The organism is Chitinimonas prasina, from assembly GCF_030160395.1.
Taxonomy (GTDB): Bacteria; Pseudomonadota; Gammaproteobacteria; order Burkholderiales; family Chitinimonadaceae; genus Chitinimonas; species Chitinimonas prasina.
The window spans coordinates 171,022-286,364 of the sequence record NZ_BSOG01000004.1; the positions used below are offsets into that span (position 1 = coordinate 171,022).

Genomic DNA, 115,343 nt, shown 5'->3' on the forward strand with positions numbered 1-115,343 from the left:
TACCCGCCACCATGATCCACGATCAGGGTATTGCCAAAGCCGCGCAGCCAGTCGGCAAATACCACCTGACCGCCGGCTATCGCCTTCACCCCCTGACCGGATTGCGAACGGATGAACACCCCTTTCCACAAGGTGCCTTCGCTACGCGCCGAGCCGAACTTACCCACCACCTCACCACGCGCAGGCAGGCGCAGTTGCCCCTTCAACTCGGCAAAGCGCCGGCCATTGGCGCTACTGTCAGGCAAGGCATCGTTCTGCTTCACTACGGCATCGGGCTTGGCTTCGATCTCCGGCTTGGTCGCAGGCTCACCCTCCGCCTTGGCCGTCACTGGTTCCACCGGCTTCTTGCCAGTCTTGGCCGCACGGGACAGCCTGGCAGCTTCCTTGGCTTCTGCCAGCTTACGGGCCTTCTCCTTGCGCTCACGCTCGCGGGCTTCCTTCTGCTCGCGTTCACGTATCATCCGGCCCAGTCTTTCCACCAGGTTGGTCAGGCGTTTTTCATCTCGCTGCAGCTTGCCGATTTCCTTGCGCTGGGTACCTATTTCGCTGGCGATCTTCGATAGGACCTCCTGTTTGCTCGCCTGTTCCGCACGCAGCCTGTCGCGTGCTGCCTTGCGGTCTGCGGCAATCTTTTCCAGCTCCTGCTGCTTCTGCCGTATCAGTTCGGCCAGGCCATTCAACCTGTCCAACTGGGCTTGCAACTCGCCGGAAAGGCGATGCTGCGCCTGGGCAATATAGCGGTAATAGCGCAGATCGCGGGTCAGGCGGTTCGGGTCCTGCTTGTTCAACAGCAGGCGCAGCGCCTCGTGCTCGCCATTACGCTGGCGCGCCCGTATCAGCGCGGCAAGCCGGCTACGGTTGGCCAGCAGGCTATCGTTCACCTGGTTGATGTCGCGATTGACGCGTGAGAGCTCGGCCTGCGACAGCTGCTGCTGCCGATTGAGCAAGGCGACCGACCGGTTGGCCTCGCTGATGGCTTGTTCCGACTCCTTCAGTGCATCAGCTGCCTCGTGGCGCGTCGCTTCGTTGGCCTGCAGCTCCTGCTTGAGGCTGTCTATCTTCTCGCGCAGTTGCTGCAGGTCCTCTTCCGGCTGGGCTGCCCAAGCCACGCCCGCCGTCAGGCCGGCAGCCAGCCATAGGGTCACAAGGCGGCGTATCACGCGAATCGGATCAGCGAATGGCCGGTCATCTCAGCCGGTTGAGGCAGGCCCATCATCGCCAGCAGCGAGGGGGCAATATCCTTCAATGCACCTTCGTTACCGGGTGCCAGCGTTGCCGGGCGACCGATATAGAGAAAAGGCACCAGGTCGGTGGTGTGCTGGGTATGTGGCTGGCCCGATCCTTTGTCCCACATCATTTCGCAATTGCCATGGTCGGCCGTGATCAGCACTTCACCGCCGGCGGCCTGCATGGCCGCCACACAGCGGGCAACACAGCCGTCCAGCGCCTCAACCGCCCGAACCGCAGCGGCAAAATTACCGGTATGCCCCACCATGTCGCCATTGGCATAGTTGCAGATGATGGCGGCGTACTGCTTGCTTTCTATGGCCGCCACGATGCGGTCAGTCACATCCACCGCACTCATTTCCGGTTGCAGGTCATAGGTCGCCACCTTGGGCGAGGGCACCAGCACCCTATCCTCCCCGGCGAACTCCTTCTCTTCGCCGCCCGAGAAGAAATACGTCACATGCGGGTACTTCTCGGTCTCGGCAATGCGCAACTGCTTCAGGCCCAGGCTGGCAATATATTCACCAAAGCTGTTCTGCACCTTGGGCTTGGTATAGGCCACCGGGTAGGGATAGGCCTCGGCATAGCTGGTCAGCGTCACATAGCTGGCCAATTGCGGGCGGCGCGGGCGGGCAAAACCATCAAAACTGTCCTCGTTGATGGCCACCGTGATTTCGCGGGCGCGGTCGGCGCGGAAGTTCATGAACACAACTACGTCGCCGTCTTCCATTCGGCTGACCTTGCCATCACGGCGTACCGCAGTCGCCAGGATGAATTCATCGTTTTCTTCGCGGGCATAGCCTGCCTGCAGGGCTGCCAGCGCCGTAGCGGCCACATGCTCCGCCTCGCCATCCACGATCAGGCGATAGGCCGGCTCCACGCGCTCCCAGCGCTTGTCACGGTCCATCACATAGTAGCGCCCAACCACCGAGACAATCTCAGCCCCTGCGCAGGCGTCGCATACCGCCTGCAAGCGGCCCAGATAGCGCTCGGCGCTACGCGGTGGCGTATCGCGACCGTCCAGGAAGGCATGCACGGCAATCCGCTGCACCCCAGCCTGGTGGGCATCCTTGATCAGCGCATGAATATGGCTCTCGTGGCTATGCACGCCACCGTCCGACACCAGCCCCATCACATGCAGGGTCTTGCCCGATGCACTGGCAGTCGAGATGGCTTGGGCCAGCACCGGATTTTTTCCCAGTGCGCCGTCGGCTACGTCACAATCCACCCGGCTGATGTCTTGTTGCAACACTCGACCAGCACCTATGTTGAGATGGCCCACTTCGGAATTGCCGAACTGGCCTGCAGGCAAACCGACATATTGCTCTGACGCATTGATGGTAGTGTACGGGTGCTGGGCCACCAGCTTGTCCCAGTTGGGCTTGCTGGCATGCAGAATCGCGTTGTCTTCACCCTCTAGGCGATGGCCAAAACCATCAAGGATTAGCAGCAGTACGGGGGTCACGGCAGTCATGGGAGTCAGCTGGGCGAGTTCATATCAAGGGCATTTTACCGTGTAGTGCGCGGTTGCGCGGCCACAGGGTGACGTTTAACATGCCGGAGATTAAAGTTTCTTATATTCCAACCGAATAATATTCAGAAGTACGCCATGTCTTATCACCTGATCCAGGACGACGAACAAATCGAGCAGGCTTCCCGCGCGATGAAAGCGATGTCCCACCCCCTGCGCCTCAAGATATTGTGTGTGCTGGGCGAGAACGAAGTAAGCGTGCAGGACATCGTCGACGCAGTCGGTACCTCGCAGAGCAATATTTCGCAGCACTTGGCCATCATGCGCGAGAAAGGCGTGCTGCGCACCCGCAAGGATGCCAACCGTGTCTACTACCGCGTGGGCGATCCGCGCACGCTGGAAGTCGTCAGCATGATGCGCGATGTGTTCTGCGGCTTCGCCAAGTAAACCGATACAGCTCCCAGACAAGGGCCGCGACCAGCGGCCCTTGTTCGTTGCGGCCCCTCCCTCAATGCTAACGGGCCTGGGCCGCCTGCAAAATCCACATCGCTGCCTCCCGCACAGGGTCGAGTCAAGCCGCGAGCGCCTTGCAGCAGGTAAAATCAGCTGACCATCGCTGAATGATCCGTCCTCGTCCCCCCAAGAAAGCCCCGCAGGTGTGGCAGGTAGACGTACTCAGGGATTCACCAGGAGACAACACAATATGGCCATGCCCAAGCAAGTTAAGATCGTCGAAGTCGGCCCAAGAGACGGCCTGCAGAACGAGAAATCGCCGGTATCCACCGAAGTGAAGCTCGCCTTTATCGACCAGTTGGCCGATGCCGGTCTGAGCGTTATCGAGGCCACTGCCTTTGTGTCGCCCAAGTGGGTGCCGCAAATGGCCGACCACACCGAGGTAATGCGTGGCCTCAAGCGCCGCCCCGGCGTACGTTACCCCGTGCTGGTTCCCAATATGCAGGGCTACGAGGCCGCCCGTGCAGCGGGCGCCGATGAGATAGCGGTATTTGCCGCCGCGTCCGAGGCCTTCTCGCAGAAGAACATCAACTGCAGCATAGCCGAGAGTCTGGCCCGGTTTGCCCCGGTCGTCGAGGCAGCACGCCGCGATGGCGTTGCCGTGCGCGGTTATGTGTCCTGCGTGCTGGGCTGCCCCTATCAGGGCGAAGTACCGCTGGCCGACGTCGTTCGCGTGGCTAAGGCGCTCTACGATATGGGCTGCTACGAGGTCTCGCTGGGTGACACCATAGGGGTAGGAACACCAGAGAAAGCCCGCCAGATGATCGCCGCCGTATCGGCAGCGGTGCCGGTAGCGCAGTTGGGAGCACACTTCCACGACACTTGGGGCCAGGCGCTGGCCAATATCTATGCGGTACTGGAAATGGGCGTCGCCACCATAGACAGCTCTGCCGCCGGCCTGGGTGGTTGCCCATACGCCAAGGGGGCTAGTGGCAATGTCGCCACCGAAGACGTGGTGTATATGCTGGACGGCCTGGGGATACAGACCGGGGTGGATCTGGAGAAACTCGCCGCAGCTGGCCGCTTTATCAACGGCCAGTTGGGCAAGGCACTTGCCTCCAAGGCTGCGACAGCCTTAGCGGCCAAGGCGGTCTGAGCGCTGCTCCGCTGCCATGGCCTCGTCCAACGTCAGGAGTCGCAACTGCAGCTCCTGACGTGGTCTGGCTTGTTCGGTGGCCTGGGCCACAACAACCGGTTCGCCGATTACCTTTTCATCCTGGCCTGAGGCCATATCAAAGACGGTGATCATCTTGCATCCCTTCTGCGCCCATGGCGCACACTGATCAATCGGCCTTCAATCCGAATATCGGTACATTTACGGCAAAGTTCAATAGCAAATTTGCCACATTGCCCAAAACGTCGGGTGCGCGCGACAAGCGGCAAGTCAAGAACGACCAATGGACAAAGGTTCTACAGCTTTGGCGGCCCAGCCATACGCCAGCTAGGGCCGACTGATCGCACCATGAACATCGCCCTCGCCACCCGACTCTCGCGCACCATGGGCAAGTATCTGGCCTGCTCTTGCTCCAACCCGCCCCAAGCCCCCTCTCCTGCCACCGCGGCAAACTGTGTATCAGGCTATAAAGTCCAAATCAGGCGCTAGAATAAAACCATCAGGCAGTACCACTGCCCGGCCTTGTCCACGACTACCGGATAGCCTCATGCAATTGCGCGCACAACTGATCGATGGCATCCAGCTGCTAAGCACTCAGGGCCGAATAGACCAGGCCGGGGCCGAACCATTCTCCGCTGCCCTATCACCCTATCTGGCAGATTGCCAAGCAGGCCAGCCGGCCATCGTACTGGATTTCGCCGGGGTCGAGTACATTTCCAGCATAGGCTTGCGGGCACTGATGCTGGCCCACAAGCAGGCCACCGCTCAGCAAGGCCGCATCGCCATTGCCGCGCTCACTCCACTGGTGGCCGAAGTCTTTGCCATCAGTCACTTTGATCAGGTGCTCAAGGTCTACCCCACGGTTGCCGATGCGATAGAGGCCTTGCGATGAAAGTCCGCTTCTGGGGCACCCGGGGTTCCATTCCGGTATCCATGACAGCACAAGCAGTACGGGCCAAGTTGATCACGGCGCTTTCGGGAGCAGCCGGGGTAGATTTAAGCAGCCACGAGCAGGTGGTCTCCTATGTGGATCGACTCGACTTCGCCACAGCCGGCTGCTTTGGCGGCCACTCCAGCTGCGTACAATTGGAGACAGGCGGCAGCGAGCACATCATTCTCGACATGGGCAGCGGCGCCCGCCCACTGGCCGGCCATTACCTGGGGCAACATGGCGGCAAGCCACAGACCTATCATGTGTTCATGTCCCATCTGCACTGGGATCACATCATGGGCTTCCCGTTCTTTACACCCGCCTACATCCCTGGCAACCAGCTCATCATCCACAGCTGCCACAGCGAGGCGGAGTTCGCCTTTCGCCGCCAGCAGGCCGAACCGTCCTTCCCGGTGGATTTTTCACTGCTGCGGGCCGATATCCGTTTCGATGTCATGGAGCCCGGTCATGACTACGCCGTTGCGGGCCTGACCGTCAGCGCCAAGAAACAACGCCATGGCGGCGACTCCTATGGCTGGCGCTTTGACGATGGTAAGGCCGTGGTGGTCTACACCACCGATTCAGAGCACGATGTCGGCGATCTGGCCGAGCGCGCCGCCTTTGCCGATTTTTTCCGCCAAGCCGACCTGGTGATCTTCGATGCCATGTACTCGCTGGCCGCCGCCATCTCGGTCAAGGAGGACTGGGGCCACTCGTCCAATATCGTCGGCGTGGAACTCTGCCAATTGGCCCAGGCCAAGCGGTTATGTCTGTTTCACCACGAACCCGCCTATGACGACCTGCAGATCGCCCAGATACTCAACGAAACCCGCCGCTTCGAGGAGTTGACCCGCGAAGGTGCCCCGCTGGAGATCCTATCGGCATGGGATGGCCTGGAAGTCGTGCTCTGATGCCGCGACGCGGCGCTGTGGCGACGCTGCTACAGGCCAGGCGGGGCCGTCCGCTGGCGCTATTGCTATTGCTTGCCCTGCTGGGCTTCCAACAACTGTCGCCGCAATCTGGCCTGCCCGCCGCTCGCCTGGCCCTGTTCGATCTGTACCAGCACACCTGGCCGCGCCAGCCGCAAGGCCAGCCCGTCACCCTGGTCGAAATAGACGAACCCAGCCTGCAACAGCTAGGTCAATGGCCTTGGCCCCGCAACAAGCTGGCTAGGTTGATAGACGCCATCAATACCCACCGCCCCCTGGCCATCGGGCTTGATCTCTACATGCCCGAGCTGGATCAGACCTCGCCCGCCATGGTGGCCCGCAACCTGCCTACCAAGCAGGCCGACCTTGCCACCACTCTTGCTGCCCTACCCAGCCATGAAGCAGTACTGGTGCAATCGCTGCAGTCTGCCCCGGTGGTACTGGGCGCCGCCGGCTTCGACTACCCTACGCTATCGACCACCCAGGGCCTACGCAGCCAGCCTGTGCAGGTCCAGGGCGGAGATCCGCTACCTTGGCTGCGTGCCTATCCCTGGGTACTAGCCAGCCTACCGCAGTTGCAAGCGGCTGCCACTGGCCAGGCTGTCCTATCGGTGGATCTGGACGGTGGCGTAGTCAGGCGCATGCCGCTGGCCGTCAGCGTCAACCAGCAGCCTGTCCCCTCCCTGGCCATGGAAATGCTGCGGGTCGCCACAGGCGTGCCCGCCGTCACTTTGGTGGTGGACCAGCACGGCATACGCGAAGCCCGCGTCGCCGATTTGATCGTCCCCACCTTGCCCAATGGCGAGGTCTGGTTGCCTTTTGCACCAGCCCGCCACAGCCGCAGCGTCTCGGCAGCCCAGGTACTGTCTGGTCGGGTCGATCCAACCGCGCTGCAAGACAAGCTGGTGCTGATCGGCATCACCGGCTTTGGGCTGACCGACCTGCGTGCCACACCGCTGGATGCGCAGGTGCCCGGCGTGGAAATCCAGGCGCAGCTGATGGAAAGCCTGATAGCCGGGCAGTTTCTGCAACGCCCCGCCTGGATGCGCCACCTCGAAGGTGGCGTGCTACTGCTGGCCGGCTTGCTGCTGATAGCGGCCGTACCGCGTACCCGACTGCGCTGGCTGGCGCCCGGCACAGCCGTGCTGTTCAGCCTCGTCGCCGCTGCCGGCTTTGCCGGGTTCCGGTATGGTGGGCTGCTGTTCGATGCGGCCAGTATCCTGATCAGCCTGTGCCTGCTGCTGGGCAGCCTGCTGAGCAGCCGATTTCTCGAGACCGATGCCCAGCGGCGGCAGGCGCAGCAAGCCCTGCAGCACGAGCGCGAACTGGCGGCCAAGGTGGCGGGCGAGTTGGCCGCCGCACGCCGCCTGCAGTTGGGTTCGCTGCCTGATGCCACCCGGCAGTTCCCTGGCGAAACCCGCTTTCAGCTGGCCGCCGTACTGGAGCCCGCACGCGAAGTAGGTGGCGACCTGTACGATTTCTTCATGCTCAGCCCCGACCATCTGTTCTTCATCGTGGGGGATGTCTCGGGCAAAGGCCTGCCGGCCAGCCTGTTCATGGTAGTGGCCAAGGCGCTGGGCAAGAGCATTGCACTGCGGGGTGAGGACGACATCACCGCCATCATTGGCCAACTGAACCAGGAACTGGCGCGCGAAAACCCCGAAACCCTGTTCATTACCGTGGTGGCCGGGATACTGGATGTAGCGACAGGCAAACTGCATCTGATCAACGCAGGCCACGATGCCCCCTGGCTACGGCGCAGCAACGGCAGCCTGACACAGCTCAGGGGTGCTGGCGGACCGCCGCTATGCATACTGGAAGATTTTCCCTACCCCGTACAAGCCTACCAACTGGCAGTTGGAGATACGCTTTGCGTGATCACAGATGGCATTACCGAAGCCATGAATGCGCAATCCGAACTATATGGCATGGCACGACTGGAAGCCGTGCTGACCGCTATGCCAATAGACGCAGCACTTGAGCGCATGGTCAGCACAGTACAGGCTGATGTGCAGCAATTTGTCGGTGACGCCCCGCCATCGGACGATCTCACCCTGCTGCTGTTACGCCGCAATAGCTAGCACAGGCCGCCCGCAGCACGACTAGCGGACAATGATCTCCACCCGACGATTCCGGCTTTCGGCCACCTCATCCGCCGTATCCACCGCCAGCTCCCGCTCTCCCCTGCCGGCAATCTCCATGCTTTGTGCCTTGACCCCGCTGTCCAGCAAGCGCTGGCGCACCATGCCCGCCCGGGCCAGCGACAGTACATCGTTATCGGCCTGACTACCCACCCGGTCGGTATGCCCCACCACCACAATCTCGGGCACCGGCCGCCGTAGCAGCTCTGCCTTGAGTGCATCCAGTTGCCCAGCCGATTCCGCCGTCAACGCCTCGGCCGATCCCGACAGATAGTAGACGGTGAACGAAACCGGCCTGGCCGGCAATGCCGCCAACGTATCGCCATAACGCGCCTGCACACTGGCGCCATCTGCCGTACTGCCCGTCAATTTGCCATCGGAGCTGGCTTCCGCGGCGGCATAGGGTTGCGCCAATAGCAACTCGCCCTTTGCCGTGCTCAGTTGCACCGCCCCGGCACGGCCATCGGCGCTGGGCAGCAACACCACCCTGTCGTTGGCCGGCTCATGGTTCAGGGCGATCAGCCAAGTCGCCAGGGTAAAGGGCACAAACAATTCCATCTCAATCTTCCTCGCCGTGCGCTTCGAGTATGAACTCGGTACCCCGCACACCCAGCGTGACTGCCGTAGTACGAAAATGCACAGCATCCGGCGAGGTCTTGGCAATCTTGCCCGAGATCACCGACAAGGTGCCGCGCTTGAGCGAAGCGTCTATCCGCCCCTGATGGGTCGTCGGGTTGAACGCATACTGATCCAGCGACAAGCTCGAATTCGCTCCCGCCGACAGCAAGGTATTGTCCCGTAGCGTAATGCCCACGCTGCTGGCCGCACCTGTCTGCACCTTGTCGGCCTGCATCACGGCAAAGCCCGGCCCAGCCGGCAAGCGCTGGCCACCGCGCACCACCTCCACCTTGCCCTGCGCCGTCTTGATCATGCCGGCAGCCTCTTCGGCCTGGGCGGGAAGGGCAAGCAGCACTGCCACAGCTATCACTTTGATATTCATGATGTGTACCTCCATCTACTATCGTATAGCAATGATTCAGTACGCCCGCTGCTTTCCCGCGCAATTCAGCCAACTCCACCCCCTGCAGGATTGGCTGACACAAACATGCCGGGCGCTGGGCCTTGCCCAACAGGAAGCCTTGAGGGCCCAATTGGTGGTGGAAGAACTATTCGCCAACACCGTGCATCACGGCTACGGGCCTGATACCCCCGCCGAGCAGGCGCTGGTGTGGCTGGAAATCACCCGCCGCGCAGATGAGGTCGAAATCTGTTATCTGGATGCCGCCCAGCCCTATAACCCGCTGCTGCAAGATGCCCATACGGTGGTGCAGGCGGTGGAGCACGGACAGGTAGGCGGGGTAGGTTGCCTGCTGGTGAAGTCACTACCTAGTCGATGCCACTATGTCTGGCGTGAAGGTAGAAATGTGGTGGCACTCAATTTCAAGTGCTGGCCGGGGACATAATGATCGCCACCAGCGCTCACGCAGCTCCCTGTTGCCTTCTGCCCAAAGCCCGGTGCCCACCTTCGATCCACATTATGTAATCTCGGTGCCACCCTACAGGCACCCCCTCACTGGGGTAGCCCTAAGCGCAACCGCGCCAGCGCCGTATCAAAGCCTTGCCTGTGCTGAATCTATAAGGACATGTGCTGGGCATTGTCACCCTGCATGACTTCCTGATCACGCCTGACGGCCAAACCCAGATGCACCCCCAGCAGGAAATGCTGCCGGTATCGAGCATCATGACGACCCAGGTACTGACCACGCAGGAGGACCAAGCCATTGCCGATCTGGTCCAACCGCTATCCGATGGCGGCCTGCACCATCTGCCCGTACTCAACCATCAGGCACAGCTGGTAGGCATGCTCACACAGTCCGATCTGATTGCTGCCTTGTATCGGGCAGGACTGAAGTACGCCGGGGCCGGGAAAAGCCACTAGTCCATTTAGATTCAAGGACTTTGCCGCAACAGCAGCCCAAGTCCGATATAATCCCCGGCCTGCTTCCCTCACAGCCTTACTGCATGACCGCCAAGCCCATACTGTTGCACCATGCCGATCTGGACCGTACCGGCACCTGGTTGAAATACCGCGATGGCTTGTGCGATAGCTGCATGGCCACCTGTTGCACCATGCCCGTCGAGGTCAAGCTGGCTGACCTGGTACGCATGGGCGTGGTGGATGCCTTTGAAGCCGAGGGCGAGCCGCCCAAGCAAATCGCCAAGCGCCTGATGAAGGCCAGGATCGTGCAGCACTTCAACTTCAAGCACAGCATCTACACCCTCACCCGCCGGGCCAATGGCGATTGCCTGTACCTGGATGCCCAAAGCCGCCGCTGCACCATCTACGCCAAGCGCCCCAATACCTGTCGCAATCATCCACGCATCGGCCCGCGCCCCGGTTTTTGCGCCTACCGCACCCGTTAACGCCACCAACACTCCGCTACAGCGGGTTGAAATGGTGACGTGCCAAACCCGTGCGCTATGATTCCACCCCCACACCCCCTGTACTCTAGAGCCTTGCATGAATCCAAACAGCGCCCCCAGCCCTCAGGCACCTTCCACACATCGCTGGGCCATCAGCCTGGCTGGCCTTTGCCTGCTGCTCTTGGTGCTGTCGGTGATACTGCCCTTGGGCAAGGCAGTCAGCCTGCCCTATGCCATGGGCTATAACCTGCCCGTGGCCCTGGTGCTGTTCGCGGTTTACTACTTGGTCTTCGGCCGGCGCCACGGCAATACCAAGGCCGGCATTGCCCTGTTGGCCGTGCTGGTCACCGCAGGTCTCGGCAGCCTGGCCGCCCACAGCATCGCCAGCAAGCGACAGGCCGATCGCGCAGCCTTGCAAGTTGCGGTGAGCGAGATCCGTGGCGAGATCAACAATATGAGTGCCGACCTGCTGAATGGTCAGGACGGTCTGCCCAAGCAGGGCGCACTTATCGATACCACGCCCAGAGCCACCGGCTCGGCTGGCGAAATGGAGCGTTTCATCAAGACCTTCTTTCGCGATTTGACTGCCTTGCGCAACGATTATCAGCGCGAAATCAGTAATTCAGGCTGGGAGAACCTGCTCAATGCCAGCCAATTCTCGCAAGACCCCGGTTTCCATCAACGCCGGGCCTTGGTGCACGAGGTCCGCCAGATTGCCAATACCTATCAGGCTCGTAACCATCAAGCCATAAACAACACCCTGGCCAGTATCAGCACACTGAATATGAGCGAAGCAGACAAGTCAGACCTGAGGTCTGGCTTTGAACAGGGCTTGGTCAAAGCGCGCAGGAACATAGACAAGCTGTGGGCGCTGGAAAACCAAGCCATCGATGAAATGGGGGCGATGGTAGATCTGTTGGCCCGCAACCCCCAGGCATGGGAGGTAGAGCAAGGCAATGTGGCGTTCAACAATCAAGCCCTGCTTGATCGCTACAACGCTCACTTCAGGCGTGTGCAAGAGATCGTGCAGGAGCAAGAGGCGATGCAGCGCCAAAGCCTGAACAATGCCAATGCCGAGTTGGGTGGGCTGCAGCCGTAAGGGCCTGCTCAATGCCTGCTTACACCCCTAGGCATCCAGCTGATAGCTCTCCAACTCCTGGTATTCCGGCCCCTGCTCTCCCTCTGTCGAGGATGCCACCAGCCGGAATCCCCTGATCGGCCAGACTAGCGGCGCATCATCCGGCCAAGCCGCTGGTGGGTGGCCATGCCGCAGCATGGTCACATGCGGCTTGAAAGCCTTGCGGTCATACTTCAGACCCAGTTCATCCAGGGTAGCGCGTAGCTTATCCACAAGCTGCAACAGGGCAGCCGGCGGGTCCGACGGGCCCAACCAGGTGATGCCAGGGCGCCAGCGGCCATAGTGATCCAGCCGTAGCTCGGCAGGCATCAGGGCTACCTGGGCCAGCGCCGCCATCAGTGCCGGCAGGCGCGATCTGGGTGTATTACCCAAAAACACCAGAGTCAGGTGCAGTGTGTCACGCCGCATGCGGCGCCCGCCGCACAAGCCCTGCAGCCTGCCACTGGCAGCATGCAGGGCATCAGCCACGGCCTCGTCTGGCCAAAGTGCCAGGAATAAACGAATGTCGTCGGTTGCAGGCATAGCCCTGATTTTAAAGCCGTAGCCGCCCTGGGCGTCGGCAGGCCGCCATACGGCAGGCCTCATGCCATTGACCGCTCATGAAACGACGGACGGTATGACAATGACTTGCAAACAGCATACCGGGGGCTATAACGGATATCAGTCGAACAGACACAATCTCCCTCGAAGGCGGCCAACGCCGCCTGACTCACAGGCCGACACCCAGATAGTGTCGGCCTCGTTTTTTCCGCCGCCCCGGCCAAAGGCAATTTCCCTAAACGACTCAAGCGCTTATAATCGCCGGCTTTTTCCGCTTCCCAGCCCTTACACCATGACCGAACCACGCCGTAATCCCGTCGCCACCATAGAATCCCTGGACTACGACGGCCATGGTGTCGCCCACGTAGATGGCAAGACCATCTTCATCGATGGCGCCCTGCCTTTCGAAGTGGTCGAGTACTCCAGCTACCGCAAAAAGCCCACCTTTGAAAATGCCCAGGCCGTGGCCGTGCTGAAGGAAAGCTTTCTGCGCACCACGCCGCAATGCCAGCACTATGGCGTCTGCGGTGGTTGCTCCATGCAGCATGCCGAGGCCAGTGGCCAGGTGGCCGCCAAGCAACGCGTGCTGGAAGAAAACCTTTCGCGCATCGGCGAAGTCAAGCCAGAAACCCTGCTGACACCCATTTACGGCCCCACCTGGGGCTATCGCCACCGTGCCCGCCTGTCGGCCCGTTACGTGGCCAAGAAGGGTACCGTGCTGGTGGGATTTCATGAAAAGCGCTCCAGCTTCATTGCCGACATGAAGTCCTGTGAAATCCTTCCTCGGAAGATTTCCGACATGCTAGTGCCGCTGCGCGAACTGGTCATGCAACTCAGCATCCGCGAGCGCATGCCGCAGATAGAGCTGGCCGTGGGCGAGCATGTAGATGTATTGGTCCTGCGCATCATGGACCCCATCAACACCGACGACGAAGCCCTGCTACGCAGCTTTGCAGACCAGTACCAGGTGCAATTCTGGCTACAGCCCAAGGGACCGGACACGGCTTACCCCTTCTACCCGCTCGATGCGCCGCAACTCAGCTACAGCCTGCCCGAATTCGGCATAGTCATGCCCTACAAGCCCACCGAATTCACCCAGGTGAACCCGCATATCAACCGCGTACTGGTCGGCCGTGCATTGCGCCTGCTGGACCCACAGCCGGGCGAGCGGATTGCCGATCTGTTCTGCGGCCTGGGCAACTTCACCCTGCCCATCGCCCGCCTGGGTGCCCAGGTGCTGGGCATAGAAGGCAGCCAGCAGCTGGTTGAACGCGCCCGCGAAAACGCTATCAAGAACGGCCTGGAAAACCAGACCGAATTCCAGGTTGCCAACTTGTTCGAAATGACCGAAGAAATCATGGCTGGCCTGGGTCATTTCGACCGCATGCTGATCGACCCACCACGCGACGGCGCCATGGAAGTGTGCAAGTCCATCTCGGCCGAGCATGGCCCCAAGCGCATCGTCTATGTCAGCTGCAACCCCGCCACCCTGGCACGCGACGCCAACGTACTGGTCAACGTCAAGGGCTACACCATGAAGACCGCCGGCGTGGTCAATATGTTTCCCCATACCGGCCACGTCGAATCCATGGCCTGGTTCGAGAAGCAATAAAGCGACACAACCGGCAAACCAAAGCAAAAAAGCGACCCTGGGTCGCTTTTTTGTTGTTTTACCACCGCATCAACCGCCTCGGTGACCACGCTCAACCGTGACGCCGACACGGCCCACCTCGTGCAATATGCCCAGCTTGGTAACCGACACCCGCACCCAGGGCGTGCCGAATTCGCCCATCACATCCTGGGCAATATACTCGGCCAAGCGTTCCAGCAGCAGGAAGTGCTGCTCGGCCAATACACCCCGCAGACGCTCCACCACCTTGGCATAGTCTATGGTATCGGCCAGTTCATCGGTCTGGCAGGCGCGGGCACTGGGTATGCCCAGCTCCAGGTCTATCTCCACCACCTGGGGTGCTACGCGCTCCCAATCGTAGACGCCTATCAGCGTCCTGGCCTTCACACCGTGCAGGTAAATAATGTCCATATCGTGTCCCAGTGCACGCTCCAGCGCTTGCTCGCTATCGCTGGATGCCGCAACCGGCTTAGAATCCGAGGCTGCCCATTGTAGTGGAATTCTGTAGATGCCGCCCTACGCCTTGCCGCTTGCCTTTGTGATCGCCGCCTACCTGGTCGGCTCGCTGTCTTTTGCCGTCATCGTCAGCCGTGCGATGAAGATGGCAGACCCCCGCTCTTACGGCTCGGGCAACCCCGGTGCCACCAATGTGCTGCGTTCAGGCAAAAAGCTGGCCGCCGTGCTCACCTTGCTGGGCGATACGCTCAAAGCAGTGGTGGTGGTACTGGCTGCCAAGCTGGCCAACCTTCCTGACCACTGGCTGGCTGCGGTGGCAGTGGCCGTCACCGTAGGCCATATGTGGCCGGTGTTCTTCCGCTTTCTGGGTGGAAAAGGTGTCGCGACCGCGGCTGGTGTGCTGTTGACGCTGGATTGGCGCCTGGGCCTCGCCACCGTGACGGTCTGGCTGGTCATGGCTGCAGCCACCCGTATCTCTTCGCTGGCCGCCATAGTGGCCGCCGTTGCGGCGCCCATAGCCTGCCACCTGCTGCTGCCCGGCCGACCCGCACTATTCGGCGCGGTCTTGCTGATTGCGGCATTGCTAATACAGCGCCACAAGCGCAATCTGCTCAATCTCCTGGCAGGCACCGAAGGCAAGATAGGCGAGAAAGCCAAAGCGCGAGAATAATTGCCCGGCGGGTTCTACCCACAAGGCTGGGTGGCACCCGATGTACTACTCGCCTATCTGACGTTCAATCCCTGAACAGATGGGTAAAGGCGCGGCTGACCGGCAGCTTTTCGCTGCATCCCTTCACCAGCACCTGCATACGCTCGGCATCGATGCGCTCTGCGGCGGCAATTGCATTGACATTGACCATAGTGCCCCGGTGTATCTGCCAGAACTTCTCCTGGTCCAATCCTGCCAGCAAATCCTTCAGCGGGGTCCGTATCAGCGCCTCGGAGTCCGCCAGCACCACACGGGTGTACTTGGTATCCGACTGGAAGAACAGCACGTCTTCCACATTGATCAGCTTGATCTGCTTACCCACCGTGGCCTTGATCCACTTGAGCTTCTCGGCTGATTGCTGTGGCACCACCGATTTCAGCTTGCTCAATATCTCGGCCAGGTCGGCCGGCTGGGCGGCCAGCTTGGTCTTGATACGCTCTACTGCCTTGGCCAATCTATCCACTTCAACTGGCTTGAGCAGGTAATCCACCGCACCTGCCTCAAACGCCTCCACAGCGTACTGGTCGTATGCCGTCACGAACACCACATGGGCGCCACCCGCTATGCGCTCAGCCACTTCCAGCCCGGATAGCCCAGGCATGCGGATATCGAGGAAAACCACATCGGGTTCGTATTCGAGATAGCCATCCCAGGCATCATTACCATTCTCGGCCACCGCCACCAGCTCGGCCTCAGGCCAGGTCTTTTGCAGCAAACCTTCCAGGCGCTCGCGCATCAGGGGTTCGTCTTCGGCGATCAGGATACGTGTACTCATTATTCTCTCTGCTTCAAAGTGTTATTGCATAACTGGTGGAGCCACTTCGCACCAGGGTAGCTACAGCCTCACCAGGGTATCAACCAAGCCTGACGGGAGCGTATCAAACCCACCGCAAGCGCCGTAACAACAGCTAGTTTTTCCCCACCCGGTGTTGCGCCGACGCTAGGCGCCTGTTCAAAGGCCTAACCCGCGCCATCCATCGGTGGCAGACGCAACTCAGCCAGTGCGCCCTCCTCCTGCCCCAGCAGTACCAGGCCAGCACGCTCACCAAAGCCCAGTTGCAGGCGCTCCCGGATATTGGCCAACCCTACACCGCCTTCAAGCATGGGCGGCAAGCCAACACCGGTATCACGCACCTGCAGACAGAGCTGCCCCCCTTCCATACTGGCACTCACCGTAATACTGCCGCCCCTTAGCGCAGGCTCGATGCCATGCTTGATCGCGTTTTCCACCAGGGTCAGCAGCATCATGCTAGGTATGGTCTGGCTGGCGAGTTCAGGCGGCAGTTCCAATGCATAGCGCAAGCGGCTACCAAGCCTGGCCTGCATGATGCGCAGATAGGCCTCAACCAGGGTAAAGTCCTGGCCCAGCGTCACCGTGCCATTGCGTAGCTGCGCCAGGCTGCTTCGCAGGAACTGGATCAGGCTGGCTGTCAGGTTGGCAGCACGGGGAGCGCCATCCTCCGCCAGCTGTTGCACTGCCCCCAGGGTATTGAACAAGAAGTGAGGCTCAATCTGTGCCTGCAGCAGCCTAAGTTGCGCCTCGCTCAGCTGTCTTGCCATTCGCTCTGCATGGGCTTCGGCGGTCAGCCTGCTGCGCAGCTCTTCCATCTCCTTGTTGCGCCAATGAGCAAAAGCCACCGTCAGCATGGCTCCCACGCACATACCCAGCCCCACGGCCAGCATGGCCACATTGCCCAGCAGTCGCGTCACCAGCATCTCGCCCAAGGCTTGCAAAGGCGAGCCTGTGGTACGTAAAAACACTCCCGCAGCACCAAACAGAATCATCAAGGCAAGCGGTAGCAGCACCACCCAAGCCACCAGCTTGAGAAATCCACCCAAACGACCCAGGTATTTGCCGTAGCCATACCAGACATCCAGCACGGACCAGAAGACCGCCAGCAACAGGGTTATCGCCACCAGGCTGAAAGAGCCGGGTAGTGGCTGGCGAGCGATCTCAATGCTGATATGCCGCGTTCCGTCGTGCATGCTCTGCACTACCACCCTGCTGTCAAACACGCAGAAGAGATAGGCCGTCGCCAGAATCAAGACAGACAGTACGCCACCTATCAACCAGGCCTTGGGGGATCTGACCAGGCCGTCCACTTCGTCCAGCTGTTGCTGGCTAAGTTGAGACTGCGAACCGATCAGCCAGGCATTGAATCGATCACCCTGCTGAAAGGCGCGTGCCAGCCAGCCATGCGCCCTAGGCAGGGTTTCGGCAGTGGCTGCCTGGGTTTCAAAGGTGTGGGTGTTCTCAAGCATGCCGTTTTGCCTTTGGGGAGTCATGGCAGATTAATGTGGCTACCTGCCAGCGCCCAGCAGAAGGAGACAAACGACGAGATTGGCGGCATCAACAACGAACTAGGCTTCCGGTTCGTCCAGCGCCGACTGCAGGATATCGGGCAGCATCGCCTCGCTGACATGATGGTACATCTCACCGGCCACCACCTTCATGTTTGGCCCCAACTCGCACAGCCCCAGGCAGGGAAAGCGATGCACCTTCACCGGCGCCTGCCTGTCCGCGATCAAGTGCTCCAGCGCACAAGCCAGGGCATCACTGCCCCGGCCGCCGCAGGAGGGTTTATCGGTATAGCGATGCTTGATACAGACCATGATGGTTTTCATGGGCCGATTGTAGGTCCAACCCGTGCCGTGGTGGCCACATCAAACCCTGCCGGAGTCCAATGGCAACCGTATACGTGCCACAAATCCCTGCGGCTCGTTTTCCTCAAGCTCCAACCTTGCCGCGCTGCCATAACGGAGTTTCAGTCGGGTACGGATATTGTCCAGCCCCACGCCAGTACCCGGTAAGTCACTGACGCCTCGGCCAGTATCGGCAACGGTCAGCAGCATGCAGCCACTGTCCAGGCAAGCGGTTACCACCACCTCGCCACCGGGCGCATAGGGTTCCAGGCCATGCTTGAGCGCATTCTCCACCAGGGTCAGCAGCATCATGCTGGGCACGGCTTGATTGCCTAGCTCGGCAGGCAGTTCTACCCGGTAGCGCAAACGGTCGCCCATGCGGGCCTGCATGACTGCCAGGTAGGACTCAATCAGGGCAAAGTCATCCTTGAGCGTGGTGTGCTCTGCCCGCAGCGTTGCCATGCTGCCGCGCAAAAAGCGGATCAAGTCAGCAGCCAGTGCGGCCGCTTCGGGGGCTTTGCCTTCCGCCCGGTGCTGCAGCGCCCCCAGGGTATTGAAGAGAAAGTGTGGCTCTATCTGCGCCTGCAGCAACTTGAGTTCGGCCTCGGCCTTTTCGGCCTGATGGCGTAGTTCATTGGTTTCGACTGCGTACTCCATGTTGCGCATAGACGAAACCAGGGCAACCACCGATACAAACAGCAAAAGCAGCAGCAAGGAAGCGCCGCCGGAGGCAACCAGCACGACACCTAGCTGCGAAAAATCCCGTTTACCATCAACCAGCAGCAACATGGCCCAGAGCAAGACGGTAACCAGCACCATGACCAGAAACATGATGCCGGCGAAATACCATAGCCTGCCCGAATACTTGCGGTAGCCCACCCACAGATCCAACACCATCCAACCTACAAACACGCCCAACACCAAGCCCGCCGCACCTACATATAGTGAGGGTGAATGCCAGGTAGCGGCGACCTGGAATCGGGTCACATCTATCCCGGACAGCAGAACAGCCACTATGCTGAAACCCACTAGCCATACGCCGATCAGCAAGCGTCCACGGCCCGTGGTGAATAGTTTGTCCAACCGGTCGACATCACGTTGCTGGATATGCTGTTCGGATTTGTACCACCATGCGCTGTAGCGCTCACTGGCAAGAAAAAGGCGCCCGAAGCGGGTGGCAGCGCGAGGGCCTGCATCGTTTCCGCCAGCCCCTGGCTGCTTGGCCCATACCGGTTTGACGAGGGTGAAAAAGCACACCAGAACAGCAAACTTGATACCTAGCACCAGCAGCTCCAGCACACCTGGCGGCAAGCCCATGGCAACAAAGACTCGCTTAGCCAGTATGCCCAGTACTGCCTGAAGCACCACCATCACAACGACCAGGGCGATCATGCGGGGTCGCGTCGCCACCACATACTGTCTCAGCATCAGGAAGGGATTCATGCCAATACCCTTTCCGGCTGGCTGACCATGGGTAGCGTGATGCGCGCCACAAAGCCTTGCGGCTGATTTTCTTCGAGCTCAAGGCAGGCGGCGCTGCCATAGCGCAATTTCAGGCGGGTGCGGATATTGTCCAGGCCCACACCCGTGCCGGGGATATCACTGACGCCGCGGCCGGTATCCGCCACGGTCAGCACCAGACACGCCGCTTCCGGCCTCGCGCTCAGGCATATCTCACCGCCCGGCGCACAGGGCTCCAGGCCATGCTTGAGTGCATTCTCGACCAGCGTCAGTACCATCATGCTGGGTATGATCAAACCAGCCAGCTCGGACGGCAGGGCCACCCTATAGCGAAGGCGATCACCCATGCGGGCCTGCATGATGCCCAGGTAGGCCTCTGCCAGGGCAAAGTCTTCCTTCAGTGTGGTCTGATCCGCGCGCAGGGTCTGCATGCTGCCGCGTAGAAAGCGCACCAGATCACTTGCCAGCGCCGCTGCCTCCGGTGCCTTGCCTTCCGCCCTATGCTGCAATGCGCCCAGCGTGTTGAACAGGAAATGCGGCTCTATCTGCGCCTGCAACAGCTTGTATTCAGCCTCCGCCACCTGCCGGGCTGCCCGTTCCAGTTCTGCCTGCTCCTGTAACCGGAGCTTGGCCTCATGCTCGCGTCGACCACGCACCACCACCAGGAAGATCACCAGACCAAACAGCAGCAACAAGCCCAAATTGAGGAACCAACGATTGCCGTGATCCGGCAACTCCGCCAGCCAGCCATACAGGGTCAACCCCTGCGGCTGCCGACCGGCCCGGAGCGCAGCAGCCGTCAGCGGATAGACCACCAGACTGAGGTGGTAGCCTGTAAAGAACAAGTACAGGTGCTTACCCGTCTGGCGACTGAACCAGCCATCCAGCATCAGCAAGCCCAGCAGCGGCGGCACCAGCAAGCCCCAGAGCAGCGCGGCCCAGCCTGGCTGCGCCCAATGCACCATTAGGCTGAGCGATGCGGTGCTCCCGGCAGGTGGTGGGCCGGACTGCAATGCGACGCTGTGCGCGCACCACACCAACAGCATCCACAACAGGCTCGCGCCCGCCACCCAAAGCCATAAGCGGCGCGACCTGGCCATGCTATCCAGTTGGCTGAGGACAGCTTCATCCTGGGTATAGGTACCCAGGCGCAAGACCTGCCCCAGCGTGTTATTGAATAGATAGAGCCGTGCCAGCCAGCTGTGCGGAGTCGGCGCGTTCATGTCATCTCTCCCGAGGCAGCCGGCACAGGCAGGGTAATACAGGCACTAAACCCCCTCGGCGTGTTCTGCTCCAGCACCAGCCTAGCCTCCCCGCCATGCAACAGCCGCAAGCGGTTGCGTATATTGTCCAACCCCACCCCCGTACCAGGGATATCGCTGACGCCAGCACCTGTGTCCACGACACACAGCGTCAGCTTTGTGCCATCGCTGCAGGCTTGCACCGAAACCTCACCGCCGTCTGAGCATGGCTCGATACCATGCTTGATCGCGTTTTCCGCCAGGGTCAGCAGCATCATGCTGGGCAAGGTCTGCCCCGCCAGGCTGGATGGCAGGTCCAGCCGGTAGCGCAAGCGCGCGCCCAGCCGCGCCTGCATCACCCCCAAGTAAGCTTCCACCAGGCCAAACTCCTCCTGCAGTGTGGTTTGCTCGGCCCGCAGGGTCTGCATGCTGCCACGCAGAAAGCGCACCAGATCGGCCGCCAGTGCTGCCGCCTCTGGCGCCTTGCCTTCAGCCCGCTGCTGCAAGGCCCCCAGGGTGTTGAACAGAAAATGCGGTTCTATCTGTGCCTGCAGCAGTTTCAGCTGCGCCTCCGCCAGCTCGCGCCCTGTTCGCTCGCGCAACGCTTCGGCCTCCCACTTGCTGATTAGCAGCTGGTCGTCTCGGTTGCGGAGCCGCGCCGATGCGGATAGGCCAATTACCCCGACCGCCGCCAGCAATAGCAGAGAGTAGGCTGTGTGTATCGGTAACTTGGGCTTCTCGTGGCGAGCCTCCGCTTGCTTGGCGATCCCATTGACCGGGTCCTTCGCCAACACCCTACCCGTGTAGGCACTGATAAACCCCGCACTGAACAAGGCAAAGAAGATCAGCACCACAAACAGCACGATGCTGAGCAGATGACGCCACCCCTCGAAGCGCCGATAGGCCAGCCACGCGCCGAAGGCCACAGCCATCCATACAGCTAGCAGCAGCGTGGTGAAACCCCAGTACTCGTTCCTGTGCCGCCTGATCCAGGCATGCTCCGCCACACCCAGGTCTTCACCGGGCATGTTCATCACGACATCTGCCGCCAGCAAGAACGATGAAATCAGATGCGCACCACCCAGCAGCACACCCAGCCAGCCTACCGCCCTGGCCACGAAGGCCCAGCGGCGACGCCACCGATGGTCGTGCGGTAATCCACTCCAGGCCGGGAACAGCAGGCGGGTCCATAGCAGCCATGCCACCACCGCTATGGCCAGGCTGATACCAAGGCTGACGCCGGAATTAGTGTCAAACCAGATCTCCCACCGTTGCGGCAATGTCCGTATCAGCAAATCGGTCAGCAGCAGGATCGCCAAGCCATACCCCAGCCACATCATGCCGGGTGCCCTCGCTGGTACGGGCCTGAATGAACTGCCTGATACAAGTGCCATGGTATTGGGCATCTTCGTGCTCCCCCTCTCGTCTTGTTGGTAGCGTAACCCTATTGCTGATACGGCTAGGGCGCATCCCATAGGCGACCAAGTACGGAATCGGGCGGACCAGTGACGATAAGCATTGCCCCAGTCATCGCACCGCAAAGGGACTTCCGGAAGCCTCGACTGCCAGGCAAGACAAGGCGCGAATAAAAACGATGAGGTGGCATAGATGAATTAGACAAGACGAATATTTTTGCGTGTAGCGCAGTATTGCAACGACAGCCAGGCTGCTGGAGCTTCACCTAATGCAAAAGGCGCATTGCTCCAAGGAAGCAATGCGCCTTTGCGCAGCAACTGCAGTATAAAACCGGCTACCCGTATCAGGTAGCACTTACCCCGGCAGAGCCTGCGGCAAGACCAAGCGTGCAACAAATCCCTGTGGTTCGTCCGCTTCTTGGCACGCCTTCAAAAAGCGCCCGTCCAGTGATCAGGCTAACGATGCTTCCCGTCCCGCCCACCGCTCTACCTGCCTGAGCATCACATGGCTGAGCGAGCACTCCCGCCCGGCCACGCTGCGCAACCAGGCCGCATCGTTGTCCATGCGCAATACCTGCCCCAGCAATTCGCTGATGGCGGCTTCGCTGTGCAGGTCGGCCGCTACCGGCATCAGCCTGGTCAGGGTGTCGATCAGATCTTCGTGCAAGGCACGCTGGCTACGTGTGGCCACATCGATGAACTGGGCAGAGAGCCCAAAGCGGCACGCCTGGAAGCGGTTGTAGCTATAGGCCATGCCCAGGTCTGGATGTGGCGCGCGGCGGGTTTCCTGCCGCAACCAAGCCACCAGCGCCTGGGCAAAGGCGGCCAGGCGCGCAGCTTGGCGGGGCGCAAGCGGCGTATCACAAACCCTGACCTCAATGGTGCCGTAGTTGGGCTTGGGCCTGATGTCCCAGTAAAAGTCCTTCATACTCTGCACCACGCCATACTCAACCATGCGGGTGAAGTAGTCACAGAACTCTCGCCAGCTGTAAACCGGCGGCATGGTGCCGGAGAGTGGAAAGGCATTGACCGCTGACAACCTGGCACTGTCAAAAGCGGTATCCACGCCCTGGTAGTAAGGCGAGCTGGCTGACAGGGCAATGAAGTGAGGCACATAGCGTGAGACCAGGCGGGTCATCCGGACGGCCTCATCACCATCACGACAGGCGATATGGATATGCTGACCAAACACGGTGAACTGTTTGGCCAGGTAGCCATACATTTCCGATAGCGCGAGATAGCGCTCCTTGGGATAGATGCGCTGTTCGTGCCAGCGCTGGAACGGGTGGGTACCGCCACCTGCCAGCGCCAGGTGCAGTCTATCCCCGGCCGCGACCATATGGTCGCGCAGCGTCTCCAGCTCGGCCACCAGCGAGGTGTAATCATGATGCACCGAGGAATTGAGCTCTATCATGCCCTCGGTAATCTCCGGCACGACATTGCCGGGATGATCCTGCCGGGCGAGTTGGGCAAGCAGATCGGTAGCGCCCCGCGTAAGGTTGTAGTCATGCCGCGAGAGTATCTGTAGCTCCAGTTCCACCCCCATGGTCAACGCCTCGCTGCCGTGAAAGCTCAGCATTTCGTCCAGCTCATGATTTGACATGTTGGCGCCCCTCCTCCGCTATCTCGCCCACCTGCTTCAATGCCCAACGGGTGGCAATCGGCCCCAGCAACTCCATGACCATCAAGGCCGCCGCGGCAATGCCAGCGGCCTGCGTGTCCAACTCTGGCAGCGTTGTGACCGACGCATGTACCGCGAGCAGGCCCAGGCTGGACATGGGAATCAGCACAACGCCCAAGCAGCCACCTTGGGCATGCCGCAAACCGCAGAACGGTGCGAGCAGATACGGTATGGCCACCCTCGTCAGCGTACGCACCAGCAGGAACAGCAACGTCCATAGCGCCACGCCTTGCCAGGCCGAGGGATTGAGGCTGGCACCCAGTTGCACGAACAGCACGCAGACAAACAGGCTGCGCAAAGGGTCGAGCTGCATGCCCAGCACCGCCTCGCCCGATTTGATATGGCGGCACCCAAAGCCCAGTGCCAGCACGCCCAATAATGGCGAAAACACCAACGCCTTGGCCGCACCAACCACAGCCACGACAGCCCCGAACAAAAACAAGGTAGGTAGCACATCGTGTGGGCCATGCGCCCGCAGCCAGTGCAGAAAACGGCAGGTCAACCAGGCTGCCAGCATACCCAGTGCCAAGCCGCCCAACAGTTCACGCATGGGTCCGATCAGCGCCTGTTGCCAGCCACCTGTCTGTGCCAGATGGGCAAGGGCGACCAGCAGCACCGCCGCCACCAGGGCCAGCATGTTATTGGCGGCAGCAAATACCTGCGCCCAATCGCTGACACGGCCTTCAGCACGCGATTCGCGTAATACCGGCAGCAGTATCAAGGGAGAGGTAGTGATGGCAATGATCGCCAGCAGTGCGGCCGCCAGGGGCTGTAGTCCCACGCCCCAGAGCAGCAGATAGACGGCAAAGAATACCGCCAGACTTTCCAGCAGGATCAGCATGACCAGACGGGGCTCGCCCCTGAGCCAGCGCCAGTCCAGATGCCGCCCCAGTTCGAACAACAAGATGCCGATGGCGATATCCGAGAACAGGCTCAACTGAGTCAGGTTCTCGCCATCCAGTACCCCAAGCACATAGGGGCCCATCAACAGGCCCGTCAGCAGGTAGCCGGTAATCGCTGGCAGATGCGACAGCAGGCGATGCAGCCACTCCGACAACAGAATGGCCGATATCAGGCAAAGTCCGATCACCACCAGCCGGTTGTCCTGCAATAGCAGGACGGTCTGGGCAAACAGGGTGTAGTCCACGGCTATCCTCCCCCGATTGGACGCTTGCCATGCCCGTTACCAGCAAGTGTCATTCAGTGCCACCAACCGGTCTCCGCTTCGCTCTACCGGTGCGGCCCGGCATGCAGGCCCACCCAAGCAAGGCTGGTCAGTGACATCCGCTGCGACTGTCCTGTAACTGAAGACACATCGCGCATCGTGGTGCAGCTTGTTGTATCGGCTCTGAGCGCCGATTTCCCTGGCGACGTACTGCCAGGCTGCGGAGTGCTTCGCCAGCCTGCCATGGGTACGCTAACAAGGTAGTCAGCCAGGCGGCGGCACAAGTTCCCGGCAATTTTGACCAAGATCAAACCTATCGCCCGATTACACAGCTTCCGCTTGAAAACAGCGCAGACTTACCCCAACTAGGAAGCATTGAACAACGGGAGCCATCACCATGCGCTACGACAAACTGACCACCAAATTCCAGCAAGCCCTGGCGGACGCCCAGAGCCTGGCCCTGGCCAACGACAATGGCTATATCGAGCCCCAGCACACCCTGCTGGCCCTGCTTTACGACGCCGAATCGGGAGCGGGCTCCTTGCTGGCGCGTGCGGGTGTCAACATCAACCCCCTGCGCACCGGGTTGGAAGGTGCCATCAAGCGCCTGCCACAGGTAAGTGGCACGGGCGGCGAGATCACGGTTTCGAAAGAATTGGCCAATCTGCTGAACCTGACAGACAAGGCCGCGACCAAGCGTGGCGACCAGTTCATTTCTTCCGATCTGTTCCTGTTGGCCCTGACCGAGGACAAAGGCGAAACCGGCCGCCTGCTCAAGGATAACGGCGGCAAGAAGGAGGCCATCACCGCCGCGGTGGATGCCGTGCGTGGTGGTGAGGCCGTCAACAGTGCCGATGCCGAGCAAAAACGCGAGGCGCTCAGCAAATACACCCTGGATCTGACCGAGCGAGCTCGCCAGGGCAAGCTGGACCCGGTAATAGGCCGTGATGATGAAATACGCCGCGCCATCCAGGTACTGCAACGCCGTACCAAGAACAACCCGGTGCTGATAGGGGAACCCGGAGTGGGCAAGACCGCCATCGTTGAAGGTCTTGCCCAGCGCATCATCAATGGCGAAGTACCTGAATCGCTCAAGCACAAGAAGCTGCTGGTTCTCGATCTGGCCTCTTTGCTGGCGGGCGCCAAATACCGGGGTGAATTCGAGGAGCGCCTCAAGGCCGTGCTCAATGAATTGGCCAAGGACGAAGGCAATACCATCATCTTCATCGACGAGATCCACACCTTAGTTGGCGCGGGCAAGGCAGAAGGCGCCATGGATGCTGGCAATATGCTGAAGCCAGCCCTAGCTCGTGGCGAACTGCATTGCCTGGGTGCCACTACCCTCGACGAGTACCGCAAATACATCGAGAAGGATGCCGCACTGGAACGGCGCTTCCAGAAAGTGCTGGTGGATGAACCTAGCGTGGAAGCCACCATCGCCATCCTGCGTGGCCTGCAGGAGAAATACGAGATACACCACGGCGTGGAGATTACCGACCCGGCCATCGTGGCCGCTGCCGAGCTGTCGCATCGCTATATCACCGACCGCTTCCTGCCAGACAAGGCCATAGACCTGATCGACGAGGCTGCCTCGCGCATCAAGATGGAGATCGACTCCAAACCCGAAGTCATGGACAAGCTGGAGCGGCGCACCATACAGCTCAAGATCGAGCGCGAAGCCATCCGCCGCGAGAAGGACGAGGCCTCCATTCGCCGTCTGGGCTTGATTGAAGAAGAAATTGGCCGGTTGGAGAAGGAATACTCCGACCTGGAAGAGATATGGAAGGTCGAGAAGGCTGCGGTATTGGGCTCCCAGGCCATCCGCGAAGAAATCGAACAGCTCAAGCAGCAGATGGAAGAAGCGCGGCGGCGTGGCGACTGGCAGAAGATGAGCGAGCTGCAGTATGGCAAGCTGCCCGAGCTGGAGGCCAAGCTGCATGTCGCCGAGGCTGCCGAGAGCGGCCCCACCCAGAACAAGCTGCTGCGCACCCAGGTAGGCGCCGAGGAGATCGCCGAGGTAGTTAGCCGCGCCACCGGCATACCGGTGAGCAAGATGATGTCGGGCGAACGCGACAAGCTGCTCAAGATGGAAGAGGCCCTGCACCAGCGCCTGGTAGGCCAGAACGAAGCCGTCACCCTGGTGGCAGACGCCATCCGCCGCTCCCGCTCCGGCCTGGCCGACCCCAACAAGCCCTATGGCAGCTTCCTGTTCCTGGGCCCGACCGGCGTGGGCAAGACCGAGTTGTGCAAGGCCTTGGCCAGCTTCCTGTTCGATACCGAGGAACACATCATCCGGGTGGACATGAGCGAGTTCATGGAGAAGCACTCGGTCAGCCGTTTGATTGGCGCCCCTCCCGGCTATGTAGGCTATGAAGAAGGTGGCTACCTGACTGAAGCCGTGCGGCGCAAGCCCTATAGCGTCATCCTGCTGGATGAGGTGGAAAAAGCCCACCCTGATGTGTTCAACGTGCTGCTGCAGGTGCTGGACGATGGTCGCCTGACCGATGGCCAGGGCCGTACCGTGGATTTCAAGAACACCGTGATCGTGATGACCAGCAACCTGGGCTCGCAGCATATCCAGGCCATGGCCACCGACGACTACCAGTTGGTCAAGCTGGCCGTGATGGGCGAGGTCAAGGGCCATTTCCGTCCCGAGTTCCTCAACCGCATAGACGAAGTCGTGGTGTTCCACGCGCTGGGCGAAGATCAGATCGCCGGTATAGCCCGCATCCAGCTGCAGCGTCTGCAAGCAAGGCTGGCTGCCATGGACATGGGCCTGACTGTCACCGACGCGGCACTACGCCACATCGCCACTGCGGGTTTCGATCCGGTCTATGGCGCACGCCCCTTGAAGCGCGCCATCCAGAGCGAAATCGAGAACCCATTGGCCAAGGCCATACTGGGCGGCGCCTTCAGCGCCAAACAAACGGTAGTGGTGGACTACGTAGACGGTGACTTGCGCTTCGGCCAGGCGGTCTAGACCGCGTTTACCGGCGCCTCGCAGGCATCATCCGCTGCGAGGCGCCAGTATGCCGGCCCTTTCACAAGCGCCGAAAACGGCCATCTACCAGGGAGCACCAGCCAACGAAAAGGGCAAGCTCGCCGCCATGCCGGTCCACCGCTTGAACGAGCGGCGAAAATTGCGGGCATCGTGGAAACCAAAATACTGTGCCAGCTCCTCCTGGCCATAGCCATGGTACTGCATCAGGCGCAGTGATTCATGCGTCCGCACCAGGTCCAGCAAGGCCTGGAAGTGCGTGCCATGCTTGGCCAGGTGGCGCTTGAGGGTCGCCGGGCTGGTAGCCAGCAGGGTAGCAGCCGCTTCCAGCGTCGGTGGATTGCCTATCTGTGCGCGCAGGTGGTCGTACAGTACCTGCACCAGGCTGTACTGCGGCCTGCCCTGTCTGAGCAGTTGCTGCTGCAGCATGGCATAGGCCGCAGGATTGCTACGGGGCCAGGGCTGGTGCAGCCAATCACTATCCAGCACCATGGCGTCCAGTTGGCAACCAAACTGCAGGTGGCTACCCAGATGTACCTGATGCTGCGCCAGATTGCGTGGTGGCGTGCGATTGAAACAGTAGCGCCAGGGCAATGGCCTGTCGGCCAGCCAGCGGCACAGGGCGCTCACAGCCGTCATGTGCAGCTCGACCAGAAACGGCATCAAGGCCCCCACCCCCACACTGTCGGTCCAGTACAGCAGCAGTTCCTTGCCTTCCACCTGTAACCTGGGCCCCAGCAGCGGGCATAACTGATCCTGATGGGTTATCAGCAAGGACAAGGCCTCAGCCAGATTAGGCGCTTGCAACAAGGCCAGGCTGATAGTGCCATAGTGACCAGGCAGCCATTGCTGCCCCAGTTCGAACGCCACATCGCGTTGCCCATCCTGTTTGGCCAGATTGGCCAGCATGGCCAATAGCTGCGCGGGGCTGACCGCTGCCCTCCCCTCGCTCAAGGCCAACGCGTCCAGGCCTGTACCGCGCAGCAGCATATCGCTTGCCATATCGCGCCGCGCCGCCAGCGACGACAGCAGGGCTGGCTGATGCATGGCAGGCAGCAGCGGTGTATCCCGGCTATAGCAATCGGCCAGCATGGGCTCAGGATGCCTGCGCCTGGAGCGGCATGGCGGGTTCCAGCTCCGCATTCAGCGCAGCCAGTTGCGTAGCCACATCGCCTGCCATCACGGCGCTGACCACTCTGGCACCTAGATGGAGCCGGATGCCTTGCTGCCGGGTATGCCAGGCCAGTTGGCCCACCACGCTGCGCAGGTGGCTGGCGATGCGGCCGGCGGCGGCATGATCCGTCCCTGGCAGCAGGATGGCAAAACGGTCGCCGGCATAGCGGCACAGCAGGTCGTCGTTACCCAGGTTCAGCAACAACAATTGGCTGATGGCCTGGAGCAGGCGATCTCCTTCACCATGCCCATAGGCCCGATTGATCGCGTGAAACCGGTCTATATCCAGCAATATCAGCGAGCAAGGCGCTTGTGGGCGCGCTGCCCGCTCCAGCGCCACCTGCTGCTGCAGGTACTCGGCATTGGCCAGCTGGGTGATACGATCAAATGCCCGATGATCACGAAACAGCCGCTCGCGCTTGAGTAGCTGCTCATTCAGGGAAAACTGCTCCTGGCGCCAGAAGTACAGCCCTGCCGTCAGTGTCAGCATACCCAGGGGACCAAGCACCGATTCCAGCCAGTTGTCCCAGTTCGCACCCGCTTGCAGGCGAAAGAATTCGTCCAGACAATCCGCCGCTCCACCCAGCGCTACCCCTGCCAAACCCAGCCCCAGCAAGGCCGTTACCCTGCCCCGTGGTCTGCTGCTCAATATCTGCAGCAGCCATATCGTGGCCATCAACGCAGTACCGCCTTCACCCACGACATCCATCCACTGCCAGTCAGCCCTTGGTTTGAGTTCGCCCAGGCCTTGGTAGAGCAACAGCAGGCCTAGCAAGGCCAACCCAAACACAAGCAGCGGAACACGATAGAGATGCAGCATGGTGGTACACCGTCGTTGCCAAGATGACCGCCAGATTACGGCTCGCGCATGTCAGCACCATTGCAAACCCCTTGGGGGGCAATTCAGCTCATCTACCGGCACTGGCACCTCGGTTTTCGTACAGCCACCTTACCCAGACTGGGTTTTGCCCTGGGCATTCCGGCTCATCGCAACGGCCAAATAGACCGCCCAAGCCCCCTCAATCGCCCCGCTGGGGACAACGTCATGAAACCGCAATCTACCCGCCCTAGCTTGCCTCCCCGAAGCGCGGTCTGCCAACCAGGCAAGCCGCCGTCATCGCTCAGGGAGAAGCAATGAAGTCGCACCTCACACCATGCCGTACCGTCATGGCTATCTGCATCGCAAGCCTGATGCAAGGTACGCATGCCGCCGACGAAGCACCGGTATCAACCATCACGGTAACCGGCCAGGCCGCCCGCATCCGGAATGCACTGGATGTACAGCAAGCAGATGACAGCATCGTCAGCGTGGTGCACGCCGATGCCATCGGCGCCCTGCCAGACACCAATGCCGCCGAAGCTTTGCAGCGCGTACCTGGTGTCTCGGTGGAGCGCGACCAGGGCGAGGGCCGATATATCCGTGTTCGCGGCCTGGGGCCCGATCTCAACAGCGTCACCATCAATGGCGGGCTGATTCCCTCGCCCGAGAGCGATCGTCGTGCCGTGATGCTGGATGTCATACCCAGCGCCCTCATACGCTCGCTGGAGGTGAAGAAAACCCTTACCCCCGATCAGGATGCTAACTCCATCGGCGGCACGGTGGAGGTCAAGACCGTCTCGGCATTCGATTACCCTGGCCGATTCAGCTCATTCGAGGCAGAAGCCAGCCATGACCAGCATACCGGCCAGACCAGCCCCAAGATCGCCACGACCTATGCCGACCGTTACCTGGACGGAAAACTGGGCCTGGCTGCAGGTTTAAGCCTGGAAAAACGCAAGTTCGGCTCCGCTAATATCGAAACCGGCGGCAACTGGGACTTTGACGACGACAAGGTGCTGCTGGAAGAGTTTGAGAACCGCAACTACCTGATCACGCGCGAGCGACTGGGAATGGCTTTCAATCTGGATTACAAAGCCGCTGCCGGCCAGCGCTACTATGCCCGTACCCTGCTGAGCCGCTATAGCGACACCGAAGAGCGGCAGGCGCATGTCATCGAGTTTGATGAAGCGCAGGATGCTGGCGAGCTGGGTGAGGCTGAATCCACCCGCGAACTGAAGTCACGCAAGGAAACCCAGAAGATACTGTCGCTGACGCTGGGTACCGAGCAGCAGCTTGGGCCATGGCAGCTCAAACTTGCCGGGGGTATCAGCCGTGCCAGCGAGACCACCCCCGACCACATAGCCGGTGCCGCATTCGAGGGGAGCGACAGCTTTGACGATGTCGGCTTCCACAATGGTGAGCAACCTACCCTGGTGGGGCCTGCCAGCCTGTACGACGCCCAGGCCTATGGCCTCAAGGAGGTCGAGCTGGCACATACCCAGTTCAAGGACAGTGAACGCCACCTCCGCCTTGATCTTGCACGCAACCTGCAGCTGGGTCAGGCCGACATCAGGCTCAAGTTCGGTGGCAAGGCCAGCCATCGCGAAAAAACCGGCGACGAAGACATCTGGTTGTTCGAGGATCTCGACGACGCCGGCCTGAACGAAAGCCAGCTTCAGCTGAGCCACTACAGTGACGGTGCAGCAGACTGGAAGCTGGGCCGTTTTGGCCCACGTATTGATGCCAGCAAGATACATAGCCTGCTAGGTAAGCTGGACCGCACGGCCTATGCCGATGAAGAAGGCTCCCGCGTGAATGACTTCAGCCTGGCGGAAAAGATTCGCGCCGCCTATCTGCAAGCCCAGTTCGAAACTGGAGACTGGCGCTGGCTGGCGGGGGTGCGCTATGAAGGCACCCGGCTCAAGGCAGACGGCACCGGCCTGGAAAATGGCAGCTTCATCTCCAGCCACACAGCGCGCAAATACCACCACTGGCTGCCTGCGCTGCACGCCCGCCATGATCTGGATCGACACACCAGTTTGCGGATGGCGCTGACGCATTCCGTGGTGCGCCCCACCTTCGGTCAGATGGCGCCCGGCTTTGTCATTGATGGCGATGAAGCCAGCTTTGGCAACCCCGACCTCAAGCCGCTGGAATCACGCAACCTGGACCTCGGTCTGGAGCAGCGCCTGGGCACAGCCGGCACCCTGTCGGCCTATGTATTCCACAAGCGCATGGACAACTTCATCTACGGCACCGACCTGGCCGGTACCGGCCGCTGGACAGACTTTGACGAGGCGAGCAGCTTTGCCAACGGCGGCAGGGCCAGCGTCCGTGGCGTGGAACTGAACTACGTACAGTCATTCGCCCAGGGCTGGCTGCTGTCAGCCAATGCCACCTTTTCCGACTCCATCGCCAGCATCAGCCGTTACGATGCAGACTTGGGCCGGATGGTGGCGCGTGATATTCCCCTGCCCAGCCAGTCAGACCGTACGGCCAACCTGACGCTGGGCTACGAAAGTGGCCCCGTCAGCCTGCGCCTGGCCACCAATTACAAGTCGGCCTATCTGCTGGAGGTCAGCGATGTACTGGACGCCCGCCGCGATCTCTATGTAGCAAGCCAGACCCAGTACGACTTCTCCGCCAGCTACAAGCTGGGCAAGGCCATGATGCTGAGCTTCGAGGCTTTGAACCTGGGCAATGAGCCCTACTACGCCTACATGGGTCAGCGCCGCCACAATGCCCAGTTCGAGACCTATGGCCGCACCTACAAGCTCGGCCTGAAGTACACACTCAATTGATCCGTAGACGCGAGAACAAATCGATGAAAAAAACTATCGTTACGGTACTTTATCTGGCCAGCTTGATCGCTTCGGCCCAACCCACCGGCCTGCCCGCCGCCGTACACCCGGCAGAACAACTGGCCGCACTGGATGGCGGCTTTTGGCTGGCCCGCGAGCAGCATCAATTACGGCAGCTGGACGGGCAAGGCCAAGAAATTGGCCGGCTGGCCATTAAATCCACGCAACTGGATGCACGCGGCCATATCGCGGCCGTGGTCGACTACGGCAGCCAGCAAGTACAGCTACTAGATGCCAGGCCCGGCCAGCTGCAAAGGCTAGCGACATTGCCGGCTACGCATTTCAGCGTGGAAGCACTCTGCCTCTATCGTGACCCGCAGGCCCTGCTGCACGCGTTTTTGATCGGCGAAGAAGGCCAGGGGGAACAATGGTTGCTATCGGCAAGCCCAGCCCGTAAGGTACGCAATCTGTCACTCCCCCCAGGCGTGGTCCACTGTCAGGTCGATGATGCCAGCCGCCAGTTATTGCTGGTGGAAGAGGACTTTGGTGTCTGGGCCTACCCAGCCGATGCCGAGCGCCCATTCCAGCGCCAGGCGATACTACTGAAACAGCCTTATGGCAAGCTCAAGGGTGGCGCCAGCCAAGTGGTGGCACTGCCCGGCGGGGTGGCGGTACTCGATCAGGCTGGCATGGCGTTACACTTGGTGCGTTACGTTGGTCAATCCTGGCAATACCTCCGCAGCGTGCCGCAGGCGCAGGAGCGTGATGGCATAGCCAGCCTGGCGCAGGGCATCCTGGCTCAGGGCGTCCTGGCGCAGGGCGTCCTGGTACGTGATGCCCACACAGCCCAGTGGCAGCTTAGCCGTTGGCCAACCAAAGCCCCCACCAAGCCAGACACGCTACCCATCGTCCTGCCGCTGGCGCAGACAGACCCGGTAGCCAAGCTCGGTGACGCCGCCGACGACCCCGCTATCTGGATCAATCCATCCAACCGTGCCGACAGCCGTGTGCTGGGCACCAATAAGAAGCAAGGATTGCTGGTCTACGACCTTCAGGGCAAGGAGCAGCAACTGCTGGCCGTAGGCCGCCTCAATAATGTGGACATACGCCAACAGGTCAAGCTCGGCACGCAGACGCTGGATCTCGCGGTAGCCACCCACCGCGATGATCTGGCCTTGGTGGTGTTCAACATCGACAGCGATGGCGTGGTCAGCGAACTGGGGCGCATACCTACCGGGCAGCAGGACATCTACGGTGTCTGCCTCTACCAGCCCAAGGGTGGCGGGCTGGAAGCGTTCGTCAACGACAAGGATGGCCGCTTCCTGCATTACCGCCTGACCATGCAGGACGGCAAGCTGCAAGGCCAGCTGCTACGTGAGTTCCGCACCGGCAGCCAGCCTGAGGGTTGCGTCGCCCATGATGCCGAGGGCGTGTTGTTTTTCGGCGAAGAGGACAAGGGCGTATGGACTACCTCAGCGCGTGCCGACGCCCCCAGCCAGGCACGCCTGATCTTGCCGGTAGGCCGGCGTCTGCAGGCCGATGTAGAGGGTATGGCCTTGTACCACGGCCCCCGCCACACCTACCTGCTGGTCTCCAGCCAGGGCAATGACAGCTATGTGGTGTTGGATGCGCAGGCGCCCTATCGCTACCGGGGTGCTTTCCGGGTCGGCATCAATCTGGATCGTGGCATCGATGCCGCATCCGAAACCGATGGCCTGGATGTCACCTCAGCCAATCTGGGAACGGGCTGGCAGGAGGGCATGCTGGTGGTGCAGGATGGCCATAAGCGCCTGCCTGATGGCCCACAGAACTTCAAATATGTGCCGTGGTCTGGCATAGCCGAGGCATTGAAACTAGATTGAGCGTACCTCGAGATACAGGCTGGCCTTGCTCTGGCCAGCCTGCCTGGAGCAAAGGATTACACCCACGCCCTCAGCGCGGTGTATCCAGCAACGCCGGTGTATCCGCCGACAATAACAGGCTACCCCCCACCTTTTCCCCCAGGTGGCGCGCCAGTATCCGCTGTATGGTGCCATCCTGGCGCATGGTCTTGAGGGCCGCCGCCACATTGGCAGCCTGTTCCGCATTGAAGTTCTTGCGCGACAACAGCAGGCAGACCGGGTAAACCGGTTCATCGGGCGCCCAATCCACCACCATCACCTGTTCATCCAGATAACGCTGGCCCAGCATGGCCTGATAGGTTGGCGGCGTCGAGATGATCGCGCCGACACGGCCCAGCCTGAACACCCTGTAAAGGCTATCCAGATCGGGCTCTTCCACCACTTTGCCACGAGCCCGGAACGACAACAGCAGGTTGTCGTAGGCAGCACCATAGACGCCACCGCGTACTACACCGATGCGTAGACGATCATCGGCCAGCGCATCCTGCATCTTCGCGGGAAAGCCCTGGTCGCGCCTGAACAGGATGTGGTTCTTGCCACGCAGATAGGGCAAAAGCCAAGCGTAGCGACCCCGCTCAGGGGTGCAGACCTTTTGCCCATTGATATCCACGCCACCACTCTCCACCTGCTTCAGCACCCGGGTAAGCGGCATCTGCATCTGTATGGTGGAGCACCCCACGCGACGGGCCAGCTCATTGATCAGGTCGTAATCCACCCCCCGTACAGAACCCGGGCGGGCGGGCTGGTCTCCTTCCGCATCAAGCCAGAACAGCGTGTAACCCAATCGCCAGGGGCGGGCACAATCCGTCGTGCTGGCCGCCATAGCTGGCGTAGCAGTCAATATCCACAAGGCAAGAATATTCAATATACCGGCCATGCAAGGCAAGCCGTAGCGCATGAATCCCACTTCTAGCTCACGGTGGGCTCAGACGGCCCTTCCACTTCCAGGCTCAGGCCCAATTCGGCGCAAACGGTATCAGGATCGCGCGTCGCAAATACCAAGGTCTGGCGCATATAACCCTGCCGCAAGTTGACCCCGATGGATTTGGTGATCTTGTCAAACCGCGCGGTATAGCCTTGATCGTCGGTATCGTTGTCATCCAGCAAGGTACCAGGTTTCTGATAGATCTTGCCGAACGACACGCGGCTGCAGGCCTCCACCGTATCGGCCCTCTTCACAATGGCCGGCAAATCCAGCTCCGCCACCTGCAGTGCCAGCACTGCCTGCCCATCCAGCTTGCGTCCTTTGCAAGACACGGTCAGATAGGGCTCCTTCTTTTTGAAACCAAACATGGTGTCCGCCTTTAATTCGGTACCGAACATATAGGGTGTGCTTATATTTCTAGTGTACGCCACGCTCACTGCTATGGCGTAGGTCATCCCCAAAGCAAGATTGCAAAAAAGTTCCATGGTCACCTTGCATTCCTGCAGTACGCCACGGATAAAGAAGCATACGCCCGAAATTAAAAGGGTGTCGGCTGCCTGGAGTACGGCATATCGAAACATCGCTTGCCTTTTCCACTGATACACAGCCTAAAAATTGTTTTTGAGAGGAGCGAGCTTGTTCCGTCCTGCGGTTTTCCTGGTTGCGCTCGTTTTGAGCGGCATACTGCTGGTCTTGTCCGCTCCTGCATGGTTGCTCCCCCTGCCCGCCCTGGCAGCATTGGCTGTGGCACTCTGGCGACCGACCCCACTAGCCTATGGCAGCCAAGTACTCCCCACACATGATGTGCAGCAACCTCCGGTGGTGGATACACGCCTGAACCAATCGCTGGACACACTACTAAGGCAACAAAGCCGTGCCGCCAGTGATGAAGTAAGCCAAGTGCAAAGCCTGCTGAATGACGCTATTTCCAGCCTTACCCGCAGCTTCACCGTCATCGCCGTCTCGGCGCGCCAGCAGCAGGATATTGCCCAGGGTAGTTTGGGTAGCGGCGCCGAAGCATTGATCAACGAAACAGGTGACACGCTAAGTACCGTGGGCAAAGTGATGGCGGAGAACAGCGCTACCGCCACCCAGTTGACTGACGAAATGATCGCCATGAGTGGCCGGGTCAACCAGATGATCGAGCAATTGGCGGGATTGGATGATATCGCCAAGAAGATACATTTCCTCTCGCTCAACGCCAGCATAGAGGCCGCCCGCGCAGGCGAAGCAGGCCGTGGCTTCGCCGTGGTGGCAGAGGAAGTCCACAAGTTGTCACAGCATACCCGCGATTTCAGTACACGCATCCGTGACCACATGGGCGGTGTGCGCTCCAGCATCGTCAGCATGGAATCTGCTGCCGGAGAACTGGCCAGTCGGCAGGGTGCAGAAACCGAACGGGTGCGCCATAACGTCGACAATACCTTGGTCGACCTGAAGAGACTGCATGACAATCAGGACCAGGCACTTGGCTCACTTCACGATATTGCCCGCACCACCGAGGGTGGTATTGCCGATGCCACCATGGCGCTGCAGTTCCAGGACATGGTGAACCAGCTGCTGGTCCATGCGCGGCGGCGGCTCGATGGTTTATTGGTGGCAGCCGACGCAGCAGCGGAGTGCCGCAGGGCCTTGCAGGCCGGTGGTGGCAACGAAGCGTTGGCGCGCTGTCAGGCCAAATTGGATGAAACCGTGGCTAGTTTGGCCCATAACCCGGTAGCACAAAACAACATCAGCCAAGGCGGCGTAGACCTGTTCTGAGTATCGGGATTTTCAGATGCTCATGGCTGTAGCAACGCATCTCAACCACATACCGCTGGTGTGCTAGCAGAGCCACCCCACTCGGTATTCGAGGAGCGAGCAGCAAATCATGAAGACCATATTGACTGTTGATGACTCCCCTTCCATCCGCCAGATGGTGAGCTTTACCCTCAAGAATGCTGGCTATGAGGTGATTGAAGCAGGCGACGGCAATGTCGGCCTCAACCAGGCCAAGTCCAATCCCTGCAACCTCATCATCACCGACCAGAACATGCCTGGCATGGACGGCCTCAGCATGATCAAGGCCCTGCGCAGCCTCCCCTCCTACAAGACCACACCCATCCTCATGCTAACCACCGAATCCAGCGACGCAATGAAGCAAGCTGGCCGCGCCGCAGGCGCGACAGGGTGGATAGTCAAACCATTCAACCCGCAGACCATGGTCGACGTGGTTAGAAAACTAATAGGCTAGGCTTGGCTGGTTGCCACCAAGTAGCCGTAGGACCACCAAATGATACTGCCACTGGCAAGGGTGCCAACGGCGTGCCAAGCACTATGACAACAGCCCAACATAGGGCTGAAGCGCATCTGGAGTAGCCAGCAAGGCCCTGTGTTGCATCGTGACCGGACTTGTACCGACTAGTCACTGTAAGGCCTGCAGGCAACTACCGGCAGATAGCCTGACAGCCTAAGCTGTCAGCCTTGGGGAGCAAGGATGGAAGTCGATCTCAGCAAGTTCTTTGGCGCCTTCTTTGAAGAAGCCGAAGAACACTTGGTCAGTTTCGAGTCGCTGCTAATGGGGCTGGACCTGAATGCGCCCGATAGCGAAGACCTTAACGCCATATTTCGAGCAGCGCATTCCATCAAAGGGGGAGCTGGTACCTTTGGTTTCAATGACATGGCTGCGCTCACCCACATCCTGGAAAACCTGCTCGACAGAGTCCGCAAGGGGCGCATGGCCATTACCCCAGAGATGGTGGACGTCTTTCTCCGCACCGGTGATGTACTGGCGTATATGGTAGCGGTACACCGCGATGGCGCGACACCAGATCCGGAAAGTATCGCCACGGTTCAAAGCGCGCTGGAAGCGCTGGAGCGCGCCGCTGGCGAGACACCACCAGACGCCCAAGAGGCGCACGCATACACCTCAACACGCGCAACATCGCCGAAAGACTGGCGTCTGAACCTACGCTTGGACCCCACCACCGATACCAGAGATCTGCTCGCATCAATAGCCAATCTAGGTGTCGTCACTGAACTCGCCCGTCAGCATGAGGGTGATCTCTTGCTGCTGCAATTGGCCATACGAAGCCTGGATTCCGATGAAGATCTGCGCGAATCACTGGCGTTTGTGCTGCCGTCTGACCGGTTCGAACTGCAAATTCCCCCCCCGGGATCCCCACCACCTGCCGCAGTGAGTGTCACCTCGCTCCCTACCAGCGCTGCCAGCGAAGGCAAGGACTTCGGTTTCTTTGACGATACACCTGCCCAAGCCACCGAAGCATTCGGATTCTTCGAGCCGCTGCCGTCGCAAGCCGATACCCCTGCCGGCATGGGCGACACCGACTATGGCTTCTTCGAACCCTTACCCAGCATCGCCCAAGATGCCCCCTCCGGCAGAGAAGGAGTCGACTACGGCTATCTCGATGCCGAGGCCGTCAAGCAAGCAGAAGCCGCGCGACTGGCCGAGCAAGCCGAAGCCCAGGCTGCAGCAGCAAAGGCCGGGGAGGCTAGCAAATTGGCAGAGTCCGCCCAGCATAACCGCCGTGCTGGCGACAAGGGCGAGGCCACCACCATACGGGTGGATGTGACCAAGGTGGATCAGTTGCTCAACTTCGTGGGCGAACTGGTCATCACCCAATCGATGCTGGCACAGAGTGCCTCAGGCCTGGACCCCTTACTACATACCCGACTGCTGGCTGGCATAGACCAACTGCAGCGCAATACCCGCGAACTGCAGGAATCGGTGATGTCCATCCGCATGATACCGATGTCCACCGTGTTCAGCCGCTTCCCCCGCGTGGTGCGCGATCTGGCCACCAAGCTGGGTAAGAAGGTAGAACTGCGTCTGGTAGGCGAGCAGACCGAACTTGATAAAGGCTTTGTAGAAAAGCTGGTGGACCCGCTCACCCACCTGGTACGCAACAGCCTGGACCATGGCATCGAATCAACCGAGACCCGCGTTGCCCGCGGCAAGCCAGAGACCGGCATGCTCACCCTGGCCGCTTTCCAGCAGGGTGGCAATGTAGTGATCGAGGTCCGCGATGATGGCGCCGGCCTGAACCGTGAACGCATCCTGGCCAAGGCCCGCGAAAACGGCTTGTCCTTGGCCGAAGGCATGACGGATCAGGATGTCTGGATGCTGATCTTCGAAGCAGGCTTTTCCACTGCCGCCGAGGTCACCGATGTTTCGGGCCGTGGCGTAGGCATGGACGTGGTACGCAAGAACATCCAGTCCATGGGCGGCAGCGTCGAGATTGAATCCATGGCTGGCTTCGGCTCCACCATGCGGATACGGCTGCCGCTGACCCTGGCCATTCTGGACGGCATGCTGGTGGGCAGTGGCGGTGAAACCTACATCCTGCCGCTCAATGCCATACGTCAGTCGCTACAACCCGTCGCCGAGCAGTGCCGCACCGTCAACGGCCGGGGACGGGTGGTGCAAGTACGCAATGACTACCTGCCACTGATTGCCCTGCACGAGGTGGTGGGCTGTACACCCAAATCCAGTGAGCCGACCGAAGGCATCGTTATGCTGATCGAATCAGGCAATCAGCAAATGGCACTGTGGGTAGATGAACTGCTGGGCCAGCAGCAGGTGGTGGTCAAGAATCTGGAAGCCAACTACCGCAGGGTTAAAGGCATGTCGGGCGCCACCATCCTGGGTGATGGCCGGGTGGCGTTGATCGTGGATGTCAGCGCACTGGCGCGCAAGGCCTAACAGCGACGCAGGAAGGAGCAGGCATGGAACACAACAGCAACAGCCGTGAACACCTGGTTTTCACCCTGGGGGAAGAGGAATACGCCATCGATATCCTCAAGGTGCAGGAGATACGCGGCTTTGAGCCCCCCACCCGCATTGCGAACGCGCCCCCTTTCATCCTGGGTGTGATCAACCTGCGTGGCGCCATCGTACCGATCACCGACCTGCGGGTGAAGTTCGCCATCGGCGAGCCCAGCTATGGCGAATTTACCGTGGTCATCATCCTCAACTTGGCGGGTCGGGTAGTGGGCGCCGTGGTCGACGGGGTCTCGGATGTGGTTGCCCTGACTGACAACATCGTGCAGGCCACCCCGGATTTTGGTGCTGCGGTAGACACCGCCTACATCGTGGGGCTGGCCCCCATGGACGAGCACATGCTGATCCTGGTCGATATCGAAAAACTGATGACTGGGCGAGAGATGGAATTAGTAGCGGATGCAGCAGCCAGCGCGGCTTAAGCAAGAAATCGTTAGCTAAGGGAGTGGGGAAAATGAAGAACTGGAAAATAGGTTTGCGGCTTGGCTTTGGCTTTGGCTTGATATTGATTCTGCTGATCGCCGTTGTTGCCATCAGCATCAACCGCATGAGCAATCTTGCCAACGACCTGGACGATATGGCCAATCGCCGAGCGGTGGTGGTCAAGCTTGCCAATGATCTGATTGCTGCCGTCAATGCCAGCACCATCGCCATGCGAGACGTCATTCTCTATACCGATGAGGCCGGCATGACACAGAGCCGGGCGGTGTACGCCAAATCGGTCTCCGACTTCAATGCCACCATAAAGAAGCTAGATGAGCTGACCTTCTCCGAGGGCGGAAAAAAACGCCTGGTCAGGCTGCATGAGCTCAGCACGCAAACCGAACCGATAGAGAAGGAAGTCTTGCGCCTAGGCGGTGAAAACAAGAATGCCGAAGCCACGGTCATGCTGCATGGTCCACTCAAAGCGGCACAGGATAAATTGGAAGCTGCCGTCTCCGAGTTCATCGAGTTCCAGATGGCAGCAGCAGCGGAAAAATACGACGAGGCCTACGCCAACTACCTGTTCGCCCGCAACCTGATGATCGCCGTGGCCGTCATTGCATTGCTGATAGGCATCGTGGCAGGTTGGATGATTACTGGCTCGGTAGTGCAGCCCATACGCCAGGCTGTGGCATTGGCCGAGGGTGTGGCCGCCGGTGACCTGACCCAGAAGATAGAAACCGATCGCAACGACGAAACCGGTCAGTTGATCAAGGCGCTACGTGCCATGAATGACGGTCTGCTGCAGATCGTGGGGGATATTCGCACCAGCGTGGAGACCATCAATACGGCCTCGCAGGAGATTGCCGCTGGCAATATCGACCTTTCCCAGCGTACCGAGGAGCAAGCCGCCAGCCTGGAAGAAACTGCCGCCAGCATGGAGGAACTGACCTCCACCGTAAAACAGAATGCCGAGAATGCCCGAGAAGCCAACCGCCTGGCCGAAGGCGCCAGCGGGATTGCCCAAAAGGGTGGCGAGGCCGTGGGCCAAGTGGTCACCACCATGGCCGAGATCAATGAATCGTCCAAGAAGATCGTGGACATCATCGGCGTCATCGACGGCATTGCCTTCCAGACCAATATCCTGGCCCTGAATGCCGCAGTCGAGGCCGCCCGCGCAGGCGAGCAGGGCCGTGGCTTTGCCGTTGTGGCAGGCGAGGTGCGCAGCCTGGCGCAGCGCTCGGCAGCCGCAGCCAAAGAGATCAAATCCTTGATCGGCGACTCGGTGGAGCGCGTGACCGTGGGTACCGCCCAGGTGGATCGCGCCGGCATTACCATGGAAGAAGTGGTTGGCAGCATACGCAAGGTTACCGGCATCATGGGGGACATCTCCAATGCCTCGGCCGAGCAGAGTTCCGGCATCGAGCAGGTCAACACGGCCGTGACTCAAATGGACGAAGTGACCCAGCAGAACGCCGCGCTAGTGGAAGAAGCCGCCGCCGCCGCCGGCTCGCTGCAAGACCAGGCGCGCCTGCTGATGGAAGCCGTCAACCGCTTCAAGCTGGACGATGTACGCAGCGTACGCAGCAGCCCTGCCCCACGCCATGTTGCCAACCGTCCAGCAAACAAGGCTGTGGGTCACAAACCAATCGCCAAATCGGCTCACCCCGCCGTCGCCAAGGCAGCCCAACCGGTGGCAGCGGGAAAGCAGGACGACGAGGATTGGTCGGAGTTCTGATTGTCCAGCCAGAACGGCATGACACAAGTGGGGAGCCGCAATGAAGGGTAATGCGCCCGGCTCACCCCGCTTGCTCCATGCCCAACGCGACTTCGCCTACACCGGGAGCGACTTCCAGTTGGCCCGTGAGATGATACGTGAGCGGGCAGGTTTGGTACTGGCCGAGTGCAAACAGCACATGGTCTACAACCGCCTTTCCAAGCGCGTACGAGCGCTAGGCCTATCCAGCATCAATTCCTACCTTACCCTCCTGTGCGAGGACGCCACCCACCCCGAATGGGAAGACTTTACCAGCGCACTCACCACCCATCTGACAGCGTTCTACCGCGAACCCCATCATTTCGAAATGCTAAGCGATCTACTACATACGCGAGGTCGTGAACCCAGTCGCATATGGTGCGCAGCAGCATCTACCGGTGAAGAGCCCTATACCATCGCCATGACCGTCGCCGAGGTCTACGGCCGCTTCGATACTCCTGTGGAAATCGTCGCAAGCGACATCGACATCCGTGCATTGGCCCATGCCGAGCAGGGTATTTATTCGATAGAGCGAGTCACAAAGATGCCGCAGGAGCGGATACGGCAGTTTTTCCAGCGCGGAACCGGCAAGCGCCACGGCTACGCCAGAGTCTGTGCCGACCTCATGCGCATGGTCAGCTTCATGCCCTGCAACCTGCTGGACTCCCGCTGGCCCATCTCCGGACAATTTGACTTCATCTTCTGTCGCAACGTGCTGATCTACTTCAAGCGCGAAGACCAGTACACCCTGACCGCCAGGCTGGTCAGCCAGCTCAAACCCCAGGGCGTATTGTTTCTGGGTCACTCGGAAAATCCCCAAGGCAGTGGACTGATACTGGAGACAGTGGGCAAGACGGCCTACCGTGCCAAAGGGCCGCGGCCATGAACGAGCGCAGGCAAGAAAAAGCGGCCCCCAATCGCTATTACGACAAACACTTTGAACGCGAGGCCGCCAAGATATTACCGGGCGAGTACTACGCCACTGGCCGTGGAACCTTACTGGTCACCGTATTGGGTTCCTGCATTGCCGTCTGTCTGCGTGACCGCATCAACGGCATTGCCGGCCTCAACCACTTCATGCTACCCGATGGCCGTGGCGATACCGCCCACCCGCTAATAGGCCTACCCACCCGCTACGGCGCTTACGCCATGGAAGCCCTATTGAATGACATGCTCAAACTAGGGGCAGAACGGCGCTATGTGGAAGCCAAGGTGTTTGGCGGCGGCGATGTATTGCATGGCATGGGTGCCATCAACATAGGCAAGCGCAATGCCGCATTCATCCAGCACTACCTACATGACGAAGGTATACCTATCGTGGCGGAAGATCTGCTGGGACAGCAGCCACGCAAAGTCTATTTCTTCAGCGACAGTGGCAAGGTTCGGGTGAAGCGAATTACCGTGCTGCACAACGACACCATCCTTCAGCGTGAGCTGGATTACCGAGCCCATTTGCAACGCGACAATATCGAAGGCTCGGTGGAGTTGTTTGTGCCCCATGCACCGGAGAAGCAGCGATGAAAAAAACATTACGCGTGGTTGTGGTGGATGACTCCCCGCTCATGCGCAAGCTGCTGACCAGCATCATCAATGCCGAGCCCGATATGGAGGTCGTCGGCGCGGCACCAGACCCGCTGGCTGCACGCGAGCTGATCCGCACACTCTCACCCGACGCCATCACCCTCGATATCGAAATGCCCAGGATGAACGGGCTGGATTTCCTCGACAAACTGATGCGGCTCAAACCCACACCGGTCATCATGATCTCCACACTAACCGGTGCCGGCTCTGACACCGCTTTGCGTGCCATGGAGCTGGGTGCCGTCGATTGCGTGGCCAAACCGCGCGACCTGCAGCGGGGCCTGCGCGAGGCTGGCGAAGAGATAGTCGAAAAGCTCCGCATGGCGGCCGGCGCACGCCTAAGCTTGCGCCAGCCCAGGGCCACAAACCTTTCCGTGGCCAAGCCCGCGCCTGCCATCGCTGGCGTCAGCAGCAATATCATGCACACCCGGCTAGTCGCCATCGGCGCCTCTACCGGTGGTACCCAAGCCTTGCAGACCGTGCTTTTGGGCTTGCCAGCCGAGATGCCACCCATCGTCGTGGTGCAGCATATGCCCCCCGCCTTTACCCAGCCATTCGCCAACCGCCTCAACGGTATCTGCGCCCTCACCATCAAGGAAGCGGAACATGGCGAGCGCCTGCGCCCCGGCCATGTCTATATCGCGCCAGGTGACTACCACCTTGCATTGGAACGTGAAACCGGCCATCTCTGCTGTAGACTGCTGGCCACCGAGCGGGTCAACCGGCATAGACCGGCGGTAGATGTGCTGTTTCATTCCATCGCCCAACTGAGCGCCAAGCGTACCGTGGGCGTCATCCTCACCGGCATGGGTGCCGACGGCGCCCAGGGTATGCTGGCAATGAAGCAGGCAGGGGCCTACAACCTGGCACAGGATGAAGACAGTTGCGTGGTGTTTGGCATGCCCAAGGAAGCGGTACGCGCAGGTGCAGTGGACGAAGTGTTACCGCTGGAGGCCATCGCGGCAGGCATCTTGCGCCAATTGCGGGAGTAAATAGTACCAACGATTGAAATCGCCACATTTCCGGCAGCCCGCACTGGTTCATCCACCCCTTACATATCAGTCACATAGCGAACATACACCGCTCATCCTCGCACTGATTCAGCGCCAACCCCATGCTCCAGCAAGCTGTCTGCCGGTGCGTTTTCCGACCCTAAGTCAGGAAACCGCCACCCCTTCATCAGTATGGATGATGCGTCAGCGGCAAGAGGTTGCTAGTCTGAGGCATCCACAGCAGAGACAAGTTGGTTCGGCCCTGATCGCGCATGCAAGACATGAAGCGGGCAGTATGCTTCGTTCCCTTGCACAGCGCGTCAGCCGTACAGTCAAGAGACTGTGGCATTAGGAGGATGCGCAATGGATGCAAGCGCCACGATTCAGGTGCTGGTTCGGGTATTGCTGGACCGTCCATATGCCGAGCTTTTTCTGCAGTCGCCGCGCACCGCCGCCGAGTCTATCGGACTCCCTTTGTCAGAGGACGACCTAGCAGTCCTCACATCATTACCTGATGACAAGCTGATCAGCATCGCCGAGTTTTTTGGGCGACACCTTCGTGTCGACGCCATCAAACGACAACAAGGCGACATCAGGGAGCATGCATTGACGGGCACAACAGCAAAGCAGCATGAGTCGCAGGCAGCACACGCGCGGCTCTAGGAACTGCTTTTATCTCTGAACCACCCCAATCGGGAGGATGAAATGCAGAAATTGCTCGAAGTTCTTGAGGCCTTGACCGCCTCATCTCAGCCCGGCGGCGCACAGAAGCTACAGGACTTGGCCGCCATCCTTGATCAGCAGCAACAGCAAGGAGGTATGCGCAAGTTACAGGATCTTGCCGCCATCCTCGATCAACAACAGCAACAGGGCTCACGCAAACTACAGGACCTGGCCGCCATACTCGACCAGCAGCAGCAACAGGGTTCCCGCAAGCTGCAAGACTTGGCGGCTTTGCTTGATCAGCAACAGCAGCAAAAGGGTATAGGCAAACTACAGGATCTCGCCGCCATCCTCGATCAACAGCAGCAGCAAGGTGGCATGCGCAAACTGCAGGATCTCGCCGCCATCCTCGATCAACAGCAGCAGCAAGGCGGCATGCGCAAGCTACAGGATCTCGCTGCCATCCTCGACCAACAACAACAGCAAGGTGGCATGCGCAAGCTACAGGATCTCGCTGCCATCCTTGACCAACAACAGCAACAAGGCGGTACGCGCAAGCTGGAAGACCTGGCCGCCATACTCGATCAGCAACAGCAACAAGGCACACGCAAGCTCCAAGATCTGGCGGCATTGCTTGATCAGCAACAACAGCAGAAAGGTCTGGGCAGACTGAAAGACCTTGCTGCCATCCTCGATCAGCAGCAGCAACAGGGATCACGCAAATTGCAAGACCTGGCCGCCTTGCTTGATCAACAGCAACAACAGAAGGGACTAGGCAAGCTACAGGATCTCGCCGCCATACTAGACCAACAGCAACAGCAGGGCTCCCGCAAGCTACAGGATCTGGCCGCCATTCTCGATCAGCAACAACAGCAAGGCGGCATGCGCAAGTTGCAGGACCTGGCCGCCATCCTGGATCAGCAGCAGCAACAAGGTGGCATGCGCAAGCTGCAAGACCTCGCAGCAATACTCGACCAGCAACAACAACAGGGCGCACGAAAGCTGGAGGACCTTGCCGCCATCCTCGATCAACAGCAGCAACAAGGCACCCGCAAGCTACAGGATCTCGCCGCCCTGCTCGACCAGCAGCAACAGCAGAAAGGCCTGGGCAAGCTGCAAGACCTGGCCGCCATCCTCGATCAACAGCAGCAACAAGGCACCCGCAAGCTGCAGGATCTCGCCGCCCTGCTCGATCAACAGCAACAGCAGAAAGGCCTGGGCAAGCTGCAGGACCTGGCCGCCATCCTCGATCAGCAACAACAACAAGGCTCCCGCAAGCTGCAGGATCTCGCCGCCCTGCTCGATCAACAGCAACAGCAGAAAGGCCTGGGCAAGCTGCAGGACCTGGCCGCCATCCTCGATCAGCAACAACAGCAAGGCTCCCGCAAGCTACAGGATCTCGCGGCCTTGCTCGACCAACAGCAACAGCAGAAGGGCATGGGCAAACTGCAGGACCTGGCCGCCATCCTCGATCAGCAGCAGCAGCAAGGGGGTCTGCGTAAGCTACAGGATCTTGCGGCGTTACTTGACCAGCAACAGCAACAGGGTGGCATGGACAGCCTCAAAAACCTGGCGGCGATCCTGGGCAAGCAGCAGTAGCAGACTTCGCCAACACCCGATTCTCATCGTGAGGGTTTCGCCATGAGCACAGAAAACATGCCGGTTTGGCAATCCACTTTTCAGCCCGATGCGAGTCGGGCAGCGTTCGCCGCGATGCGGGAAGAGCACTTCAAGCAGCGCATCGCATTGAGCCTGGAAACCTTGGGCGAGTGCGAACGTATCTGCCGTTCGGCAGGGCTACCGACAGTTGATCGCGAATTGATGGAAAAACTGCAGGAAGACACCGCCTTCGCTGCCAGCATCTTCGATGACCCGGTATTTGCCACCTGGCTGCGCTTCCTGCACCGGGCCGCGGCAAACGGCCGAGATCAGGAGGTGCTGCAGCACTGCGAGAACCTGCCTGGCCTGCTACTAAGGGTGCAGCAACAAGTGAGTGGGCAAGGAGAACGATATGTGCGCGGCAGCAGCATCCGCCTACAGCAATACGATATCGATCCCTATATCAAGGCAGCCACCCCGCCCACCTATGACTTCTCTCAAAGCAGCCAAGACGAACTGGCTGCCGGGCACCCGCTGGGCATGCAGGCAGACTTGCTGGGCATAGCGCTGGAGCAGATAGGACGTGCCTGGCCAGAACTCAAGGAGCAGGTGCTGGATTTGGTCAAGATCATCGGCTACTTCCCCGATGCATCGTTCCGAAGTTGCTCGGCAGCACGCTACTCCGGCGTGGTGTATCTCGGCAACATGGATGAATCGGTCCTGGATATCGAAGAGTCCGTGGTGCACGAAACAGGCCATCAGGTGCTGTATCGGCTTGCCGAACTCACGCCACTGACCAAGCCGGACACGCCGTTGGAGGCCAATTACGTTTTGCCCTGGTCAGGCTCCCAACGCGACTTGTTCGGCTTTCTGCACGCCTTCTACATCTATGCCTTGCTGGCGAAGTATTACTGGCGACGGGGGCTGGAGGACCCCACTAGCGTCCAGGAGTGCCATCAGCGTTCGATGCTGATACTGCTGGGCTGCATGCTGGCCCTGCCCATGCTGGCATCAGAAGAACAGCTGACCGAGCAGGGCAAGTTGCTGGTCCAGGCGCTGGGCAACGACATGGCAGCACTGCGGGAGCAGGTTTTTGGTGTGTATCGCAAGGTGCAATAACGATTGCCTGGCCGGCTTGACGGGCTAGGTTCCTTCCATCCCTGCAGGGGTTTGGGAGCGACGCTCATGCGGAATATGGCCGTCGCTCCCTGCCGTCCTTGTCGGGCAGTGCACCGTTTTGATGGCAGTGCGTAGTCCGCTGGCATGGTCTGTATCCCGCAGCACTGCCGGTAAACGCCTTCCACTCACAAGCACATGACACGCTTATACGCTGGAGGCCAAGATGCCAGAACAAGCAGACTTATCCGAAACGCCAGCCAGCCCTGCGGTATGGCAGGCCGAACCCACTGACTTGCGCTTCTCCGATGAATTCGTCGTTGCCATGGACGGTGACCATATCGTGGTGAGCAACGCCAGGACCGGTGCCTACAGGCGATACACCAAGCGAGCCGAGCCTGTATTGAACCAATTGATCCACTGGACCCACCTGCAAGACCTACTGCAATTCGACTTCGGCTTGGAGGATGAGGCAGAGCGCATGTCCGCCTTGCTCGACATCATGAACGGGTTGCTGGACATCGGCGTACTGATGACACAAAAGGTGGACTGGAGTGCCGCCCGCTTGGCCGAGCCCGGCGGTGGCTGGAAAGCGGCGATGCGCTACATCAATGACACGCGGACACGGCGGGACACCATCTATGCGGTTCCTGCCGAATTCTATGAGGCGTTGGCGCAGAAAGCCGTACTTTACCGCCAGCCCTCTGCCTTCTATGAGCGGGTAGATGCCCCCTTCCAGCCACTACCGGCACCACGCCGGGATGAGAGCGAGGGTACGGCTTCGTTTACCAGCGTGATGCTCAAGCGACGCACGGCAAGGCGATACGCATCCGCACCGATTTCCGAAGTTGAGCTTTCCACCCTGCTGTACTTCAGCTGGGGTATGACTGACTTCGAACCCAACCCGCTCGGCGATGTGTTCGTCCGCAAGACCTCCCCCAGCGGTGGCTCCCTACATCCCATCGAGGTCTACCCCATCGTTCTTAATGTGGAGGGCGTTCCGCCGGGCTGCTACCACTACTCGGTACGGCGGCATGGCCTGGAAGTGCTATCGCAGGACAACCCCGCCAGCTGGATCATCGAGGCCTGCGGCGATCAGGCCTGGGTCGCAGAGGCCAGCGTGATCTTCCTTTGCACCGCCTTCCTCCCCAGAACAGCCTGGAAATACGATTACTCCCGGGTGGCGCGCGCCGTCATGTATGAAGTGGGCTATACCGGACAATCGGCCTTCCTGACCGCGACCTGGCTCGGCCTGGGTGCTTTCACCACGGCAGCACTCAGGGACGAGATCTTCGAGGAGATGCTGGGCCTGAACCCCGCTAAGGAACCGGTACTATCCGTTACCGGCGTAGGCCAGCTGGAGCCGGACATTGCCATCCATGCCCGGCCCAGAGCAGAAAACCCCATCGGCGTGGAGGGGTCGTGACGTGGACTCCGCCGCCGATACCGAGCTGAATGCTTGCGTCTCACTGGGCGCCCTTACCGGTACCGATCCCAAGGTGCTGAGCCCAAAGGTGGATGAGGCCATGCACCAGGGACTGAGTGCCAGCCCCTGCAAAATCCTGCTTTCATCGCAGCATGGCGAGCATCAGGAGCTATTGCTGCCCGATGGCAACCCAGGGCTGGGGCTTCAAGGTACCCGTTGCTACATGAACCTTGAATCCGTGGTGCCCGAACTGACCACCCTACTAAAACCAGCCGGACTGCCAGCCTTCACGGTAGATCGCGTCAACGCCTATGTCTCACAGCCCGGTACCGGGTCACCCACCCACTTTGACACGCGTACCGTCGTCATCGTCCAGTTGGTGGGCCGTAAATTGTGGATGGTGTCCAAAACACCTGCCATTGCGAACCCGCACCGCAATTGCGTCGCCGACCCAGCTCGTAACTGGGTGGACTACGACGGCACCAGGCTCACCGTGCCGGATGACTTCATTTTCGTGCTGCTCAAACCCGGCGATTGGCTGCTGATTCAAAAAGCCGCCTGGCATGCCACCTACTCGAGCTCAGGCTCCATCTCCGCCACGCTGGCCGCGCCGGCCGAGGTGGACTGATGCCCACCCCTTGCCGCCCAGCTGTCGCCCTACCGTCAGTTGCCCAACCACCGCCAGCCCTACGGCGAACCGAGGTATTAGATCATGGACTACGAAACCGCAGCATTGGGTGCCACGATGCGCTGCGTGGCCCGGAAACAGGTGCGCCAAAGCCGCCTATGGGGACTGAGCGAATTGCTGTCTGGGGGTGAGCCTGACCCTAGTTTCATCGAATCCATTCCACGCCAACAGGAGCGTGCCCGTCTGTTGGAACGCTACGATCTGGCACCCGGCCTGGGTGTGGACAACAATGCCAGCAGAAAGCTGTTCGAAGCCATCATCGGCTCAGACGATATGCTACCGCGGCGATTTCTTGCGCAAGGCGAGACCGCAGCTCGTGCCGTTGGCCGCATCGTGGTCAGCATGCCCGGTAGCGGTGAGCGATACGGAACAGGTGCCCTGGTAGGCAGCCATCTGGTAATGACCAATAACCATGTACTGGATTCCAGCGCCGTCGCCAGCAATGCCGCGATAGAACTGGGTTTCTTCGAGGGCGCTCCGCAGGCCGCCAGTACCGAATGGCAGTCGTTCAGGCTACGGCCTGACTTCTTTTTCTATACTAGCGAAACCCTGGATTTCACCCTGGTAGGGGTTGAGGGAGAAAGCGCTACCCGCACCACAGCCGACTATGGCTACCTGCCCCTGCTTGCCGCCAGTGGCAAGGCGCTGATCGGCGAACACGTCAATATCGTACAGCACGCCGGTGGCCGCCCGCAGACCATCAGTATTCGAGAAAACGCGGTGGTCGATGTGTTCGACCAGTGGTTGCACTACACCACCGATACCGCACCGGGCTCATCAGGCGCCCCTGTTTTCAATGACGAATGGCAACTGGTCGCCCTGCACCATGCCGCGGTACCGGTTGATTCAGCAGGCGCTGGGCAGCTGGTGGTAAACGAGGGAATACGGATCAGCGCCATCTGGCAGGATCTACAGGCGGCGTTTGCTTGAGGCTTACCCTTCCCGCGTCACCCGCAGCACTTCCTCCAGCGTAGTCTTGCCGGCCAGCACATGGGTAATCCCGTCCAGTCTCAGGCTGCTCATACCCAGGGTACTGGCGTGCTCGCGTATACGGGCTTCGCTGGCGCCATCATGTATCAAGTGGCGTATCTCATCGTCCACCGTCAACAGCTCGTACACCCCGGCACGGCCTTTGTAGCCCAGGTAGTTGCAATGCTCGCAACCGACAGCGTGGTACAGCGCTTGTGGCGTGGTGATACCCAGCACAGCCATCTCGGCGTCGTCAGGCGTATAGGGCTGTTTGCAGGATGGGCACAGTTGCCGGTACAGGCGCTGTGCCAGTACCCCGATCAGCGACGAAGCCAGCAGGAAGGGTTCGATACCCATATCCACCATACGGGTCACCGCGCCGGGTGCATCGTTGGTGTGGATGGTAGCCAGCACCAGGTGGCCGGTCAGCGAGGCCTGTACGGCAATCTGCGCGGTTTCCAGGTCACGGATTTCGCCTATCATGATCACGTCCGGGTCCTGCCGCAGAATGGCACGCAGGGCGCGGGAGAAACTCATCTCGATACGGGCATTTACCTGGGTCTGGCCTACACCGTCCAGGTCATACTCGATCGGGTCCTCCACCGTCATGATATTGGTGGAAGATGCATCCATCGCCGCCAGTGCGGCATACAGCGTGGTGGTCTTGCCCGAACCAGTAGGGCCGGTCACCAACACAATGCCGTGTGGTTCGGCAATCAACTTGTGCATGATATCCAGCGTACGCCCGGCCATACCCAGCTTTTCCAGGTCAAGCCGGCCAGCCGACTTATCCAGCAAACGCAGCACAGCCCGCTCACCGTGGCCGGTCGGCAGGGTCGATACCCGCACATCCACCGGCCGACCTGCAATCCGTAAGGTAATGCGGCCATCCTGAGGCAGACGCTTCTCGGATATATCGAGATTGGCCATCACCTTGATACGGGAGACGATGGCAGCATGCAGCTGACGCTTGGGCTCGATCACATCCTTGAGCTTGCCATCGATTCGGAAGCGCACCACCGAACGGGTCTCGAACGGTTCGATATGAATATCGGACGCCCCTTCGCGCAAGGCCTCAGTCAGCAAGGCATTGATCAGACGAATGATGGGGGCGTCGTCTTCGGTTTCCAGCAGGTCTTCGATGGCCGGGAGATCCTGCGCCAGACGGCTCAGGTCCAGATCGGCAGCGACATCCTCGGCCACATCCGCCGAGTGGCTGTCCTGACGCGAAAACAGCTGCGCCAGCTTGGCATCGAATGCGCCGCTGTCCAGCATCTCCACTTTCACGGCACGGCCCAGCAGGCGTCGCAATTCCATCAGGCCGCTGGTATCGGCGCCTTCGCGCATCAATACCTCGACCATGCCTTCGTGCTCGGCAATGTCTACCACACCACGGTTACGGGCAAAGCCATAGTTGGCCAGGCGGCGGTAGTTCATGGCTGGGCAGGCTCAGCGGCGGTTGGCTTGGGCTGCCGCACATCCAGCACCGGCAGCGATACCGTAGGCAGGTCGGGCAACATCAGACGGCTGTCCTGCTGATAGGCACCTTGTGCCTCTTGCAGCATCTGGTAGCGGTCATTGCTGAGTGCAGCGGCACTCTTGCCGTCACGCAAAATGACGGGACGCAGGAACACCATCAGGTTGGTCCGCTTGCTTTCGCGGCCCTCGTAGCGGAACAAACTGCCCAGCAGCGGGATATCCCCCAGCAGCGGCACTTTGTTGTTCTTCTGCTTCAGGTTGTTCTCTATCAGCCCACCCAGCACGATCACCTGGCCATCATCCACTAGCACCTTGGAGTCTATCGTGCGCTTCTTGGTCACAAAACCGGTGCCGGAGGTCGAAATACCGTCATCGATACTGGAGACCTCCTGCGAGACTTCCAGGGTAATGGCCCCGCCCTCGGATACCTGTGGCCGTATCTTCAGCTGTATACCCACATCCTTGCGTTCCACCGTGGTGAACGGGTTTTGATTGGCGCCGGTGGAGGACTGCGTCCCGGTAATGATGGGGATATTCTGGCCCACCAGTATCTTGGCTTCTTCGTTGTCCAGCGTCAGCAGATTGGGCATGGACAGCACATTGCCGTCGCCATTGGCCTCGATCGCCGTGGCGATCATGCCAAGGGTCGGTGTTTTGCCGGTGCCATCCAGGCTGCCATTGACCAGGCCCAACGACAGGCCCAGCGGCAAATTGGCGTAGCCAGTCTTGCTGCCAACGGCGGTAGCGATGGCACCCAGGGTATTCGATGCCTTGTCGGTACCCAGATTGCCCAGGCCTATGGCGTTGACCTTGCTGCCACCACCACCGACCAGCCATTGCACACCGAATTCGCCCGCTTTGGTCACCGAGACTTCGGCAATCATGGCCTCGACATAGACCTGCGCACGGCGCGCATCGAGCTTGTCGATCACCGCACGGATGTTATTGAAGATGTTGTCGGGCGCAGTCACGATCAGCGCATTGGTGGTGGGGTCAGCCTGTATGGCCACCCCCGGCGAAACCTGTCCACCACCACTGGCCGCCCCCCCACCCGTACTGGCCTGAGGTGCCGCGCTGGGCACACCGGTAGCCGACCCGCCGCTGGCAACACTGGTAAAACCGCTCGGTGCCTGCTGCGGCACATCGCCGCCAGTCAGGATGGCCTTGAGCGTCGCGGCCAGCTTGGTGGCATTGGCATTCTTCAGGTACACCACATGGATATTGCCACCGGCGGCGCTCTGCACATCCAGGCCATCGACAATGCGCTTGATCTGCGCCAGGTGAGCCGGATTATCGCCACGCACGATCAGGGCGTTGGCGCGTGTATCCGCCACCACCGTGGTTTTCTTCACACCTTCGAGCTGCGCGCCGGGTATCGCAACCGCAGCCACGCCCGCCACACTGGTCTCCGGCATCAAGCGGCCTATCATCTGCGCCACATCCAGCGCTGATGCGTACTTAAGCTGCAGGGTGACCAGGTCATTACCGGCAGGCTGGTCGATATTGGCGATAATCTGATTCAGGCGCTTGATGTTATCGGCGTAGTCGGTAATCACCAGCACGTTGGACGCGGTATAGGCGGCAATCGAGTTATTGGGTGTCACTAAGGGCCGCAGTATGGGTACCAGCTGGGCAGCAGATTCATGCTTGAGCGGATAAATCTGGGTGATGATGCGGTCACCGCTCACATTCATCTTCTGGTTGATGGTGATGCCATAGTTCTGCTTGGCATCGGCCTCAGGCACGATGCGAACTGCACCAGGGGTCTCAACCACGGCAAAGCCTTGCAGACGCAGGGCCGAGAGCAGTATCTCGTAGACTTCCTTCTGCCGCACCGGGCTGGAGGAAACGATATTCACGGTGCCCTTCACCCGTGGGTCCAGCACGAAGTTCTTGCCCGTGATCAGGCCAACAGCCTTCACGGTCGATTCGATATCCGAATTCACGAAATTGAGCATCACCCTGTCATCGGCCGCCATGACTTGCGTAGCCAGCATTAGGGCGAGGGCAACTGTCTTGATTTTCTTCATGAGGAGGGGAGGCTCTCGATACGGAAGCGCAGGCTCATATGGGTGCCATTGCGCAGGATGTCGACGGTGATATTGGGGGCGCGACTAAAAGCGCCATAAAGCGCCGAGATGTCGCCAGTACGATTAAGCGGTGCGCCATTTACCGCCTGTATTACATCGCCGCTCTGCAGGCCCAATGGGCCGGCCAGTGGCTGTGCTGCGGCATCTTCCACAGCGATACCATTACCGTTAGGGGCATCGGCCAGGCCACGGGCCCAGTCGGCCACGTTCAGGCTCTGCATGCCAGACATCAAGGCCTGACGGCTCAGGATGCGCTCATCGCCGCCACGGATTTCGCCATTGGGCGGCAGCGCACGCATGGGCGGCGCTTCAGAAATAAGGTTGCCGTCCATCTGTGGCGGTGGCGCATCGGCAGGCAACACGCCGCTGGCCGCCGGCTTGGCGTCCAGATCCATGCGTTCCAGCCGGCCACGGTTATCCAGCACCACATGGTCGGTGAACACTTCCTTCAAGCGTATGCCGCCTTCCAGCTCATCACCCAGCCGCACAGCCAGTGCGGGCATGCCAGGACGCTCGAACACCGCAGCAGCCGGATCGGCATTTGCAATCACACCGCGCAACTTCATATTGAGGGTGGAAGGCTGAATATCGCCGGTATTGTTGCTGGGGCCGGCAAACAGGCCATTCAAGGCCGATGTATCCAGCGTGGGCGCCTGCGCAACAACTGTGGCGGGCGCCGCCACAGGCGGCAAAGGACGGGGCGAAAGCACCAGCCAGATCAGGCCAGCCAATAGCCAGGCCACGACCAGCAGCAGGGCCGCATTGATACAGCGGTAGAACCAAGGCGTAGCGGGTAGAGAGACAATCATCCGGGCAGGCTGGAAACGGTTCTGAAACAGGTTGCGCACTATATACAGCGTGCGGGAGCCGGCATTTATATCAGCAAGCCCGGCCAGCCGCCATCGCAGCGTCATCTTGTTGCAGGAGTGTTGACACACCCCGAATCACCGTGCTTTAATCCGCCCCCTCGCTGCACGGCACAGCCCGCAACGAGACAGCAGCAGAACAGCAGTCGTAGTTTAGGAGTGGTAGTTCAGTTGGTTAGAATACCGGCCTGTCACGCCGGGGGTCGCGGGTTCGAGTCCCGTCCACTCCGCCAACTTATTCAGGGTTATTGCAAGGCAGTTTCGCAGTAACCCGGTCAAACAGCGAAAGACTTGACGCGGTTTGATCAGGCGTGATTCAATGCGCGCCTTTCCGAAATCGGGAACAACAGATTTCGGGCGGTTAGCTCAGGGGTAGAGCACTGCCTTCACACGGCAGGGGTCACTGGTTCGATCCCAGTATCGCCCACCAAGTCAGTGTTGATAGCCACAAGGCTTGATACATAGGAGTGGTAGTTCAGTTGGTTAGAATACCGGCCTGTCACGCCGGGGGTCGCGGGTTCGAGTCCCGTCCACTCCGCCAACAATGCAAAAGCCCAGTCGCAAGACTGGGCTTTTTGCTTTTCCACGCCTGCGCCACCGCCACTGACCGCTTCAGCGCATCCAGGGTAGCCACATGGCCATGGCCGCGACGGCAATACCCACCAGCATGGCCAAACTCATCACAGCCAACAGCCCAGCAACCACCCAGCGCCCTCTGGCTTTGGCGCGGGACTGCGCGTAGAAAACCGCCTCCAGCACGGCCAAGGGCAGGAGGTAGTTGGCAAAAGCCAGTACATCGAGAGTCGGCCCGGTGCCCGTTTCCGGGTCGAAACCAACCGGGCCACCACTGGCTATCACCCAGAACATCAGTGCCACCCTGAAGAACCAAACCCCGCTCACCACCATGAACAAGCGCAATGCCCAGCGCCGATGAGCCTCGATATTGCGTCGCCACCCCTCGCGCCAAGCCTGGGCGGCAAAGAACAAGATCAGGCAGGCATTGAGTGTCAATCCCAGATGCAAGGGGAGCGCACCGGCCCTGCCCTGCACCCAGATCAGGTAGAGCCCCGCCCCCGCAACCACCAATGCCGCCAGGACATAGATGCGACCATTCCAGCGGTGCAAGGCTGGCAAACGGCGCCGCAGCCAGGGCAGCAGCTGCAGCAATCCACCGGCAATCACCACGGCCGCCAGCATCACATGCAAGCCCATCATCACATTCGACAAGGTGTCGCCAGGCACATAGCCACGGGGCACCACCTTATTCCAGACTTCGAACTGTCCCCGCAGGGCATTCCCCACATAGAACAGCAGCAGATAGGCCACAAACAGCAACTGCCCCAGCAGCACAGTGCCGTAACAGGCACGTACAGACCAATCCAGGGCACGCCGCGACAGCGTGTCCGCCCGCCGCCCCAAGGCCAGGTGCTGCTCGACAGGTACCGTAACGGATGCTTCCAGGGTCATGATGCACTCCCGCAGGGGTCAAGATAGCCAGTACTATCGAACCCCAGCTGCGTGAAATACAGATGCATGGGACAGAGCGCAGAAAGCGTGAACTGAAATGCAGCAAGCGCCGATACACCGCAGCCTGCCTGCGAATTGGCGCTGCTGCTTGAAAGCCCATGATCCACCAAGGTCGCCCCGTACCTGAACCCACAGCCATTTTTGCAGCCATGGCTTGCCAGCACCAAGCTTTGCCCACACATGCCTCTACCGCCACAATGACGGCATGCCCAAGCGCCAACTTCCCTCTTTGCATGGCCTACGTGCCTTCGAGTCCGCCGGCCGCCACCTCAGCTTCAGCCTGGCAGCCCTTGAATTGTCGGTCAGCCAGAGTGCCATCAGCCACCATATCAGGCAGCTTGAGGACGAGCTGGGTACACCATTGTTTGTACGGCGCACCCGCGCCATCGCCCTGACACCGGCAGGCACGGTGCTGCTGGCCCATGCCAGCCAGGCCCTGGATCTGCTGGCCGCCGGATCCCGAGCCGCGCGGGAAACCCAGCGATGCCAGCTGCGCGTCAGCCTGCTGCCCTCATTTGCAGCCCATTGGCTGGTGCCACGCCTGCCACGCTTTCAGGCAGCACATCCTGATATAGAAATTATGCTCGACCCGGCCCTGGTGAAAGCCGAGGTAGGCCCAGGCGGCGTCGATCTAGCCATACGCTATGGCCAAGGAGACTGGCCCGGCAGCGAAGTGCAACTGCTGCTGAGGGAACAGCTGACGCCCGTCTGCAGCCCTGCCTACCGCGCCACTCTGCCAACGGTGCTTCATCCGGCAGACCTCGCGCCCTGCCCCAGGCTGACCTCTCGCACCCGTCCGCCATCAGAGTGGGACAGCTGGGCCAGCTTGACCGGCACTATGCTGCATGGCCCGCTGCATATGCTGACCGACTACAACATCGTGCTGCAGGCCACGCTCAACAGCCAGGGCATTGCCATGGGCCGCCTAGCCATGCTGGCCGATATTCTGGCCAGCGGCCAACTGGTGCCGTTGATGCCCGACATCGTGGCACGCGGCGAGATCGCCTATTGGTTGCTCACCCACGGCAAGCGATCACCTGCATTAACCGTGTTCTGCGACTGGCTGCTGGCAGAGGCACAGCAGACGACGCAACGCATGAGCCAGATAGATACATAAGCCGCAAACTACGCGTTTGTCTGCCTACCACGCCACACCTAGCATGGCGCCTGTCATTCACACAGGAACACCACCATGCCCAACCTTGCACAACGCCTGGCCGTGCTGGGCCTGAACCCACCGCCGCCCACCCATCCCTCATCCGAGCACTATGTATCTGCTGTACAGAGCGGCAACCTGCTGTTTGTCTCCGGCCAACTGCCCAAATGGGGTGATGCCCGCTTTTTGGGCCGCCTGGGCGAACAGTTCAATCTGGCCGAGGGCCAGCAGGCTGCCGAACTGAGCGCCCTCAATGTACTGCAACAGCTGGATCAGGCTTTACAGGGCCGGCTGGAAAGGGTCAGCCGCATCGTCAAGCTCACGATCTTTGTTGCTGCCACAGCCGATTTCACGCAGCACAGTCAGGTCGGCAACAGCGCCTCGGCCCTGATGGTCGCCCTGTTCGGCGAGGCCGGCCAACACGCCCGGACCACCGTAGGCGTCGCGAGCCTGCCACGCGGCGCGGCCGTGGAGATAGAAGCCATCGTCGAACTGCACCCCACCACCGGACAGACATCATGACCTTCATCCATCTCAAGGTACGTGCTGCCATGCTGGTACATGGCTACGATAGCCAGCAGCAGGAAATCGTCGAGCATGCCGCAGCCGCCGAGTTTGCCGAAAAACTCATACGCATCGAGCGCATCCAGTCGATTACCGAACGCTATCTGCTGGTCACCGGCGCATTCGGGCGGATGATGTACTGGGAGTACGCGGAGGATTTTGCAACAGTCAAACAACGGCTGGGTGCGGCTGGGCTACTGCTGGATGCCGATTGAGTTCGCGCTACGTGTCTACGCCGTGGAATGAGGCTATCCTTGCTTTGAACAGGCTCTTACCCACAAGGTAGCCCCCTCTACACCAGACCGAGATCCCAGCAGTGGAAAACGCCCGTAAATTCTTTGATCAACTGAACCGCGACTACCTGAACGTCCACAAGACAAAGGAAGACCTGTTCTGGACGACCTATATGGCCACCAGCGATGATCACGCCGGTTTCGCCCAGGCTGAAATGGCCTACAAGTCGTTTATCTCCGACCCTGCCAGGCTGCTCGCCACCCGCCAGCACCTAGCCGCCGTCGGGCAGGCACCGGCAAGCGCAGCGCGCGACGCCCTGCTGCATGGGCTCCAAGGCTGGGTTGCCCTGTTCGAGAGCAATATCGTCGACAACGACCAGGCGCGGGAACTGATGCAGCAATTGGTGGAAGCTGAATCCACTCTGTTCAGCCGGCGCAAGGCGCTGGTGCTCAAGCACATCAACGAACAGGGCATGGAAGAAGAAGCCACCCTGTCCTCGCTGGCGACCAATATGTCGCTCAACCCGGTCGAAGCGCGCCGCCAGTCTTCGTTTGCCGCTTTCCGGGGCCTGGAAGAATGGGTATTGGCCAACGGCTTTCTCGACATCGTCAAGTTGCGCAATCGCTTTGCCCAGGCACTGGGCTACCGCAACTACTTCGACTACAAGGTCCGCAAGAACGAACAGATGTCCAGCGAGACCCTGTTCAACATACTGGACGACTTTGTAGCCCGCACCGAAGACGCCAATGCGCGCGCGCTGGTCGAACTGAAGGCGGCCAAGGGTGAAACCGCCCTCGCCCCATGGAACCTGCGCTTTCACATGAGCGGCGATGTCGTCAGGCAGATGGATCCCTACTTGCCCTTCGGCCGTGGCCTGCTGCGCTGGGTGGAGAGCTTCCGCCGGCTCGGCATACGCTACCGTGGCGCCACCCTGCAGCTGGATCTGCTGGATCGCAAGGGCAAGTACCAGAATGGTTTTTGCCATGGCCCCATCCCCACTTATTACAACGAGCAGGGACAGTGGGTGGCCGGCCAGATCAACTTTACCGCCGAGGCCAAGCCCGACCAGGTAGGTAGCGGCTGGCGCGCACTCAACACCTTGTTCCATGAAGGCGGCCACGCGGCGCACTTTGCCAATGTGGCACAGAATTCCCCCTGCTTCTCGCAGGAGTTCGCCCCCACTTCCATGGCCTATGCCGAAACCCAGTCCATGTTCTGCGACAGCCTGCTGGATGACGCAGACTGGCTCAAGCGCTATGCCCGCAATGCAGCGGGCGAAGCCATGCCAGATGCCCTGATCCACGCCCGCATCGAATGCAATCAGCCCTTCCGCGCCTTCAGTGAGCGCAGTATCGCTGTGGTTTCATACTTCGAATCGGCGCTATACCAGTTAGACGATGCCAGCCTGACTGCAGACACCGTGCTGGCACTGGCCCGCAGCACAGAACAACGCATTCTGGGCGTGGAAGGCCCTCGCCCGCTGCTGGCCATCCCCCATCTGCTCAACCAGGAGTCTGCCGCAGCCTATCACGGCTACCTGCTGGCCAATATGGCGGTCTACCAGACACGCGCCTACTTCCTGAACCGCTACGGCTACCTGACCGACAACCCTGCCATCGGCCCCCTGCTGACCCAGCACTACTGGGTGCCGGGCAACAGCATCAACCACAACGCCACCCTGCTCAGCCTCACCGGCGAGGGCTTCTCGGCACGCTATCTTGCGGATGACTGCAATATGACAGTTGCGGAAGCCTGGACTCAGGCCCAGGCCACCATGGCCGCCGCGGCAGAACGTCAGTACCCCCAGGACTACCCCGACAATCTCGAGGCCCATATCCGCATCGTGCATGGCGCCGAGGTACTGGCCGACAGCACCGAGTCCGAAGCGGCCATGTGCCAGCAGTTCGAGCGTTGGGTGGGCGAGCACTACGCCGCGCCAGTGCACTAACGGTAACGCAATCAGCGCTTGATACGCAGTAACCCTGAAGGGCGGATCGCCAATCCGTCCCTCTGCAATGAATCATAATTTTTCAAAGTTTGACTCATGATCGACCCCTATTCCGTCAGCCATCCTACGGCGCCCCCGACCCGCCCTCACAGTCTTCCTATACTCGCCGCGTTCTGTATCACTATCGCCGCATTGGTTGCAGTGGTGATGCTGCTGACAACAGGCAGGGCCTCGATGCAGCTCTTGTTGTCGGGGCCATCCTTTTCCCTGCCTGTCATTGCTCAGCACATCCAGTACGGTGCAATTTTTTATGCGTTCTGGTGCGCCATAAGAAGGCAACACAGCCCTGCAAAGCCTTTGATGCTGGCGGCCTTGATGACAGTTCCTGTTGCCATGCTTCAGCGCTATGACTTGATCAGTATCGGAGCACAGCCAGTCATCCTGGTTGCTGCACCTATAGGATTGGGCCTGATGGCACTTCTCGCGCTGATCTCTTGCATTAGGCAAGCCAGGAAATCGTGCGAACGCCAAGGCCAATCGAAGGAATAACCGGCCTGGTTTTGAGCCCCGCAGTATTTGCCACTTGCACCTCCTGTGCGCAGGACATCCCGCCTACCCGCAACACCGCCAAAGCATGAACCAGCCCACCTTGATACTCACCCCTCGCTACACCGAGGACGCGCAAGCACTCTGGCGAGCGGCCAACCAACTGGGCTGGCATGTTGAGCGCCTAAGCAGTTGGCGCATCCCCGAGACCTACCTGTCTTTATCCGAGCCCGTGCTTTACCTGGAAGCCTTGTTTGGCCCGACACTGGCCGAGCAAATGGGCGTGACGCTGTTGAATCCGCCCGAGGACTGGCTGGTTGGGCTGCCGGACCGCTATCGAAAACGCCAGATAACCATGACCTCCCTGGGTGTTGCCAGAGATCGAACCGAGCCTGCGTTCATCAAGCCCCCTAACGACAAGAGCTTTATTGCCAAGGTCTATACCGGCGCTGACTTGCCCAGCGATCTGCCAGGGGAAATGTCGGTACTGGTCTCCGAAGTAGTCACCTGGGAAAGTGAGTTCCGGTGTTTTGTCCTGAACAGACAACTCCGTACCTATTCCATATACGCTCGACTGGGTGAGCTACAGGATGAGTTGGGCTATCAAACCACGACCGAAGAGCAACTAGCCCTGGAACACTTCATGGCTGAGTTGCTGCTAGACATGTCGGTACCTCTACCCGAAGCTATCGTCGTCGATGTGGGTTACATCCAGGGACGTGGGTGGGCATGCATAGAGCTCAATGCTGCATGGGGCGCCGGCATTTATGGATGCGATCCGATCCAGGCACTCGCAGTAATCCGATGCGCCTCCCAGTCCCGGCAGAGTTGTAAAGCCGTGGAATAGTCCACCAGGCTATGGCAGCCGACATCAGACCTTTTGCTTTCAGCAAGGCAGCAAGCAGCGAACCCCGCTAAAATCGCGACTTGCTTGAATAACCTTGTGTATCCATGTTTCCTGCCCAGCTCGACCTCGCCTTACAAACCTGCCTGCTCCGCGATCACCACGGCTTGCGCCAGAAGGCGCGCAACCTGCGTGAGCGCAGCAAGCAAAAGCAGCCTGTCGACAAGCAGGAAACCGAGCTGATCCAGGCCATCGCACTATCACAGGCCAAGTATGCGGCCCGCCTGGCGCGGCTACCCAAGCCCGAGTTTGACGACTTCCTGCCGGTCAACCAGCGACGGGACGAGCTGCGGGCAGCCATCGCTAACCACCAGGTGGTCATCGTCTGTGGCGAAACCGGCTCCGGCAAGACCACCCAGCTACCCAAGATATGCCTGGAGCTGGGACGGGGCGTAGCCGGCCTGATCGGCCATACCCAGCCACGCCGCCTGGCAGCGCGTACCGTGGCCACCCGTATCGCACAGGAGCTCAAGACCGAGATCGGCGACACCGTAGGCTACAAGGTGCGCTTTACCGACAAGTCTTCCGAGCTCAGCCTGATCAAGCTGATGACGGACGGTATCCTGCTGGCCGAAACCCAGACCGACCGCTATCTCAGCCAGTACGACACCATCATCGTCGACGAGGCGCATGAGCGTTCGCTCAATATCGATTTCCTGCTGGGTTTTCTCAAGCAGTTGCTGCCCCGCCGGCCCGATCTCAAGGTCATCGTCACCTCTGCCACCATCGATGCCGACCGTTTCAGCCAGCATTTTGACGGCGCGCCAGTAATCGAGGTATCGGGCCGCACCTATCCGGTGGAAGTCCGCTACAAGGAGCTGCGCAGCAAGGACGAAGATGACGCCGACCTGGAGATGGAAGAAGCCGTGGTCGATGCCGTGCAGGAGCTGTGGCGTCACGATGGAGCGGGCGATGTGCTGGTGTTCCTGCCCGGCGAGCGCGAGATACGGGAAACAGCCGAAGAACTCCGCCGTGCCAAGATCATGGGCGCCGAAATCGTCCCGCTGTTTGCACGCCTGTCGGTCGAGGATCAGCAAAAGGTCTTCAGGCCCAGCAACGGACGGCGCGTGGTGCTGTCCACCAATGTGGCGGAGACATCACTGACGGTGCCTGGCATCAAATATGTGATCGACTCCGGCCTCGCCAGGATGAACCGCTATTCGCCGCGCGCCAAGGTGGAGCAGCTGCAGATAGAGAAGATCTCCCAAGCCAGCGCACGCCAGCGCGCCGGTCGTTGCGGCCGGGTAGCCGCCGGTGTCTGTGTCCGCCTTTACGCAGAGAAGGATTTCAACGCCCGTCCCGCCTTTACCGACCCGGAAATCCTGCGCTCGTCGCTGGCCGCCGTCATCCTGCGCATGCAGGCTCTGCGCCTGGGCAAGGTGGAGGATTTCCCGTTTCTGGAAGCCCCATCCGGCCGACTGATCGCCGATGGTTACGCCCTGCTGCACGAGCTGGGCGCGGTGGATGAGCAAGGGGTACTGACCCGCCTGGGCCATGAGCTGGCCCGCCTGCCCATCGACCCCAAGATAGGCCGCATGTTGCTGGCAGGCCGTGACGAAGCCTGCCTGCCGGAGCTGTTGATCATCGCCTCGGCACTCAGCATACAGGATCCGCGTGATCGCCCCTTCGAGGCGCGCGATGCCGCCGACCGGGCCCATGCCAAATTTGCTGACGACAAGTCCGACTTTGTCAGCCTGCTCAACCTCTGGCATTTCTTTGAGCAGGCACTCAAGCAGAAAAAGTCCAATCGCCTGCTGGTGCAGGAGTGCCACAGCAACTTCCTCAGCTATCTGCGCATGCGTGAGTGGCGCGAGCTACACAAACAATTGGCCGATATCGTCGAGGACATGGGCTGGAAGGCCATTACTACTCCGGCCGCTGCACCTGCTGTAGCCAAGGCCGGCGTGCCCGAGCTGCCCAAGAAGGCAGAAAAGGAGCGGGCACAGGCCGCGCAGCAGCAATACGATGCACTGCATCGCGCCTTGTGCACCGGCTTGCTGGGCCAGATAGGCATGAAGCAGCCGGACGAGGACGAATACCTGGGCGCCCGTGGCATCAAGTTCGCGGTCTTTCCAGGCAGCGCGCTTAAGAAGGCGCGGCCCAAGTGGGTAGTTAGCGCCGAGTTGGTTGAAACCACCAAACTCTATGCCCGCTGCGTGGCGGCCATCCAGCCGGAATGGCTGGAAAAACTGGCCAACCACCTGGTCAACCGCGATTACTTCGAACCGCATTGGGAAGAAGGCATGGCCCAGGTAGTAGCCAGCGAACGCGTCACGCTCTATGGCCTCCCTGTAGTGGCCAGGCGCAAGGTGCACTATGGCAGTGTCAACCCGGTCGAAGCACGCGAAATCATGATCAAGGAGGGCCTGGCCGGGCGTCGCTTCAACACCCGCGCGGCCTTCTGGCAGCATAACGAGAAGTTGATCAGCGAGATCGAGGAACTGGAGCACAAAGCCCGCCGCCAGGACGTGCTGGTTGACGAGCAGGTGCTGTTCGACTTCTACGACCAGCGGATTCCAGCAGACATCGTTAATGGCCAGGGCTTCGATGCCTGGCGCAAACAGGCTGAGAAGGAGCAGCCGCAACTGCTGTTCCTCAGCCGCGACGACCTGATGCGCCATGCTGGCGAGAGCATCACCGAGCAGCAGTTCCCGCCCACCCTGGTACTGGATGGGGTGGTACTACCACTGGCTTACCGCTTTGAGCCCGGGCATGCGCTGGATGGCGTGACCGTGCAACTTCCCCTGCACCTGCTGAACAAGGTCAATGGGGCTGCATTCGACTGGCTGGTGCCAGGCCTGATACGCGAGAAGATCACCCATCTGGTGAAATCGCTACCCAAGAGCATACGTCGCTTGTGCGTGCCGGTACCCGAATTCGTAACCCGCGCCATGGTGACACTGGACAAGGCCGACCATCGCGCGCCCTTGTTGCCGCAGCTGGCACATGCCGTAGGCAGGGGTATAGGCCAGCCCGTCAGCATCGATGAATTTGATCTGGATGACCTGCCAGGGCATCTGCGCATGAACATCCGGGTAGTCGATGACGCCGGCCAGGAACTGGCCAGTGGCCGTGATCTGGTGGCATTGCGCACCCAGCTGGGCGAAGCGGCGCAGATGACCTTTCGCGAGGTGGCTGCCACACCGGCGACACCAGCCACCAAGCCAGGCAAGGGCAAGGCCGCCGCCCAGGCCGAGCCGATCAAACCGTCAACCCATGGCCCGGCAGTGGAGAAGGACAATATCAGCAGCTGGGACTTTGGCGACCTGCCCGGCAAACTGACCTTTGAGCGCCATGGCGCCAAACTGACGGGCTACCCCGCGCTGGTACCCCACGAGGCCGCCTGTGCCATACGGCTGTACGATACCGAAGCCGCGGCCGAACAGGCTCATCGTGCCGGTGTGGTGAGGCTGATGCAGCTGGAGCTGAAGGAGCAGGTCAAGCAACTGCCCAAGTGCTTTACCAACTTTACCCAGACAGCGCTGCTGTTACGCAGCATGGCAGATTCTGACAGCCTGATGGACGACCTGGTGGCCTGTGTCTGCGACCGCGCCTTTATCGGCGACGATGCGCTGCCGCGCAGCAAGAAGGAGTTCGACAACCAGAAGCAACGCGCCAAGACACGACTGCCAGCCGTGCGCGATGCCGCCTATCGGGTGCTGCAGGAGGTTGCCACCGATCAGCAGCAGTTGCAGGCTCTGCTGAGCAAGCCGGTGCGGCTGCAAAGCGAGTTGAAGCAGCAGCTATCACGCCTGGTCTACAAAGGCTTTCTGGCTGCAACGCCTTGGGAGCAATTGCCCCATCTGCCCCGCTATCTCAAGGCCATCAAGCTGCGGCTGGAAAAATACAACGCCAATCAGGCGCGTGACGCTCAGCGTGGCGAAGAGCTTGCCATGCTGTGGGCGCGCTGGGAAAGCGAACAGGACAAATGGCGCAAGCTGGGCCGCGACCCGGCACCGCTAGCGCCATTCCGCTGGATGCTGGAGGAATTACGGGTAGGGCTGTTCGCCCAAGAGCTGCGTACCCCCTACCCAGTATCGGTGAAGCGGCTCAACAAGATCTGGGAAGACCTGATCAAGCAATAGTATTGGGCGCAAGTCCGGTACCCACATTACTGGTACTTCTTCATGATGGCCTCATAGCTTCCATCTGCCCGCATCTTCTTCAAGGCGGTATTGAAGCTGTCACGTAGTGCCGCATCACGGAAAGCAACCTTGTAAGGGGTAGGTGGAAACAGCTCGTGATAGGTCACCGGCTGGCTGGTATCCACCCCCTCTTTCTTGGCGGCAGCGTTGAAGTATTGGAAGATGTTCCTGTCGCCCACCACCACTTCAGCCCGGCCGGTGAACAGCAGCATGTTCTGCTTTACCTGCTGCGCATGCTCGCCATAGCGCTTGTTGGCAGTCGCCATGGCCTTGAACTTGTCACCCAGGTACACCGTGGCGTTCTGGAAGGCGGCAACCGAGTACTTACCCAACTCGTCCACGCTGCCTATCTTGTAGCCATTCTTGCTCAGGCTTACGGCAAAGTTCTGATAGACGATGTGCGAGTCAGAAAAAGCCGCCTTGATGCCCGACGACTCATTCACCGTGATTGCCGCATCCACCGAACCATCCTGCATGGCCACCGGTACGCGGGCAAAAGGCAGGTAGACAGGCTTGATGGTATGCCCGGCCGCGGCCAAGGCCTGCGCCACCACATCCAGCTCCATGCCTTTGTTCTGCTCCTGTATCACATACGGTGGCAACGACAGGCCTACCGCCACTTTGACTTCTGCAGCCCAGACTTGGCCACAAAGAGCCAGTCCCAAAACCATTGCGATGCGCATTTTCATTGACGCTCTCCGTGTGACAGATGATCAGGATCCCATCAAATATATAGTCGGCTTCAGCCTGCAGCGGCAAGGTCGCGCGCCCAGCAGGCCGAGATCCGACGACGGCGCGACAGGTAATTTGTCCGGTAGGCGCCTGCTGATTCAGGCTGTACTGGCGTCTCCCCCATCCGGCTATGATGGGAATTCATGACAGATGCTCAGTAGGGCGGCAGCAGGCGGCGCAAGCCGTGGCCCAATACCAGCAGCAGGAAAAGCAGATTCCGTAGCAATGCCAATGGCCAACAAGGATAGAGGCTGCCTTCACGGCCACCGCGCGCCAGCGCAATCGCCAATCGGGACAAGCGCTGCTGGTTCCAGGGCCAATCGCGCAAAGCGGCGCAGCGCGCAGGCGGCAGGCCCTGTACCCCCACACCGGCACCCACCAAGCCGCCGACCAGCGCAGCAGTACTGTCTACATCACCGCCACTGCGGATAATGTCCTCCAGCGCCGCATCCAGATCCTGCGGGTGTGAGAGCCAGGCATGCAGTGCCGCCACCACGGTATGAACCACATAGCCGAGCACGCCCCGTTGCCAGCCCTGTGCGGCGCAGAAAGCCTGGGTACGTTCACCCTTGGCGACACTTTCGAACATGGCGCGCATCAGCATCCTGAAATCCGCCATGCCTTCGCCATCCTGCTCCAGCACGGGTGCCAGCAGATGTGCCAGTTGCAGCGGGTCGCTACTGCCCTGGCTGGCTTGGGCCGCGGCCAACGCAATGCAATGCGCCCCCGCTTCAGCCCGGACATCGGTATGGGTCAGGCGGGTGCTGCGGGCGAGATGCTCGGCCAGTGCGTGGGGTTGCCGCGCCAGATAGACGCCAAGTATGGCAGCGCGCATGGCCGGCCCATTGCCAGCAGAGTGAACACCATTACGGCCCGGTGGTATGCCCAACCAGAGCTTCCACAAAGCGCGTCCAGTTGCCCAGCCAACCCCTGCGGGCAGCGCGGCTATCCAAAGGCGCAGGCGCCAGGCCAACACCCGCTCAAACCGGTCTGTGTCTCCCCGGCTCCTGAGCAATGCCTGGGCTGTCAGTGCCGCATGCTCGGTATCGTCCGATACCAGCGCCAGCCCCGGAAAAACCCGGAAGCGCAGCGTTCCTGGGCTTAGCCTGGCCAGGCGGCGCGGACTAAGACCTTCATAGGCCAGGCCCAGGGCATCACCTATCGCACCACCCAGCAAGCAGCCGGCCAGGGCTTGTTCACGGCGCTGTTGCATGGCAACACCCTCTGCGAGCAGATTATATTCAGCATAGCCGTCACTATTCATCCCGCCAAACAACAAACCGTCGCAGGTCTTGGTCATGGGCCATTCAGGCCGTGTACCATGCGCCGCGTTGTTATCAGATATCGATAAAAGGGAGAGCAGCAATGCAGTTGTCGCGCATCTCGCTGGCGCTTGCCGGCTTGCTGGCCACGGTGCCGGCCATGGCCGCCAGCAATGGCTATTTCCGGTTTCCGGCCCTGCAGGCCAATACCGTGGTATTCACCGCCGAAGGTGACCTTTGGGCCAGCAATGTCAGCGGCGGCAATGCCCGCCGACTGACCAGCCATGCTGCCGAAGAAACACGGCCAGCCCTCTCTCCAGATGGCAAGTGGGTCGCCTTCTCGGCCAATTACGAGGGCGCCACCGAGGTCTACCTGATGCCCCTGGCCGGCGGCCAGCCCAGGCGCCTGAGCTTCGAAAATACCCGCGCCACCACCTTGGGCTGGACCGCCCAGGGGGAGGTGCTCTACACCGCCCAGCACAGCAGCGGCCCCTCGTCCCTACGCGTCGTTACCCTGGTCAACCCCAATACCGGCGACAAGCGTGTACTACCTTTGGCCGATGCCAATGACGCCGTACTCGATGACAAGGGCGAGTATGTCTATTTCGTCCGTTTTGGCCTCGCCAGCAGCAGTGACAATGCCCGCCACTATCGGGGTGGCGCGCTGTCACAGCTGTGGCGCTTCAACCTGAAAAGCGGCAAGGAAGCCGAGCGCATCGGCCCCACCAATCGCAACCTGCGCCGTCCCATGTGGTGGAACGGTCGGCTGGTGCTGATCAGCGACAGCGATGGCCGCGACAATCTATGGAGCATGAAGCCCGATGGTACCGAGTTGCAGCAGCTGACTCGCCATGCGGAATTCGACATCCGCAGCGCCAGCCTGGACAGCGGCCGCGTGGTCTACCAGTTGGGTGCCGACTTGCGCCTGCTGGATATCGCCAGCCGCCGCGATGAAGCCCTGGACATCAATCTGGTCTCCGACTTCGACCAGATGCGCCCACGCTGGCTGGACAAACCCCTGCGCTATGCCAGCAGCACGATACTGTCACCCGATGGCGAGCGTGTAGCCGTGACCGCCCGTGGCCGCACAACCTTGGCCAGTACGGGCCTGCTGCGCCGCATCGATATACAGCAACCTGCCGGTGCCCGCCTGCGCGAAGCCACCCTCAGCCCCGATGGCCGCTGGGTCTACGCCATTGCCGACAGCACGGGTGAACACGAGATCTGGCGCTTCCCTGCCGACGGCAGCGATGGCGGCAGTGCGTTGACCAGCGACGGCAATACCCAGCGCTTTGGCATCTATCCCTCGCCCGATGGCAAATGGCTGCTGCACAACGATAAGCAGGGCCGCCTCTGGCTGCTGGATCTGGCGACCCGAAAGAACGAACTCATCGATGATGCCGGCCGTGATGGTGTCGACGAGCATAGCGACATCAGTTGGGCCCCGGATAGCCGCAGCATCGCCCTGGTGCGTGGCACCAATGCACGGCAAATGAACCAGGTTGGCCTGTACAGCCTGGAGAGCCGCCGCATGCATTGGCTCAGCAGCGACAAGTACAACAGCCAGGCCCCCGCTTTCAGTCCGGATGGCCGCTGGCTGTGGTTCTTGTCGGATAGAAATTTCCAGGCGACCAATCGCGGCCCCTGGGGCGACCGCAATACTGGCGCCTATTTTGATCGCCGCACCAAGGTTTACGCGCTGGCCCTGCAGGCGGGCAACCGCTTCCCCTTCCAGGCCAAGGACGAATTGCAGGCCGCCAAGCCCGGCGGTGACGACAAGCCTGCCGACAAAGCCGCCAGCAAGCCCGCAGAGGGCAAGGAAGCCAAACCAAGCCAGCCCGCCATACAGTACGAAGGCCTGGCCGACCGCCTGTATGAGGTTCCTGTTGCGCCGGCCAACTACCGCGACCTGGCCGTGGACGGCAAGCGGCTCTACCTGCTGGAGGCCGAGGGCAGCCGTAACGACCTGAAGACGCTGGCCATCGACAACAACGGCCCCAAGCCCGAGGTATTTGCCGCCGACATCCACAGCTTTGCCCTGTCGCAAGACGGCAAGAAACTCTGGTATCGCAAGGGCAACAACGACAACCCCGAAATGTACATCGTCGATGCCGGCCCCAAGGCACCGGGCGATTTGAGCAAATCTGGCGTACGCCTGGGCGACTGGAGCTTGCGCATAGACCCGCGCGAGGAATGGCGACAGATGTACAACGACGCCTGGCGCATGCATCGCGACTCGCTCTACGACCGCCAGATGCGTGGCGTAGACTGGGTTGCCAGTCGCAAGAAGTTCGCCCCGCTGGTCGAGCGCGTCACGGACCGCAGCGAACTCGATGACGTGCTGGCCCAGTTGATCAGCGAAGTAGGCTCGCTGCACTCGCAGGTTGGCGGTGGCGACATGCGTCGTGCCAGTGACGGTGCAAATGCCGCTGGCCTGGGCGCGGTGATGGAACGTGCGGCCAATGGCTGGGAGGTGGCTCGTATCTACCGTACTGAGGCCGAACTGCCCAGCGAACGCTCACCTCTGCAGGCGCCCGGCGTGGATGTACGCGAAGGCGATATCATCGTCGCCGTCAACGGCAGGAACAGCGCAGAGACGCGGGACTTCTCCGATTTGCTGCGCAACCAGGCTGGGCAGCAGGTGCTGCTGGAAGTACGTCGCGGCAATGCAGCAGTGCGCCGCGTGATCGTCACCCCTGTCGATGCCAGACAGCAGGCTGCACTGCGCTACAACGACTGGGAACAAACCCGCAAGGAGGCGGTAGAGAAGGCCAGCAATGGCAAGCTGGGCTATTTGCACCTGCGCGCCATGGGAGCGGGTGATATGGCCAGCTTTGTGCGCGAATTCTATGCACAGTACGAGCGTGATGGCCTGATCATCGACGTCCGCCGTAACAATGGCGGCAATATCGATAGCTGGGTCATCGAAAAACTGCTGCGCCGGGTCTGGGCCTTCTGGGCACCGCCGGGTGTCACACCTTATGGCAATATGCAGCAGGCCTTCCGTGGCCACCTGGTGGTGCTGACCGATGCCCTGACCTACTCAGATGGCGAGACCTTTGCAGCCGGCGTACAGGCACTCAAACTGGGACCTCTGATCGGTACCCGTACCAGCGGTGCCGGTGTCTGGTTGTCTGATCGCAACACCCTGGCCGATGAGGGCATGGCCCGGGTGGCCGAGAATGCACAGTTCGGCATAGACGGTAGCTGGCTGGTTGAAGGCGTGGGGGTACAGCCTGATATCGAGGTCGACAATCCACCGCACGCCACCTTCAAGGGAGAGGACAAGCAGTTGGAGACCGCCATCAACTACCTCAGGCAAAAACTGGCCAGCGAGCCGATCAAGCCGCTGAAAGCCAGCGCCATCCCGCCACTCAAGCCCTGATCACCGCATCTGGCACCCTAGGGCCTGTTTACTATCTTTTCGCCGGGGTGAAAAAATCGTGAACAGGCTCTTAACCGCCACCCCACCCCATTCCCTGGGACGGGGTGGCGTTTTATCATGCGCCTCCTCCCTCTCCGATTGACAAGACCATCATGACCGAACCCTGTCGCTGTGGCTGGGCCAACCCCAGGAATCCCCGCTACCTCGCCTATCACGACGAGGAATGGGGCGTACCCTGTCACGACGAGCGTACGCTGTTCGAGATGCTGAACCTGGAAGGCGCACAGGCGGGGCTATCGTGGGAGACCATACTGAACAAGCGGGACAACTACCGCACTGCCTTCGATGGCTGGGATGCCAGCAGGATTGCCCTGTACGATGACGCAAAAGTCGCTGAACTGCTGGCGAATCCCGGCATCGTGCGCAACCGCCTCAAAGTGGCTGCCGCCATCAGCAACGCCCGAGCCTGGCTGCAGCTGCAGGCCGCCGGGTTAAGTCTTGATACCCTACTGTGGGCCTATGTCGATGGCCAACCCTTGCAAAACAGTTACGACAGCTACCAGCATGCCCCAGCGCATACGCCTTTGTCAGACCGGATATCCAAGGATCTGTCCAAGCGTGGCTTCAAGTTTGTCGGCTCCACCATCATCTACGCCTATATGCAGGCGATAGGCATGGTCAACGACCATGCCACCACCTGCTTTCGCTATCACATCGTCAAAGGACTTGCCCGATGAGCCAACTGCTCGACGCCATAGAAATCGAAACCCGACCTAATCCCCAGTGGGCTGTCATCTGGATGCACGGCCTGGGTGCAGACGGCAACGATTTTGTCTCCATCGTGCCCGAACTGGGGCTGGACGAGGCTGCCGTGCGGTTTGTGTTTCCCCACGCACCCATGATTCCGGTGACCTGCAACAACGGCTACGTCATGCGTGCCTGGTATGACATCCTGGAGCTCGATTCGATCAGCCGCCGGGTGGACGAGGCCGGCATACGCCAGAACCGCAGCGCCATCCAGGCCCTGATCGAGCGCGAAAACCAGCGCGGCATACCCAGCGAGCGCATCATCCTGGCCGGCTTCTCGCAGGGTGGCGCCATGGCCTATAGCGTCGGCCTCACCCACCCCGACAGGCTGGCCGGCATCATTGCCCTCTCCACCTACATCCCTTCCCAATCCTTGCTGGACAACGAGAGCAGCCCTGCCAATCGGGCCACGCCGGTATTTGCAGCCCATGGCATACAAGACCCCATCGTGCCCTATGCACTGGGCGAAGCGGCCGCCAAGCAGGTCAGCACTGGCGGCCATCCCACGGAATGGCATAGCTATCGCATGCCACACTCGGTCTGCATGGAAGAAATCGTGGCGATTGGGCTGTGGCTGAAAGCCAGGATGGCCGTCACCAACTAGACCAAGGCGCGAGGGGATAGGCAAGGCGAACCTTCGCCCGCCTGCTCGGCAGCCTGGATAGCTGCCATCACCCGCTCGCACCAGGGCGCACGTTTGCCGTGGCTGGTTGCCAGCGCCACCACCGCGCCTTGCAGATACGCCACCTCGGTAATCCGGCGCTGTTGCAGGTCTTCCCACATGGAGGAGCGGGCCAGCGGGTCTATGGTCAGCATGGAAGCCGCCACACGGCGGAACAAGGGCGTAGGCAAGCGCAGCAAATGAGGGATAAGCCAGGCCGGAACCCGGCTGACCTTGGCCGGCCGTATCCCCGCCTGTTTCATGGCATGCAGGGCTTCGTCCATCATGCCCGCCAACAAGCACCGCCAGGCGTGCTCCTGTAGCTGTTCCAGCAAGGGCACACCAGCCAAGGCGTTAAGCGCATTGTTCAGGTTAAGCAGCAGCTTGCCCCACTGCAGCGCAGCCATATCAGCATGAGCCCGGCATGCCAGGCCCTCACAGGACAATAACTCAGCCATGCCCGGCAGGACGGCTGCAATCGCCAGCTCGCCCTCACTACCCCGGTGAAAGCGTCCCTCGCCCTGCTGCAGCACATTGAATGGCACCATGCCCGCCAGCACCTGCTGGTCCGGCAAAGCCTGCGCCAGTAACTGGGCGTTCCCTACACCATTCTGCAGGCTGACCACGACAGCCCCAGGCCGGGAATGCCTGGCGATCTCCGCTGCAATCGCCGGGCTTGCCGCACTCTTCACGGTCACCAGCACGATATCCGCCTCCGCCAGGACGCCAGGGTCGCTAGACAGCTTCAAGGCAGCTGCGGCCAACTGCCGGCTACGCCTCTGGTAGTCCGTCACTTTCAGGCCATACTTCTGCAACTGTGCGGCCATGGCGGGGCGCAGCAGGAAGGTCACCTTACGTCCACCCAGAGCAAGGCAGGCACCCACATAGCAGCCCACACTGCCGGCACCAGCGATCACGATATGGGGAGCAACAGGCAAAGACACAGTGGGAGACTCCAAGGTAGTAATTCCGCAAACAGAGTACGACGCTAGGTACGGTTGGCAGCGCTTGCTCCAGATGTACGGATTGTGAACCAACACGGCAAGCCGGGGCTTGAACGATACCGTCACGCATGAAAAAACCGACCCGCAGGTCGGTTTCAAGCTGGCGTCTCAAGCGTCTCGCCGCATCAGCTCTATCATGGCCCAGATCCAGTCCGGTCCCTTCTCAAGGATCTCACCTATGCGCACCACAAATATCTTGTCGCGTGCAGTCACCTGGTACAAGCGGCCAGGCGCGTAATCGGCCGAGTGGATCAACAGGGTATTGGCACGCTTTCCCTCGCCCAGGTAGGGAATGTAGAGACCGCTCTTCGGTAGGGTCAAACCCACCGTATCTATCCCTTCCACCGCAGACATGCTGACCGCCCGCTCCGGCTCCAATGACTTCATGCTGGAGGCTACCGGTGTGGAGCTCAGTATCTGCACACCTGCATAGAGCTGCTCGCCATTGATACGGTTTAGCCGCCTGATGACGGCAATCATCCAGCTATCCTGTTCGTGGTTGCGCAAGGCCAGCAGTACACCCAGCCTTACCCAATCATGTCCTTCCAGCGGCAGTACCGCCCCAAAGCCACCTGCCGACTGGTTCTCCACTATCCACTCATCGTGGTCTATGGTCTTGGCCTTGTTCACATAAGCATGGTTGCGGGCTTGCGCCATGGCCAGCTTCTGCTTGGTACGATCCGTCACATAGCCATAGAGCTTCATATCCATGACTTCGTCGTTGTCCGGCGCAGAACGGGCACTGGAGCGCAGCATGGCGCGCTCGTCGTCAAAGCGGATGGCGGTGAAGATATTGGAAAGGCCCGACGTTACCTGCACCAGCTTGCTGACCTTGGTACGTTCGCTGCGACCTAGTTGCTGGTTACGTTCACGCGACCAGAGTATCTCCAGCTGCCGCAGGAAATCGAGACAGGCCGGCATGCGCGCGTCATCGCCCAGGCCCAGGCGCGCAGGCGTATCGCCGGCTTCCAGCTGGCTGATGACCTTGGCCATCTCGGCCAGCAATTCGCCCACGCCCCAAAACCGCAGCATCTCGCCTTCTATGGCTTCATGTATCTTGGCCGGGCCGCTAGGCTCACCCAGATTGACGCAGAACTGGTGCACACCCTCGCGGTACTTGCGCTCCACCTGTACTTGCCTCGACCACAGCATCAGCCAGCGATCTGCCCAATCGTACTGGCGCAGATTGAAATTGCCGTTGTTGAGCGTCGCCAGCATCTGTATGCGTATGAACTCGTCAGTACAGGATGTCGTCTGGCTATCCTGCTCGGAATAGAGCCGGAAGGAATGGCTGTCCACCCCACTGAGTTCCGCCAGCCTGTAGAGTTGGTTAGCTGCCGCCCACAGGGTCGCGGGTGGGCTTTGAAAGCGGAAGTAGTGCCACTTCACCTGTATGCCCACATAGTGCAGCGCACGCGCCAGCATCAGGCCACTGGCCTGCAGGAAGCCGGCCTCCTCTTCAGGACTGGGCTCTTCCAGCCGCACAAAGGGGTGGTAGGCTGCCAGCATCGCCCGGGCAAACCCCACAACCTCATTCCAGAGCTTTTCCTCTACGGCCTTGCCCGCACGGGGATTCTGGATGTATTGCTGCTTTACTTGATCAAAGGTCGGCTGGATTTTCTCGTCTATGACGAACAACGATTGCAGGGTGTGAAGCGATATGCCCTCGCGCCCCTCGATCCGCCCTATCATTTCCCGTACAGCCAGCAACTGGCCAGCGATATCCTGCTGGCGGATATCCTTCATCCAGTTCGTTGCGGTACGCGGATCCCCCAAGGGATCCGACTCCCGCTTGACCATACCGCTAAGGGACTCAAATAAGCGACGCATCAGCCAGGTACCGGCGTATTTTCCAGCAGCCAGGCCTCGGCCTGCCGACCGTTTTCAAACACCTGTACTTCGCTCTCTACAAACAGACGCGCAAGCCAGGTGGCCCAAGTAGTCCATTGATCGGTAGTGACGATGGCAATGCACCCAAAGTCAGTCGCGTGCTCGCGGGTAAAGCGTATTTCCTCCCACACCACATCCAGGGTGTAGCCCAGCATTTCCGTCAGGTCGAGCAGCAAGTTGGGTTTACCGTGAAACCGCAGCTCATACAGCACGTTTTCTTCAAATTCGCGATAATCCGCCAGGGTGAATTCCCCGGCTACCGTAGCCAGCACGCAGTGAGCTTTGTGTTCAATGGCGATCATCCCGGTTTCCTTGATAGGCGTCCGTACAGTTAGGCCGCACTGCTCTGGTGGCAATGCATGCCCCAATGGTAACCCCATTATGACTTTGTTATAGCCATCGGGTTCAGCTAACTTCCAGTACCACGAAGGCCACCACCGACCCGCGCTCGTCGCTGAGCGACAAATGGGCGCGACCTATGCCCCGTTGTTGCAGCAGGCCAGCAATAGCCTCATCGAAATCCAGTCCCGGGCGCCCTGCCGCATCATGGGTAATCCAGATGCCTGCCAGGGTAACCGGCGGCCGTATACCGGTGCCCAAAGCCTTGGCAAAAGCCTCCTTGGCCGCCCAGCGCTTGGCCAGGAAACGTGCCTTGTCCGTCGCTAGCGCCAGTTCCTGCTGTTCCGGCAGCGACAATAGACGATCGGCAAAGCGCTGCCTATGCCTGTCGTAGGCCACGCCTATGCGGGCTATGTCGATAAGGTCGGTGCCTATGCCATAAATCATCAGAGTTTGTGCAGGTCGCGCAGTATCTTGCGGGTATGTAGTGGTGCCTCACCCAGCAGCTCCGCCAGCAGAACCCGCATCAAATGTTTGGCCTGCTGCGCAGCCTGGGGCTCGTTGTAATCGCCACTGGCCATGGCCGCAAGGCTGCGGCCAGACAGCGGCACACCCATGCCCGAGGGCAAATTGAAGGCCGGCACGATGCCCCGCCCTGCCAAGAAACGATACTCCGCCTCCTTGCTGATGGATTGGCCCGCAGCGTCCTTGTCCAGCGCAAAGCCGTAGCCCATTTCGGTCAGCAAGGTCAGCTCAAAGCGGCGTAGTATGGGCTCGACCTCCTGCGGGCATTGCGCCAAGGCACGCACTGCCCTGCCATAGGCATCAAACAAGCCAGGGTGGGCATCTTCACGGGGCAGCAGCTTGAGTAGCAATTCATTGAGGTAGAAACCGCAGATCAGCGGCAAGCCCGCCAGTTGCGGCACCCCGCCTTGCCATTCCGCAGCATGCAGGGTTTTCAGGTCACCCGTGCCAAACCACGAAGCCTCCAGCGGCTGGAATGCCAGCAGGCTACCACGCAAGCCTGAGGTAGGCCGGCGTGCACCGCGCGCCACCAGCGCCACCCTGCCCTGCTGCCTGCTCAACACCTCGATGATCAGGCTGGTTTCCTTGTAGGGATAGCTATGCAGCAGCCAGCAAGGGGCTGCCTCCACACGCTGCTTGCTGCGGGCAAAGCTCATCGTGCCGCCATCCGAACAGGCTTACTCGTAACCGAACTGGCGCACCAGGCGGGTATCGTCGGCCCACCCACTCTTCACTTTGACGAAGACTTCCAGATAGACCTTGCAGTCGAACATCTTTTCCATGTCCGTCCGGGCCTGTGTGGAGATTTCCTTGAGCTTCTCCCCCCCGGCGCCAATCACGATAGCCTTTTGTGCATCACGATCCACCAGGATAGCTGCATGGATGCGGCATAGATTGCCCTCTTCCTGATACTGCTCAATCTCCACCGTGGTGGAGTACGGCAGTTCATCACCCACCAGGCGGAAGATCTTCTCGCGTATCAGTTCAGAGGCCAGGAAGCGCTGACTCCTATCTGTCACCTGGTCTTCTTCATACATGGGCGCGCCTACAGGTAGCAGCGGCTTGATCGCATCGATCAGGACGTCCACCTTCATGATCTTCTTGGCCGAGATCGGCACAATCGCATGGAAGGCGAACTGGCTGGACATGCGCTGAATGAACGGCAGCAACTGCCCCTTGTCCTTCAGTAGATCGGCCTTGTTGAGCACCAGAATGACGGGGCGATGCTTGGGTAGCAACTTCATCACCTCAATATCGCGCGCATCGAACTTACTGGCCTCGATCACGAACAGCACCACATCCACATCGGACAGGGTAGTGGTGACACCACGATTCATGGCATCGTTCAGGGCGCTCTTGTACTTGGTCTGGAAACCTGGGGTGTCCACGAACACGAACTGGGCATCGGCATCGGTACGTATGCCGGTGATACGGTGGCGGGTAGTCTGCGCCTTGCGCGAGACGATGCTGATCTTCTGGCCTATCAGCCGATTCAGCAGCGTGGACTTGCCGACGTTGGGTCGGCCAACAATGGCGATAAAGCCGGTATGGAATGGTGATGCTTCGGTCATGACTTGTGCGCTTTCCTGACATTAGGCAGGGTGGATAGCGCGCGGGTTGCGGCCTCCTGCTCGGCGGCCCGACGGCTGGCGCCTTCGCCGTTGCTGGCGAGATCGAGATCGGCAATACGGCATTCCACAACGAAATGCTGATCATGCGCCTCGCCGCGCTGGCTGACTATACGATATTGCGGCAAGGCCATACGGCGGGCTTGCAACCACTCCTGCAACTTGGTCTTGCTATCCTTGCCATGCGTTTCCGGATCAATGGCAGCAATCTTGGGCCCGATCAAGGCAGTAATCGTTTCTCGTGCGGCCTCAAAGCCTGCATCCAGGCAGACGGCAGCAAAGATGGCTTCCAGCGTGTCGGCCAAGATCGACGGACGCTGATAGCCACCGCTACGTGCCTCACCATCACCCAGGCGCAGGTATTCGGACAGCAGCAGATCCTGCGCCAACTCCGCCAAAGTTTCCTTTTTGACCATGCTGGCACGCAGCCGGGATAACTCCCCCTCGCTACGCTCAGGAAATGCATCAAACAGCAACCTGGCCACGACAGCATTGAGTATGCTGTCGCCGAGAAACTCCAGCCGTTCGTTGTGCGGCACCCCATAGCTACGATGGGTCAGTGCTTGCTGCAGCAGACGGGCATCAGCAAACCGATGAGTCAGCGCCAGCTCAAGCCGGGTGAAATCAGCACTCACTCGCCGCCACCGCTACCGCCACGCTCTTCGACACTGTAGTCCAACACTAGGCTGGCATTGCCCACCAAGGGAATAACGCGCTGATAGTTGGCAGATATGGTCGTACCACTCTGATCCTGAACAATATCCAAGTCCTCTGATGTAAGGGACTGAATATTCTCAATCGTAGCCCGTCGTTCGAAGGCTTCGCGTATCTCTGCTATGGGTGCTCCAGCCTTCTCTTTGGCAATACCTTTCAGGGCAGACTTGACACCAAAGTACTCCGTGTACGAGGGCACCAACTTCAGACCCAGAATCAAGGCCCCCCCCAGAATAATGCCCCATGCCAGCAGGTTGATCAGGCTCAAGCCTTTTTGTTTACGCATGCTTTCATTCTCCGATATACGCGAATCGCGCTTGTCTGGCGCCATTCTAGAGCCTGCCATGAACTATTTCACCATTGCCGTGGCATAAAGTTCGCACCCGACAAGATGCAAATCGCTTGCCATGTTGATCATGGCAAGCGATGTCTTGATTCAGCGGGCGCTACGTACCATCACGCCCTGTGGCAAACAGGGCTCATCTACTCACGATACTATTGAATACGGGTGCCAATCCGGCTGAACTGGCCGAAATTCATCCAGACCATAAAGGCACGGCCTGCCAGATGGTCATCCGGCACAAAGCCCCAGTAACGACCGTCATTGCTATTGTCGCGATTGTCGCCCAGCATCATGTACTGGCCCTGGGGTACCGAGCAGCTGAATCCCGTCTCGTCATGCTGGCACTGCTGCTCGCGCATAGGGAAATCATGCACCGACATGGGTATCAGGCTAGGTGTACCCGGCACATTCAGAGTCTCATACTTGTGTTGGTTCAACTTCTCGGCCATGCGTACGGCCTGCACCGACTCCTGACCAGCATCCTTGTACTCGTAGTTCCCCACCGGCACGCTATCCACACGCACACCGTTGATGGTCAGCTGCTTGTTGCGGTACTCCACCTTGTCGCCAGGCACACCGATGACACGCTTGATGTAGTTGATCTTGGTATCCTCAGGGAAACGGAACACCACAACATCGCCACGCTCCGGCTTGCCCACCGGGATCACCGGCACATTCAGGAAGGGTACGCGTACACCATAAGCCGACTTGTTGATCAGGATGAAATCCCCCACGATCAAGCCTGGACGCATGGAGCTGGAGGGGATCTGCATCGGTTCGATCACAAAGGTCTTGCCTATGCCGATGGCCGCCAGCACCAGTGCATTGGAAAAGCCGAAAGCTGCCCAATCTGGCAAGGCCTTTTCATTGCCCTTGGCCTTATAGCCCATCAGCTTGGCAATCAGCGCCATCACAGCCGCCACCAGCATCACGACAAAGAACAGGTCGCTGGGGTTGGCGAACAAGGACAGCACGCCCCAGCCGCCGACCAGTATGAAGAAATATCCCCACAGCGCACTTTCAGCCATCTGCTCGGCATCAAACACGGGCTGGGCAGATCTGCGCGAGTACCAGATCAGGGCGGGGCCAGCAAGCAAGGCAACAAAGGCAAGCAAGGTCCAGTTCATGCGGGCTTTCTTGGCGTGTTAGGGGTTGTATGGGCATGACAATAGCGCTTGCAAGCACTTGTCACACCCAGATTGAGACAGAACGCCGATCAGGCGGTACCAACTGCCTGATACGGCATCGTGTTACTTGTCACTGACCTGCAGAATCGCCAGGAAGGCCTCTTGCGGGATTTCCACGTTACCCACCTGCTTCATCCGCTTCTTACCGGCCTTCTGCTTCTCCAGCAGCTTCTTCTTGCGGCTGATATCACCGCCATAGCACTTGGCCAACACATCCTTGCGCATGGCCTTGACGGTTTCACGGGCAATGATGTGGGCGCCGATGGCCGCCTGTATGGCAATGTCGAACATCTGCCGCGGTATCAATTCGCGCATCTTGCTGACCAGTTCGCGGCCACGGTAAACGCTGGTGGCGCGATGCACAATCAGACTTAACGCATCGACTTTCTCACCGTTGACCAGCACATCGAGCTTGACCAGATCGTCGGAGCGGAATTCCTTGAAGTCATAGTCCAGCGAGGCATAACCACGCGACACCGACTTGAGCTTGTCAAAGAAATCCATCACCACCTCGGCCATAGGCAGTTCATAGGTCAGCATCACCTGACGGCCAAGATACTGCATATTGCGCTGGGCACCACGCTTCTGATTACACAGGGTCATCACCGCGCCCACATAGTCTTGCGGCACCAGAATGGTCGAGGTAATGATGGGCTCACGTATCTCTTCGATCTTGCCCAGCTCAGGCAAGCGCGACGGATTCTCGATCTCTATCAGTTCGCCATCCTTGAGCAGCACCTGATACACCACGGTCGGAGCCGTGGTAATCAGGTCCATGTCGAACTCGCGCTCCAGCCGCTCCTGCACGATTTCCAAGTGCAGCAAGCCGAGGAAGCCACAACGGAAGCCAAAGCCCAAGGCCTGCGACACTTCCGGCTCAAAATGCAGCGAAGCGTCGTTCAGCTTCAGCTTTTCCAGGCTGTCACGCAGCGAATCGTAATCATGCGACTCCACCGGATAGAGGCCGGCGAACACCTGCGACTTCACTTCCTTGAAGCCAGGCAAGGCCTCGGTCGCTGCCGACTTGACCAGGGTGATGGTATCGCCGACCTTGGCAGACGCCAGCTCCTTGATACCCGCGATGATAAAACCGACCTCACCCGCCTTGAGCGAATCGCGCTGCACCGACTTGGGTGTAAACACACCAACCTGTTCGCACAGATGCTGTGCCTTGGTCGACATGAACAGCAGCTTGTCCTTGGGTTTGATCTCCCCGTCGACCACCCGCACCAGCATCACAACGCCGACGTAGTTGTCGAACCAGGAGTCGATAATCAATGCCTTGACCGGCCCATCCGGGTTGCCCTTGGGGGCAGGCACCTTGGCGACCACGGCCTCGAGTATGTCTTCGATACCAATGCCATTCTTGGCGCTGGCGCGAACCGCATCCGTCGCCTCGATACCGACAATGTCCTCGATCTCATCGATGACCCGCTCGGGCTCGGCCGCAGGCAGGTCGATCTTGTTCAGCACGGCCACCACCTCGACACCCTGCTCAATGGCGGTGTAGCAGTTGGCTACCGTCTGTGCTTCCACGCCCTGGGAGGCATCAACCACCAGCAAGGCCCCTTCACAGGCGGCCAGCGAGCGGCTGACTTCATAGCTGAAGTCAACGTGGCCCGGGGTATCGATCAGGTTCAGGTTGTAGACCTGTCCATCACGCGCCTTGTAGTGCAAGGCAGCAGTCTGGGCCTTGATGGTGATGCCGCGTTCCTTCTCGATATCCATGGAATCGAGCACCTGCTCACTCATCTCCCGCAGCTCCAGGCCGCCGCAGAATTGGATAAAGCGGTCAGCCAAGGTGGATTTACCGTGGTCGATGTGGGCGATGATGGAGAAATTGCGAATATGGTTCATAAACTTCTGGGCGACACGACCGGAAAACTGCATGAAAAATGGGCACGTTGCGACGTGCCCACGTTGATTTTTCGCGATTTTACCGGATTCAGCGTAGCTTGGGTGGATAGTGACACAGCCACCGTTGCCGTCAGGCAGTCCGCAGGCGTCCTAGGTAGGCATCCAGCTTGTAGCGATCGAGGTGATAGAAGCAAATCACCTCGTCACCATTGCCCGCCAGCACCGGCACCATATCGTTGTACTTGGCCTCAGCGGCGTCATCGTCGTCGATATCGAACCAGATCACATCCAACTGCAGATCCGGCGCCAGCAGACGCAACTCCTCGCGCATCTGCTGGCACAGGCTGCAATATTCCCGGCCATACAGCGTCAGCAATGCCCGCTCAATCATCGCCCTTGTCGCCCTTTTCCGGCATCTTCAAGGTCACAAACAGCGACGCATCACCACGGCGCAAACGGAGCGGTATGCTGCCGCCCGGTTTCACCGCTGTCAGGGCATTATCCAGTTGGCTCAGCGAGGCCAGCTCATCACCGCCTATGCCTACGATAAAGTCACCTGGCTGTATGCCAGCGCGACCGGCCGATCCACGCACCTCCACCACCTGCATGGCGAACTTCACGCCCAATTGCTTGAGCGTGCGAGCATCCACCTCGCGTATGGTCAAGCCAGACTTGCTGACGCCCGCCTCGGTCTTGGGTTCGGACTTGCGCTCGCGCTGGGCGGAGCGGCCATCAGCCGGTGTTTCCAGCTCTGCCACGTTGATCGTGACGGTCTTGCCAGCCTTGTCACGCCAGATTTCCATCGGCACGCTGCTGCCCGGCTTGGTCCCGCCCACGATACGGGGCAGGTCAGATGACTCCTCCACCGCCACGCCGTTGAACTTGAGGATAACGTCACCCGCCTTCAGTCCAGCCTTGGCTGCAGGGGAGTCCGACTCCACATTGGTGACCAGGGCACCCTTCTTGGCCTTGAGGCCGAAGCTCTCGGCCAGCTCATCGCTCATGCCTTGTATGCCGACACCTATGCGCCCACGGGTAACCTTGCCCTGACGCTTGAGTTGCTCGGATATCTGCACAGCAGTATCGATAGGGATGGCAAAAGACAGCCCCATATAACCGCCAGAGCGGCTGAATATCTGGGAATTGATCCCCACCACCTCGCCGCGCACATTGAACAGCGGGCCACCCGAGTTGCCTGGGTTCACCGCCGCATCGGTCTGGATGAAAGGCACGAAATTCTCATCCGGCAGATTGCGCCCCTTGGCGCTGACTATGCCGGCGGTCACGCTGTTATCGAGACCAAAGGGCGAACCGATGGCAATGACCCATTCACCGACACGCAGCTTTTCGCTGGAACCCAAATCCACCGTCGGCAGACCTGTGGCTTCAATCTTGAGCAAGGCCACATCGGTACGGGCGTCCGAACCCACCACCTTGGCCTTGAATTCTCGCCGGTCTATCAGCTTGACGGTAATTTCATCCGCATCCGCCACCACATGGGCATTGGTCAGCACATAGCCATCGGCTTCAATGATAAAACCAGAGCCAAACGACTGGGCGCGCTCCTCCCGTGGCCGTGGGGATTGCTGCGGCACCGGAAAGCCGAAGCGCCTGAAAAACTCCAGGGTCTCATTATCCATACCCTGAGCCGGGTTGCGATTGGCCCGCACAATCTGGGTAGTGCTGATATTCACTACGGCACGGCCCTCACGCTCAACCAAGGCGCTGAAATCTGGCAATCCTGCCACCAGGGGCGCAGCTGTTGCCGCCACGGTAGGCGCAACGGCAACAGGCTTGGCAGCGGGCTGAGCAGTGGCTGCTTCAGTGCAGGCAGTAAGACCGCAAGTGAACAACAAGGCGGTCAACAGGCTGTGTTTCATACCGATCTATCCTTTTTCTCGTTGACTGACTAGAAGGTGTGGAGAAGGTGATTGCTGCTCAGCGGAATTTCAAGAGACCCGCTGAAACAGGCAAATCTATGACGTGAGTTAGGAGCCCGGCCTTACCGGCCAAGTTCCCGATTGCTGTCGCCTTGCGACAAGCCCCCTGAAAACCGCGATGAACTGCATCATGGCTCAGCGAACGGAAAAAGCCTGGGTAAAAAGCTGCACCGTGCGCAATGGCACTTCGCCCAGCGCGGTGACACGCCAGCCATCTGCTTGACGCGAATAGAAATTCACGGTCTTGTTGCTGCGCGACAAAGGCAAGGCAACAGGATTGCTGCTGGCGGGCTCGACAAAGACCGATACGGTCGCCATGCCATCGCTATAGAGGAAATGCTGCACAGGGTCGGCCTTGCCCGGCAACTTGCTGAGAGCCTCTTTGACCAGCCGGAAGCCACTGGGCAAATTCGCCATCACGAACTGCGAAGCGCCCCCCAGCGGGGCGGGTAAGGCCTTGGGCAAAGGCTGGGGCTCCAGCGGCAGTGCCTTGCTGGCCAGCACCGATTTCAGTGCCCGCTTGTCTATGGGCCCACCAATATCCAGCTGGGTAAAAACAAAATGTTCCAGCAAATCGCCACGCTCAGGCGCAAACATGGTGCTCTTGAGCAGCAAGCCCGTATTGGTTTCCAGGCATAGCTGATGCGGATTACGCAGCTTGTCCTTAGGTTCCAGCAGGACGGACTGGCATTCATACCCCGCCACCCGCTCCACACCCAGGCGCTTGAAGCTGTAATTATTTAGCACATCCAATATCTGGTCCGGTATGACGCCGGGAAAGAACTTGTTCGCCGCACGCCTATCTAGCATGAAGGGACGGACATTGGGGAGATAACAGGTAATCTGGTCGTTATTGCGGACAAACTCACGCGGGATACCGTCCAGCGACTCACGCCGTTCCTGCTCACCGCCTGCATCGTAGGCATGTACCAGACGGAAAGTCTCCATCACGTCGGTATGGTGATAGAGATAGACGCCGCTGTAATTGAGTATTCGCGCCGACACCGCCATTCTTTTGAGCAAGCCGGCGGATTCGGAAGAAGTAAGCAATTCTGCAGCTTGTACCGACGAGGCGAGCAGCAACAGGCTGCACAAGCCCATACGCAGTTTCATGGCAGGCTTAGCGTCACGCAAGATATTAGGGGTATCCGTTGGGATTACGCGGCGCGCCCGGCGCGCCGCTTGTATGGCGTATCAATGCGGGTCAATGATGACCCGCTGCCCGTTCCGCCTCAGCACCCGTCAAGATAACAGGCTTGTGGCTGAAACCGGGATTGCCCGACATGGCCTGGTGGGCAAACAGATAGGGATTGACCTCCTCCACTACCTGCGGCGCGACCTTGATCGGCTGATTGGCCGCCAGCAACTCATTACCCGCCGGCGTACCCGGCACGGTCAAGCCACGTGCGCTGCTGACATACCACGCGGTTGCACTGACCAGTACCACCGACGCCGCCATCGACAGTGCAACCCATCGCTTGTGTGGAACAGCCATGCGCCGCCGCATGGCATTGGGTGCCAATATCGCAGGCTCCTGCTCCAGCCGCGTCGAAAAATTCGCCATGAAGTCGCCGGACAATACCGAGCGCTGATTCATCGCATCACCAATCAGGTGATAATCCCGCCAAGCGTCGGCGCCCTCTTCCTGCGAGATAGAGGCCATCAGCGCATCAAGCTCGTGGTCATCCCACTCGCCATCTACCATGGCCGAAAGTTTTTCCTGCATTTTCTGCACCCGTCTACCCTGTAGGTTGTTACCAACGCCGATCTTTGCCGACTGATTCAATCATGGGCCGCAGCTTGGTTGCAATCGCTTCGCGAGCCCGGAAGATGCGAGAACGCACCGTGCCGATAGGGCAATTCATTACAGCTGCAATATCTTCGTAGGACAAGCCCTCCATTTCGCGCAAGGTAATCGCGGTGCGCAATTCCTCAGGCAGGGCTTCTACCGCTTGGTTCACCGTCGCCACGATCTGACGGTTCATCATTTCGGTTTCAGGGGTATTCATATCTGGCAACTGCGATGCCGTATCCAGGGTATCGCCGTCCTCATCCTCATACTCGGTGGAGAGCACAGGGCGACGCCCAAGCGATGCCAGGTAATTCTTGGCCGTATTGATAGCGATGCGGTACAGCCAGGTATAAAAGGCACTTTCACCACGGAACGCGGGCAAAGCACGGTAAGCCTTGATGAAGGCTTCCTGGGTAACATCTTCAATCTCGGCCTGATCGCGGATCATGCGGCTGAGCAGCCGGCCGATCTTGCGATGGTACTTGTTGACAAGCAGCTCGAAGGCTTTCTTGTCACCGCGCTGAACGCGAAGTACCAGTTCATGGTCGATATCCCGCTCACTCGACATGGTGCGTGTTTTCTCCTGGCTGACGGCGGCCGCCTGCGGCTTCACCGTCTCAACTGGGAGAACATGCGAGCTTTCCCGTGCTTTTTCAAGCTTGGGCGTGACCTTGCGTTCAGTGTTGGACGTAATGCCCAGACTGTCCAGCAAGTTTGCGGGCTGTAGTGTAATGGTATCCATCTTGAGTGGGCCTTTCCGCTCTCCTCCCTCGCGGGCACCTAGCAGTGACACCAGGCATCGCAGAAAAGTTCCAACAATTTTCGCCAAGATGGCAAAGACCGCGCAAATGCCATGGTTTTGTCGCCGCCAGCAGGGCGCAGCGCTTTGGTATAGTGGCGGTTAACTCCTCTGAAGCCTGACCATGCAAGAATACGATGTACTGATACTGGGCAGTGGCCTGGCCGGCATGACGCTGGCCTTACAATTGGCTGATACCCACAAGATCGCCATGGTAACCAAGCGTAGCCTGACCGATGGCGCCAGCCAATGGGCTCAAGGCGGTATCGCCGCCGTACTCGACCAGACCGACACCATAGACGAGCATGTGGACGACACGTTGGTTGCAGGCGCAGGCCTGTGTGACGAGGCCGCCACCCGTTTCATCCTGGAACATGCCCGCAGTGCCATAGAGTGGCTGATCGAACTGGGCGTTCCTTTTACACCAGACGCCGCCCACGAAACCGGCTTTCACCTTACCCGTGAAGGCGGGCACTCGCATCGCCGCATCATCCATGCCGCAGATGCCACGGGCGCCGCCGTGATTGCCACCCTGGCGGACAAGGTCAGGCAACACCCCAACATCACCCTGCTGGAGCAGCATATCGGCCTGGACCTGATTACCGGCAAGAAGCTGGGGCGGGAAGAGGCAGGCTGCCTGGGTGCGTATGTATTCGACAAGCAAGCCGACCGTGTCATTACCTTGCTGGCCAAGCACACCGTGCTGGCCACTGGCGGCGCCGGCAAGGTCTACCTCTATACCACCAACCCGGATACGGCCACTGGCGACGGCATTGCCATGGGCTGGCGGGCAGGCTGCCGGGTGGCCAATATGGAATTCATCCAGTTCCATCCCACCTGCCTGTACCACCCACACGCCATGAGCTTCCTGATTTCCGAGGCGGTACGCGGCGAAGGTGGCTTGCTCAAGTTGCCCGATGGCAGCCGCTTCATGCCGGCCCACGATGAACGCCACGAACTGGCCCCGCGTGACATTACCGCCCGGGCTATCGACTTCGAAATGAAGAAATATGGCCTGGATTGCGTCTATCTGGATATCAGCCACCAGCCGCCGGAGTTCGTGAAGGAACACTTCCCCACCATCTACCAGCGCTGTCTGGAGTTGGGCATAGACATTACCAGGCAGCCCATACCCGTGGTGCCGGCAGCCCACTATACCTGTGGCGGCCTGGTAACCGATCTGGCGGGGCGCACCGATGTAGCCCACCTTTATGCCATCGGTGAAACCGCCTGCACTGGCCTGCACGGTGCCAATCGCCTGGCCAGCAACTCCCTGCTGGAGGCACTGGTACTGGGGCGTGAAGCAGCAGAGCATATCGCCACAGCAGAGCCCGCCCCGCAACTGGCCGTCCCAGCCTGGGATGAAAGCCAGGTCAGCGATGCCGATGAAGAAGTGGTGATCGCCCACAACTGGGATGAATTGCGGCGCTTTATGTGGGACTACGTGGGCATAGTACGGACCGACAAACGACTGGAACGTGCCGCCCACCGCATCGCCCTGCTCAAGCGCGAGATCGACGAGTTCTACCGCCACTTCAGGGTCAGCAACGACCTGATAGAACTGCGCAATCTGGTCGATACCGCCGATCTGATAGTCCGTTCCGCCCAAGTACGGCACGAGAGCCGCGGCCTGCACTACAGTAGGGACTATCCCGCAACCTTGCCGCAGGCCACCCCCACCATCCTGCCGGGGCGCTGACCGGGCGCGCCGGCTTGCCTATTCAACGGCTTCCGGCGCTGCAGCGCAAATACGCCCAATAAAACCAGCGTAGCGGCTTTAGCTGAGCATGCGTACCCAGGAACCGCTGCTAGCGGGACGAGGGCATACCAAGCTCCTACAACAACGCCAACAGGGTTTTGTTAGCAGCGCTAAGCCCCCCACCGCAGCCACGCCCGCAAACGGCGTAGTGCGTGGGCATCACTGCTATCCGGCCACAGCAAGACCCGCAGCGTTCGGCCGTCCGTCTGCCTAAAGGGCAAGACCAGCAAGAAGGCGTGGGCGTGGGCCCCCGGCAGCAGCGTGGCCTCCACCTCGGCCCCATTCCAGCGCAAGCTCCAGCTGCCATCGGCCAGCAAACGCATGCCCACCAGTTGCGGCTGCCGCCCACGGCGATACCACGCAGCGCCAGACAACAACACCATCAACGTTGCCAGCAACTGCCACGGCCATGGCATGGCGGCCAGCCAGGGCATGGGCAAGGCCAGCAGATGCAGCAGCAGCACCGCCCGTGGCGCCAGGCGCGATGGCTGCAGCACCAGCTGTAGCGGTGGATTGGTTTTCATGCGGTCTATGCGACAAGGGAGCAGCCATGCTGCCCCCTTGCCTTGCTTGCGGTTGGCGCAGACTTATTGGACTTCCACGCTACCGGAGACGCCTACCACAACCTCGCTGTCGCCACCTTCCATGGGCGGCGGCGCTACGTCGGCGACGGCCATGGTACGCATGGTGCCAGCCTTGTACATGGGCTGCGGGTAGGAGCTGCTGGTATTCAGGTTGAGGTTGACCAGCTTGTAGCTCTTGCCACCCACACTCTTCTTCACCACATCGGCACGGCTGCGGAATGCCTGGATGGCCTCATCCATCAATTCGGTCTCTACCCGCTCACGCGTCGCCGGCGCCACCGTAAACTGGATACCACCCAATTGCATATTGGCCTGCAGCTTGCCAACCAATTCACCGATAGCCTTGAAGTCGGTCGACTCCAGCCTGATCTCGGCACGGCCACGCCAGCCTTCCAGCCTGTTCTTACTGCTGTAGATGGGATAGACACTGTTGCCATTGGCTGCGGCCTTGACGCTTGCGTAAGCCTTGGCTGTCTTGAGCGCCTCGGCAGCCGAACGATTGAGCTTGTCGGACAGCGCGCCCGCGTTGGCGTCGTTGTACTCCACATACAGGCTCGCACTGGCCAGATCATTGGTCACGGCACGGCGTGCCTCAGCCTGCAGGCTGACCAGGTTGTACTGTGGCACCATCTCAGCGGCAAACACACTGCCGGTCAACAGGGCCAGGGTAACGATACGGGCTAACTTGTTCATGCTTTTCCTCTCTCGGGTAGGGCTGTCTGGTCATCCGCAACCAGACATCACGGCCAGTCTCGCATTGCTGGCCTGAATTCCGCCTGAATCAATGCAGGCCGTGGTCAGCCGTGGGGCTGTTGTGGATATCCTCATCCACACTGTCCATCAACACGGTATGTATCTCCACCTCGAACCAGTCCCAGAACACCTTCAGGTTGCGGCTCTTGGGCCACAGCTTGCTGTCCTGCGCCCAGGACGCCAGTTCCATCTCGAACACCTTGTCCGCCATGTCATCGATATAGGCGATACCGTCTTCCTGCTCATTGACCTCCGGTATCATCAATACCGTGCAATCACTGCGTATATCGTCGAGGCTGAGCGTAACTTCGTTTTCTGGCAGGGCGTTGAGCCAGTCCAGAAAGGGCTTCTTGGGCTTGATGACAGCGATCGATCGATCAACAAAGTACATTTGGGGTTTCTCCAGGAAAGACACTAAGCGGCCGCCATGATTCGTTCCGTCTGCGCGAAATTCGCCATGTCCAGCCCCAAGCAGCATAGCATGGCTGGAAACCCCCCCTCAGCATCGCTTAGAATCAATCGATAGACTCACGACAAGGGCATGGCATGTTTGATCAACGCACCTCGGGTAGACGACTGGTACGCTGGAAAGCCGCCGTCATCCCCCTCAACCAGCCCGACCGCATCATACAAAGCCATGCCACCGAAGTAGCACAGAAAGGGATATCCCTGTTCTGTACCGAGCAGTTGTTTCCCCATATCACCTACCGTGTCATCCTGCAGATACCGGATGCCATGCATATCAGCGTGTCCTACGTCGAAGTGGAAGGCAAACCCATCTACTCTTCGTTGGTGGGCTCCATGGGCGAGTTCCGTACCGGCCTCAAGCTGACTGATGTCAGCAACGAGTACCGCACGAAGCTGGACCAGTTGCTGCGTGGCATGGGTTAGTTCCCTGGGTAGAGGTCAAGCTGCCACCCATTCCGCCATACGTATCAGACACGCCTCCCCGGCAGTCAGCAGGCGCGCATACGCAGCGGCATTAGCCCCGCCCTGCTTGGCAGCCTGCTCCAAGGCCTGCGAAGCCGCCACCCCTTCGCTGGACGCCAGCGCACCAAAGCTGCCCTTGAGGGTATGCGCCAATTTGGCCACAGCCGGCAGGTCACCTGCCTCCCAGGCAACTTGCAAGGCCATCCTGCGGGACGGCCACTCTGCGCTGAACAAGCTCGTCAACTCACGCACCAGGCCTGCATTGCCGCCACAGGTCTCCAGCGCCGCCTGGGGATCGAAAACGGTATCAACCATCAAGGGGGCCGGCACCCGCTCCTCCGCTGCTAACCGTGCCGGCTCAAGGCCTTCCGGCCTGATCTGCGCCAGCACCTGGCGCAGCTTGCCCACCGATATCGGCTTGGTCAGAAAGTCATCCATGCCGGCAGCCAGGCAACGCTCCCTATCCTCAGGCATGGCGTTGGCCGTCATCGCCACTATGGGTAGATGTCCATCCTCCTCCAGCGCCCTGATGGCGCGCGTGGCTGCCAGACCGTCCATCTCAGGCATCTGCATATCCATCAGGATCAGGTCGAAGGGCTGGCTCATGAAATGGTCCAAGGCCTCGCCACCATGATGGGCTACCGTCACCTTGTGACCATCCTGCTCCAGCAAGGCACAGGCCAGTTGCTGGTTCATGGCATTGTCCTCTGCCAACAAGATGCGCAAGGGCGCCGCAGCAGGCAACGGCGTTGCAACCACCCCCGGCTCAGGCGCATCGCACAGTCGCAAGGGCAGACAGAAACTGAATTCGCTACCCTGCCCAGGCACGCTTTGCACCTGCAACTCCCCACCCATGGCCCGTATCAGCCTGCGCGATATGGTCAGCCCCAACCCGCTACCACCATACCGCCGGGTAAAGCTGTCATCCGCCTGAGAAAAGGCCTCGAAGATGCTGTCCAGTTTATCGGCCGGAATACCGATGCCGGTATCGCTTACCGATATCCGCACCACGGCCGAATCTGCCTCTATCTCGAGCGCCTCCAGATGCAGGCTTACCCTGCCCCGCTCAGTAAACTTGATGGCATTACCCAGCAGGTTCACCAACACCTGGCGCAAACGACCCTCATCGGCATCCACCCAGCGAGGCACGGTTACTCCCATGCTCATCGCCAGGCTCAAGCCCTTCTCTTCGGCGGTAAAACGCAATAGCTCACTGGTGCGCGCGGCCAGGGCCCGCAAATCGAACACCCTCGCCTCAAGGCTGAGTTTGCCCGCCTCAATGCGCGAGAAATCCAGTATGTCGCCCACCAGCGCAACCAGGCCCTCGGACGAGAATCGCACAATCTCCAGGCGCTGCCGCTGGGTTTCGGTCACCTCCCCTGCCAGCAACATGCCTGTCATGCCGACGATGGCATTGAGTGGCGTACGTATTTCATGACTCATATTGGCCAGGAACTGGCTCTTGGCCTGGTTGGCTGCCTCTGCCTCTTCCTTGGCTTCCAGCATGCGGCGTTCGATCAGCTTGCGAAAAGACAGGTCATACCAGACCGCCAGCAGCAATTGCCGCTCGCCAACCGTCACAGGCGACACGGTAATCTCCACCAGCAACTCACTGCCGTCCGAGCGCAGGAACTGCCACTCGTAGCGATGCCAGCCCAGTTTGAGCGCCCTCTCGGCATAGTCGACCGCCAACTGGCGGGAATCACCGCCATCTGGTTGCCGGGGGGGGTAGAAACGGGCTGGATCGGTATCGATGAACTGCTTGCGGCTGGCCAGTCGCAGGGCCTGGGATGCCGCCCGGTTGCAGTCCACCACCCGACCACTCTTGGGATCGTACAGCGCCATGGGATTGGCAGACTGTTCAAACAAGACCCGAAACTTCTGCTCTGACTGCACCCGTTCCGATACGTCCTGGGCCGTCAGCAGCATGGCCATGCCACCATCCACCGGGTCCAGAACACGATGCAGGCTATAGGCATACCAACGTGGTTTGGGCCGGGCGCAGAACTGCCGCTCGCCCTGATCCACACCGTACGCTACCGCAGCCTGCCAGATGCGCTCGGCCTCTCCCCGGCTGGGCAACAAGCTGTAGAAACCACCTTCATCGGTCAGCGCCAATTGCGAGAACGCGCGCAGGGCCGCAGGGTTTTGCATCAACACCTGCCCCCGCATGTCAAACATCACCACGGCCAGCGAAAAATGGAGCACCGCTTCCACACCGCGCAAAGCCGCCGGATCAATGACATTCGGCCCGCTACGCAGCGCCTGGAAACACAGACCCTCACCGCCCTCCGGCAGGGTGACTGCCACCGCGGTCAGTGCAACCTGGGTGGGCTGGCCGCGCGGATAAAGCGTCCAGTTGGCCTGCCCCGTGCCCTTACTGGCAACGGCCTGCTGCAGGGCACGCAGGCGGGTCTCCGCCGCCGGCGACAGGTCGGACAGGTCGCGCGACAGCAGTTCGGCCTGGCTATCCGCCAACCATAAGCTTTCCGCAGCCGCATTGGCCCAGCGTATGCGCTGCCGTGCCAGGTCATAGACCCAGACCGGCACCGGCAGCCACTCATATTGCTTCAAGCTGTCCCAGGCTAGCGGCTGCATGCAGCATCCTCAGCTTTTCGGCTTGCTGCGGGTCTTGCTCGCAACCGGTGCAGTGGCCGCCGCTTTGGCCTTGGGGGCTGGCGTGGCCTTGGCGGTAGGCTTGGGTTTAGCCGCAACGGCCGCCTTGGCGGGTTTTGCGGCGGGCTTGGCTTTGCCGGCAGATTTGCCAGCAGGTTTGTCCGCCACCGTAGCGGCGGGCACGGCACCCTCCAAGGCCTTGGCCGCCGGTTTACGCGGGCGTTTGGCAGGCGCAGGCGGCGCCTCCGGCAGGGTTTGGCCGGGCTTGGGCAGGAACAAGGCGGCTACCTGGGCAGGCCGCTTGGGCATCAGGGCGGGTGCCTGAACCGGCGCCGACTTGGCCTTGCTACTCTTTGCAAGCACAGGTTCCGCTGGCGGTGCCGATTTATCCGCTGTCGAAGCAGGCTTGGCCTGGGTGGCAGTTTTTCTGGCCGGCTTGCCTGGGTTTGCGACAGCAGGTGCCTTTGCAATCTCCCCGCCCGCCTTGCGCTTCGCCGGCTTTGCCGCCGGTTTGACTTCCACAGCCGGCGACGCTGCTGGTTTGCGAGCCCGCTTGGCTGGCTTGGCTTCTTTGGTTTCCACCTCGGCCACCTGTGTGGCCGGAACCGAGACCGAGACCGAGACCGGGACCGGGACCGGGACCGGGACCGGGACCGGCCCAGCCTTGCGGCGAGGATGGCGTTTGCCAGCATCAGCCTGCTCAAGCTGCTGTTCCGGACGTTGCTCGATCAGCACGAAGTCTATCTTGCTGGTCTCCAGGTCTACCCGCGCCACTTTGATGGTGATCCTGTCCGTCAAGCCATAGGTCTTGCCGCTACGCTCCCCTCGCAGGGTATGGCTGGCTTCGTTGTACTGGAAGTAATCCGTACCCAGCTCAGAGATATGCAGCAGGCCCTCGACAAACAGGCCATCCAGGGTCACAAACAGGCCAAAGCTGGTGACGGCCGACACCACACCCTCAAATACCTCACCAATGCGATCCAGCATGTAGTAGCACTTGAGCCAGCTCTGTACATCGCGGGTCGCCTCATCAGCGCGCCGCTCGGTTTGCGAGCAGTGCGCCCCTATCTCTTCCCATTTGCCCGGCTTGTAGGCCGTCCCACACAGCACGGCCTTGATGGAACGATGCACCAGCAGATCGGGGTAGCGCCTTATCGGCGAGGTAAAGTGGGTATAGGCCTCATAAGCCAGGCCAAAATGCCCCGCCCGTTCCGGGCTGTAGACCGCCTGCTGCATGGAGCGCAACAGCATGGTCTGCAGCAGGCCTGCATCCGGCCGTTCCTTGACCTGCGCCATCAGGCCGGCATAGTCCTTGGCATGCGGTTCATCCCCCCCGCCCAGGCTAAGGCCGCGCTCGTTGAGGAAGCGCCGCAGATTCTCCAGCTTGCGCTCGGTCGGCCCCTCATGGATGCGATACAAGGCGGTATGGTCATGGCTGCCTAGGAAGTCAGCCGCGCAGACATTGGCCGCCAGCATGCATTCCTCGATCAGGCGATGCGCATCGTTGCGAGTCACCGGCACAATACGGTCTATCTTGCCCGCCTCGTTGAATACCATCTGGGTCTCGAGCGTATCGAAATCAATGGCACCGCGCTTGCCCCTGGCCTTGAGCAGGACATGGAACAAGTCATACAAGGTCTGCAGATCAGCCACCAGCCCCTTGCGCTTCTTGGCCGCCGGGCCTTTGGGATCCTGCAATATCTCCCATACCTCGTTGTAGGTATAGCGAGCCTTGGACAGCATCACGGCCGGGTAGAAGCGGTACTGCCTGACCTCCCCCTTGGCATCGACCTGCATATCGCAAACCATGCAACAGCGCTCTACCGCAGGGTTAAGCGAGCAGATACCATTGGACAGCGCTTCCGGCAACATGGGTATGACACGGCGGGGGAAGTACACCGAATTGCCGCGCTCGTAGCCTGTCTGGTCCAGCGCATCCTTGGGTCTCACGTAGTGGCTGACATCCGCGATCGCCACCACCAGCCGCCACCCCTTGCCACTGCGCTCGGCATACACGGCATCGTCGAAGTCACGCGCCGTCTCGCCATCAATGGTTACCAGCGGCATGTCGCGCAGATCCTCGCGTTTCAGCCCTTCCGGTGTCTTCCAATCCTTCTTCCTGACTTCCTGCGGCGTCTTGCCAGCCTGCGCCTCGGCCTCAGCCGAGAAAACATGCGGCAGATCGTGCTTGCGCAGGGCGATTTCGATCTCCATGCCAGGGTCAGCATAGTTGCCCAGTACTTCGACTATACGGCCGATGGCCTGACCATACTTGCTGGGTTGCGTCAGCAGTTCCACCGACACCACCTGGCCGGGCTCCGCGTCCAACCCGTCCTCGGGGCTCACCAGTATCTCCTGGGCAATACGCTTTTCTTCCGGACGGATAAAGCGCACGCCACGCTCGGCAAACAAGCGTCCCACCAAGCGGGTATTGACGTGTTCCAGCACCTCGACAATTTTGCCTTCCCGCCGGCCACGGCGATCCACGCCAATTTCACGCACCATTACCCGATCGCGATGCAATACTTTATGCATCTCCTTGGGCCCGATGAACAGGTCAGCGCTGCCATCGTCGGGCACCACAAAGCCAAAGCCGTCGGCATGGCCATGCACCCGACCCTTGATCAGATCCAGCTTGTCGGCGATGCAGATGGCCCCCTTGCGGTTGATCATCACCTCGCCCTCGCGCACCATCGCATTGATGCGCCGGCTGAAGAAATCTGCCTCATAGGGCTGTATGGAAAACAGCGCCACCAGCTCCTCGGGGAACATAGGCGCCCCTTTCTCAGTCAGAATCTGCAGCAAGTAGGCACGACTGGGCAAAGGGTGCTCGTAGCGCTCAACCTCTTGTTTGTAATAAGGATCCGCCTGCCTCAGCTTGAGTACGGCACGGGGGAGTTTGGCGATTTTTTCAGTTTTCTTTGTTTTCATCGTTGACACAGGAAATTGTCTCTCTATAATGCGCATCTCTCTGGACGCGCTGCTGCAAACGCAGCGATGTTCAAAGCCCAGGTGGCGGAATTGGTAGACGCACTAGGTTCAGGTCCTAGCGGTGGCAACACCGTGGAAGTTCGAGTCTTCTCTTGGGCACCAACACTCAATAAAGCCGATGCGCAAGCGTCGGCTTTATTGTTTTCCGCATTTGCCTTGACTTCAAGGTTGATTTTCTGGGCAGACTGCCCAGCAGCAACATGTCCCCCCGCTATCCCAGCAACAACCTGACCAAGGCGCAACATCGGTCCAGTCACTTTTTGCGCAGACGGGGTTGACAGATTTTCTACTACGGCTACAATGCCGACCTCTCGACGCATTACTGCAAACGCAGCGATGCTCGAAGCCCAGGTGGCGGAATTGGTAGACGCACTAGGTTCAGGTCCTAGCGGTGGCAACACCGTGGAAGTTCGAGTCTTCTCTTGGGCACCAATATTCAACAAAGCCGATGCGCAAGCGTCGGCTTTGTTGTTTTCAGCCCTGGCCTCGCGCGCCATACCACCGCACCATGGGCCCGCCACTACTGGGCGGCCCCCATTTATCGATAGCGACATGCCGACAGCCTTGGGCAAGCGTTCAGCTCCTGGCAGCCGCGATCACGGCCAGGTAGTTGCGCACGGTAGGCGCCAGCCCGTCGTACAAGGCCTCGCCAATCAGCGCATGGCCAATGGAAACCTCGTCCACCTGCGGTACAGCGCGCAGGAAAGGCCCCAGATTGACCTGATTGAGGTCATGTCCCGCATTCACCCCCAGACCGGCCGCCTGCGCCCTGCCAGCGGCCTTGGCGCAGTCTTCCAGCGCCTGCTGCCAGTCTCCCAGCGCAAAGGACTCGGCAAACGGGCCTGTGTAGATTTCTATGCGATCCGCACCCAGCTCCGCCACCCGCTCGATATCATCAGAATCGGCATCCATGAACAGGCTGACCCGGCAGCCCATGGCCTTGAGCTCCCGCACCAAGGGCTTGAGGCGTGCGCCATCGCGCTTCAGGTCAAAACCATGATCCGAGGTGATCTGCCCGTCTCCATCCGGCACCAGCGTAGCCTGCGCCGGACTGGTCTCTGCGCACAGGCGCAGCAGTCCCGGGTATTCACCACGGGCATCAGCGAAGGGATTCCCCTCTATATTGAACTCCGCCTGCGTACCTGCCAGAAATCCCCCTAGGGCACGGACATCCGCCGGCCGGATATGCCGCAAGTCCGGTCGCGGATGCACGGTAATGCCGCCACACCCCGCCGCCAGACAGGCCTCTGCCGCCTGCATCACGCTAGGCATGTCGCCGCCGCGCGAATTACGCAGTACAGCAATCTTGTTGATGTTTACGGATAAAACAGTCATGCGTCCTACTCGATAATCAGTCGTGGAAAGCGGCCCGGTCCAATCCTGGCGGCCGGGCCACCGGCCATCAGGGTATCAGCACGGGTGCAGAAATGAAAACGCCCGGTAGAACCGGGCGTCTGTCACTTAGTGCGTGAACGGGTGCCGTTGCACGATGGTCTCTTCGCGGTCTGGACCGGTAGAGATGATATCGATGGGCGCCCCCGTCACTTCCTCAATGCGCTTGAGGTAGTTACGGGCATTCAACGGCAAGTCCTCATAACGCTTCACACCAAAGGTGGATTCGCTCCAGCCAGGCAGCTCTTCATAGATAGGCGAGCAGCCCGACAGCTCTTCGGCACCGACCGGCAGAATGTCCACCACCTCGCCATTGATGCGATAGCCGGTACACAGCTTGATCACGTCTATGCCGTCCATGACGTCCATCTTGGTAACACATAGGCCCGAGACGCCATTGATCTGGATGGAACGCTTGAGTGCAGCCGCATCAAACCAGCCGCAACGGCGCGGGCGGCCGGTCACCGAACCGAACTCATTGCCACGCTTGGCCAGGCCCTCACCCACTTCATCAAACAGCTCGGTGGGAAAAGGACCGGAACCGACGCGGGTGGTATAGGCCTTCACGATACCCAGCACATACTGCAGCATCTGTGGCGCCACACCCGCGCCTGGTGCAGCTGCACCAGCCACGCAGTTGCTGGAGGTCACATAGGGATAGGTGCCGTGGTCGATATCCAGCAGGGTGCCCTGCGCACCTTCGAACAACAGTGGCTTGCCGGCCTTGTTCAGGTCGTGCAGGGTGCGCGACACATCGCCCACCATGGGCTTGATGCGCTCGGCCAGGCGCAAGGTGTCTTCCAGGGTCTTCTGGAAGTCGACCTGCTCCACCTTGAAATATTCCTTCAGCAGGAAGTTGTAATAGGCCAGGTTCTCACCCAGCTTGGCAGCAAGGCGGTCCGGGAAGAACAAGTCCTGGATACGGATCGCACGGCGCGCCACCTTGTCCTCATAGGCCGGGCCGATACCACGGCCGGTCGTGCCTATCTTCTTGTCGCCCTTGGCCGCTTCGCGAGCCTGATCCAGCGCAATATGGTAAGGCAGGATCAAGGGGCAAGCTTCCGAGATGGTCAGGCGGCTTTCCACATCCACGCCCGCAGCCTTCAGCTCGTCGATTTCCTTGAGCAGGGCCTCGGGCGAGATCACCACGCCATTGCCGATAAAGCAGGCCTTGCCAGCATGCATGATGCCCGAGGGAATCAGGCGCAGCACCGTCTTCTTGCCACCGATAACCAGCGTATGGCCCGCATTATGGCCACCCTGGAAACGCACCACGCCCTCGGCATGGTCCATCAGCCAATCGACGATCTTGCCCTTGCCTTCGTCACCCCACTGGGTGCCTATCACCACGACGTTACGGCTCATGGAATTTCCTTCATTACAGATTGCTTGGTCGCCGCGTTTCCGCGACGGGATAGAAACAGAATAGACTGTGCCGCGCTTATTTCAGAGTGGCTGAACCTGCCACTGACCATTGAGCTCGATCAGCTCGCGATCAGCGTGTAATTCTTCGACATCCACGATCTCACCCAGCCGCACCACCACGGTCTCGCCGGCAGCGCGCAGGGCTCGAATGGCGTCCGCCAACCGTGCATCGAACGCATCGGGCGCCAGGATGGCACTGCGTGCCGGTGTCGCCGGCAGACGCCAGGCTAACTCCTTTAGGTCCAGGCTGAACCCGGTTGCCGGACGACGACGGCCAAACTGCTCGCCGACATGGTCATAGCGGCCGCCTCGGGCAATGGCATTGGGCCACCCCTCGGCGTAGGCCGCAAACACCAGCCCGGTGTGGTAGTAACCCGAGCGCAGCTCCGCCAGGTCAAAATTTGGAACAATGCCGCGCGCCGCCAGCGCGGTTGTCAGGCCACGCAAGGCAGCCAGCGCCTCGATCACCTCAGGCAGGCGCGGCAGGCTTTGCTCGGCCCGCTCCAGCACCGTGGCATCACCATACAAGCCCGGCAGCGCCACCAAACCGGCACTCAGGCTGGCATCCAGCCCGGCCACCAGGCCCATCAAGGTCGGCACGTCCTTTTGCTGGATAGCGTGGAACACTGCCTCGCGGGCCTCACCCACCAGGCCCGCGGCATCAGCCAAGGCCAGGAACAAACCGATATGGCCGATATCCAGATGCACATGGTCTATGCCGGCCAGCTTGAGGCACTCCCCCATCAGCTCGACGATTTCCACGTCGGCAGCAACACCGGCATAGCCGTAAATCTCGGCGCCCAGCTGCAAGGGCTCACGTGCAGCCATGATCCCGTCTGGCTGGGTGTGTACAACCGGCCCGGCATAGCATAGCCGGGCCACCCCCTGGCGGTTCAGCAGATGAGCATCAATGCGGGCCACCTGGGGGGTCATATCGGCACGAAGGCCCAGCTGCCTTCCACTGAGCTGATCGGTCAGCTTGAAGGTCTTCAGGTCCAGCGCAGCATCCTGGCGGGTTAGCAGCGAATCGACGTATTCGATCAGCGGCGCCTGTACCAGTTCGTAGCCAAAGCTGGCAATCAAGTCCAGCGATCGGCGTCGCAATGTCTCCACCCGGCGCGCCTCAGGCGGCAGCAGGTCGGCAATGTTCTCGGGCAGTATCCAGTTATGCATAAGGTCAGGCCGGGGCACCAGGCACCGCAGCAATAATGATCCAGTCAACAACCAGCTCCGCCCGGATATCGCACCAAGCTCAAGGCTGGCCGATGGGGCGGCGAACAACCGCACTCAAGCAAGGCTCAAGAACGGCAAGAGGCCCTCGGCGGGATGCTGTCGATGCGGCCCTAGCGGGCTGGGCACCATGGCATCCTGGCACGAGGGCCAAGCAAAACAAGGCATTATCCCACAGGCGCGCTGCCGACAGCGCGCCCGTCTGTTACTTTGCGCGTGGATCCTTCATGTACTTGAAGAAAGCCGAGCTGGGGTCCAGCACCATCACATCAGACTTTGACTTGAAGGTCTGCTTATAGGCATCCAGACTCTTGTAGAACGCATAGAACTCGGGATTCTGGCCATAAGCGGCACCATAGATGGCAGCCGCACGACCATCGCCCTCACCCTTCAGTTGCTGCGCCTTGTTGTACGCATCGGCCAGGATGATTTCACGCTGGCGGTCTGCATCGGCACGTATCTTCTCCGCCTCGGCCGAGCCTTCCGAACGTAGCTGGTTGGCCACGGTCTTACGCTCCGAGATCATGCGGTCATACACCGCATTGCTGATATCGTTGGGAAAGTCCACACGCTTGAGCCGCACGTCCACGATCTTCACGCCTATCTTGCCGGCATCGGCATTGGCAACCACGCCCACCGATTCCATCACCTCTTCGCGCTTGCCCGAAATGACGTCCTGCACCGTGCGCTTACCAAACTCAGCCCGCAACACGTCATTGATGGTCTTGCGCAGACGGGCAGAGGCGGTACGCTCATTGCCACCCACCGTCTTGTAGTACTGCTCGACATTGACCACCTGCCACTTGACGTAGCTGTCCACCAGAACGTTCTTCTTCTCGATGGTGTTGAAGCGCTCAGGCGTCTCGGCATCCATGGTCAGAACGCGCCGATCAAAGTACCGTACCGATTGCAGCAACGGCACCTTGAAGCGTATGCCAGGCTCATTGACGGTACGCACTACCTCGCCCAACTGGAACACCATGGCAGATTGGCGCTGATCCACGGTAAACACGCTCATGCTGAGCACCAGTAGTGCCAGCAACACCACGACTATGGCGGGAATTAAGCGATTCATATCAACGACCCTCCCGCTCACCGCGACCCTGGCTATCCTGCCTAGGAGCGCGCACTACGCCAGTCTCCACCGGAACCGTGGCCTGTTCTGTCGCCGCACCGGCAGGACCACTCATTTGCATCAGCTTGTCTAGCGGCAGGTAAAGCAAATTGCCGTTGCCGGACTTCTGATCCACCAGCACCTTGCTGCTACTGCTCAATATCTGCTGCATGGTATCGAGGTACATGCGATCACGGGTAACCTGTGGCGCCTTGGCATACTCGGCAGCCACCTGCGTGAAGCGAGAGGCATTACCTTCAGACTCCGCAATCACCCGAGCCTTGTAACCTTCGGCTTCCTGCAGCAAACGTGCAGCAAAGCCTCGGGCCTTGGGTATCACGTCATTGGCATAGGCCAGGCCCTCGTTGGTCTGCTTGACCTTGTCCTGCCCAGCCTTCACGGCATCGGCAAACGCTGCCTGCACCTCTTCCGGCGGCTGCACATCATTGATGTTGACGCGGCTCACCCGGATACCGGTGCCATAGTCATCCAGCAGGTTCTGTATCATCCGCGTGGCATCGGCAGCCACCTGGCCACGGCCTTCGTTCAACACGAAATCGACCTTGTTGCGGCCGACGATCTCGCGGATGGAGGTTTCAGCGGCCTGCTTGACCAGGTCGTAACCGTCGCCATCACGCGAGGCATTGTTGAACACGAAATCACGCGAGTTCTTGACGTCGTACTGCACTTCAAGCTGCATGTCGACAATGTTCTGGTCCTCAGTCAGCATCAGTGCCTCATCCGCCACCCGATTCTTGGTGCTGCCGGAAAAACCAACTTCCACTGAACGGACTTCAGACAGCTTGACGATCTCATGCTGTTCTACCGGCCAGGGCATACGCCAGTGCAGACCGGGGTCCGTGGTTTGCACATAGCGACCAAACCGCAGCACCACCGCTTCTTCCCGGGCATCCACCACGTAAAAGCCGCTGGCTATCCACAGCACGCCAACAATACCGATAGCGACACCAATACCGCCGACAACGGCGCGGCCGTCCGACGGAGTCGGCTCGGATGGGCGGCCAGGCGTACCACCGAAAAACTGCTTCAGCTTATTGGTGAACTGCCGGATGATCTCATCCAGATCAGGTGGGCCATCCTTGCCTCGGCGGCCCCATTGCGGGTCTTGCGACATATCGTCTCTATTCCGTGGTTGTAATGACTTGTACACACACTTGTTACACAGCAACCCTCAGGCGGCACGTTGCGACGGCTCGATTTCACTCGCCGCCGGCCGAGCCCAGGCTGGCGCTTCCGGTCAACCCAGGACTCAAGCCTGAAGGCTTTCGTCCGACACCGCAGCGACGACCGGCATGGCTTCGACCAGCGCCTGCCGCAACAAATCCAGACCTGCACCACTTTTTGCACTCATACGGACGGCGCGAATCCTACCATACTCATCCCGCTCGACCGCCGGCTCACCACCTTTGAGGTCTATCTTGTTCCAGACCACAATCTGGGGAATCTCGTCAGCATCGATTTCCTTGAGCACATAGTTCACCGCCTCGATCTGGGCTTCGCGGGTATCGCTGGCGCTATCAACCACATGCAGCAACAGATCGGCCCGCACCGTTTCCTCCAGCGTGGCCCGAAATGCCTCCACCAAGCCATGAGGCAGATCGCGGATAAAACCCACGGTATCGGACACCACCACGGAGTGCTCCGGGTCGAGGAACAGCTTGCGGCTGGTGGTATCCAGCGTGGCGAACAACTGATCGGCCGCATATGCCTTGGCGTGGGTCAAAGCATTGAACAGCGTGGACTTACCGGCATTGGTATAACCCACCAGCGAGACAGAAAATTGCTTGCTGCGCTCGCGCGCACGCCGCTGGGTGTCACGCTGCCGCTGCAGATCCTTGAGCTTGTCGCGCAGCCGCTTCATGCGTTCGGTCAGCATGCGCTTGTCCATTTCCAGCTGAGTCTCACCGGGGCCGCCACGGGCGCCTATACCACCGCGCTGGCGTTCCAGGTGAGTCCAGCCCCGCACCAGCCGGGTGGACATATACTGTAGCTGAGCCAGCTCAACCTGCAACTTGCCCTCATTGGAGCGTGCACGCTGGCCAAAGATGTCGAGTATCAGCCTTACCCGGTCCGACACCCGGCATTCCAGCGCACGCTCCAGGTTGCGTTCCTGCGCCCCACCCAAGGCATGGTTGAACAGTACCGTCTGTGCCTCCGTGGCCAGCACGGCGGCGGCGATCTCTTCCACCTTGCCACTACCGGCAAACAGCTTGGGGTCGGGTCTTTGGCGCTTGCCCTGAATGATGGCCATAGCCTTGTAGCCATTGCCCTCAGCCAGCAACTTGAATTCTTCGATATTTTCCAGATAGTCCGGCTCACCGAAATCGAGACAGACTAGAACGGCCTTGTCGCCGCCCTGATGGCGTTCAAACACGCTTCATTTCCCTAACTGGGTGCCTTGTCAGGCCACCCTAACGGGGCGCTGGAGCTTGATCGGCGCACGATCATATCTGCTGGTATGTGGCTGCACCCAACGATATCTGCCCGCATCATCATGCAGATCGACATCGGGTGGCGCAAACCGCTCCCTGGCAGATAGCCGTGGCTCACAACCTAAGCTCTAGCAGGTATTCCTACAACAAAGGGGGCGCACATGGCGCCCCTTGCTCGACGCACCGCCCCTATCAGGCGTCTGCAGCCGGGGCACCTTCCGGCTTGTCATAGGGGATGCTGACCGGACGGGCAGGCACAACAGTGGAGATGGCATGCTTATAGACCATCTGAGTCACGGTGTTGCGCAGCAAAACCACGTACTGGTCAAACGACTCGATCTGGCCTTGCAGCTTGATACCGTTAACCAGGTATATGGATACAGGTACATGTTCCTTGCGCAGGATGTTCAGAAACGGGTCTTGTAGCATTTGCCCTTTTGCGCTCATTTTGTAGTTCTCCACTCTGTAATTTAAAAAACGACGAATATCCGTCCAGTAGTTCCTGCGCTTACGAAGATAGAATACCAGTAGTCACTTGTAGCAGCTTTTCTGTCAAGCACAAAGAATCAGCCTGCTTTTTTCGCGGGCTTCCTGGCAGTGGTCTTGACCGGCTTCTTCTCACCTCGCATGGCGCCCTTGCGATCCGGCTTGAACTCGCCCGGCTTGGCGTCGTAAGGGTTATCGCCCTTCTTGAACTGTACACGCAGGGGCGTGCCCTGCAGTTTGAACATCTTCAGGAAGGAATGTTCCAGGTAACGCCAATAACTGTCCGGCACCCCCTCGAGGGCGGTACCGTGTATCACCACCACCGGCGGGTTCATGCCGCCCTGGTGGGCATATTTCATCTTGGGACGCACCAGACCCACGCGTGGCGGCTGCTGCTTCTCTACCGCCAGTTGCAATGCGCGCGTCAAACGCGGCGTCGGCAGCTTGGCCATGGCCGCCTTGTATGCGGCGTTGATGCTGGCAAACAGGTCACCCACGCCCTGCCCTTCCAGGGCAGAGATAAAGTGGAAGCGGGCGAAATCCAGAAAACCCAGCTTACGGGCGATATCCCGCTTGACCTGGTCACGCCGGTATTCGTCCAGGCCTTCCCATTTGTTCACGGCCACGACCATGGCGCGGCCTGCCTCCAGGGCAAAGCCGGCGATATGAGCATCCTGCTCGGCCACATCCTGGCGGGCATCCAGTACCAGCACAACCACGTTGGCGTCTTCGATCGCCTGCATGGTCTTCACCACCGAGAATTTCTCGATGGCCTCGTTCACCTTGCCGCGCTTGCGCACACCGGCGGTGTCGATAATCGTGTAGGCCTGTTCGTTACGCTCAAAGTCGATATGTATCGAGTCACGCGTGGTGCCTGGCTGGTCAAAGGCAATCACGCGCTCTTCACCCAGAATCGCGTTCACCAGTGTGGATTTACCCACATTGGGGCGGCCGATAATGGCGAACTTGGGGTGATCCTGAACCTGCTCCTCAGGCTCCACTTCAAAACCGGTCAGCACATCGTCGAGCAAACCACGCACGCCTTCACCGTGGCTGGCCGAGATAGGCCAAGGCTCACCCAGGGCCAGTTCGAAGAACTCGGCCGTCACCACACTGGCCGACATACCTTCGGCCTTGTTCACGGCAAGACGTACCGGCCGATCCAGCTGGCGCAGGCGGTTGGCAATCAGCTTGTCTTGCGGGGTGAGGCCCACGCGGGCATCGACGATAAAGATGACCGCGTCGGCCTCATCGATGGCCTGTAGGGTCTGCCTGGCCATCTCGTGCAATATGCCGTCATCCGCAACCGGCTCAAAGCCACCGGTATCCACACACAGATAAGGCTTGCCACCGATCTTGCCATGACCGTAATGGCGGTCGCGGGTCAGGCCGGGCATATCGGCGACCAGCGCGTCACGGCTCTTGGTCAGCCGATTGAACAGCGTGGATTTACCGACATTGGGACGGCCGACGAGGGCGATGGTGGGTTTCATTGTTTTCCTTGCTTACTTCACGGCCAGTGCGTGCAGGCCACCGCTCTCGGTCTGCACAATCAACTTGCCGCTGATTACCCGCGGTGCAACCAGCACGCGGCTCTTGTCCGTACTCATGCGGGCGACAAAGCTACCATCCGCCTGCGACAGCAGATGGACATAACCCTCGAAATCACCCACTGCCACCTTGCCGTCTATCACGGCAGGGCCGCTGATACGACGGCCATACAGTGCCGCCTGCTTCCACAAGCTGCGACCACCCGAGCGCTCGAACGCCTGGATGTTGCCGACTTCATCGCTCACATAAACCTTGTCAGCATCCATGGCCAGGCCCACATAGCTGGAGATATCGCGGGACCACAGCATGGAGCCGTTGCTCACGGCAAAACACGCCACCTTGCCCTGGAAAGCCACGGCACAGACCATGCCCTTGTCCACCACCGGTGCCGAGGTCACATCACTGATGCGCTCCAGCTCGGTAGCGCCCTTGGGCTGAGCCACCTGCGACTCCCACAGCACGCGGCCATCGGCCAGCGAAAGCGACGCCAGACGACCCGATGCCAAGCCAATATAGACCGCACCGTCCGCAATCGTGGCGGGCGCGTAGTTGCGCAGGACCAGCGAGGGCTGGCTACGCACGAACTGCCAGCGCTGCTTGCCATCCTTGGCTTCCAGGCCTGTTACCCGGCCATCCACGGTACGCACCACCACCACGCCTTCGGCGATTACCGGCGGCGACACCATTTCGCTGCTGACCTTGGTCTGCCAGCGCAACTGGCCCGTCGCGGCCTCCCAGCCATAAACCTCGCCCTTCAGCGTGCCCGCCACGACCAAGCCCGAAGCCGCACCGACCCCGCCTGCCAGCGGCTGGGCACTGCGAACTTCAAAGCGCTTGGCACCATCAGGCATGGCAAACCCGGCAATACCGCTCACCCCGGCCATATACACAGCATCACCCGTCGCATCGGGCGCAAACCGGTACAGCTTGCCGTCAGAGTACGAAGTACGCCAAGCCGAATTCAGCTCTGCGCTGGCCTTGATATCGCTCAACGGCGTGGGTTGCGGACTGTTATCCGTACCGGCACAGGCGGCCAGCAGGGTAACTGCGCCCAGCACAGCAAACTTGCCTGTCAGGCCTTGTGGCATGCGGTGCATGTTCATCAAGCCCCCAGTGCCGACAGCTTGGTTTCAACCAGTTCGCGATTGGGTGCTTCCTTTTCCAGCTTGGTCAAGGCGAACTGGTAGGCCGACTTGGCGCCTGCCGCGTCTCCCTTGAGCGCCAGCGCATCGCCGCGCGCTTCGGCAAACAGGCCGGCAAAACTATCTGCCTTGGCGGTGTCCACCATCTTGGCAGCTGCATCAAACTGTTTTTGATCCATCAGCACAGCAGCCAGACGCAGGCGTGCCAGATCGATCACAGCGTCTTCCTTGGCATTGGCGGCCACCCACTCCAGCGCACTCTTGGCATCATCCAGCTTATTCGCCTCGAATGCCGCCTTGGCAGCCTGCAGCATGGCACGTGCAGTCAGGGCGTGGCCGCTATGGGTCTTCACCATGGCATCGGCAGCTGCGCGCAGCTTGACCGGATCCTTGGCCAATTCTGCCGCTTCCACCGCCATATAAGCCTGCGCCACCGCAGTGCCCTGCGATTTCTGCCAGGCACGGTAGCCCATATTGCCAAAGTAGCCCACCAAGGCAGCCACCACCGCGATGATTACCGCGACGCCCCACTTCGCCCACCAGGCCTTCAGTTCGGCGATCTGTTCCTGTTCCTGCAAATCAAAAGCAGCCATCTGCGAGTTTCCGTTAGCGAGTTACTTGTTATGCCGTGCCGCTTGCAGGGCACGGATACGTTTGAAAATATCGACCATGAACCAGCTCATCAGCACTAGGCCAATCAGCAGGCAAGCCCAGGCCAGCTCCTTCTGAGCCAGCACCGGGTGTATTTGAGCACCTTCGCCCTGCAAGCCGACCACGCCAAATGCAGCCAGCACCGAGCCGAACACATTCAGGACAAACAGCTTGAACGAGACCTTGAGCTTGGGCGCAGGTTCCATCATCAACCCTTGAGTGCAGCAAGCACATCGGCCTGCGCCACCGTACGCTGCTCACCGCCATCGCGCAGGGGCTTGATCACCACCGTCGCGTCAGCCGCCTCATTGTCGCCGATGATCAGGGCAAAACGCGCGCCCGAACCATCCGCCTTCTTCATCTGCGACTTGAAGCTACCGCCGCCGGCATGCACCGTCACTGCCAGCCCGGCATTGCGCAGTAGCTCTGCCAGGCGCGGCGCTACCCGCCCCGCCGCCTCGCCCGCATTGACAAGGTATACATCGGGGCCGTCCTGGGCGGTCACGCCATACTCCTGCATCAGCAGGAATACCCGCTCCATACCCATGCCAAAACCACAGGCCGGCGTCGGCTTGCCGCCTAGCGTCTCCACCAGGCTGTCGTAGCGGCCACCGCCCGCGATGGTACCCTGTGCGCCCAGTTTGGTGGTTACCCACTCGAACACCGTGCGGTTGTAGTAATCCAGCCCACGCACCAGGCGCGTGTTGAGGGTATAAGCCACGCCTGCCTCATCCAGCAGTCGGCACAGCCCCTGATAATGCTGGCGGCTATCGTCGCCCAGCACATCGAACAGCTTGGGCGCGGCGTTGATCATGTCCTGCATGCGCGGGTTCTTGCTATCCAGTATGCGCAGCGGGTTAGCGTGCAGACGGCGCTTGGCATCCTCATCCAGCAGGTCGGCATGCGCCTCAAAATAGGCGATCAAGGACTGCCTGTAGGCTGCCCGCTCAGCGACATCGCCTATGGTATTGATCTGCAATTCCACATCGGCAATACCCAGCTCACGCCAAAGGCGGGCCAGCATCACCATCTGCTCGGCATCGACATCAGGGCCGTCATAGCCAAAGGCCTCGGCACCCACCTGGTGGAACTGCCGCTGGCGCCCCTTCTGCACATTCTCGTGGCGGAACATGGGGCCCATGTACCACAGGCGTTGCGGGCCGTTGTAGGTCAGGCTGTGCTCGACGACGGCACGTACGCAACCCGCCGTCCCCTCGGGGCGCAGTGCCAGCTTGTCGCCGTTCAGCGCATCCGTCCAGGCATACATCTCTTTCTCGACGATATCGGTATGCTCACCTACGCCGCGCACAAACAAGCCGGTGGGCTCGACTATGGGCAAGCGGATATTGCGGTAGCCGTACTGCGCCAGCACGCGCCGGGCGGTATCTTCCAGCTTCTGCCACAGCGCCGTGTTGTCGGGCAGGATGTCGTAGAAGCCCTTGATGCTTTGAAACTTGTCAGCCATCGGATTACAGCACTTTCACGGGAATGATCTTGGGTGCGGGCGCCGTCGCCTGACTGCGGCGCAACTTGCCGCCTTCGGCATAGTGTTCGCGGACATAGCCATCGACGATGGCCTGGAAGGCCTCGGCAATACCGTCGCCCTTGAGGGTCACAGTCTTGACGCCATCAACGAATACCGGCGCCACCGGCACCTCGCCCGTACCAGGCAGGCTGATGCCGATATTGGCCAGCTTGGATTCGCCCGGGCCATTGACCACGCAGCCCATCACCGCCACATTGAGGGTTTCCACCCCAGGGAACTCGGCACGCCATACCGGCATTTGCTCGCGCAGGTAGCGCTGTATGTTCTGCGCCAGCTCCTGGAAGAAGGTTGAGGTGGTCCGGCCACAGCCGGGGCAAGCCGTCACCAGCGGTGTGAACGAGCGTATCCCCATGGTCTGCAGTATCTCCTGCGCCACGACGACTTCCTTGGTCCGCGACTCACCCGGCTCCGGCGTCAGCGAAACCCGTATGGTGTCGCCTATGCCTTCCTGCAACAGCACCGACAGCGCCGCCGTGGAAGCGACAATGCCCTTGGAGCCCATGCCGGCCTCAGTCAGGCCCAGGTGCAGCGGATAATCGCAGCGAGCGCCCAGGTCACGGTAGACCTTGATCAGATCCTGTACCGCACTGACCTTGCACGAGATGATGATGCGATCCGCCGGCAGCCCCAGCTCCTCAGCCTGCGCAGCACTTTCCAACGCCGACTGTATCAAGGCTTCGCGCATCAGGGCATCGGCGCTGAGCGGCTGCGCCAGCTTAGCGTTCTCGTCCATCATACGCGCCATCTTGGCCTGGTCCAGGCTGCCCCAGTTCACGCCTATGCGTACCGGTTTGCCATACTCTATGGCGGCTTCAATCATGGCGCCAAACTGCTCATCCCGCTTGCTGCCCTTGCCGACATTGCCAGGATTGATGCGGTACTTGGCCAGGGCCCGCGCGCAATCGGGATACTGGGCCAGCAGTTTATGGCCATTGAAATGGAAGTCCCCCACCAAGGGGACATTGCAGCCCATATCATCCAGCCGGCGACGTATCTCGCCTACCTGGGCTGCCGCTTCGGGCGAGTTGACGGTAATGCGCACCACCTCCGAACCTGCCTGCCATAGCTCGAATACCTGCTGAGCGGTACCCGCCGCATCGGCAGTATCGGTATTGGTCATGGATTGGACGACGACAGGCACATCGCCACCGACCGGCACATGGCCGACCATGACACGGCGGGTGGCGCGACGAGGAAGCAGACTCATGGCTTGGCTTTAGTTGAGTTCCAGATTGGCAACATCGACCCGGATGTAAGGCGTCAGGTCGGTAAGCTTGCCTTTGTAGAAGAGCTGGGTCTGATGACCATTACCGATACGGATACGGTAAGGCGGCTTGCCGGCAACGCTGCGCGATTGTCCAGCGGGCACCAGCTCATTGACCAGGCGTTTGCCAGTAGCATCGGTAATCTGCACCCAGCTCTCTTGCCGGGCAACCACGCGCACATCACCCGTTGACGGCTCGGGCACAACAGCAGGCACGACTACAGGTGCGGGCTGCGGCACTGGCGCGGTCGAAGGCAACGCAGGCGAGACCGGCGCAGGAGTCACCCCCACCGCTAGGGCGGGGCTCGCACCCGGCACAGCCGGTGGATTACCCGGCAGGTTGGCCGGCGGCGGTACAACCTGCACTTCACCGGCAGGCTGCGCAGCAGGCACGGTCGTATCAACAGGCACGCTGGCCTGTGGCACAACGACTACAGGCTCCAGTGGCGGCATGTCGACACTGGGGGTATTGACGGTCAGCTGGGGTTCAAAGCGGGTGCTCTTGTCATAGAGCCAGTAAGCCCCAGCAATCAGACCCACGATTCCCAAGCCCGCCACAATGGCCAGGCCAAACGACAGGCCGGCACGCCCGCCATCAGGCCGTAGCACCGGCAGCACCTCGTCGCGCAGGCGTGGTAGTGCGGCCTGGCTGGGCTCCTTGGGCAGATGGTTGTCCAGGTAATGCACCAGCGGCTGGGGGTCAATCTCCAGCAAGCGCGCATAGTTGCGGACAAAACCGCGCACAAAGGTATTGCCGGGGAGTGCCTGATAGTTGTCAGACTCCAGCGCCTCAATCTGGCGCCGGGACAGCTTGAGCTTGGCCGACACATCATTGACCGACAAACCAGCCTCTTCGCGGTGCAACGCCAATATGGCGCCAGGCGAGGAAGGTGGGCTGGCGGGGGACTGCAGCAAATCAGACTGGGTAGTATCTTGGCTCATCTCGGGCATCATGCCGGGTGGCTCGCTTCAGGGGTTGCAGTGCATGACAAGGGCGTGATCCTGGGGCGGGTGGCGCTCAATCGTAGCGGCCTGCCGCCAGGCTGCGGGCTTCCTCGCTATCGGGGAAGCGGGTCTTCAGTTCCTTGGCAAAGCCGTTTTCGGCCTCGCCACCGGGGTTGAGCTTGTGCTCGATGCGCACGTTCAGCCACAGTGCTTCGGCCACCGGCGTACCTACGCGCGCCTGCCTGGCCAGCAGCGTGCGGGCAGCATCGATATCACCATTGCGATAGGCCACCTGGGCCAAGCCCAGCAGTGTCTGGGCATTGTCCGGTTGAGCCCGGTCAGACTGGCGCAAGAAGTCTTCGGCATACTTCAAGTCGCCGGCCTTCAGCGCGCACAAGCCGGCCATCTGCATGGATTTCTGCGGGTTGGCATACAAGGGGCTGCGAATGGCATTGCCAAAATAGCGCAGCGAATCTGCATACATTTCGCGCTTGTTACAGAGGAACCAACCGTAATTGTGATTGATGTCGGGGTTGCCCGAGGCCAGGCTCAGGGCTCGCTGGAAGCTCTTGTCAGCGGTATCGTATTCACGCAGGTCGGAGTAAACCAGCCCTTCCACATTGTGCGCCAGCGCGTAATCGGCTTTCGCCCTCAGTGCGCTCTTCACTTCTTCCAGCGCCACACCATATTGACCGCGGGCATAGTAGGCAGCAGCAAGTTCTGTTCGCAACCTGGCCACCTCGTCGCGATTTACTTGCTCGTCAGCCTGCACAGCGGGGATGGTCCACGCGAACAGCAAAGCAGCAATCACGGCTTTTTTCATGCCTTACTCCCTGGTAAGTTGAATGATATTGGTGGTCTTGCCCTCTGCAGCCAGCCGCAGAGTACGCTTGGTCTTGTCTTTTACCTGGCCTGCCAACTGGCCGCAGGCAGCATCGATATCATCGCCGCGCGTCTTGCGCACCGTCACGATGTAGCCCGCCTGTATCAGATGATCCCTAAAGCGGCGTATCGCATCCGGCTTGGAGCGATCGTAACCGGAATTCGGGAAGGGATTGAACGGTATCAGGTTGAACTTGCATGGCACATCCTTGACCAGTGCCACCAGTTGCCTGGCATGCTCCATGGTGTCATTCACACCATCGAGCATGACATATTCGAAAGTGATGAAGTCCCGCGGCGCCTTTTCCAGATAACGTTGGCAGGCAGCCATCAGTTCCTTCAGCGGATACTTCTTGTTGATGGGCACGATTTCATCGCGCAAGGCATCGTTGGGTGCATGCAGCGACACTGCGAGCGCCACAGGGCAAGCCTCACGCAGCCTATCCATCTGCGGCACCAGACCGGAGGTAGACAGTGTCACGCGGCGACGACTGAGACCATAGGCATGGTCATCCAGCATCAAGCGCATGGCAGCAACGACATTGTCGAAATTGGCCAGCGGCTCGCCCATGCCCATCATCACCACATTGGAGACGATGCGATCCCCCTTGGGGTCGCGTCCCAGCGCCTTGTTGGCCCACCAAAGCTGGCCAATGATCTCGGCGGTGCTGAGATTACGGTTGAAGCCCTGCCGGCCTGTGGAGCAGAAAGTACACTCCAGCGCACAGCCGACCTGGCTGGAAACACACAGGGTTCCACGGTCATCCTCGGGGATGAATACCGCCTCGACACCGTTACCGGTACCGACGTCCAGCAGCCACTTGCGTGTGCCGTCCTCGCTGGCCTGTTCCAGCATCAGGCTGGGAGGGGTGATCACCGCCTCCGCAGCCAGTTTTTCCCGCGTGACCTTGGCGATGTCCGTCATTGCCGCGAAATCGGACACACCAAAATGGTGTATCCAGCGCATCAACTGCTTGGCGCGAAACGGCTTCTCGCCACGCTCCTCAAGGAAGGTGGCAAAACGCTGGGCATCAAAATCGAGCAGGTTGACGGTCATGGCCAGATCAGGTCTTAGCGACCGTAGACTTCGGAAGCAGCGAAGAAGTAGGCGATTTCAATCGCGGCATTCTCAGCGCTGTCCGAGCCGTGCACGGCGTTGGCATCGATGGAATCAGCGAAGTCAGCGCGGATGGTGCCCTTCTCTGCCTTCTTCGGGTCGGTAGCGCCCATCAGGTCGCGGTTCTTGGCGATAGCGCCTTCGCCTTCCAGTGCCTGGATGATCACCGGGCCGGAAACCATGAAGTCAACCAGATCCTTGAAGAAAGGACGTTCCTTGTGCACGGCGTAGAAGCCTTCGGCCTCAGCGCGCGACAGGTGCTTCATCTTTGCAGCGATAACCTTCAGGCCGGCGCCTTCGAAACGGGTGTAGATCTGACCGATCACGTTCTTGGCAACGGCATCGGGCTTGATGATGGACAGGGTGCGTTCAACAGCCATGTTTTCTAACTCCAGAAAATCACAAAAAGACAAAGTGGGAAGGAAAAAGTTTAAGTCGCAAGCTGGGTTCGCACAGCGGGCACGCAGCTTGTCGACGTTAAAAATGACCGAATATTCTAACAGCTTTGCCGCAAAGACGGGTTTACAGTTGCTGACTAACCGCAAAACCCCGGCCCAGCCAGCCAAAATCACGGCTGCCGCAGCGATTCCAGCGGCATACCGCGCTGGAATTTGGTACAAATCAAGGCATACCAAGATTGCACAGGGAGTGCCGCATTGCGGCGGATACACAAGTGAGCGCAATACGCCCCAGCCCCAACCGGCAGCCCAGCCCACCGTCGCAGGACGAAATCGACGAGCAGGCAGAG

At 60.2% G+C, this 115,343-nt stretch carries 102 protein-coding genes, 5 tRNA genes and 2 pseudogenes (2 of these 109 only partly in view); 47 read left to right on the forward strand and 62 right to left on the reverse strand.

Annotation, left to right across the window (positions count from 1 at the left end):
* Positions 1–1,160, reverse strand: the 5' portion of a protein-coding gene (locus QQK16_RS15905; protein ID WP_284197460.1) for a murein hydrolase activator EnvC family protein. 172 nt of this gene lie to the left of the window's left edge; the window shows 1,160 of its 1,332 coding nt (coding positions 1–1,160); it begins with the start codon at positions 1,158–1,160; the stop codon falls past the left edge of the window.
* Positions 1,157–2,701, reverse strand: coding sequence for a 2,3-bisphosphoglycerate-independent phosphoglycerate mutase (gene gpmI, locus QQK16_RS15910; RefSeq protein ID WP_284197461.1), 1,545 nt, complete (start codon positions 2,699–2,701; stop codon positions 1,157–1,159). The genes QQK16_RS15905 and gpmI overlap by 4 nt, the downstream gene beginning before the upstream one ends.
* A 135-nt stretch (positions 2,702–2,836) precedes the next feature.
* Here gpmI and QQK16_RS15915 point away from each other — a divergent pair, with 135 nt between their 5' ends.
* Positions 2,837–3,145 (forward strand): ArsR/SmtB family transcription factor, encoded by a 309-nt coding sequence (locus QQK16_RS15915; RefSeq protein ID WP_284197462.1) that lies wholly within the window; start codon positions 2,837–2,839, stop codon positions 3,143–3,145.
* 262 nt (positions 3,146–3,407) lie between these two features.
* Entirely contained in the window at positions 3,408–4,307 is a 900-nt protein-coding gene (locus tag QQK16_RS15920; RefSeq protein ID WP_308447059.1) for a hydroxymethylglutaryl-CoA lyase, read from the forward strand.
* Here QQK16_RS15920 and QQK16_RS15925 read toward each other — a convergent pair.
* Positions 4,287–4,460: a hypothetical protein gene (locus tag QQK16_RS15925; RefSeq protein WP_284197464.1), complete on the reverse strand. Its 174-nt coding sequence runs from the start codon at positions 4,458–4,460 to the stop codon at positions 4,287–4,289. The genes QQK16_RS15920 and QQK16_RS15925 overlap by 21 nt on opposite strands.
* A gap of 412 nt (positions 4,461–4,872) precedes the next feature.
* On the opposite strand from QQK16_RS15925, the gene QQK16_RS15930 reads away from it, so the two are divergent.
* From QQK16_RS15930 to QQK16_RS15940, 3 genes are read left to right on the forward strand one after another with little or no spacing between them, the layout of a single operon-like run.
* Entirely contained in the window at positions 4,873–5,217 is a 345-nt protein-coding gene (locus QQK16_RS15930; RefSeq protein WP_284197465.1) for an STAS domain-containing protein, read from the forward strand.
* Positions 5,214–6,167, forward strand: a complete 954-nt coding sequence (locus QQK16_RS15935) for an MBL fold metallo-hydrolase (protein ID WP_284197466.1) — start codon at positions 5,214–5,216, stop codon at positions 6,165–6,167. Before QQK16_RS15930 ends, QQK16_RS15935 begins: the two co-directional genes overlap by 4 nt.
* Positions 6,167–8,266 (forward strand): CHASE2 domain-containing protein, encoded by a 2,100-nt coding sequence (locus QQK16_RS15940; RefSeq protein WP_284197467.1) that lies wholly within the window; start codon positions 6,167–6,169, stop codon positions 8,264–8,266. Before QQK16_RS15935 ends, QQK16_RS15940 begins: the two co-directional genes overlap by 1 nt.
* A gap of 21 nt (positions 8,267–8,287) precedes the next feature.
* Here the strand turns inward: QQK16_RS15940 and QQK16_RS15945 are convergent, their stop codons facing one another.
* Both QQK16_RS15945 and QQK16_RS15950 read right to left on the reverse strand, forming a co-directional pair.
* On the reverse strand, positions 8,288–8,884 hold the full coding sequence (locus tag QQK16_RS15945; RefSeq protein ID WP_284197468.1) for an OmpA family protein: 597 nt from the start codon (positions 8,882–8,884) through the stop codon (positions 8,288–8,290).
* Between the two features lies 1 nt (position 8,885).
* Positions 8,886–9,326 carry a FecR family protein gene (locus QQK16_RS15950; RefSeq protein ID WP_284197469.1) on the reverse strand — a complete coding sequence of 147 codons (441 nt, stop codon included), beginning with the start codon at positions 9,324–9,326 and terminating at the stop codon, positions 8,886–8,888.
* A 31-nt stretch (positions 9,327–9,357) separates the two neighbouring features.
* On the opposite strand from QQK16_RS15950, the gene QQK16_RS15955 reads away from it, so the two are divergent.
* The 4 genes from QQK16_RS15955 to QQK16_RS15970 all read left to right on the forward strand — a co-directional run bounded on the left by QQK16_RS15955 (position 9,358) and on the right by QQK16_RS15970 (position 11,849).
* Positions 9,358–9,789: an ATP-binding protein gene (locus tag QQK16_RS15955; RefSeq protein ID WP_284197470.1), complete on the forward strand. Its 432-nt coding sequence runs from the start codon at positions 9,358–9,360 to the stop codon at positions 9,787–9,789.
* Between the two features lie 182 nt (positions 9,790–9,971).
* A complete protein-coding gene (locus QQK16_RS15960; RefSeq protein WP_284197471.1) occupies positions 9,972–10,265 on the forward strand; it encodes a CBS domain-containing protein in 294 nt (97 codons plus the stop codon).
* Between the two features lie 83 nt (positions 10,266–10,348).
* On the forward strand, positions 10,349–10,750 hold the full coding sequence (locus QQK16_RS15965) for a YkgJ family cysteine cluster protein (protein WP_284197472.1): 402 nt from the start codon (positions 10,349–10,351) through the stop codon (positions 10,748–10,750).
* Positions 10,751–10,847: 97 nt separating this feature from the next.
* A complete protein-coding gene (locus tag QQK16_RS15970) occupies positions 10,848–11,849 on the forward strand; it encodes a hypothetical protein (RefSeq protein WP_284197473.1) in 1,002 nt (333 codons plus the stop codon).
* Positions 11,850–11,876: 27 nt separating this feature from the next.
* Here the strand turns inward: QQK16_RS15970 and thpR are convergent, their stop codons facing one another.
* A complete protein-coding gene (gene thpR, locus QQK16_RS15975) occupies positions 11,877–12,410 on the reverse strand; it encodes an RNA 2',3'-cyclic phosphodiesterase (RefSeq protein ID WP_284197474.1) in 534 nt (177 codons plus the stop codon).
* A 310-nt stretch (positions 12,411–12,720) separates the two neighbouring features.
* Here thpR and rlmD point away from each other — a divergent pair, with 310 nt between their 5' ends.
* Entirely contained in the window at positions 12,721–14,040 is a 1,320-nt protein-coding gene (rlmD, locus tag QQK16_RS15980) for a 23S rRNA (uracil(1939)-C(5))-methyltransferase RlmD (protein WP_284197475.1), read from the forward strand.
* Between the two features lie 69 nt (positions 14,041–14,109).
* Here rlmD and folB read toward each other — a convergent pair whose 3' ends face one another.
* Complete coding sequence (gene folB / locus QQK16_RS15985) at positions 14,110–14,469, reverse strand: dihydroneopterin aldolase (protein ID WP_284197476.1); 360 nt, start codon at positions 14,467–14,469, stop codon at positions 14,110–14,112.
* Between the two features lie 97 nt (positions 14,470–14,566).
* On the opposite strand from folB, the gene plsY reads away from it, so the two are divergent.
* Positions 14,567–15,184 carry a glycerol-3-phosphate 1-O-acyltransferase PlsY gene (plsY, locus tag QQK16_RS15990; RefSeq protein WP_284197477.1) on the forward strand — a complete coding sequence of 206 codons (618 nt, stop codon included), beginning with the start codon at positions 14,567–14,569 and terminating at the stop codon, positions 15,182–15,184.
* Between the two features lie 64 nt (positions 15,185–15,248).
* On the opposite strand, the gene QQK16_RS15995 is transcribed toward plsY, so the two are convergent.
* The 8 genes from QQK16_RS15995 to QQK16_RS16030 all read right to left on the reverse strand — a co-directional run bounded on the left by QQK16_RS15995 (position 15,249) and on the right by QQK16_RS16030 (position 24,811).
* Positions 15,249–15,998, reverse strand: coding sequence for a LytR/AlgR family response regulator transcription factor (locus QQK16_RS15995; protein ID WP_284197478.1), 750 nt, complete (start codon positions 15,996–15,998; stop codon positions 15,249–15,251).
* Between the two features lie 185 nt (positions 15,999–16,183).
* Positions 16,184–17,485 carry a sensor histidine kinase gene (locus QQK16_RS16000; RefSeq protein WP_284197479.1) on the reverse strand — a complete coding sequence of 434 codons (1,302 nt, stop codon included), beginning with the start codon at positions 17,483–17,485 and terminating at the stop codon, positions 16,184–16,186.
* A gap of 99 nt (positions 17,486–17,584) precedes the next feature.
* Positions 17,585–17,848, reverse strand: a complete 264-nt coding sequence (locus QQK16_RS16005; protein ID WP_284197480.1) for a (2Fe-2S) ferredoxin domain-containing protein — start codon at positions 17,846–17,848, stop codon at positions 17,585–17,587.
* A gap of 39 nt (positions 17,849–17,887) precedes the next feature.
* Positions 17,888–19,309: a sensor histidine kinase gene (locus tag QQK16_RS16010; protein ID WP_284197481.1), complete on the reverse strand. Its 1,422-nt coding sequence runs from the start codon at positions 19,307–19,309 to the stop codon at positions 17,888–17,890.
* Positions 19,306–20,550, reverse strand: a complete 1,245-nt coding sequence (locus QQK16_RS16015) for a sensor histidine kinase (RefSeq protein ID WP_284197482.1) — start codon at positions 20,548–20,550, stop codon at positions 19,306–19,308. Before QQK16_RS16015 ends, QQK16_RS16010 begins: the two co-directional genes overlap by 4 nt.
* Complete coding sequence (locus tag QQK16_RS16020; RefSeq protein WP_284197483.1) at positions 20,547–21,908, reverse strand: histidine kinase; 1,362 nt, start codon at positions 21,906–21,908, stop codon at positions 20,547–20,549. Before QQK16_RS16020 ends, QQK16_RS16015 begins: the two co-directional genes overlap by 4 nt.
* Before the next feature lie 526 nt (positions 21,909–22,434).
* Positions 22,435–23,586, reverse strand: a complete 1,152-nt coding sequence (locus QQK16_RS16025) for a YbdK family carboxylate-amine ligase (protein ID WP_284197484.1) — start codon at positions 23,584–23,586, stop codon at positions 22,435–22,437.
* Positions 23,573–24,811 (reverse strand): cation:proton antiporter, encoded by a 1,239-nt coding sequence (locus QQK16_RS16030; RefSeq protein WP_284197485.1) that lies wholly within the window; start codon positions 24,809–24,811, stop codon positions 23,573–23,575. Before QQK16_RS16030 ends, QQK16_RS16025 begins: the two co-directional genes overlap by 14 nt.
* 415 nt (positions 24,812–25,226) lie before the next feature.
* Between QQK16_RS16030 and clpB the strand changes: the two genes are divergently transcribed.
* On the forward strand, positions 25,227–27,809 hold the full coding sequence (gene clpB / locus QQK16_RS16035; protein WP_284197486.1) for an ATP-dependent chaperone ClpB: 2,583 nt from the start codon (positions 25,227–25,229) through the stop codon (positions 27,807–27,809).
* Positions 27,810–27,893: 84 nt separating this feature from the next.
* Here clpB and QQK16_RS16040 read toward each other — a convergent pair whose 3' ends face one another.
* Positions 27,894–28,919, reverse strand: coding sequence for an AraC family transcriptional regulator (locus QQK16_RS16040; RefSeq protein WP_284197487.1), 1,026 nt, complete (start codon positions 28,917–28,919; stop codon positions 27,894–27,896).
* Positions 28,920–28,923: 4 nt separating this feature from the next.
* Positions 28,924–29,820, reverse strand: coding sequence for a GGDEF domain-containing protein (locus QQK16_RS16045; RefSeq protein WP_284197488.1), 897 nt, complete (start codon positions 29,818–29,820; stop codon positions 28,924–28,926).
* Between the two features lie 314 nt (positions 29,821–30,134).
* Between QQK16_RS16045 and QQK16_RS16050 the strand changes: the two genes are divergently transcribed.
* Both QQK16_RS16050 and QQK16_RS16055 read left to right on the forward strand, forming a co-directional pair.
* Entirely contained in the window at positions 30,135–32,621 is a 2,487-nt protein-coding gene (locus QQK16_RS16050; protein ID WP_284197489.1) for a TonB-dependent receptor, read from the forward strand.
* A 23-nt stretch (positions 32,622–32,644) separates the two neighbouring features.
* Positions 32,645–34,483 (forward strand): phytase, encoded by a 1,839-nt coding sequence (locus tag QQK16_RS16055; RefSeq protein WP_284197490.1) that lies wholly within the window; start codon positions 32,645–32,647, stop codon positions 34,481–34,483.
* Between the two features lie 70 nt (positions 34,484–34,553).
* On the opposite strand, the gene QQK16_RS16060 is transcribed toward QQK16_RS16055, so the two are convergent.
* Together QQK16_RS16060 and QQK16_RS16065 are read right to left on the reverse strand one after the other, a co-directional pair.
* Entirely contained in the window at positions 34,554–35,420 is an 867-nt protein-coding gene (locus tag QQK16_RS16060) for a substrate-binding periplasmic protein (RefSeq protein ID WP_284197491.1), read from the reverse strand.
* Positions 35,421–35,431: 11 nt separating this feature from the next.
* Entirely contained in the window at positions 35,432–35,815 is a 384-nt protein-coding gene (locus tag QQK16_RS16065) for a hypothetical protein (protein ID WP_284197492.1), read from the reverse strand.
* A gap of 325 nt (positions 35,816–36,140) precedes the next feature.
* Here QQK16_RS16065 and QQK16_RS16070 point away from each other — a divergent pair, with 325 nt between their 5' ends.
* From QQK16_RS16070 to QQK16_RS16135, 15 genes and pseudogenes are all read left to right on the forward strand, one after another.
* Positions 36,141–37,208 (forward strand): methyl-accepting chemotaxis protein, encoded by a 1,068-nt coding sequence (locus QQK16_RS16070; RefSeq protein WP_284197493.1) that lies wholly within the window; start codon positions 36,141–36,143, stop codon positions 37,206–37,208.
* Positions 37,209–37,317: 109 nt separating this feature from the next.
* Entirely contained in the window at positions 37,318–37,680 is a 363-nt protein-coding gene (locus tag QQK16_RS16075) for a response regulator (protein WP_284197494.1), read from the forward strand.
* 243 nt (positions 37,681–37,923) lie between these two features.
* Complete coding sequence (locus QQK16_RS16080; protein ID WP_284197495.1) at positions 37,924–40,149, forward strand: chemotaxis protein CheW; 2,226 nt, start codon at positions 37,924–37,926, stop codon at positions 40,147–40,149.
* 23 nt (positions 40,150–40,172) lie between these two features.
* Complete coding sequence (locus tag QQK16_RS16085; protein ID WP_284197496.1) at positions 40,173–40,649, forward strand: chemotaxis protein CheW; 477 nt, start codon at positions 40,173–40,175, stop codon at positions 40,647–40,649.
* A 32-nt stretch (positions 40,650–40,681) separates the two neighbouring features.
* Positions 40,682–41,218: pseudogene (locus QQK16_RS21575) on the forward strand (MCP four helix bundle domain-containing protein); the annotation flags it as partial.
* 30 nt (positions 41,219–41,248) lie between these two features.
* Entirely contained in the window at positions 41,249–42,388 is a 1,140-nt protein-coding gene (locus QQK16_RS16090) for a methyl-accepting chemotaxis protein (protein WP_439954243.1), read from the forward strand.
* Between the two features lie 40 nt (positions 42,389–42,428).
* Positions 42,429–43,292, forward strand: a complete 864-nt coding sequence (locus QQK16_RS16095; RefSeq protein ID WP_284197498.1) for a CheR family methyltransferase — start codon at positions 42,429–42,431, stop codon at positions 43,290–43,292.
* Complete coding sequence (cheD, locus tag QQK16_RS16100) at positions 43,289–43,927, forward strand: chemoreceptor glutamine deamidase CheD (RefSeq protein ID WP_284197499.1); 639 nt, start codon at positions 43,289–43,291, stop codon at positions 43,925–43,927. The genes QQK16_RS16095 and cheD overlap by 4 nt, the downstream gene beginning before the upstream one ends.
* Positions 43,924–44,979 carry a protein-glutamate methylesterase/protein-glutamine glutaminase gene (locus QQK16_RS16105; RefSeq protein ID WP_284197500.1) on the forward strand — a complete coding sequence of 352 codons (1,056 nt, stop codon included), beginning with the start codon at positions 43,924–43,926 and terminating at the stop codon, positions 44,977–44,979. Before cheD ends, QQK16_RS16105 begins: the two co-directional genes overlap by 4 nt.
* 363 nt (positions 44,980–45,342) lie before the next feature.
* Complete coding sequence (locus tag QQK16_RS16110) at positions 45,343–45,642, forward strand: hypothetical protein (protein WP_284197501.1); 300 nt, start codon at positions 45,343–45,345, stop codon at positions 45,640–45,642.
* 42 nt (positions 45,643–45,684) lie between these two features.
* A complete protein-coding gene (locus QQK16_RS16115) occupies positions 45,685–47,241 on the forward strand; it encodes a hypothetical protein (protein ID WP_284197502.1) in 1,557 nt (518 codons plus the stop codon).
* Between the two features lie 42 nt (positions 47,242–47,283).
* Positions 47,284–48,360, forward strand: a complete 1,077-nt coding sequence (locus tag QQK16_RS16120) for an aKG-HExxH-type peptide beta-hydroxylase (protein ID WP_284197503.1) — start codon at positions 47,284–47,286, stop codon at positions 48,358–48,360.
* Between the two features lie 223 nt (positions 48,361–48,583).
* Entirely contained in the window at positions 48,584–49,783 is a 1,200-nt protein-coding gene (locus tag QQK16_RS16125; protein WP_284197504.1) for a SagB family peptide dehydrogenase, read from the forward strand.
* A 1-nt stretch (position 49,784) separates the two neighbouring features.
* Positions 49,785–50,411, forward strand: coding sequence for a JmjC domain-containing protein (locus QQK16_RS16130; protein WP_284197505.1), 627 nt, complete (start codon positions 49,785–49,787; stop codon positions 50,409–50,411).
* Between the two features lie 84 nt (positions 50,412–50,495).
* Positions 50,496–51,401 (forward strand): trypsin-like serine peptidase, encoded by a 906-nt coding sequence (locus QQK16_RS16135; protein ID WP_284197506.1) that lies wholly within the window; start codon positions 50,496–50,498, stop codon positions 51,399–51,401.
* Between the two features lie 3 nt (positions 51,402–51,404).
* Here the strand turns inward: QQK16_RS16135 and gspE are convergent, their stop codons facing one another.
* Genes gspE through QQK16_RS16150 form a run of 3 tightly spaced genes read right to left on the reverse strand, consistent with a single transcriptional unit; the run spans position 51,405 to position 55,857 of the window.
* Positions 51,405–52,877, reverse strand: a complete 1,473-nt coding sequence (gene gspE / locus QQK16_RS16140) for a type II secretion system ATPase GspE (RefSeq protein WP_284197507.1) — start codon at positions 52,875–52,877, stop codon at positions 51,405–51,407.
* Positions 52,874–54,949 (reverse strand): type II secretion system secretin GspD, encoded by a 2,076-nt coding sequence (gspD, locus tag QQK16_RS16145; protein ID WP_284197508.1) that lies wholly within the window; start codon positions 54,947–54,949, stop codon positions 52,874–52,876. The genes gspE and gspD overlap by 4 nt, the downstream gene beginning before the upstream one ends.
* Positions 54,946–55,857 (reverse strand): type II secretion system protein N, encoded by a 912-nt coding sequence (locus QQK16_RS16150; protein WP_284197509.1) that lies wholly within the window; start codon positions 55,855–55,857, stop codon positions 54,946–54,948. The genes gspD and QQK16_RS16150 overlap by 4 nt, the downstream gene beginning before the upstream one ends.
* Positions 55,858–56,031: 174 nt before the next feature.
* Here QQK16_RS16150 and QQK16_RS16155 point away from each other — a divergent pair.
* The 3 genes from QQK16_RS16155 to QQK16_RS16165 all read left to right on the forward strand — a co-directional run bounded on the left by QQK16_RS16155 (position 56,032) and on the right by QQK16_RS16165 (position 56,416).
* Positions 56,032–56,108, forward strand: a tRNA-Asp gene (locus QQK16_RS16155).
* 122 nt (positions 56,109–56,230) lie between these two features.
* Positions 56,231–56,305 (forward strand) — tRNA-Val (locus tag QQK16_RS16160).
* 34 nt (positions 56,306–56,339) lie between these two features.
* A tRNA-Asp gene (locus QQK16_RS16165) sits at positions 56,340–56,416 on the forward strand.
* A gap of 71 nt (positions 56,417–56,487) precedes the next feature.
* On the opposite strand, the gene QQK16_RS16170 is transcribed toward QQK16_RS16165, so the two are convergent.
* A complete protein-coding gene (locus QQK16_RS16170) occupies positions 56,488–57,342 on the reverse strand; it encodes a DUF2306 domain-containing protein (protein ID WP_284197510.1) in 855 nt (284 codons plus the stop codon).
* Between the two features lie 265 nt (positions 57,343–57,607).
* Between QQK16_RS16170 and QQK16_RS16175 the strand changes: the two genes are divergently transcribed.
* The 7 genes from QQK16_RS16175 to hrpA all read left to right on the forward strand — a co-directional run bounded on the left by QQK16_RS16175 (position 57,608) and on the right by hrpA (position 66,839).
* Positions 57,608–58,519, forward strand: coding sequence for a LysR substrate-binding domain-containing protein (locus tag QQK16_RS16175; RefSeq protein ID WP_284197511.1), 912 nt, complete (start codon positions 57,608–57,610; stop codon positions 58,517–58,519).
* Positions 58,520–58,594: 75 nt separating this feature from the next.
* A complete protein-coding gene (locus QQK16_RS16180; RefSeq protein ID WP_284197512.1) occupies positions 58,595–59,080 on the forward strand; it encodes a RidA family protein in 486 nt (161 codons plus the stop codon).
* The gene (locus QQK16_RS16185; protein WP_284197513.1) at positions 59,077–59,337 is read left to right on the forward strand and encodes a hypothetical protein; all 261 of its coding nucleotides are present in this window, start codon (positions 59,077–59,079) and stop codon (positions 59,335–59,337) included. The genes QQK16_RS16180 and QQK16_RS16185 overlap by 4 nt, the downstream gene beginning before the upstream one ends.
* Before the next feature lie 101 nt (positions 59,338–59,438).
* Positions 59,439–61,304 (forward strand): M3 family metallopeptidase, encoded by a 1,866-nt coding sequence (locus tag QQK16_RS16190; RefSeq protein WP_284197514.1) that lies wholly within the window; start codon positions 59,439–59,441, stop codon positions 61,302–61,304.
* Between the two features lie 96 nt (positions 61,305–61,400).
* On the forward strand, positions 61,401–61,853 hold the full coding sequence (locus QQK16_RS16195) for a hypothetical protein (RefSeq protein WP_284197515.1): 453 nt from the start codon (positions 61,401–61,403) through the stop codon (positions 61,851–61,853).
* An 85-nt stretch (positions 61,854–61,938) separates the two neighbouring features.
* Positions 61,939–62,697, forward strand: a complete 759-nt coding sequence (locus QQK16_RS16200; RefSeq protein ID WP_284197516.1) for an ATP-grasp domain-containing protein — start codon at positions 61,939–61,941, stop codon at positions 62,695–62,697.
* Positions 62,698–62,801: 104 nt separating this feature from the next.
* Positions 62,802–66,839: an ATP-dependent RNA helicase HrpA gene (gene hrpA, locus QQK16_RS16205; protein WP_284197517.1), complete on the forward strand. Its 4,038-nt coding sequence runs from the start codon at positions 62,802–62,804 to the stop codon at positions 66,837–66,839.
* Between the two features lie 26 nt (positions 66,840–66,865).
* On the opposite strand, the gene QQK16_RS16210 is transcribed toward hrpA, so the two are convergent.
* Both QQK16_RS16210 and QQK16_RS16215 read right to left on the reverse strand, forming a co-directional pair.
* A complete protein-coding gene (locus tag QQK16_RS16210) occupies positions 66,866–67,588 on the reverse strand; it encodes a substrate-binding periplasmic protein (RefSeq protein WP_284197518.1) in 723 nt (240 codons plus the stop codon).
* A 197-nt stretch (positions 67,589–67,785) separates the two neighbouring features.
* Entirely contained in the window at positions 67,786–68,844 is a 1,059-nt protein-coding gene (locus QQK16_RS16215; RefSeq protein WP_284197519.1) for an ADP-ribosylglycohydrolase family protein, read from the reverse strand.
* Positions 68,845–68,996: 152 nt separating this feature from the next.
* Here QQK16_RS16215 and QQK16_RS16220 point away from each other — a divergent pair, with 152 nt between their 5' ends.
* The 3 genes from QQK16_RS16220 (at position 68,997) to QQK16_RS16230 (ending at position 73,689) form a co-directional block, all read left to right on the forward strand.
* A complete protein-coding gene (locus tag QQK16_RS16220; RefSeq protein ID WP_284197520.1) occupies positions 68,997–72,278 on the forward strand; it encodes a S41 family peptidase in 3,282 nt (1,093 codons plus the stop codon).
* Between the two features lie 152 nt (positions 72,279–72,430).
* The gene (locus tag QQK16_RS16225) at positions 72,431–73,015 is read left to right on the forward strand and encodes a DNA-3-methyladenine glycosylase I (RefSeq protein ID WP_284197521.1); all 585 of its coding nucleotides are present in this window, start codon (positions 72,431–72,433) and stop codon (positions 73,013–73,015) included.
* Positions 73,012–73,689, forward strand: coding sequence for an alpha/beta hydrolase (locus QQK16_RS16230; protein ID WP_284197522.1), 678 nt, complete (start codon positions 73,012–73,014; stop codon positions 73,687–73,689). Before QQK16_RS16225 ends, QQK16_RS16230 begins: the two co-directional genes overlap by 4 nt.
* Here the strand turns inward: QQK16_RS16230 and QQK16_RS16235 are convergent.
* From QQK16_RS16235 to rpoE, 15 genes are all read right to left on the reverse strand, one after another.
* Entirely contained in the window at positions 73,686–74,690 is a 1,005-nt protein-coding gene (locus tag QQK16_RS16235; protein WP_284197523.1) for a 2-dehydropantoate 2-reductase, read from the reverse strand. The two genes, QQK16_RS16230 and QQK16_RS16235, sit on opposite strands and share 4 nt — an antisense overlap.
* Before the next feature lie 168 nt (positions 74,691–74,858).
* Positions 74,859–76,580, reverse strand: coding sequence for a hypothetical protein (locus QQK16_RS16240; RefSeq protein WP_284197524.1), 1,722 nt, complete (start codon positions 76,578–76,580; stop codon positions 74,859–74,861).
* Positions 76,580–76,942: an STAS/SEC14 domain-containing protein gene (locus QQK16_RS16245; protein WP_284197525.1), complete on the reverse strand. Its 363-nt coding sequence runs from the start codon at positions 76,940–76,942 to the stop codon at positions 76,580–76,582. The genes QQK16_RS16240 and QQK16_RS16245 overlap by 1 nt, the downstream gene beginning before the upstream one ends.
* 103 nt (positions 76,943–77,045) lie before the next feature.
* Positions 77,046–77,426 (reverse strand): holo-ACP synthase, encoded by a 381-nt coding sequence (gene acpS, locus QQK16_RS16250; protein ID WP_284197526.1) that lies wholly within the window; start codon positions 77,424–77,426, stop codon positions 77,046–77,048.
* Entirely contained in the window at positions 77,426–78,160 is a 735-nt protein-coding gene (recO, locus tag QQK16_RS16255; protein WP_284197527.1) for a DNA repair protein RecO, read from the reverse strand. The genes acpS and recO overlap by 1 nt, the downstream gene beginning before the upstream one ends.
* 21 nt (positions 78,161–78,181) lie before the next feature.
* Positions 78,182–79,075, reverse strand: a complete 894-nt coding sequence (era, locus tag QQK16_RS16260) for a GTPase Era (protein ID WP_284197528.1) — start codon at positions 79,073–79,075, stop codon at positions 78,182–78,184.
* Positions 79,072–79,767: a ribonuclease III gene (rnc, locus tag QQK16_RS16265; RefSeq protein ID WP_308447060.1), complete on the reverse strand. Its 696-nt coding sequence runs from the start codon at positions 79,765–79,767 to the stop codon at positions 79,072–79,074. The genes era and rnc overlap by 4 nt, the downstream gene beginning before the upstream one ends.
* Positions 79,764–80,132 (reverse strand): DUF4845 domain-containing protein, encoded by a 369-nt coding sequence (locus QQK16_RS16270; protein ID WP_284197529.1) that lies wholly within the window; start codon positions 80,130–80,132, stop codon positions 79,764–79,766. Before QQK16_RS16270 ends, rnc begins: the two co-directional genes overlap by 4 nt.
* 209 nt (positions 80,133–80,341) lie before the next feature.
* Positions 80,342–81,316: a signal peptidase I gene (gene lepB / locus QQK16_RS16275; protein ID WP_284197530.1), complete on the reverse strand. Its 975-nt coding sequence runs from the start codon at positions 81,314–81,316 to the stop codon at positions 80,342–80,344.
* A gap of 123 nt (positions 81,317–81,439) precedes the next feature.
* Positions 81,440–83,233: a translation elongation factor 4 gene (lepA, locus tag QQK16_RS16280; RefSeq protein WP_284197531.1), complete on the reverse strand. Its 1,794-nt coding sequence runs from the start codon at positions 83,231–83,233 to the stop codon at positions 81,440–81,442.
* Positions 83,234–83,363: 130 nt separating this feature from the next.
* Entirely contained in the window at positions 83,364–83,624 is a 261-nt protein-coding gene (locus QQK16_RS16285) for a glutaredoxin family protein (protein ID WP_284197532.1), read from the reverse strand.
* A complete protein-coding gene (locus QQK16_RS16290; protein WP_284197533.1) occupies positions 83,617–85,113 on the reverse strand; it encodes a DegQ family serine endoprotease in 1,497 nt (498 codons plus the stop codon). The genes QQK16_RS16285 and QQK16_RS16290 overlap by 8 nt, the downstream gene beginning before the upstream one ends.
* 195 nt (positions 85,114–85,308) lie before the next feature.
* On the reverse strand, positions 85,309–86,286 hold the full coding sequence (locus QQK16_RS16295) for a MucB/RseB C-terminal domain-containing protein (RefSeq protein WP_284197534.1): 978 nt from the start codon (positions 86,284–86,286) through the stop codon (positions 85,309–85,311).
* Positions 86,287–86,377: 91 nt separating this feature from the next.
* Positions 86,378–86,899 carry a sigma-E factor negative regulatory protein gene (locus QQK16_RS16300; protein WP_284197535.1) on the reverse strand — a complete coding sequence of 174 codons (522 nt, stop codon included), beginning with the start codon at positions 86,897–86,899 and terminating at the stop codon, positions 86,378–86,380.
* A gap of 28 nt (positions 86,900–86,927) precedes the next feature.
* Entirely contained in the window at positions 86,928–87,533 is a 606-nt protein-coding gene (gene rpoE, locus QQK16_RS16305) for an RNA polymerase sigma factor RpoE (protein ID WP_284197649.1), read from the reverse strand.
* A gap of 355 nt (positions 87,534–87,888) precedes the next feature.
* Between rpoE and nadB the strand changes: the two genes are divergently transcribed.
* Complete coding sequence (nadB, locus tag QQK16_RS16310; RefSeq protein ID WP_284197536.1) at positions 87,889–89,463, forward strand: L-aspartate oxidase; 1,575 nt, start codon at positions 87,889–87,891, stop codon at positions 89,461–89,463.
* A gap of 170 nt (positions 89,464–89,633) precedes the next feature.
* Here nadB and QQK16_RS16315 read toward each other — a convergent pair whose 3' ends face one another.
* From QQK16_RS16315 to QQK16_RS16325, 3 genes are all read right to left on the reverse strand, one after another.
* Complete coding sequence (locus QQK16_RS16315; RefSeq protein ID WP_284197537.1) at positions 89,634–90,047, reverse strand: protein YgfX; 414 nt, start codon at positions 90,045–90,047, stop codon at positions 89,634–89,636.
* A gap of 63 nt (positions 90,048–90,110) precedes the next feature.
* Positions 90,111–90,800 carry an SIMPL domain-containing protein gene (locus tag QQK16_RS16320; RefSeq protein WP_284197538.1) on the reverse strand — a complete coding sequence of 230 codons (690 nt, stop codon included), beginning with the start codon at positions 90,798–90,800 and terminating at the stop codon, positions 90,111–90,113.
* Positions 90,801–90,888: 88 nt separating this feature from the next.
* Positions 90,889–91,251 (reverse strand): hypothetical protein, encoded by a 363-nt coding sequence (locus tag QQK16_RS16325; protein ID WP_284197539.1) that lies wholly within the window; start codon positions 91,249–91,251, stop codon positions 90,889–90,891.
* A gap of 155 nt (positions 91,252–91,406) precedes the next feature.
* Between QQK16_RS16325 and QQK16_RS16330 the strand changes: the two genes are divergently transcribed.
* Positions 91,407–91,751 (forward strand): hypothetical protein, encoded by a 345-nt coding sequence (locus tag QQK16_RS16330; protein WP_284197540.1) that lies wholly within the window; start codon positions 91,407–91,409, stop codon positions 91,749–91,751.
* Positions 91,752–91,766: 15 nt separating this feature from the next.
* Here QQK16_RS16330 and QQK16_RS16335 read toward each other — a convergent pair whose 3' ends face one another.
* Positions 91,767–94,388: an ATP-binding protein gene (locus tag QQK16_RS16335; protein WP_284197541.1), complete on the reverse strand. Its 2,622-nt coding sequence runs from the start codon at positions 94,386–94,388 to the stop codon at positions 91,767–91,769.
* A gap of 351 nt (positions 94,389–94,739) precedes the next feature.
* Positions 94,740–97,346: pseudogene (gene rnr / locus QQK16_RS16340) on the reverse strand (ribonuclease R); the annotation flags it as partial.
* A gap of 66 nt (positions 97,347–97,412) precedes the next feature.
* On the opposite strand from rnr, the gene QQK16_RS16345 reads away from it, so the two are divergent.
* Both QQK16_RS16345 and QQK16_RS16350 read left to right on the forward strand, forming a co-directional pair.
* Positions 97,413–97,499: transfer RNA gene (locus tag QQK16_RS16345), tRNA-Leu, on the forward strand.
* 243 nt (positions 97,500–97,742) lie between these two features.
* Positions 97,743–97,829, forward strand: a tRNA-Leu gene (locus QQK16_RS16350).
* A 144-nt stretch (positions 97,830–97,973) separates the two neighbouring features.
* On the opposite strand, the gene QQK16_RS16355 is transcribed toward QQK16_RS16350, so the two are convergent.
* The 17 genes from QQK16_RS16355 to ndk form a co-directional block, all read right to left on the reverse strand.
* Complete coding sequence (locus QQK16_RS16355; RefSeq protein WP_284197543.1) at positions 97,974–98,732, reverse strand: pyridoxine 5'-phosphate synthase; 759 nt, start codon at positions 98,730–98,732, stop codon at positions 97,974–97,976.
* A 126-nt stretch (positions 98,733–98,858) separates the two neighbouring features.
* Entirely contained in the window at positions 98,859–100,154 is a 1,296-nt protein-coding gene (locus QQK16_RS16360) for an adenylosuccinate synthase (protein WP_284197544.1), read from the reverse strand.
* An 81-nt stretch (positions 100,155–100,235) separates the two neighbouring features.
* Entirely contained in the window at positions 100,236–101,387 is a 1,152-nt protein-coding gene (locus QQK16_RS16365) for an ATP phosphoribosyltransferase regulatory subunit (RefSeq protein WP_284197545.1), read from the reverse strand.
* 262 nt (positions 101,388–101,649) lie between these two features.
* Complete coding sequence (gene hflC, locus QQK16_RS16370) at positions 101,650–102,519, reverse strand: protease modulator HflC (RefSeq protein WP_284197546.1); 870 nt, start codon at positions 102,517–102,519, stop codon at positions 101,650–101,652.
* A gap of 1 nt (position 102,520) precedes the next feature.
* Positions 102,521–103,729, reverse strand: a complete 1,209-nt coding sequence (gene hflK / locus QQK16_RS16375; protein WP_368860143.1) for an FtsH protease activity modulator HflK — start codon at positions 103,727–103,729, stop codon at positions 102,521–102,523.
* A 99-nt stretch (positions 103,730–103,828) separates the two neighbouring features.
* Positions 103,829–104,953 (reverse strand): GTPase HflX, encoded by a 1,125-nt coding sequence (gene hflX / locus QQK16_RS16380; protein WP_284197548.1) that lies wholly within the window; start codon positions 104,951–104,953, stop codon positions 103,829–103,831.
* A 250-nt stretch (positions 104,954–105,203) separates the two neighbouring features.
* On the reverse strand, positions 105,204–105,458 hold the full coding sequence (gene hfq / locus QQK16_RS16385) for an RNA chaperone Hfq (RefSeq protein ID WP_284197549.1): 255 nt from the start codon (positions 105,456–105,458) through the stop codon (positions 105,204–105,206).
* Positions 105,459–105,577: 119 nt separating this feature from the next.
* On the reverse strand, positions 105,578–106,990 hold the full coding sequence (der, locus tag QQK16_RS16390; protein WP_308447061.1) for a ribosome biogenesis GTPase Der: 1,413 nt from the start codon (positions 106,988–106,990) through the stop codon (positions 105,578–105,580).
* A gap of 12 nt (positions 106,991–107,002) precedes the next feature.
* Complete coding sequence (gene bamB, locus QQK16_RS16395) at positions 107,003–108,151, reverse strand: outer membrane protein assembly factor BamB (RefSeq protein WP_284197550.1); 1,149 nt, start codon at positions 108,149–108,151, stop codon at positions 107,003–107,005.
* Positions 108,151–108,783: a YfgM family protein gene (locus QQK16_RS16400; RefSeq protein WP_284197551.1), complete on the reverse strand. Its 633-nt coding sequence runs from the start codon at positions 108,781–108,783 to the stop codon at positions 108,151–108,153. Before QQK16_RS16400 ends, bamB begins: the two co-directional genes overlap by 1 nt.
* Before the next feature lie 21 nt (positions 108,784–108,804).
* Entirely contained in the window at positions 108,805–109,050 is a 246-nt protein-coding gene (locus QQK16_RS16405; protein WP_284197552.1) for a hypothetical protein, read from the reverse strand.
* Positions 109,050–110,306: a histidine--tRNA ligase gene (gene hisS / locus QQK16_RS16410; RefSeq protein ID WP_284197553.1), complete on the reverse strand. Its 1,257-nt coding sequence runs from the start codon at positions 110,304–110,306 to the stop codon at positions 109,050–109,052. Before hisS ends, QQK16_RS16405 begins: the two co-directional genes overlap by 1 nt.
* A 4-nt stretch (positions 110,307–110,310) precedes the next feature.
* Positions 110,311–111,594, reverse strand: coding sequence for a flavodoxin-dependent (E)-4-hydroxy-3-methylbut-2-enyl-diphosphate synthase (gene ispG / locus QQK16_RS16415; RefSeq protein ID WP_284197554.1), 1,284 nt, complete (start codon positions 111,592–111,594; stop codon positions 110,311–110,313).
* A gap of 9 nt (positions 111,595–111,603) precedes the next feature.
* Positions 111,604–112,593, reverse strand: coding sequence for a RodZ domain-containing protein (locus QQK16_RS16420; RefSeq protein ID WP_284197555.1), 990 nt, complete (start codon positions 112,591–112,593; stop codon positions 111,604–111,606).
* Positions 112,594–112,669: 76 nt separating this feature from the next.
* Positions 112,670–113,419: a type IV pilus biogenesis/stability protein PilW gene (pilW, locus tag QQK16_RS16425; RefSeq protein ID WP_284197556.1), complete on the reverse strand. Its 750-nt coding sequence runs from the start codon at positions 113,417–113,419 to the stop codon at positions 112,670–112,672.
* A gap of 3 nt (positions 113,420–113,422) precedes the next feature.
* Positions 113,423–114,535, reverse strand: coding sequence for a 23S rRNA (adenine(2503)-C(2))-methyltransferase RlmN (gene rlmN, locus QQK16_RS16430; RefSeq protein ID WP_308447062.1), 1,113 nt, complete (start codon positions 114,533–114,535; stop codon positions 113,423–113,425).
* A 14-nt stretch (positions 114,536–114,549) separates the two neighbouring features.
* The gene (ndk, locus tag QQK16_RS16435) at positions 114,550–114,975 is read right to left on the reverse strand and encodes a nucleoside-diphosphate kinase (protein WP_284197557.1); all 426 of its coding nucleotides are present in this window, start codon (positions 114,973–114,975) and stop codon (positions 114,550–114,552) included.
* Positions 114,976–115,268: 293 nt separating this feature from the next.
* On the opposite strand from ndk, the gene QQK16_RS16440 reads away from it, so the two are divergent.
* Positions 115,269–115,343, forward strand: the beginning of a protein-coding gene (locus tag QQK16_RS16440) for an SPOR domain-containing protein (RefSeq protein WP_284197558.1). It continues 912 nt past the right edge of the window; 75 of the gene's 987 nt are visible here — the first part of the coding sequence; the start codon lies at positions 115,269–115,271; the stop codon falls past the right edge of the window.

What these genes read in the sequence shown, in the direction of transcription:
- QQK16_RS16025 (WP_284197484.1), bottom strand. Translation starts at nt 23,586, where the DNA reads ATGTCAAATCATGAGCTGGACGAAATGCTGAGCTTTCACGGCAGCGAG.
- QQK16_RS16195 (WP_284197515.1), top strand. Translation starts at nt 61,401, where the DNA reads ATGATCGACCCCTATTCCGTCAGCCATCCTACGGCGCCCCCGACCCGC.
- QQK16_RS16405 (WP_284197552.1), bottom strand. Translation starts at nt 109,050, where the DNA reads ATGATGGAACCTGCGCCCAAGCTCAAGGTCTCGTTCAAGCTGTTTGTC.
- der (WP_308447061.1), bottom strand. Translation starts at nt 106,990, where the DNA reads ATGAAACCCACCATCGCCCTCGTCGGCCGTCCCAATGTCGGTAAATCC.
- QQK16_RS16185 (WP_284197513.1), top strand. Translation starts at nt 59,077, where the DNA reads ATGACCTTCATCCATCTCAAGGTACGTGCTGCCATGCTGGTACATGGC.
- QQK16_RS16300 (WP_284197535.1), bottom strand. Translation starts at nt 86,899, where the DNA reads ATGCAGGAAAAACTTTCGGCCATGGTAGATGGCGAGTGGGATGACCAC.
- gpmI (WP_284197461.1), bottom strand. Translation starts at nt 2,701, where the DNA reads ATGACTGCCGTGACCCCCGTACTGCTGCTAATCCTTGATGGTTTTGGC.
- QQK16_RS16115 (WP_284197502.1), top strand. Translation starts at nt 45,685, where the DNA reads ATGCAGAAATTGCTCGAAGTTCTTGAGGCCTTGACCGCCTCATCTCAG.
- QQK16_RS16295 (WP_284197534.1), bottom strand. Translation starts at nt 86,286, where the DNA reads ATGAAACTGCGTATGGGCTTGTGCAGCCTGTTGCTGCTCGCCTCGTCG.
- QQK16_RS16180 (WP_284197512.1), top strand. Translation starts at nt 58,595, where the DNA reads ATGCCCAACCTTGCACAACGCCTGGCCGTGCTGGGCCTGAACCCACCG.
- QQK16_RS15935 (WP_284197466.1), top strand. Translation starts at nt 5,214, where the DNA reads ATGAAAGTCCGCTTCTGGGGCACCCGGGGTTCCATTCCGGTATCCATG.
- QQK16_RS16000 (WP_284197479.1), bottom strand. Translation starts at nt 17,485, where the DNA reads ATGCTTGAGAACACCCACACCTTTGAAACCCAGGCAGCCACTGCCGAA.
- acpS (WP_284197526.1), bottom strand. Translation starts at nt 77,426, where the DNA reads ATGATTTATGGCATAGGCACCGACCTTATCGACATAGCCCGCATAGGC.
- QQK16_RS16170 (WP_284197510.1), bottom strand. Translation starts at nt 57,342, where the DNA reads ATGACCCTGGAAGCATCCGTTACGGTACCTGTCGAGCAGCACCTGGCC.
- QQK16_RS15940 (WP_284197467.1), top strand. Translation starts at nt 6,167, where the DNA reads ATGCCGCGACGCGGCGCTGTGGCGACGCTGCTACAGGCCAGGCGGGGC.
- QQK16_RS16060 (WP_284197491.1), bottom strand. Translation starts at nt 35,420, where the DNA reads ATGCGCTACGGCTTGCCTTGCATGGCCGGTATATTGAATATTCTTGCC.
- rpoE (WP_284197649.1), bottom strand. Translation starts at nt 87,533, where the DNA reads ATGTCGAGTGAGCGGGATATCGACCATGAACTGGTACTTCGCGTTCAG.
- QQK16_RS16020 (WP_284197483.1), bottom strand. Translation starts at nt 21,908, where the DNA reads ATGATGTGGCTGGGGTATGGCTTGGCGATCCTGCTGCTGACCGATTTG.
- QQK16_RS15970 (WP_284197473.1), top strand. Translation starts at nt 10,848, where the DNA reads ATGAATCCAAACAGCGCCCCCAGCCCTCAGGCACCTTCCACACATCGC.
- rlmN (WP_308447062.1), bottom strand. Translation starts at nt 114,535, where the DNA reads ATGACCGTCAACCTGCTCGATTTTGATGCCCAGCGTTTTGCCACCTTC.
- QQK16_RS16220 (WP_284197520.1), top strand. Translation starts at nt 68,997, where the DNA reads ATGCAGTTGTCGCGCATCTCGCTGGCGCTTGCCGGCTTGCTGGCCACG.
- QQK16_RS16290 (WP_284197533.1), bottom strand. Translation starts at nt 85,113, where the DNA reads ATGAAACACAGCCTGTTGACCGCCTTGTTGTTCACTTGCGGTCTTACT.
- QQK16_RS16245 (WP_284197525.1), bottom strand. Translation starts at nt 76,942, where the DNA reads ATGATCGCCATTGAACACAAAGCTCACTGCGTGCTGGCTACGGTAGCC.
- folB (WP_284197476.1), bottom strand. Translation starts at nt 14,469, where the DNA reads ATGGACATTATTTACCTGCACGGTGTGAAGGCCAGGACGCTGATAGGC.
- QQK16_RS16175 (WP_284197511.1), top strand. Translation starts at nt 57,608, where the DNA reads ATGCCCAAGCGCCAACTTCCCTCTTTGCATGGCCTACGTGCCTTCGAG.
- QQK16_RS16210 (WP_284197518.1), bottom strand. Translation starts at nt 67,588, where the DNA reads ATGAAAATGCGCATCGCAATGGTTTTGGGACTGGCTCTTTGTGGCCAA.
- QQK16_RS16015 (WP_284197482.1), bottom strand. Translation starts at nt 20,550, where the DNA reads ATGAACGCGCCGACTCCGCACAGCTGGCTGGCACGGCTCTATCTATTC.
- QQK16_RS16200 (WP_284197516.1), top strand. Translation starts at nt 61,939, where the DNA reads ATGAACCAGCCCACCTTGATACTCACCCCTCGCTACACCGAGGACGCG.
- QQK16_RS16225 (WP_284197521.1), top strand. Translation starts at nt 72,431, where the DNA reads ATGACCGAACCCTGTCGCTGTGGCTGGGCCAACCCCAGGAATCCCCGC.
- QQK16_RS16050 (WP_284197489.1), top strand. Translation starts at nt 30,135, where the DNA reads ATGAAGTCGCACCTCACACCATGCCGTACCGTCATGGCTATCTGCATC.
- hrpA (WP_284197517.1), top strand. Translation starts at nt 62,802, where the DNA reads ATGTTTCCTGCCCAGCTCGACCTCGCCTTACAAACCTGCCTGCTCCGC.
- lepA (WP_284197531.1), bottom strand. Translation starts at nt 83,233, where the DNA reads ATGAACCATATTCGCAATTTCTCCATCATCGCCCACATCGACCACGGT.
- rlmD (WP_284197475.1), top strand. Translation starts at nt 12,721, where the DNA reads ATGACCGAACCACGCCGTAATCCCGTCGCCACCATAGAATCCCTGGAC.
- QQK16_RS15915 (WP_284197462.1), top strand. Translation starts at nt 2,837, where the DNA reads ATGTCTTATCACCTGATCCAGGACGACGAACAAATCGAGCAGGCTTCC.
- QQK16_RS15925 (WP_284197464.1), bottom strand. Translation starts at nt 4,460, where the DNA reads ATGATCACCGTCTTTGATATGGCCTCAGGCCAGGATGAAAAGGTAATC.
- QQK16_RS16105 (WP_284197500.1), top strand. Translation starts at nt 43,924, where the DNA reads ATGAAAAAAACATTACGCGTGGTTGTGGTGGATGACTCCCCGCTCATG.
- QQK16_RS16315 (WP_284197537.1), bottom strand. Translation starts at nt 90,047, where the DNA reads ATGAAAACCAATCCACCGCTACAGCTGGTGCTGCAGCCATCGCGCCTG.
- QQK16_RS16055 (WP_284197490.1), top strand. Translation starts at nt 32,645, where the DNA reads ATGAAAAAAACTATCGTTACGGTACTTTATCTGGCCAGCTTGATCGCT.
- QQK16_RS16065 (WP_284197492.1), bottom strand. Translation starts at nt 35,815, where the DNA reads ATGTTTGGTTTCAAAAAGAAGGAGCCCTATCTGACCGTGTCTTGCAAA.
- QQK16_RS16325 (WP_284197539.1), bottom strand. Translation starts at nt 91,251, where the DNA reads ATGTACTTTGTTGATCGATCGATCGCTGTCATCAAGCCCAAGAAGCCC.
- QQK16_RS16120 (WP_284197503.1), top strand. Translation starts at nt 47,284, where the DNA reads ATGAGCACAGAAAACATGCCGGTTTGGCAATCCACTTTTCAGCCCGAT.
- QQK16_RS15995 (WP_284197478.1), bottom strand. Translation starts at nt 15,998, where the DNA reads ATGAGTACACGTATCCTGATCGCCGAAGACGAACCCCTGATGCGCGAG.
- QQK16_RS16365 (WP_284197545.1), bottom strand. Translation starts at nt 101,387, where the DNA reads ATGCATAACTGGATACTGCCCGAGAACATTGCCGACCTGCTGCCGCCT.
- QQK16_RS16045 (WP_284197488.1), bottom strand. Translation starts at nt 29,820, where the DNA reads ATGCTGCATCTCTATCGTGTTCCGCTGCTTGTGTTTGGGTTGGCCTTG.
- QQK16_RS15945 (WP_284197468.1), bottom strand. Translation starts at nt 8,884, where the DNA reads ATGGAATTGTTTGTGCCCTTTACCCTGGCGACTTGGCTGATCGCCCTG.
- era (WP_284197528.1), bottom strand. Translation starts at nt 79,075, where the DNA reads ATGACCGAAGCATCACCATTCCATACCGGCTTTATCGCCATTGTTGGC.
- QQK16_RS16125 (WP_284197504.1), top strand. Translation starts at nt 48,584, where the DNA reads ATGCCAGAACAAGCAGACTTATCCGAAACGCCAGCCAGCCCTGCGGTA.
- QQK16_RS16095 (WP_284197498.1), top strand. Translation starts at nt 42,429, where the DNA reads ATGAAGGGTAATGCGCCCGGCTCACCCCGCTTGCTCCATGCCCAACGC.
- hfq (WP_284197549.1), bottom strand. Translation starts at nt 105,458, where the DNA reads ATGAGCGCAAAAGGGCAAATGCTACAAGACCCGTTTCTGAACATCCTG.
- ndk (WP_284197557.1), bottom strand. Translation starts at nt 114,975, where the DNA reads ATGGCTGTTGAACGCACCCTGTCCATCATCAAGCCCGATGCCGTTGCC.
- QQK16_RS15930 (WP_284197465.1), top strand. Translation starts at nt 4,873, where the DNA reads ATGCAATTGCGCGCACAACTGATCGATGGCATCCAGCTGCTAAGCACT.
- QQK16_RS16400 (WP_284197551.1), bottom strand. Translation starts at nt 108,783, where the DNA reads ATGGCTGCTTTTGATTTGCAGGAACAGGAACAGATCGCCGAACTGAAG.
- QQK16_RS16005 (WP_284197480.1), bottom strand. Translation starts at nt 17,848, where the DNA reads ATGAAAACCATCATGGTCTGTATCAAGCATCGCTATACCGATAAACCC.
- QQK16_RS16075 (WP_284197494.1), top strand. Translation starts at nt 37,318, where the DNA reads ATGAAGACCATATTGACTGTTGATGACTCCCCTTCCATCCGCCAGATG.
- QQK16_RS16135 (WP_284197506.1), top strand. Translation starts at nt 50,496, where the DNA reads ATGGACTACGAAACCGCAGCATTGGGTGCCACGATGCGCTGCGTGGCC.
- QQK16_RS16335 (WP_284197541.1), bottom strand. Translation starts at nt 94,388, where the DNA reads ATGCAGCCGCTAGCCTGGGACAGCTTGAAGCAATATGAGTGGCTGCCG.
- cheD (WP_284197499.1), top strand. Translation starts at nt 43,289, where the DNA reads ATGAACGAGCGCAGGCAAGAAAAAGCGGCCCCCAATCGCTATTACGAC.
- pilW (WP_284197556.1), bottom strand. Translation starts at nt 113,419, where the DNA reads ATGAAAAAAGCCGTGATTGCTGCTTTGCTGTTCGCGTGGACCATCCCC.
- QQK16_RS16085 (WP_284197496.1), top strand. Translation starts at nt 40,173, where the DNA reads ATGGAACACAACAGCAACAGCCGTGAACACCTGGTTTTCACCCTGGGG.
- QQK16_RS16285 (WP_284197532.1), bottom strand. Translation starts at nt 83,624, where the DNA reads ATGATTGAGCGGGCATTGCTGACGCTGTATGGCCGGGAATATTGCAGC.
- QQK16_RS15950 (WP_284197469.1), bottom strand. Translation starts at nt 9,326, where the DNA reads ATGAATATCAAAGTGATAGCTGTGGCAGTGCTGCTTGCCCTTCCCGCC.
- plsY (WP_284197477.1), top strand. Translation starts at nt 14,567, where the DNA reads ATGCCGCCCTACGCCTTGCCGCTTGCCTTTGTGATCGCCGCCTACCTG.
- QQK16_RS15955 (WP_284197470.1), top strand. Translation starts at nt 9,358, where the DNA reads ATGATTCAGTACGCCCGCTGCTTTCCCGCGCAATTCAGCCAACTCCAC.
- QQK16_RS16420 (WP_284197555.1), bottom strand. Translation starts at nt 112,593, where the DNA reads ATGAGCCAAGATACTACCCAGTCTGATTTGCTGCAGTCCCCCGCCAGC.
- QQK16_RS15965 (WP_284197472.1), top strand. Translation starts at nt 10,349, where the DNA reads ATGACCGCCAAGCCCATACTGTTGCACCATGCCGATCTGGACCGTACC.
- bamB (WP_284197550.1), bottom strand. Translation starts at nt 108,151, where the DNA reads ATGAACATGCACCGCATGCCACAAGGCCTGACAGGCAAGTTTGCTGTG.
- hflC (WP_284197546.1), bottom strand. Translation starts at nt 102,519, where the DNA reads ATGAATCGCTTAATTCCCGCCATAGTCGTGGTGTTGCTGGCACTACTG.
- lepB (WP_284197530.1), bottom strand. Translation starts at nt 81,316, where the DNA reads ATGAACTGGACCTTGCTTGCCTTTGTTGCCTTGCTTGCTGGCCCCGCC.
- QQK16_RS16360 (WP_284197544.1), bottom strand. Translation starts at nt 100,154, where the DNA reads ATGAGCCGTAACGTCGTGGTGATAGGCACCCAGTGGGGTGACGAAGGC.
- QQK16_RS16080 (WP_284197495.1), top strand. Translation starts at nt 37,924, where the DNA reads ATGGAAGTCGATCTCAGCAAGTTCTTTGGCGCCTTCTTTGAAGAAGCC.
- hisS (WP_284197553.1), bottom strand. Translation starts at nt 110,306, where the DNA reads ATGGCTGACAAGTTTCAAAGCATCAAGGGCTTCTACGACATCCTGCCC.
- nadB (WP_284197536.1), top strand. Translation starts at nt 87,889, where the DNA reads ATGCAAGAATACGATGTACTGATACTGGGCAGTGGCCTGGCCGGCATG.
- QQK16_RS16270 (WP_284197529.1), bottom strand. Translation starts at nt 80,132, where the DNA reads ATGCGTAAACAAAAAGGCTTGAGCCTGATCAACCTGCTGGCATGGGGC.
- QQK16_RS16040 (WP_284197487.1), bottom strand. Translation starts at nt 28,919, where the DNA reads ATGCTGGCCGATTGCTATAGCCGGGATACACCGCTGCTGCCTGCCATG.
- QQK16_RS16090 (WP_439954243.1), top strand. Translation starts at nt 41,249, where the DNA reads ATGATCGCCGTGGCCGTCATTGCATTGCTGATAGGCATCGTGGCAGGT.
- QQK16_RS16110 (WP_284197501.1), top strand. Translation starts at nt 45,343, where the DNA reads ATGGATGCAAGCGCCACGATTCAGGTGCTGGTTCGGGTATTGCTGGAC.
- gspD (WP_284197508.1), bottom strand. Translation starts at nt 54,949, where the DNA reads ATGAAGAAAATCAAGACAGTTGCCCTCGCCCTAATGCTGGCTACGCAA.
- QQK16_RS16320 (WP_284197538.1), bottom strand. Translation starts at nt 90,800, where the DNA reads ATGAACAAGTTAGCCCGTATCGTTACCCTGGCCCTGTTGACCGGCAGT.
- clpB (WP_284197486.1), top strand. Translation starts at nt 25,227, where the DNA reads ATGCGCTACGACAAACTGACCACCAAATTCCAGCAAGCCCTGGCGGAC.
- QQK16_RS16215 (WP_284197519.1), bottom strand. Translation starts at nt 68,844, where the DNA reads ATGCAACAGCGCCGTGAACAAGCCCTGGCCGGCTGCTTGCTGGGTGGT.
- thpR (WP_284197474.1), bottom strand. Translation starts at nt 12,410, where the DNA reads ATGCCTGCAACCGACGACATTCGTTTATTCCTGGCACTTTGGCCAGAC.
- QQK16_RS16230 (WP_284197522.1), top strand. Translation starts at nt 73,012, where the DNA reads ATGAGCCAACTGCTCGACGCCATAGAAATCGAAACCCGACCTAATCCC.
- QQK16_RS16355 (WP_284197543.1), bottom strand. Translation starts at nt 98,732, where the DNA reads ATGACTGTTTTATCCGTAAACATCAACAAGATTGCTGTACTGCGTAAT.
- QQK16_RS16240 (WP_284197524.1), bottom strand. Translation starts at nt 76,580, where the DNA reads ATGCGTCGCTTATTTGAGTCCCTTAGCGGTATGGTCAAGCGGGAGTCG.
- QQK16_RS16330 (WP_284197540.1), top strand. Translation starts at nt 91,407, where the DNA reads ATGTTTGATCAACGCACCTCGGGTAGACGACTGGTACGCTGGAAAGCC.
- QQK16_RS15920 (WP_308447059.1), top strand. Translation starts at nt 3,408, where the DNA reads ATGCCCAAGCAAGTTAAGATCGTCGAAGTCGGCCCAAGAGACGGCCTG.
- gspE (WP_284197507.1), bottom strand. Translation starts at nt 52,877, where the DNA reads ATGAACTACCGCCGCCTGGCCAACTATGGCTTTGCCCGTAACCGTGGT.
- ispG (WP_284197554.1), bottom strand. Translation starts at nt 111,594, where the DNA reads ATGAGTCTGCTTCCTCGTCGCGCCACCCGCCGTGTCATGGTCGGCCAT.
- recO (WP_284197527.1), bottom strand. Translation starts at nt 78,160, where the DNA reads ATGAGCTTTGCCCGCAGCAAGCAGCGTGTGGAGGCAGCCCCTTGCTGG.
- QQK16_RS16010 (WP_284197481.1), bottom strand. Translation starts at nt 19,309, where the DNA reads ATGAATCCCTTCCTGATGCTGAGACAGTATGTGGTGGCGACGCGACCC.